111 protein-coding genes (2 of these 111 only partly in view) are annotated in these 115,343 nt (G+C 46.9%); 58 read left to right on the plus strand and 53 right to left on the minus strand.

Features of this window, described 5'->3' with window-relative positions; all coding sequences use genetic code 11:
* Together MSED_RS02000 and MSED_RS02005 are read left to right on the plus strand one after the other, a co-directional pair.
* Positions 1 to 695, plus strand: partial view of a phenylacetate--CoA ligase family protein gene (locus MSED_RS02000; protein ID WP_012020353.1) — the 3' portion only. It extends 589 nt beyond the left edge of the window; the window shows 695 of its 1,284 coding nt (coding positions 590–1,284); its start codon lies beyond the left edge, outside the window; it ends in the stop codon at positions 693 to 695.
* On the plus strand, positions 692 to 1,696 hold the full coding sequence (locus tag MSED_RS02005) for a 3-hydroxyacyl-CoA dehydrogenase (protein ID WP_012020354.1): 1,005 nt from the start codon (positions 692 to 694) through the stop codon (positions 1,694 to 1,696). The genes MSED_RS02000 and MSED_RS02005 overlap by 4 nt, the downstream gene beginning before the upstream one ends.
* A 331-nt stretch (positions 1,697 to 2,027) precedes the next feature.
* Here the strand turns inward: MSED_RS02005 and MSED_RS02010 are convergent, their stop codons facing one another.
* Positions 2,028 to 2,591 (minus strand): carbonic anhydrase, encoded by a 564-nt coding sequence (locus tag MSED_RS02010; protein WP_012020355.1) that lies wholly within the window; start codon positions 2,589 to 2,591, stop codon positions 2,028 to 2,030.
* Between the two features lie 197 nt (positions 2,592 to 2,788).
* Here MSED_RS02010 and MSED_RS02015 point away from each other — a divergent pair, with 197 nt between their 5' ends.
* From MSED_RS02015 to MSED_RS02045, 7 genes are all read left to right on the plus strand, one after another.
* Positions 2,789 to 4,378 (plus strand): APC family permease, encoded by a 1,590-nt coding sequence (locus MSED_RS02015; RefSeq protein ID WP_012020356.1) that lies wholly within the window; start codon positions 2,789 to 2,791, stop codon positions 4,376 to 4,378.
* Between the two features lie 5 nt (positions 4,379 to 4,383).
* A complete protein-coding gene (locus MSED_RS02020; RefSeq protein ID WP_012020357.1) occupies positions 4,384 to 4,701 on the plus strand; it encodes a Rieske (2Fe-2S) protein in 318 nt (105 codons plus the stop codon).
* 1 nt (position 4,702) lies between these two features.
* On the plus strand, positions 4,703 to 5,500 hold the full coding sequence (locus MSED_RS02025) for a CAP domain-containing protein (RefSeq protein ID WP_012020358.1): 798 nt from the start codon (positions 4,703 to 4,705) through the stop codon (positions 5,498 to 5,500).
* 49 nt (positions 5,501 to 5,549) lie between these two features.
* Complete coding sequence (locus MSED_RS02030; protein WP_012020359.1) at positions 5,550 to 7,199, plus strand: acyl--CoA ligase family protein; 1,650 nt, start codon at positions 5,550 to 5,552, stop codon at positions 7,197 to 7,199.
* Between the two features lie 81 nt (positions 7,200 to 7,280).
* On the plus strand, positions 7,281 to 9,032 hold the full coding sequence (locus MSED_RS02035) for a S9 family peptidase (protein ID WP_012020360.1): 1,752 nt from the start codon (positions 7,281 to 7,283) through the stop codon (positions 9,030 to 9,032).
* A 198-nt stretch (positions 9,033 to 9,230) separates the two neighbouring features.
* Positions 9,231 to 10,421 carry a thiolase domain-containing protein gene (locus MSED_RS02040; RefSeq protein WP_012020361.1) on the plus strand — a complete coding sequence of 397 codons (1,191 nt, stop codon included), beginning with the start codon at positions 9,231 to 9,233 and terminating at the stop codon, positions 10,419 to 10,421.
* Positions 10,418 to 10,951 (plus strand): Zn-ribbon domain-containing OB-fold protein, encoded by a 534-nt coding sequence (locus MSED_RS02045; protein ID WP_012020362.1) that lies wholly within the window; start codon positions 10,418 to 10,420, stop codon positions 10,949 to 10,951. The genes MSED_RS02040 and MSED_RS02045 overlap by 4 nt, the downstream gene beginning before the upstream one ends.
* Before the next feature lie 164 nt (positions 10,952 to 11,115).
* On the opposite strand, the gene MSED_RS02050 is transcribed toward MSED_RS02045, so the two are convergent.
* From MSED_RS02050 to MSED_RS02060, 3 genes are read right to left on the minus strand one after another with little or no spacing between them, the layout of a single operon-like run.
* Positions 11,116 to 12,063, minus strand: a complete 948-nt coding sequence (locus MSED_RS02050; RefSeq protein WP_012020363.1) for a zinc-binding dehydrogenase — start codon at positions 12,061 to 12,063, stop codon at positions 11,116 to 11,118.
* The gene (locus MSED_RS02055; protein ID WP_012020364.1) at positions 12,063 to 14,018 is read right to left on the minus strand and encodes a 3-hydroxyacyl-CoA dehydrogenase/enoyl-CoA hydratase family protein; all 1,956 of its coding nucleotides are present in this window, start codon (positions 14,016 to 14,018) and stop codon (positions 12,063 to 12,065) included. Before MSED_RS02055 ends, MSED_RS02050 begins: the two co-directional genes overlap by 1 nt.
* Before the next feature lie 10 nt (positions 14,019 to 14,028).
* Positions 14,029 to 15,237 carry an acyl-CoA dehydrogenase family protein gene (locus MSED_RS02060; protein WP_012020365.1) on the minus strand — a complete coding sequence of 403 codons (1,209 nt, stop codon included), beginning with the start codon at positions 15,235 to 15,237 and terminating at the stop codon, positions 14,029 to 14,031.
* Between the two features lie 168 nt (positions 15,238 to 15,405).
* Between MSED_RS02060 and MSED_RS02065 the strand changes: the two genes are divergently transcribed.
* The gene (locus tag MSED_RS02065; protein WP_012020366.1) at positions 15,406 to 17,013 is read left to right on the plus strand and encodes a long-chain-fatty-acid--CoA ligase; all 1,608 of its coding nucleotides are present in this window, start codon (positions 15,406 to 15,408) and stop codon (positions 17,011 to 17,013) included.
* Here the strand turns inward: MSED_RS02065 and MSED_RS02070 are convergent.
* Together MSED_RS02070 and MSED_RS02075 are read right to left on the minus strand one after the other, a co-directional pair.
* Positions 16,999 to 18,216, minus strand: coding sequence for a TldD/PmbA family protein (locus MSED_RS02070; RefSeq protein ID WP_012020367.1), 1,218 nt, complete (start codon positions 18,214 to 18,216; stop codon positions 16,999 to 17,001). The genes MSED_RS02065 and MSED_RS02070 overlap by 15 nt on opposite strands.
* Positions 18,217 to 19,596 (minus strand): TldD/PmbA family protein, encoded by a 1,380-nt coding sequence (locus tag MSED_RS02075; protein WP_012020368.1) that lies wholly within the window; start codon positions 19,594 to 19,596, stop codon positions 18,217 to 18,219. It lies immediately after the preceding gene.
* Between the two features lie 197 nt (positions 19,597 to 19,793).
* Between MSED_RS02075 and MSED_RS02080 the strand changes: the two genes are divergently transcribed.
* Entirely contained in the window at positions 19,794 to 20,528 is a 735-nt protein-coding gene (locus MSED_RS02080) for a nucleotide-binding protein (protein WP_012020369.1), read from the plus strand.
* 1 nt (position 20,529) lies between these two features.
* Here MSED_RS02080 and MSED_RS02085 read toward each other — a convergent pair whose 3' ends face one another.
* The 5 genes from MSED_RS02085 to MSED_RS02105 all read right to left on the minus strand — a co-directional run bounded on the left by MSED_RS02085 (position 20,530) and on the right by MSED_RS02105 (position 27,151).
* Complete coding sequence (locus MSED_RS02085; protein ID WP_012020370.1) at positions 20,530 to 20,964, minus strand: alanyl-tRNA editing protein; 435 nt, start codon at positions 20,962 to 20,964, stop codon at positions 20,530 to 20,532.
* Between the two features lies 1 nt (position 20,965).
* Positions 20,966 to 22,660, minus strand: coding sequence for an acyl--CoA ligase (locus MSED_RS02090; protein WP_012020371.1), 1,695 nt, complete (start codon positions 22,658 to 22,660; stop codon positions 20,966 to 20,968).
* Between the two features lie 209 nt (positions 22,661 to 22,869).
* The gene (locus MSED_RS02095; protein WP_012020372.1) at positions 22,870 to 24,153 is read right to left on the minus strand and encodes an MFS transporter; all 1,284 of its coding nucleotides are present in this window, start codon (positions 24,151 to 24,153) and stop codon (positions 22,870 to 22,872) included.
* 51 nt (positions 24,154 to 24,204) lie between these two features.
* The gene (locus tag MSED_RS02100; RefSeq protein ID WP_012020373.1) at positions 24,205 to 25,437 is read right to left on the minus strand and encodes an APC family permease; all 1,233 of its coding nucleotides are present in this window, start codon (positions 25,435 to 25,437) and stop codon (positions 24,205 to 24,207) included.
* Positions 25,438 to 25,570: 133 nt separating this feature from the next.
* Positions 25,571 to 27,151 carry an APC family permease gene (locus tag MSED_RS02105; RefSeq protein ID WP_012020374.1) on the minus strand — a complete coding sequence of 527 codons (1,581 nt, stop codon included), beginning with the start codon at positions 27,149 to 27,151 and terminating at the stop codon, positions 25,571 to 25,573.
* Positions 27,152 to 27,215: 64 nt separating this feature from the next.
* Here MSED_RS02105 and MSED_RS02110 point away from each other — a divergent pair, with 64 nt between their 5' ends.
* On the plus strand, positions 27,216 to 27,605 hold the full coding sequence (locus tag MSED_RS02110) for a hypothetical protein (RefSeq protein ID WP_012020375.1): 390 nt from the start codon (positions 27,216 to 27,218) through the stop codon (positions 27,603 to 27,605).
* Between the two features lie 121 nt (positions 27,606 to 27,726).
* Here MSED_RS02110 and MSED_RS02115 read toward each other — a convergent pair whose 3' ends face one another.
* Positions 27,727 to 28,143 carry a type II toxin-antitoxin system VapC family toxin gene (locus MSED_RS02115; RefSeq protein ID WP_048060238.1) on the minus strand — a complete coding sequence of 139 codons (417 nt, stop codon included), beginning with the start codon at positions 28,141 to 28,143 and terminating at the stop codon, positions 27,727 to 27,729.
* The gene (locus MSED_RS02120) at positions 28,134 to 28,385 is read right to left on the minus strand and encodes a hypothetical protein (RefSeq protein ID WP_048059966.1); all 252 of its coding nucleotides are present in this window, start codon (positions 28,383 to 28,385) and stop codon (positions 28,134 to 28,136) included. Before MSED_RS02120 ends, MSED_RS02115 begins: the two co-directional genes overlap by 10 nt.
* A 116-nt stretch (positions 28,386 to 28,501) precedes the next feature.
* On the opposite strand from MSED_RS02120, the gene MSED_RS02125 reads away from it, so the two are divergent.
* Positions 28,502 to 28,792, plus strand: a complete 291-nt coding sequence (locus MSED_RS02125) for a hypothetical protein (RefSeq protein ID WP_048059967.1) — start codon at positions 28,502 to 28,504, stop codon at positions 28,790 to 28,792.
* Here the strand turns inward: MSED_RS02125 and MSED_RS02130 are convergent.
* Positions 28,789 to 29,112, minus strand: coding sequence for a hypothetical protein (locus MSED_RS02130; RefSeq protein WP_012020379.1), 324 nt, complete (start codon positions 29,110 to 29,112; stop codon positions 28,789 to 28,791). The genes MSED_RS02125 and MSED_RS02130 overlap by 4 nt on opposite strands.
* A 117-nt stretch (positions 29,113 to 29,229) precedes the next feature.
* Between MSED_RS02130 and MSED_RS02135 the strand changes: the two genes are divergently transcribed.
* From MSED_RS02135 to MSED_RS02145, 3 genes are read left to right on the plus strand one after another with little or no spacing between them, the layout of a single operon-like run.
* A complete protein-coding gene (locus tag MSED_RS02135; protein WP_048059968.1) occupies positions 29,230 to 30,861 on the plus strand; it encodes an oxidoreductase in 1,632 nt (543 codons plus the stop codon).
* A gap of 48 nt (positions 30,862 to 30,909) precedes the next feature.
* On the plus strand, positions 30,910 to 32,043 hold the full coding sequence (locus MSED_RS02140) for an MFS transporter (protein WP_012020381.1): 1,134 nt from the start codon (positions 30,910 to 30,912) through the stop codon (positions 32,041 to 32,043).
* A 36-nt stretch (positions 32,044 to 32,079) separates the two neighbouring features.
* Positions 32,080 to 33,174 carry an MFS transporter gene (locus tag MSED_RS02145; RefSeq protein WP_012020382.1) on the plus strand — a complete coding sequence of 365 codons (1,095 nt, stop codon included), beginning with the start codon at positions 32,080 to 32,082 and terminating at the stop codon, positions 33,172 to 33,174.
* On the opposite strand, the gene MSED_RS02150 is transcribed toward MSED_RS02145, so the two are convergent.
* Positions 33,149 to 33,802, minus strand: coding sequence for a DUF72 domain-containing protein (locus tag MSED_RS02150; protein WP_012020383.1), 654 nt, complete (start codon positions 33,800 to 33,802; stop codon positions 33,149 to 33,151). The genes MSED_RS02145 and MSED_RS02150 overlap by 26 nt on opposite strands.
* Positions 33,803 to 33,954: 152 nt before the next feature.
* On the minus strand, positions 33,955 to 35,133 hold the full coding sequence (locus MSED_RS02155) for an MFS transporter (protein ID WP_048059969.1): 1,179 nt from the start codon (positions 35,131 to 35,133) through the stop codon (positions 33,955 to 33,957).
* Positions 35,134 to 35,463: 330 nt separating this feature from the next.
* Here MSED_RS02155 and MSED_RS02160 point away from each other — a divergent pair, with 330 nt between their 5' ends.
* Both MSED_RS02160 and MSED_RS02165 read left to right on the plus strand, forming a co-directional pair.
* Complete coding sequence (locus MSED_RS02160) at positions 35,464 to 36,702, plus strand: MFS transporter (protein ID WP_012020385.1); 1,239 nt, start codon at positions 35,464 to 35,466, stop codon at positions 36,700 to 36,702.
* A gap of 45 nt (positions 36,703 to 36,747) precedes the next feature.
* Positions 36,748 to 37,224 carry a hypothetical protein gene (locus MSED_RS02165; protein ID WP_012020386.1) on the plus strand — a complete coding sequence of 159 codons (477 nt, stop codon included), beginning with the start codon at positions 36,748 to 36,750 and terminating at the stop codon, positions 37,222 to 37,224.
* 8 nt (positions 37,225 to 37,232) lie between these two features.
* Here the strand turns inward: MSED_RS02165 and MSED_RS12565 are convergent, their stop codons facing one another.
* Positions 37,233 to 37,877: a sulfurtransferase TusA family protein gene (locus tag MSED_RS12565; protein WP_225938894.1), complete on the minus strand. Its 645-nt coding sequence runs from the start codon at positions 37,875 to 37,877 to the stop codon at positions 37,233 to 37,235.
* Positions 37,878 to 38,133: 256 nt separating this feature from the next.
* Positions 38,134 to 39,885, minus strand: a complete 1,752-nt coding sequence (locus tag MSED_RS02175; RefSeq protein WP_012020388.1) for a molybdopterin-dependent oxidoreductase — start codon at positions 39,883 to 39,885, stop codon at positions 38,134 to 38,136.
* A 50-nt stretch (positions 39,886 to 39,935) separates the two neighbouring features.
* Between MSED_RS02175 and MSED_RS02180 the strand changes: the two genes are divergently transcribed.
* Genes MSED_RS02180 through MSED_RS02195 form a run of 4 tightly spaced genes read left to right on the plus strand, consistent with a single transcriptional unit; the run spans position 39,936 to position 42,930 of the window.
* A complete protein-coding gene (locus MSED_RS02180; protein ID WP_012020389.1) occupies positions 39,936 to 40,529 on the plus strand; it encodes a 2-keto-4-pentenoate hydratase in 594 nt (197 codons plus the stop codon).
* Between the two features lie 55 nt (positions 40,530 to 40,584).
* Positions 40,585 to 41,196 (plus strand): undecaprenyl-diphosphatase SepP, encoded by a 612-nt coding sequence (sepP, locus tag MSED_RS02185; RefSeq protein WP_012020390.1) that lies wholly within the window; start codon positions 40,585 to 40,587, stop codon positions 41,194 to 41,196.
* Positions 41,197 to 41,251: 55 nt separating this feature from the next.
* Positions 41,252 to 42,610 carry an MFS transporter gene (locus MSED_RS02190; RefSeq protein WP_012020391.1) on the plus strand — a complete coding sequence of 453 codons (1,359 nt, stop codon included), beginning with the start codon at positions 41,252 to 41,254 and terminating at the stop codon, positions 42,608 to 42,610.
* A gap of 26 nt (positions 42,611 to 42,636) precedes the next feature.
* A complete protein-coding gene (locus MSED_RS02195; RefSeq protein WP_048059971.1) occupies positions 42,637 to 42,930 on the plus strand; it encodes a hypothetical protein in 294 nt (97 codons plus the stop codon).
* On the opposite strand, the gene wrbA is transcribed toward MSED_RS02195, so the two are convergent.
* Positions 42,920 to 43,513 (minus strand): NAD(P)H:quinone oxidoreductase, encoded by a 594-nt coding sequence (wrbA, locus tag MSED_RS02200; protein WP_012020393.1) that lies wholly within the window; start codon positions 43,511 to 43,513, stop codon positions 42,920 to 42,922. The genes MSED_RS02195 and wrbA overlap by 11 nt on opposite strands.
* A 170-nt stretch (positions 43,514 to 43,683) precedes the next feature.
* Here wrbA and MSED_RS02205 point away from each other — a divergent pair, with 170 nt between their 5' ends.
* From MSED_RS02205 to MSED_RS02215, 3 genes are all read left to right on the plus strand, one after another.
* Positions 43,684 to 44,328: a DUF3834 domain-containing protein gene (locus MSED_RS02205; RefSeq protein WP_012020394.1), complete on the plus strand. Its 645-nt coding sequence runs from the start codon at positions 43,684 to 43,686 to the stop codon at positions 44,326 to 44,328.
* 86 nt (positions 44,329 to 44,414) lie between these two features.
* Positions 44,415 to 44,969, plus strand: a complete 555-nt coding sequence (locus MSED_RS02210) for an isochorismatase family cysteine hydrolase (protein ID WP_012020395.1) — start codon at positions 44,415 to 44,417, stop codon at positions 44,967 to 44,969.
* A 190-nt stretch (positions 44,970 to 45,159) separates the two neighbouring features.
* Positions 45,160 to 46,056: a PEP/pyruvate-binding domain-containing protein gene (locus MSED_RS02215; protein WP_144418724.1), complete on the plus strand. Its 897-nt coding sequence runs from the start codon at positions 45,160 to 45,162 to the stop codon at positions 46,054 to 46,056.
* 42 nt (positions 46,057 to 46,098) lie between these two features.
* Here the strand turns inward: MSED_RS02215 and MSED_RS02220 are convergent, their stop codons facing one another.
* On the minus strand, positions 46,099 to 47,715 hold the full coding sequence (locus MSED_RS02220) for a thiamine pyrophosphate-requiring protein (RefSeq protein WP_012020397.1): 1,617 nt from the start codon (positions 47,713 to 47,715) through the stop codon (positions 46,099 to 46,101).
* Between the two features lie 214 nt (positions 47,716 to 47,929).
* Between MSED_RS02220 and MSED_RS02225 the strand changes: the two genes are divergently transcribed.
* Positions 47,930 to 48,613, plus strand: coding sequence for a hypothetical protein (locus tag MSED_RS02225; RefSeq protein WP_012020398.1), 684 nt, complete (start codon positions 47,930 to 47,932; stop codon positions 48,611 to 48,613).
* Between the two features lie 15 nt (positions 48,614 to 48,628).
* On the opposite strand, the gene MSED_RS02230 is transcribed toward MSED_RS02225, so the two are convergent.
* Entirely contained in the window at positions 48,629 to 49,570 is a 942-nt protein-coding gene (locus MSED_RS02230; RefSeq protein WP_012020399.1) for an NAD-dependent epimerase/dehydratase family protein, read from the minus strand.
* Between the two features lie 153 nt (positions 49,571 to 49,723).
* On the opposite strand from MSED_RS02230, the gene MSED_RS02235 reads away from it, so the two are divergent.
* From MSED_RS02235 to MSED_RS02250, 4 genes are all read left to right on the plus strand, one after another.
* Complete coding sequence (locus MSED_RS02235) at positions 49,724 to 50,590, plus strand: zinc ribbon domain-containing protein (RefSeq protein ID WP_012020400.1); 867 nt, start codon at positions 49,724 to 49,726, stop codon at positions 50,588 to 50,590.
* Positions 50,591 to 50,629: 39 nt separating this feature from the next.
* Positions 50,630 to 51,973, plus strand: coding sequence for an FAD-binding oxidoreductase (locus MSED_RS02240; RefSeq protein WP_012020401.1), 1,344 nt, complete (start codon positions 50,630 to 50,632; stop codon positions 51,971 to 51,973).
* Positions 51,966 to 53,099, plus strand: coding sequence for an MFS transporter (locus MSED_RS02245; protein WP_012020402.1), 1,134 nt, complete (start codon positions 51,966 to 51,968; stop codon positions 53,097 to 53,099). Before MSED_RS02240 ends, MSED_RS02245 begins: the two co-directional genes overlap by 8 nt.
* A gap of 335 nt (positions 53,100 to 53,434) precedes the next feature.
* Positions 53,435 to 54,418 carry an alcohol dehydrogenase catalytic domain-containing protein gene (locus MSED_RS02250; RefSeq protein ID WP_012020403.1) on the plus strand — a complete coding sequence of 328 codons (984 nt, stop codon included), beginning with the start codon at positions 53,435 to 53,437 and terminating at the stop codon, positions 54,416 to 54,418.
* 70 nt (positions 54,419 to 54,488) lie between these two features.
* On the opposite strand, the gene MSED_RS02255 is transcribed toward MSED_RS02250, so the two are convergent.
* Entirely contained in the window at positions 54,489 to 55,796 is a 1,308-nt protein-coding gene (locus tag MSED_RS02255; protein ID WP_012020404.1) for a cryptochrome/photolyase family protein, read from the minus strand.
* 248 nt (positions 55,797 to 56,044) lie between these two features.
* On the opposite strand from MSED_RS02255, the gene MSED_RS02260 reads away from it, so the two are divergent.
* Positions 56,045 to 57,655 (plus strand): S9 family peptidase, encoded by a 1,611-nt coding sequence (locus MSED_RS02260; RefSeq protein ID WP_012020405.1) that lies wholly within the window; start codon positions 56,045 to 56,047, stop codon positions 57,653 to 57,655.
* 25 nt (positions 57,656 to 57,680) lie between these two features.
* Here the strand turns inward: MSED_RS02260 and MSED_RS02265 are convergent, their stop codons facing one another.
* Both MSED_RS02265 and MSED_RS02270 read right to left on the minus strand, forming a co-directional pair.
* Positions 57,681 to 59,969 (minus strand): ABC transporter substrate-binding protein, encoded by a 2,289-nt coding sequence (locus MSED_RS02265; RefSeq protein ID WP_404802722.1) that lies wholly within the window; start codon positions 59,967 to 59,969, stop codon positions 57,681 to 57,683.
* A 206-nt stretch (positions 59,970 to 60,175) separates the two neighbouring features.
* Positions 60,176 to 61,336 carry a hypothetical protein gene (locus tag MSED_RS02270; RefSeq protein ID WP_012020407.1) on the minus strand — a complete coding sequence of 387 codons (1,161 nt, stop codon included), beginning with the start codon at positions 61,334 to 61,336 and terminating at the stop codon, positions 60,176 to 60,178.
* Positions 61,337 to 61,671: 335 nt separating this feature from the next.
* Between MSED_RS02270 and MSED_RS02275 the strand changes: the two genes are divergently transcribed.
* The 6 genes from MSED_RS02275 (at position 61,672) to MSED_RS02300 (ending at position 67,422) form a co-directional block, all read left to right on the plus strand.
* The gene (locus tag MSED_RS02275) at positions 61,672 to 62,676 is read left to right on the plus strand and encodes an ABC transporter permease (protein ID WP_048059973.1); all 1,005 of its coding nucleotides are present in this window, start codon (positions 61,672 to 61,674) and stop codon (positions 62,674 to 62,676) included.
* On the plus strand, positions 62,673 to 64,085 hold the full coding sequence (locus MSED_RS02280) for an ABC transporter permease (RefSeq protein WP_012020409.1): 1,413 nt from the start codon (positions 62,673 to 62,675) through the stop codon (positions 64,083 to 64,085). Before MSED_RS02275 ends, MSED_RS02280 begins: the two co-directional genes overlap by 4 nt.
* 1 nt (position 64,086) lies before the next feature.
* Complete coding sequence (locus tag MSED_RS02285) at positions 64,087 to 65,073, plus strand: ABC transporter ATP-binding protein (RefSeq protein WP_012020410.1); 987 nt, start codon at positions 64,087 to 64,089, stop codon at positions 65,071 to 65,073.
* Positions 65,070 to 66,011: an ABC transporter ATP-binding protein gene (locus MSED_RS02290; RefSeq protein ID WP_012020411.1), complete on the plus strand. Its 942-nt coding sequence runs from the start codon at positions 65,070 to 65,072 to the stop codon at positions 66,009 to 66,011. The genes MSED_RS02285 and MSED_RS02290 overlap by 4 nt, the downstream gene beginning before the upstream one ends.
* On the plus strand, positions 65,980 to 66,489 hold the full coding sequence (locus tag MSED_RS02295; protein ID WP_012020412.1) for a hypothetical protein: 510 nt from the start codon (positions 65,980 to 65,982) through the stop codon (positions 66,487 to 66,489). The genes MSED_RS02290 and MSED_RS02295 overlap by 32 nt, the downstream gene beginning before the upstream one ends.
* Positions 66,490 to 66,642: 153 nt before the next feature.
* The gene (locus tag MSED_RS02300) at positions 66,643 to 67,422 is read left to right on the plus strand and encodes a zinc ribbon domain-containing protein (protein ID WP_012020413.1); all 780 of its coding nucleotides are present in this window, start codon (positions 66,643 to 66,645) and stop codon (positions 67,420 to 67,422) included.
* A 1-nt stretch (position 67,423) separates the two neighbouring features.
* Here MSED_RS02300 and MSED_RS02305 read toward each other — a convergent pair whose 3' ends face one another.
* Complete coding sequence (locus MSED_RS02305) at positions 67,424 to 68,182, minus strand: dioxygenase family protein (protein ID WP_012020414.1); 759 nt, start codon at positions 68,180 to 68,182, stop codon at positions 67,424 to 67,426.
* 102 nt (positions 68,183 to 68,284) lie between these two features.
* Between MSED_RS02305 and MSED_RS02310 the strand changes: the two genes are divergently transcribed.
* The gene (locus MSED_RS02310) at positions 68,285 to 68,614 is read left to right on the plus strand and encodes a DsrE family protein (RefSeq protein WP_012020415.1); all 330 of its coding nucleotides are present in this window, start codon (positions 68,285 to 68,287) and stop codon (positions 68,612 to 68,614) included.
* On the opposite strand, the gene MSED_RS02315 is transcribed toward MSED_RS02310, so the two are convergent.
* The 3 genes from MSED_RS02315 to MSED_RS02325 form a co-directional block, all read right to left on the minus strand.
* Positions 68,611 to 69,810: an NRAMP family divalent metal transporter gene (locus tag MSED_RS02315; RefSeq protein WP_012020416.1), complete on the minus strand. Its 1,200-nt coding sequence runs from the start codon at positions 69,808 to 69,810 to the stop codon at positions 68,611 to 68,613. The two genes, MSED_RS02310 and MSED_RS02315, sit on opposite strands and share 4 nt — an antisense overlap.
* A gap of 62 nt (positions 69,811 to 69,872) precedes the next feature.
* Positions 69,873 to 70,670 (minus strand): aldo/keto reductase, encoded by a 798-nt coding sequence (locus MSED_RS02320; RefSeq protein ID WP_012020417.1) that lies wholly within the window; start codon positions 70,668 to 70,670, stop codon positions 69,873 to 69,875.
* Positions 70,671 to 70,717: 47 nt separating this feature from the next.
* Positions 70,718 to 71,467 carry an AAA family ATPase gene (locus MSED_RS02325; protein ID WP_012020418.1) on the minus strand — a complete coding sequence of 250 codons (750 nt, stop codon included), beginning with the start codon at positions 71,465 to 71,467 and terminating at the stop codon, positions 70,718 to 70,720.
* 393 nt (positions 71,468 to 71,860) lie between these two features.
* On the opposite strand from MSED_RS02325, the gene MSED_RS02330 reads away from it, so the two are divergent.
* The 3 genes from MSED_RS02330 (at position 71,861) to MSED_RS02340 (ending at position 73,916) form a co-directional block, all read left to right on the plus strand.
* Entirely contained in the window at positions 71,861 to 72,337 is a 477-nt protein-coding gene (locus MSED_RS02330; RefSeq protein WP_012020419.1) for a DUF4382 domain-containing protein, read from the plus strand.
* Between the two features lie 151 nt (positions 72,338 to 72,488).
* Positions 72,489 to 73,409, plus strand: a complete 921-nt coding sequence (locus MSED_RS02335; protein ID WP_012020420.1) for a lactate/malate dehydrogenase family protein — start codon at positions 72,489 to 72,491, stop codon at positions 73,407 to 73,409.
* 144 nt (positions 73,410 to 73,553) lie between these two features.
* On the plus strand, positions 73,554 to 73,916 hold the full coding sequence (locus MSED_RS02340) for a single stranded DNA-binding domain-containing protein (RefSeq protein ID WP_225938911.1): 363 nt from the start codon (positions 73,554 to 73,556) through the stop codon (positions 73,914 to 73,916).
* A 37-nt stretch (positions 73,917 to 73,953) separates the two neighbouring features.
* On the opposite strand, the gene MSED_RS02345 is transcribed toward MSED_RS02340, so the two are convergent.
* The 4 genes from MSED_RS02345 to MSED_RS12255 form a co-directional block, all read right to left on the minus strand.
* Positions 73,954 to 75,138 (minus strand): MFS transporter, encoded by a 1,185-nt coding sequence (locus MSED_RS02345; protein WP_012020422.1) that lies wholly within the window; start codon positions 75,136 to 75,138, stop codon positions 73,954 to 73,956.
* Positions 75,139 to 75,208: 70 nt separating this feature from the next.
* Positions 75,209 to 76,672: a CARDB domain-containing protein gene (locus MSED_RS02350; RefSeq protein ID WP_158497965.1), complete on the minus strand. Its 1,464-nt coding sequence runs from the start codon at positions 76,670 to 76,672 to the stop codon at positions 75,209 to 75,211.
* Positions 76,673 to 76,887: 215 nt separating this feature from the next.
* On the minus strand, positions 76,888 to 77,133 hold the full coding sequence (locus MSED_RS11780; protein ID WP_012020424.1) for a hypothetical protein: 246 nt from the start codon (positions 77,131 to 77,133) through the stop codon (positions 76,888 to 76,890).
* A 232-nt stretch (positions 77,134 to 77,365) separates the two neighbouring features.
* A complete protein-coding gene (locus MSED_RS12255) occupies positions 77,366 to 77,674 on the minus strand; it encodes a hypothetical protein (protein WP_048059974.1) in 309 nt (102 codons plus the stop codon).
* A 177-nt stretch (positions 77,675 to 77,851) separates the two neighbouring features.
* On the opposite strand from MSED_RS12255, the gene MSED_RS02365 reads away from it, so the two are divergent.
* Positions 77,852 to 78,511: an MFS transporter gene (locus MSED_RS02365; protein ID WP_012020425.1), complete on the plus strand. Its 660-nt coding sequence runs from the start codon at positions 77,852 to 77,854 to the stop codon at positions 78,509 to 78,511.
* A gap of 140 nt (positions 78,512 to 78,651) precedes the next feature.
* Positions 78,652 to 80,187, plus strand: coding sequence for an APC family permease (locus MSED_RS02370; RefSeq protein ID WP_012020426.1), 1,536 nt, complete (start codon positions 78,652 to 78,654; stop codon positions 80,185 to 80,187).
* Positions 80,188 to 80,190: 3 nt separating this feature from the next.
* Here MSED_RS02370 and MSED_RS02375 read toward each other — a convergent pair whose 3' ends face one another.
* Positions 80,191 to 81,528, minus strand: coding sequence for an MFS transporter (locus MSED_RS02375; protein ID WP_048059975.1), 1,338 nt, complete (start codon positions 81,526 to 81,528; stop codon positions 80,191 to 80,193).
* A 184-nt stretch (positions 81,529 to 81,712) separates the two neighbouring features.
* On the opposite strand from MSED_RS02375, the gene MSED_RS02380 reads away from it, so the two are divergent.
* The 3 genes from MSED_RS02380 to MSED_RS02390 all read left to right on the plus strand — a co-directional run bounded on the left by MSED_RS02380 (position 81,713) and on the right by MSED_RS02390 (position 85,095).
* Positions 81,713 to 83,059 carry an MFS transporter gene (locus MSED_RS02380; RefSeq protein ID WP_012020428.1) on the plus strand — a complete coding sequence of 449 codons (1,347 nt, stop codon included), beginning with the start codon at positions 81,713 to 81,715 and terminating at the stop codon, positions 83,057 to 83,059.
* Between the two features lie 127 nt (positions 83,060 to 83,186).
* Positions 83,187 to 84,086: an alcohol dehydrogenase catalytic domain-containing protein gene (locus MSED_RS02385; RefSeq protein ID WP_048059976.1), complete on the plus strand. Its 900-nt coding sequence runs from the start codon at positions 83,187 to 83,189 to the stop codon at positions 84,084 to 84,086.
* Positions 84,087 to 84,126: 40 nt separating this feature from the next.
* On the plus strand, positions 84,127 to 85,095 hold the full coding sequence (locus tag MSED_RS02390) for an acetamidase/formamidase family protein (RefSeq protein WP_012020430.1): 969 nt from the start codon (positions 84,127 to 84,129) through the stop codon (positions 85,093 to 85,095).
* 22 nt (positions 85,096 to 85,117) lie between these two features.
* On the opposite strand, the gene MSED_RS02395 is transcribed toward MSED_RS02390, so the two are convergent.
* On the minus strand, positions 85,118 to 85,444 hold the full coding sequence (locus MSED_RS02395) for a ribbon-helix-helix domain-containing protein (RefSeq protein ID WP_012020431.1): 327 nt from the start codon (positions 85,442 to 85,444) through the stop codon (positions 85,118 to 85,120).
* Between the two features lie 244 nt (positions 85,445 to 85,688).
* Here MSED_RS02395 and MSED_RS02400 point away from each other — a divergent pair, with 244 nt between their 5' ends.
* The gene (locus MSED_RS02400) at positions 85,689 to 86,768 is read left to right on the plus strand and encodes an MFS transporter (protein WP_012020432.1); all 1,080 of its coding nucleotides are present in this window, start codon (positions 85,689 to 85,691) and stop codon (positions 86,766 to 86,768) included.
* Between the two features lie 15 nt (positions 86,769 to 86,783).
* On the opposite strand, the gene MSED_RS02405 is transcribed toward MSED_RS02400, so the two are convergent.
* Entirely contained in the window at positions 86,784 to 87,764 is a 981-nt protein-coding gene (locus tag MSED_RS02405) for a CBS domain-containing protein (protein WP_012020433.1), read from the minus strand.
* Positions 87,765 to 87,773: 9 nt separating this feature from the next.
* A complete protein-coding gene (locus MSED_RS02410) occupies positions 87,774 to 89,633 on the minus strand; it encodes a 4Fe-4S binding protein (protein WP_012020434.1) in 1,860 nt (619 codons plus the stop codon).
* 473 nt (positions 89,634 to 90,106) lie between these two features.
* On the opposite strand from MSED_RS02410, the gene MSED_RS02415 reads away from it, so the two are divergent.
* Genes MSED_RS02415 through MSED_RS02425 form a run of 3 tightly spaced genes read left to right on the plus strand, consistent with a single transcriptional unit; the run spans position 90,107 to position 92,686 of the window.
* Positions 90,107 to 92,209, plus strand: coding sequence for an AAA family ATPase (locus MSED_RS02415; protein ID WP_048060240.1), 2,103 nt, complete (start codon positions 90,107 to 90,109; stop codon positions 92,207 to 92,209).
* A gap of 13 nt (positions 92,210 to 92,222) precedes the next feature.
* Positions 92,223 to 92,486, plus strand: a complete 264-nt coding sequence (locus MSED_RS02420; RefSeq protein WP_012020436.1) for a hypothetical protein — start codon at positions 92,223 to 92,225, stop codon at positions 92,484 to 92,486.
* A 5-nt stretch (positions 92,487 to 92,491) separates the two neighbouring features.
* The gene (locus MSED_RS02425; RefSeq protein WP_012020437.1) at positions 92,492 to 92,686 is read left to right on the plus strand and encodes a hypothetical protein; all 195 of its coding nucleotides are present in this window, start codon (positions 92,492 to 92,494) and stop codon (positions 92,684 to 92,686) included.
* Between the two features lie 103 nt (positions 92,687 to 92,789).
* Here the strand turns inward: MSED_RS02425 and MSED_RS02430 are convergent, their stop codons facing one another.
* The 10 genes from MSED_RS02430 to MSED_RS02470 all read right to left on the minus strand — a co-directional run bounded on the left by MSED_RS02430 (position 92,790) and on the right by MSED_RS02470 (position 101,416).
* Positions 92,790 to 93,566 (minus strand): hypothetical protein, encoded by a 777-nt coding sequence (locus MSED_RS02430; protein WP_012020438.1) that lies wholly within the window; start codon positions 93,564 to 93,566, stop codon positions 92,790 to 92,792.
* A gap of 37 nt (positions 93,567 to 93,603) precedes the next feature.
* Positions 93,604 to 95,475, minus strand: a complete 1,872-nt coding sequence (locus tag MSED_RS02435; RefSeq protein ID WP_012020439.1) for a hypothetical protein — start codon at positions 95,473 to 95,475, stop codon at positions 93,604 to 93,606.
* Between the two features lie 9 nt (positions 95,476 to 95,484).
* Positions 95,485 to 95,637: a hypothetical protein gene (locus MSED_RS12260; RefSeq protein WP_155464920.1), complete on the minus strand. Its 153-nt coding sequence runs from the start codon at positions 95,635 to 95,637 to the stop codon at positions 95,485 to 95,487.
* 99 nt (positions 95,638 to 95,736) lie between these two features.
* Complete coding sequence (locus MSED_RS02440; protein WP_012020440.1) at positions 95,737 to 96,345, minus strand: DUF1404 domain-containing protein; 609 nt, start codon at positions 96,343 to 96,345, stop codon at positions 95,737 to 95,739.
* Between the two features lie 9 nt (positions 96,346 to 96,354).
* Positions 96,355 to 96,552: a hypothetical protein gene (locus MSED_RS02445; protein WP_048060242.1), complete on the minus strand. Its 198-nt coding sequence runs from the start codon at positions 96,550 to 96,552 to the stop codon at positions 96,355 to 96,357.
* Between the two features lie 405 nt (positions 96,553 to 96,957).
* The gene (locus MSED_RS02450; RefSeq protein WP_144418726.1) at positions 96,958 to 97,866 is read right to left on the minus strand and encodes a hypothetical protein; all 909 of its coding nucleotides are present in this window, start codon (positions 97,864 to 97,866) and stop codon (positions 96,958 to 96,960) included.
* A 37-nt stretch (positions 97,867 to 97,903) separates the two neighbouring features.
* The gene (locus MSED_RS02455) at positions 97,904 to 99,550 is read right to left on the minus strand and encodes a DOMON domain-containing protein (protein ID WP_012020443.1); all 1,647 of its coding nucleotides are present in this window, start codon (positions 99,548 to 99,550) and stop codon (positions 97,904 to 97,906) included.
* A gap of 37 nt (positions 99,551 to 99,587) precedes the next feature.
* Complete coding sequence (locus tag MSED_RS02460) at positions 99,588 to 99,830, minus strand: hypothetical protein (RefSeq protein WP_012020444.1); 243 nt, start codon at positions 99,828 to 99,830, stop codon at positions 99,588 to 99,590.
* Between the two features lie 4 nt (positions 99,831 to 99,834).
* The gene (locus MSED_RS02465; RefSeq protein ID WP_012020445.1) at positions 99,835 to 100,446 is read right to left on the minus strand and encodes a cupredoxin domain-containing protein; all 612 of its coding nucleotides are present in this window, start codon (positions 100,444 to 100,446) and stop codon (positions 99,835 to 99,837) included.
* A gap of 451 nt (positions 100,447 to 100,897) precedes the next feature.
* Positions 100,898 to 101,416 carry a hypothetical protein gene (locus MSED_RS02470; protein WP_012020446.1) on the minus strand — a complete coding sequence of 173 codons (519 nt, stop codon included), beginning with the start codon at positions 101,414 to 101,416 and terminating at the stop codon, positions 100,898 to 100,900.
* Positions 101,417 to 101,798: 382 nt separating this feature from the next.
* Here MSED_RS02470 and MSED_RS02475 point away from each other — a divergent pair, with 382 nt between their 5' ends.
* From MSED_RS02475 to MSED_RS02490, 4 genes are all read left to right on the plus strand, one after another.
* Positions 101,799 to 101,960 carry a hypothetical protein gene (locus tag MSED_RS02475; RefSeq protein ID WP_225938888.1) on the plus strand — a complete coding sequence of 54 codons (162 nt, stop codon included), beginning with the start codon at positions 101,799 to 101,801 and terminating at the stop codon, positions 101,958 to 101,960.
* A 30-nt stretch (positions 101,961 to 101,990) separates the two neighbouring features.
* The gene (locus MSED_RS02480) at positions 101,991 to 102,431 is read left to right on the plus strand and encodes a hypothetical protein (protein WP_012020448.1); all 441 of its coding nucleotides are present in this window, start codon (positions 101,991 to 101,993) and stop codon (positions 102,429 to 102,431) included.
* A 284-nt stretch (positions 102,432 to 102,715) separates the two neighbouring features.
* Positions 102,716 to 104,428 (plus strand): cbb3-type cytochrome c oxidase subunit I, encoded by a 1,713-nt coding sequence (locus tag MSED_RS02485; protein ID WP_012020449.1) that lies wholly within the window; start codon positions 102,716 to 102,718, stop codon positions 104,426 to 104,428.
* A gap of 309 nt (positions 104,429 to 104,737) precedes the next feature.
* Positions 104,738 to 106,495: a cbb3-type cytochrome c oxidase subunit I gene (locus tag MSED_RS02490; protein WP_012020450.1), complete on the plus strand. Its 1,758-nt coding sequence runs from the start codon at positions 104,738 to 104,740 to the stop codon at positions 106,493 to 106,495.
* 49 nt (positions 106,496 to 106,544) lie between these two features.
* Here MSED_RS02490 and MSED_RS02495 read toward each other — a convergent pair whose 3' ends face one another.
* Positions 106,545 to 107,294: a CBS domain-containing protein gene (locus MSED_RS02495; protein ID WP_225938886.1), complete on the minus strand. Its 750-nt coding sequence runs from the start codon at positions 107,292 to 107,294 to the stop codon at positions 106,545 to 106,547.
* Positions 107,295 to 107,659: 365 nt separating this feature from the next.
* On the opposite strand from MSED_RS02495, the gene MSED_RS02500 reads away from it, so the two are divergent.
* Genes MSED_RS02500 through MSED_RS02510 form a run of 3 tightly spaced genes read left to right on the plus strand, consistent with a single transcriptional unit; the run spans position 107,660 to position 109,585 of the window.
* Complete coding sequence (locus tag MSED_RS02500) at positions 107,660 to 108,850, plus strand: NAD(P)/FAD-dependent oxidoreductase (RefSeq protein WP_012020452.1); 1,191 nt, start codon at positions 107,660 to 107,662, stop codon at positions 108,848 to 108,850.
* Between the two features lie 37 nt (positions 108,851 to 108,887).
* Positions 108,888 to 109,265, plus strand: coding sequence for a HEPN domain-containing protein (locus MSED_RS02505; protein ID WP_012020453.1), 378 nt, complete (start codon positions 108,888 to 108,890; stop codon positions 109,263 to 109,265).
* Positions 109,250 to 109,585, plus strand: a complete 336-nt coding sequence (locus MSED_RS02510; RefSeq protein ID WP_012020454.1) for a nucleotidyltransferase domain-containing protein — start codon at positions 109,250 to 109,252, stop codon at positions 109,583 to 109,585. Before MSED_RS02505 ends, MSED_RS02510 begins: the two co-directional genes overlap by 16 nt.
* On the opposite strand, the gene MSED_RS02515 is transcribed toward MSED_RS02510, so the two are convergent.
* Both MSED_RS02515 and MSED_RS11930 read right to left on the minus strand, forming a co-directional pair.
* Positions 109,586 to 111,820 (minus strand): heavy metal translocating P-type ATPase, encoded by a 2,235-nt coding sequence (locus MSED_RS02515; protein ID WP_012020455.1) that lies wholly within the window; start codon positions 111,818 to 111,820, stop codon positions 109,586 to 109,588. It lies immediately after the preceding gene.
* Positions 111,810 to 111,977, minus strand: a complete 168-nt coding sequence (locus MSED_RS11930) for a YHS domain-containing protein (RefSeq protein WP_012020456.1) — start codon at positions 111,975 to 111,977, stop codon at positions 111,810 to 111,812. Before MSED_RS11930 ends, MSED_RS02515 begins: the two co-directional genes overlap by 11 nt.
* A gap of 116 nt (positions 111,978 to 112,093) precedes the next feature.
* Here MSED_RS11930 and MSED_RS02520 point away from each other — a divergent pair, with 116 nt between their 5' ends.
* The gene (locus MSED_RS02520; protein ID WP_012020457.1) at positions 112,094 to 112,618 is read left to right on the plus strand and encodes a TRASH domain-containing protein; all 525 of its coding nucleotides are present in this window, start codon (positions 112,094 to 112,096) and stop codon (positions 112,616 to 112,618) included.
* Between the two features lie 197 nt (positions 112,619 to 112,815).
* Here the strand turns inward: MSED_RS02520 and cpsA are convergent, their stop codons facing one another.
* The 4 genes from cpsA to MSED_RS02535 form a co-directional block, all read right to left on the minus strand.
* Entirely contained in the window at positions 112,816 to 113,991 is a 1,176-nt protein-coding gene (gene cpsA / locus MSED_RS02525) for a carboxypeptidase CpsA (protein WP_012020458.1), read from the minus strand.
* 201 nt (positions 113,992 to 114,192) lie between these two features.
* Complete coding sequence (locus MSED_RS02530) at positions 114,193 to 114,516, minus strand: nucleotidyltransferase domain-containing protein (RefSeq protein WP_012020459.1); 324 nt, start codon at positions 114,514 to 114,516, stop codon at positions 114,193 to 114,195.
* Positions 114,501 to 114,680 (minus strand): hypothetical protein, encoded by a 180-nt coding sequence (locus MSED_RS12130; RefSeq protein WP_144418727.1) that lies wholly within the window; start codon positions 114,678 to 114,680, stop codon positions 114,501 to 114,503. Before MSED_RS12130 ends, MSED_RS02530 begins: the two co-directional genes overlap by 16 nt.
* Positions 114,681 to 114,793: 113 nt before the next feature.
* Positions 114,794 to 115,343 carry the 3' portion of an ATP-binding protein gene (locus MSED_RS02535; RefSeq protein WP_144418728.1) on the minus strand. It continues 635 nt past the right edge of the window, so only the last 550 of its 1,185 coding nucleotides appear in the window; the start codon falls outside the window, past its right edge; it ends in the stop codon at positions 114,794 to 114,796.

The raw sequence follows: 115,343 nt of genomic DNA on the forward strand, positions 1-115,343 counted from the left end.
AGGCAGGGCTTGACCCGGAGAGGGACCTGACGTTAAGGCTCGCAATACCTGGTGCAGAGTCAATGACCCCGGAGATGTTGAGGAGGATAGAGAAGGAACTGGGTCTCCTGAGCAGGGGAGGAGGTGCCAGGGAGATATACGGGCTCACCGAGGCTATAGGTCCTGGGGTAGCTCAGGAATGCCCCCACGACAATCACGAGTTCATGCATATCTGGACTGATCACTTCCTAGTGGAGATAATAGATCCAGACACGGGAGAGAACGTGGGTGAGGGCGAGGAGGGAGAGATGGTTTTCACTCACCTCACCAGGGAGGGAATGCCACTAATTAGGTATAGAACGAGGGACATTACCAGGTTGGTGGAGAGCGACGACGACATCCCCTTCCCAAAGGTCGCAATAATGAAGGGAAGGTCAGACGACGTCATTTTCTACAAGGGGGTGAAGCTTTATCCCACGGCCATTAATGAGGTACTCATGAAGATGCCCGAGGTCATGGAGTATCAGATGGTGATAACTAAGGACCCGCAGAAGTTTCTTCTCCTGGTGGAGACTACTTCTCCCTCCGAGGATCTTAGAAGGCGGATAGTTACGGACATCAAGAACGTTACCTTCGTCAATCCCGAGGTTGACTTCGTGTCCCCTGGAACCCTTCCCAGGTTCGAGGGCAAGTCCAAGAGGGTGGTTCTGAAGTGAAGGTTTTCGTGATAGGATCAGGGGTCATGGGTAGCGGTATAGGTCAGGTCTTTGCCATGGCCGGACACGAGGTGACTCTTTATGACGTTAAGGAGGAGGCACTCAAGAAGGCAATGGAGGGTATAAGATGGTCCCTTCAGAAGCTCCAGGAGAAGGGAAGCGTGAAGGACGTGGAGTCGGTCCTGTCGAGAATATTTACCTCAAGGGATTTGAGCGAAGCAAGAGATCACCTAGTGATAGAGGCGGTGTTCGAGGACATAAAGGTGAAGAGCGATGTTTTAGGCAGGGTCTCTCCCCTTACCGACGAGATCATTGCCAGCAACACTAGCTCCCTCCCCATCACTGAGCTATCTAGGGCTGTGAGGAACCCAGAGCGTTTCCTTGGGATGCACTTCTTCAATCCCCCAGTTCTTATGAAACTAGTGGAGGTGATACGGGGAGATAACACGTCTGAGGAGAGGTTCAGAGAGGCCCTAGATATCGTAAAGTCTCTCGGAAAGTATCCGCTCCCCGTTAGGAAGGACGTGTTTGGGTTCGTGGTAAATAGGATACTGTTCAGGCTCTTCACCTCCGCTTGCGCTCTCCTAACGCAGTATACCCCACACGAGATCGATTATGTGGCCATTAAGGAACTTGGTATGCCCATGGGGTTAATCATGCTCCTGGACTACACGGGTTTAGACGTGAACTACGACATTTCGAAGGAGGCTGAGAGGAGAGGTTTCCCGTTCAAATGCGATGTTCTAGAGGGGATGGTGAAGTCGGGTAAACTTGGAAGGAAATCAGGTCAAGGGTTTTACGACTGGAGCAAGGGTAAACCTGAGGTTAAGGCTACCAGTGGACCCGACCCTCGAGAGCTCTTGAGGGGGGCGGTGGAGGAGGCCAAGTGGCTAATATCACAGGGTGTGGTGACTAGGGAGGAACTGGAGACTGGTCTGAAGCTGGGACTTGGAATGTCTCGAGGAATCCTTGAACTTGGGGAAATTCTAGGCGTGCATTGAGGTTATCTCAAAGTTTCTCGTGTCCGGTCACGTTATATAAAGTCAGTCTGTGGATGGGATTGAAACAATTGTTTCCTACACTGTCCCTAATTCTTGGGGAATTCACTCCTTACTGCTTGGGTCTAACCTTCACTGGCCGAAGAAATAGAAGCCAGTATCATCATTAATTTACGTTCAGAGCTCAGACTATCATTTTTCTCGTCGGATGATTTCTCTTAAAGAAAAGTTTGTCTTCACCGTTGTTTATGTAGTTGTTAAAAATTTTCACGCATAAGTTCTTTTTGTCAATATGAGGGAGCCAACGATGATTAAAAACCATAATTGCGGGCTTCTAGCTAATCCTCTTTACATCCCTAACCTTGAGGAACTCCTTTGCGATTAACACATCTATGTCGCCATCATTGTCAGTCTGTATTACGTATGTCCTGTACATCATGTCTGGCGAAATCACCTCTGAGTACTTCCTGGTTGAGGGAGGCATAACCAGAGCGACGTTATCGCTCGATGCAGGCGCATTCAGTTCCTCGGTCCTTATGAGCTCTGACCTGACCTTCGCCTTCACTGCTCCCTTGAGGGCACTCTCCTGGACTTCAACGTTTACCTTCTCCAGTTGAGCCTTGGTGTAGCCCAAGTACTTTCTGAAGGGAGATATCAAGGGCTCTAACTCCGCAGGGAGTTTCTCCCCCTTCAACGCCTTCTCAACCACGCCCATGGCACCGCAATCCGTATGGGGCAATAGCAATATCTCGTCAGCTTTTTTCAGCAATGCCAAGGTATTTCTTAGGGAGTTAACGTTAGCCCCCGCATTTCGCACGAAGATCGTGTTTCCATCGTTAAAATTTTTCTCCAGAAACTGGTTTAATCTCCTGTCCATACACGATATGACGATTCTCATAAATTAATCGACTTGTCTCAGCCTATATTTTTATTGTTTATACTTACTTTTACTTTCCTATATGGATTGTTACTTTTCTACATCTACAGGAATTTGCTTCTCTTATATTTTAAGGTTTAGTTGCAAATGTAATTTTAACGAATCAATGTTTAGTTGTAGTAAAGCTTAAAATTCAGGGTCATTGACCACTTGCAGAGATGGAAGATAAAAAGACCCTTTTCCTGAGGGAGTCCTCCGGTCTCGTGAGGGAGGTCAGTCCTTGGTCTTCTATGTTTGCCACTTTCGGACTGGTGACCGGGGGAGTTCCAATTTTAATCCTAACCTGGCTTTTTACAGCGCCTGGGGCCAACTGGCCCATGGCGTTTCTCCTGACTCTGCCCCCCACCCTTGGTATGGCCTACCTCTTTTACCTAGCGGGGGTAGCCATGCCCAGAGCAGGTGGGGACTACGTATTCAACAGCAGGGCGGTTCATCCGCTCGTGGGCTTCGTGAATTACTTCGGGCTATTCATTGGGTTCGGTCTCTCACTGGGCTACTACAGTTATCTGGGGGCTCAGTGGTTTGGTTACCTGTTTTCCGGGTTAGGGCTCGCCTACAATAACCAGGAATTCCTAAACCTAGGAAACTGGTTCTCTGGAACCCAGGGTAGCATCGTGGTGGGATTGATCATTGTGATAATCTCGGCTATCCTAGCCTCAGTCCCTAGGGCCCAGTGGAGATTCGTCACGGGAGCAGGGATTATCACGTTCCTCTCTACGATAATCATGTTCGTAGCTCTGGCTCAGATAAATCCATCTTCCTTTGCGCATGCTCTCTCAGCAACGACAGGTATCCCCAACGCGTACAACCAGGTGATAAGCGACGCCACCAGCAATGGGCTCAAGTTCGAGTCACCCCTCTACGCAACCTTCCTAGCAGCTCCCGTTATATGGTACTACTACACGTGGTATAACCTGCCCCTATCCTGGGCTGGGGAGATGAAGCAGGTAAGAAAGAACGTACTTTACGCTACCGTGGTGGCCATACTCATCATTGCCGTTTACTACACCACGTTCACTTTCCTCAACCTTCACGCCTTCGGTTCCAACTTCCTAACATCTTGGAGTTACATCAGTAACCAAGGAGTTAACGATACGGTGTACTCGAACCTCCAGAGCATAGGTGACTTCACCCCGTTCTTCGCCTTCATTGTAACCCATAGCCTACCGCTCTTCCTTATCATGTTCTTGGCCCTATGGTTGCCCAACTTCTACAGTAATCCTCCCCTTGTCACAGGCCTTGTGAGGTATCTCTTCTCCTGGTCCTTCGACAGGATAATGCCAGAGTGGATGGCTGACGTTAACGAGACGTTGAGGGCACCAGTGAAGGCGACGCTCCTGGTGGGGGCAATGGGCGTCATAGGTCTGTTCCTTTACGCTTATAATACTCCAGTATCTCTCGTGGATGTCACCGTGGTGTTTGAAATAGGCTACGGTGTGTTCGCCCTTTCCACGGCATTAATGCCATATGTTAGGAAGAACGTGTACGAGGGAACCTTCCCCAATAAGACCAAGGTGGCTGGAATACCCCTTGTGACCATCGTGGGTAGCCTGGTTTTCGCCTTCACCCTGTTCCTCCTGGCCTACACATGGAATAACCCGGTCCTATTACCCATCAACTTAGAGACAATACTCTCGCTTGTTATAATATATGGTCTAGGGATAGCCATCTACATGATATCCTCCCTCAGGGCGAAGAAGAAGGGTCTGGACATAAACATATTATTCCAGGAAATACCGCCGGAGTGAACGGGATGTCAAGGGAGGTTGAGTTTTTTGAGGTAAAGGGTTACCCCCTGATGATCTTCAGGGATGAGGGGAAGGAGAGAATCTGGCTTGCTGGCTGTCCTCACAAAAGAAGACCTCTCTCCAATTCCCAGGTGAGCGGAAAAGTGATAAGGTGCCCCTTTCACGGGGCAGAGTTCGATCTATCCTCGGGGAGACTTGTGAAACCGCCAGACTCGAAAACCCCCTGTCCCAACGACTGCTCCCTGGTGGAGGTGAAGTTGGTGAACGGCGAGCCCTTGTTCTCCAGGGAGCCCTTTGTACCCTCCCTTCCGAGGAAGGAGTGATTTGTTACCTAGTGAGATCCTTAGCCTAGTTAACGAACTCAGGAGAAGACACGGAGTTCCAGAGGTCAGGTATGCCAACACTGGTGTCGCACAGTATAGGGCCAATTACATGCTCAGGGAGAAGCTTTTCAATCACTATGATAGGCAGGGCCTCCCGCCCTTCTATTACTTCGCGATACATGGAAATTACTTCTACTCTGAGGAAGCCATAGGTTACGTTCAATTTAGGAATTATCCAGAGCACATGGTTGAGGAAGCCGTTAGGGGTATAATCATGGACATGGTTTACAGAGACGCTGATAGCGGGTGGGGACATAGGGACACCCTCCTTGATCCTTGTTTCAATTACGGCGATGTGGGTCTAGCTAGAGATCGAAATTACGTCTACGTGGATGTCACAATGGTCTCTGCGTGGATACAATGGGCGAGTCCTCCACGAGTCAAGGACAACATGTTTCATGCAAAGGGTAAGGTTTTTCACATGGTTCCTGAAAGGGTTACACTCTTCAGGGCGGAGGTAAGTGAGAGAAACCTTGAGAAGAGATCCTACGATCTAGGGGAGCCTATCGCAATGGTCCTTCCAGAGCCGTACTACGTTCGTGGGATCGAGACCATTAGGCCTAAGACCTGGAGGATGGGGCAGGAGCTCGAGTTAGAATTTCGACTGCCTAAGTTTCAGGGTCTGGTGTCGGTGGTGATCTCTGGAAAAGACTTAAGGAACGTGAGGTGGAACCCCATGACTCCGAAGCAAGTGGGGGAGTGCAACCTCCTATGTTATCCGGTACTGATGCAAGGTTAAAGTCCAAGCCCTCTCAACGTTTTTAAGCCATAACCATTCTCTTTAATTGATGGGCGGATTCAAAATACCCAACTACGAGGGGGTAGATCCAACAGGTTCTTGGTACTCGGTTCTAACTCCTCTCCTCTTCCTTGAGAGAGCTGGCAAATACTTCAAGGACAAGACGGCAGTTGTTTACAGGGACAGTAGATACACCTATTCCACCTTCTACGACAACGTCATGGTTCAGGCCAGTGCCCTGATGAGGAGAGGGTTCTCGAGGGAAGACAAACTTTCCTTCATTTCACGGAACAGGCCTGAGTTCCTTGAGTCGTTCTTTGGGGTTCCATACGCGGGTGGAGTTCTAGTCCCCATCAATTTCAGGCTCTCACCTAAGGAGATGGCCTACATTATCAACCATTCCGACTCCAAGTTCGTTGTGGTGGACGAGCCGTACTTGAACTCACTGCTGGAGGTAAAGGACCAGATTAAGGCTGAGATCATCCTCCTGGAGGACCCAGACAATCCCAGTGCCAGCGAGACAGCCCGGAAAGAGGTGAGGATGACCTATCGCGAGCTAGTGAAGGGAGGGTCGAGGGATCCTCTCCCTATCCCAGCGAAGGAGGAATACTCCATGATAACGCTTTACTACACCTCAGGGACTACGGGTCTGCCCAAGGGGGTGATGCATCATCACAGGGGTGCCTTCCTTAACGCCATGGCCGAGGTACTGGAACACCAGATGGACCTCAACTCGGTTTACCTCTGGACCCTCCCAATGTTCCATGCTGCGTCCTGGGGTTTCTCTTGGGCCACAGTTGCTGTGGGAGCAACCAACGTGTGCCTGGACAAGGTAGATTACCCCTTGATATACAGGCTCGTGGAGAAGGAGAGGGTCACTCACATGTGCGCTGCCCCAACGGTTTATGTGAACCTAGCAGATTACATGAAACGTAACAACCTTAAGTTCAGTAACAGGGTCCACATGTTAGTGGCAGGCGCAGCTCCCGCCCCGGCTACCTTGAAGGCAATGCAGGAGATTGGCGGTTACATGTGTCACGTGTATGGGCTTACCGAGACCTACGGGCCCCACTCCATCTGTGAGTGGAGAAGGGAATGGGACTCGCTTCCCCTGGAGGAACAGGCCAAGCTCAAGGCAAGACAGGGCATACCATATGTAAGCTTTGAGATGGACGTGTTTGATGCTAACGGCAAACCTGTTCCATGGGATGGGAAGACCATTGGCGAGGTAGTAATGAGGGGTCATAACGTAGCTCTTGGGTATTATAAGAACCCCGAGAAGACCGCGGAGTCTTTCAGGGATGGGTGGTTCCACTCAGGAGACGCTGCCGTGGTTCACCCAGACGGTTATATCGAGATAGTGGATAGGTTCAAGGACCTGATCAACACAGGAGGCGAGAAGGTTTCCAGCATTCTCGTGGAGAAAACTCTCATGGAGATCCCTGGCGTGAAGGCAGTAGCCGTGTATGGTACTCCAGACGAGAAATGGGGAGAAGTGGTAACTGCGAGGATAGAATTACAGGAAGGAGTCAAGCTCACGGAGGAGGAGGTGATAAAGTTCTGCAAGGAGAGATTAGCTCACTTCGAGTGTCCCAAGATTGTGGAGTTCGGTCCCATACCCATGACCGCCACGGGTAAGATGCAGAAGTACGTGCTCAGGAACGAGGCTAAGGCCAAGGCAAACAAGGAGAAGTCTTAGTGGGCCTTGTCTTCACGTTATATCTAGTTCTAGTTCTTGTTATTCCCCAACAGCTTAATACCTTGAGCCCCTACTCTCCTTATGGATCCCAAGGAAGCGTATTCCTTGAAAGTCATATCTGAAGTCAAACTTGAGTCCCAGGGACTCATACACGGTGAGACTTGGATAAAGGACAATGCCTACTTCACGACCATCTTCCTGAACAATAGACCAATCCTAGAGGGCAAGGTCTCCCTCCCTAGGTTCCTGGGAGAAGATCTATATTACGTTAGGAATGATGGTTCAGCAACACTGCTGGTTCAGTCACCCTATGGGGAACCCAGAAAGCTCGCGGAGCTGGGTAAGATACTCAAGTTCGAAAAGCACGAGAAAGGCCTACTCATCCTGGGAGAAGATCTTCTGGATAAGCAAGCTCCCTCAGCACCCTTTATCACGGAAAAGAGGAAGTACAGGTTTGACGGAAGGGGGCTCCTCAGGACGAGGACCTCCCTCTACCTAGTGAAGGGCAACGACGTGGTCAAGGTCCTGGGAGGAGATTTTGACGTCACTGACTTCTCCACTAACGGTAAGAGGGTAGTTGTATCTACTACCCAACCAAATGACGACCTAGGCTTGAATGCCCTTTACGAGCTTGATCTTGAGACCGGAGAGACCAGGAGGATAACCAAGGAGGACGGTATGATAGTCGCAGTTGCCATGAACTCTGACGGGGACGTTGCGTACCTAGGACATGATAAGGGGAAGTCTCCGTGGGCAGTGAGGGAGGTGATCTTCCCTGAAAGAGGGGAGAGATACCTGTGCGGAAACACGTGCGGTTCCACGGTCCTCACAGACGTCTTTGATGGGGCTAAGGAAAGGCTAGTTTTCCTGAAGAACCAGGTCATCACCTTGGGCCAGATGGGAGGAGAGGTAAACCTGTACCGGATAAGCGACAGGAAGGTTGACAAGTTGACTGAAGGGAAACAGGTGGTGAGGTTATTCGACTACGACGGGAACTCCCTGGTTTACTCCTTCATGACACCTGAAAAGCCCTCCCTTCTGTTCCGTGGAGAGGTATACGATCCGGACCCAAATGTGAAAGGGCTCATGCCCGTGAGGGTTAGCTCCAAGATTGAGGGGTGGGGCATCATCACGGGAGATAAGCCCACAATCCTCTTCATTCACGGTGGGCCACATATGGCCTACGGTTACGGTTACTTCATCGAGTTTCAATTCTTCGCCTCAAACGGTTTCAACGTGATTTACGCTAACCCAACAGGAAGCCAGGGTTATGGAGAGGAGTTCGCCAAGGGATGCGTTGGGGACTGGGGAGGAAGGGACATGGCAGAACTACTGGAGTTTGTGGAGGACGCTAGGAGGCAGTTTAACCTGACTAAGAGGATGGGAGTCACGGGAGGGTCCTATGGAGGTTTCATGACAAACTGGATCATTACTCACTCTGAGATCTTTTCAGCTGCAGTGAGTGAGAGGGGTATCTCGAACCTAGTTAGCATGTGCGGTACGAGCGACATAGGCTTCTGGTTCAATGCCGTGGAGTCAGGGGTCGATGATCCTTGGAATCCAGAAAACATGGAGAAGTTAATGAGAATGTCCCCAATATACTACGTTGGGAAAGTAAGTACTTCCACCATGTTCATTCATGGGGAAGAGGATTACAGGTGCCCCATAGAACAGGCGGAGCAGTTTCACGTGGCCCTTAGATCTAGGGGAGTCGAGAGCAAGCTGGTGAGATATCAGGGAGACGGGCATGAACACGCAAGGAGAGGGAGACCAGACAACATGATGCACAGGTTAACAATAAAGTTACAGTGGTTCAAGGACCACCTCACGTAATCTTTGGGATGCTAATCTTAATGAGTGATTCTGATAAATTCAGTTTTTATGATCCTTGACCGCCATAAATAGCGTGAACTCATCCTGAACTACCAGGTCTTCAAGTATCAATGTGAACTATTCCGCCCTTAAGGATGGGGATTTCTGTCCCCTTAAACCCCCATTTAAGTTAAAATCTACAATTACCATTATCCTACTATGACCAATGTAGCTATTATTGGAACAGGCCACTCCAAATTTGGTTCTAGGACTGACGTGAATCTTCAGGAGCTGGCCTGGGAGGCAGTTAAACAAGCCCTCGAAGAGGCTAACGTGGAACAGAAGGACATCCAATACTTCTCTGTGGGAAATGTGGGAACTTGGAGTGCTGAACCTCTCCCCGCTGTGGTTATTGGCGAATACTGTAACCTAGCGCCTAGCGGTACCATGAGGGTTGAGGCTGCATGCGCCTCTGGGAGCGCCGCCCTTAGGGACGCGTACTTGGCAGTGAAGTCAGGCGAGGCAGATATAGCTATGGCCATCGGGGTCGAGCAGATGCATCAATCCCCAAATCCCACCGTAGTCGAGATGATAGGAAGAGCTGGCAACTACTTCTGGGAGTTTGAGAACTTCGGTCTAACCTTCCCTGGATACTACGCCCTGTACGCCACAGCATACATGAACAAATACGGCCTCAAGGAGGAGGATCTAGGTAAGATTGCTATCAAGGCTCATCATTATGGAGCCCTGAATCCCTATGCCCACTTCCAGAAGGAAATAACCATGGAGGAATACCTCAAGTCTCGCCCTGTGGCATGGCCCTTAAAGTTACTCGACTCCTCCCCCATCACCGACGGGGCAGCAGCGGTCATACTAGCCTCTGAGGAGGTAGCCAACAAGTACACTGACTCGCCTGTCTGGATTGAAGCTCAGGGGGTCGGATCGGGGACAGCTAACCTATCCAGGAGGACGGACTTCACTACTATAGATGCGGCCAGGATGGCAGCGGAACAGGCCTATAGGAGGGCAAAGATAAATCTCGACTCTCCCTGGAAGGAGATCGACGTTGCAGATGTACATGATTGCTTCACGATAGCCGAGATAGTGGCCTATGAGGACTTAAGGTTCGCGAAGAGGGGCGAAGGCCTCACCCTAGCTAGGGAGGACCAGACTTACATAGGAGGGAGAATTCCAGTTAACGTTGATGGAGGCCTCAAGGCCAAGGGACATCCAATCGGCGCCACAGGGGTGAGCATGGCAGTTTCCTTAACTAGACAATTACTGTATAGAGCCCCCAACAAGGGAATGCAGGCCGAGATAAGGAACGGGAGAGCCTTGGCTCACAACGTGGGTGGTACAGGTCATTACGCCTACGTTACTCTCTTCTCCACAAGGAGGCCGGGACTATGATATCAGATGTAAGGGATGCAAAGCAGAAGGAAATAGCTGAGGTCCTAAAGCAACTGGACATGCTAACCAAGATGACGGGACTACCCATTTATCCTGAGCCGAAAACAGGAAATCCCCTATGGTCAGATGTAAGGGAACTTGACCTAAGGTATCAGATTCCGGTAAAGAAAATATCGAAATTCTTTGATGAGCTTAAGAAGGGGAAGGTCCTAGCCACAAGGTGTTCAAAATGCGGTACAGTATATTTCCCGCCTCAGGATGACTGCCCCAAGTGTAAAACTTCAAACCTAGAGTGGAAGGAGATCCAGGGAGAAGGTGAAATCTTAACGTTCACTGTGATTTCAGTGAAGCCTCCTTCATTTGCCCACTACCCTGATTACGTTGTTGGGATAGCCAGGTTTGGGGACGTAAATGTGACCGCATGGGTGGACGGTCCTAGGGAGAAGATAAAGGTTGGCTCGAGGGTTAAGCTTGACGTCTCTAAAAGGGAGCCTGAGGGATATATTACATATAGACTAATCTTAGTTTAATAACTTTTTTAAGTATTCTCCTCAAAAAGTAGAGGAAAGTTACTCACCGTCTCATCCCTTTCTCGAGATTAGATGTTGAGAAAAGATAAGTTAGACTTTTTCTTAGAAGATGATAGAAATTCTCATGAGTTTGACGTTAAATGAGGATTATGCGAATTATCTCCTCATCCTGTAACTAGTACCGCCCTTCCCAACACCTTCCCTTCCATTAAGTCCTTCATCGCTGTATTAACTTCTCTCAGGTGATATTTTCTATACACAGGCTTCACTTCTCCCTCATGTATAAGTTTGACCGCCTCTTCTACCTCAGCCCTCGTGTATGACGCCGACCCAACTATTCTATGCTCCCTCATGATGGTGAGGGCAGGTCTAGCCAGAGAAATTTCCTTTCCTGTCACGTTACCCACTAGGACTAGGGTTCCCTCCCTTCTTAGGGCTCTTAAGCTCTCATTTATGGTTTCTGAACCCACTAGCTCAATGACCACGTCAACATCCTTAACCTGTTTGGAGAAGTCCTTCTGTGTTATAACCTGGTCCGAAAATCTGGACACGATCTCGCTCTTAGAAGGAGACGTAACAGATACTACCCTAGCTCCCAATGACTTAAGGTACTGGATGGTATGTATTCCCACTCCTCCGCCTGCCCCAGTCACGAGTACAGTGTCTCCCTTTTTGACCCCCGCAACCTTGCTGGAGTGTATGGCAGTTGCCAGTGGACATACCCCTGCAGCGTATTTCTCGTATTCCCTATCGGGCAATGGGAATATTCCACCCTCTTTCACCGTAACCACTTCCGCGTATCCTCCAGGTCTAGCTTCTCCCAGGAATCTAGCGTTCTCACATAGGTTCTCCTTCCCGGCTCTACAGTACCTGCATTCCCCACAAGTCTCAACACCGTATACGCCCACCGGGTTTCCCTCATACTCACCGTAAATCTCATGGCCGAGAATTAGGGGAGGCGTCAGGTTCCTGAATCCTCCCCTCCATATGACCAGGTCTCTCCCACACATTCCTGAAGCCTTAACCTTGACAGGGAGGCCCTCGCCCACATCCGCCTCTCTCAAGACTAGGGGTTCTGAGAACCTCTCGAGGACTGCAGCGAAAGCTCTCATTATTCTCCCCTAAAGTTGGGTTTCCTCTTCTCCAGGAAAGCCCTTACCCCTTCCTCGAAGTCCTTCGTACTGAAGAGGAGACCGAAGAGGCTAGCCTCCAGGGAGGTTCCTGTCCAGATATGAGTCTCCTCCCCCAGCTTATAGGCCAGTTTCGCTGAGGCCACTGCCAAGGGAGATTTCTCGGCTATGGCATTGGCCAACTTTCTTACCTCAGACTCCAACTCCTCGGGCTCTGCCAGGAACTCTACAATCCCCAGCCGATACGCCTCCTCAGCCTTCACTCTTCTACCCGTTAACACGAGCTCTAGGCCTTTCCTTCCACTCAACCTGGACAGACGCTGAGTTCCTCCTCCACCGGGTATCAGCCCTAGGTTTATCTCCGGCTGTCCCATCTCCGCAGTCTTAGATGCCACCCTGAAATCTGCCGAAAGGGCTAGCTCCATCCCTCCTCCAAGGGCGAGACCATTGATCACTGCTATTACTGGCTTGGTTAGAAACTGAATCTTCATGAAAACTTCGTGGAACTTCCTAGATGCAATCATGGCCTTGACTGGGGTTAAGGAACCGAACTCAGTTACATCAGCCCCAGCACTAAACACTCTCCCTTGCCCAGTAATCGCAATAACCCTAACGTCCTCTCTCTCCTCTAGGGAGTCTAGGGCCTGGTTTATCTCCCTTATCATGTCCCCGTTGATTGCGTTATACCTAGTGGGCCTGTTCAGGACTATCCACGCTAGTGGTGGTTCTACCCTCACGACGATCGTGGAGTACTTTGCCTCTTCGTGGGCGTAGGTGTGAAATCCCTGCCCGCTCTTCCTTCCTAACTTGCCCTCCTTAACCATGGAGAGCAGAAGGGGATCTGGGGAATAGTGATCCATGCCACTCGTCTGCCTCATCTCCTCAAGGGTGTTCACCACAACGTCGATCCCAATCTCGTCTGCATAGGAGAGGATTCCCTTGGGTAGCCCTAGACCTAGAACGCATCCCTTTTCAGCGTCATCCTTACCAACTATGCCTTCCCTAAGAAGGTAGCTCACTTCGTTAACTGCGGGTGATATGAGATATCTTCCCAGCTTCTTCGAGGTTGAGGGAAGTGTTGGCCTGACGAACTTTCCAGGGGATGGATACTGGTAATATCCGCTTCCTGACTTGACTCCAAGCTTACCTTGGGACACCAACTTCTCCGTGGAAGAACACGGGAAAGCCTTGAAGCCTCTCGCCGTAACGGCTTTCCAAACGCTATAACCTATGTCTAGTCCCGTGTAATCCGCAAGAAGGAAAACGCCCATTGGGAAACCTAGTTCCTCTATGGCTGACGAATCTACCTCCTGAATCGAGGCGATCCCTTTCTCAACCAGATAACATCCAGCCTCCATTATCCTCAGAAGTACCCTGTTCACAAAGAATCCAGGGACATCCTTTACGACTATGGTCTCCTTGTTCATTGATTTCGCCATCTCCGCCGTGGTCTTCACCACTTCGTCAGACGTGTCCTTTCCCCTCACAATCTCCACAAGGGGCATCAGGACTGGAGGATTGAAGAAATGCATTCCAACTACCCTCTGCGGTGACTTAAGCACAGAGGCTATCTCTGAAATTGGCAAGGAACTGGTGTTAGTAGCTAACACCGCAGACGGAGATGCGTGAGCCTCAGCGTTTCGGAAAATGGTCCTCTTTAATTCAAGGTCCTCCTTTACCGCCTCTATTACAAAATCAGATCCTTTGAGGGCCTGTGCCTGATCCGTCTCAGGGTGAATCCTCGCCAGTACCTGCTCAACTCCCTCCTTGAGGGATCCAGATTCCCTTAGTTTTGAGAGGCTCCACTTTATCCTCTCCATTGCCTGTTGTAGTATTTCCGTGGAGATGTCGTTCATCCAAACCTCATTACCAGCAATGGCAGCAAGTTCAGCAATGCCGTGCCCCATTACTCCTGATCCGATTACGGTTACCTTCAAGATCAAGACCTCAGGAAAGTTGTATGTCTATCCCCACAAGTTTTCTCACTAGATCCCTGGCTACCATTAACCTCTGTATGTCATTGGCTCCCTCGTATATGGTGGTGATCATTGCGTCCCTTAGGTAACGTTCTACTCCAGTCTGAACTTCTACTCCTGCTCCACCGTGTATCTTTATGGCCAGGGAAGAAACCTGTTCCGCTACCTCAGTAGCGATCATTTTTGCAAGCGAGGCCGCAGTTACTGCTAGGTTGTGGTTTTTCTCAGCTAGGGTTGCAGCCCAGTAGGTGAGTAACCTCGCTGACTCAAGGTGAGCCAACATGTCAGACAGCTTAAAGGCTATTCCCTCAAAGGAGATCAGGGGCCTCTCGAAGGCCTGCCTCTGCAGTGAGTAATTGAAGGCCCTCTCGAATGCTCCCTGGGCAATTCCCACGGCTTGGGCCGCTACGCCAACTCTGCCCCTATCATACGTCGTGACCGCAACCTTAAAGCCCTCATCCACCTTTCCCAGGACGTTCTCCTCTGGTACTTCCACGTTGTCCAGTATTACTTCGTTGGGTTGCTCCCCCCTAAGCCCCATAACGTTTATCTTAGATCCTATCTTAACGCCGGGCCAGTCCCTCTCCACAATGAAGAAAGTCAACCCTTTCCACCTCTCCTTCTTGCTGGGAGGTGGGCTTGTCCTGGCTGAGACCACAAGGAAGGACGCCTTATCAGACCCTGTGATGAAGTACTTCCTCCCGTTTAGTATCCACTTATTTCCTTCCTTCCTTGCAGTTGTCTTTATTCCGGCGACGTCACTACCTGCCCCGGGCTCGGTATTGGCGTGGGCGGCGAAAACTTCACCCCTAGCTACTGGTGGGATGTACTTCTTTTTCTGTTCCTCGGTTCCAAAGATTAGGACAGGGGTAGTAAAAAGATGATTAGCTCCTATCCTTACCATGAATGCTGGAGACACCCTTGAGAGTTCCTCGTTGGCTATGGTGGTCATCATCATGTCTCCTCCCTGGCCACCGTAGGCCTCAGGAATTCCAACTCCCATTAGGCCCATCTCCCTGGCCTTCTGGTAGATTTCATCTGGGATAGAGTTCTCCCTCTCTATTCTTTGAACGTTGGGAAGAAGCTCCTTCTCTGCAAATTCCCTCACTGTTCTCCTGAACAGCTCATGATCTTCGGATATCTTTATTTCAAAATCCTGCAAGTTTTCAAAAGGAAACAAGTTAGATCGTGTATAGATATATCGAGCAAAATATAAAATTTAGCTCGTGAATTTTGATACAAGAGCTGGAGGTAAGATATCACCTTTCCAAGCAAGAGAATCAAGGTTTTACTACATATAGAAAAAATGTATAACTAAACTTAAATGCTAAGAAAAGGTATGATATGCATGGGATATTATAACTACAATTTAACGGTGGATAAGCTCCTCGACTACGGGTCCACCGTGTACTCAAGCAAGGAGATCGTGTATAGGGATAGGAGGCGTTACACATTTTCCAAGTTTAGGGAGAGAGTAGAAGCCTTCGCTCAATCGCTTCTTAAGATTGGCGTGAAGCCAGGTGACAAGGTGGCTGTAGTTGACTGGGACACAGACGTTTACATGACAGCATATTACGCCGTGCCCATGATAGGGGCTGTCCTGCACACAGTTAACGTTAGATATCCCCCTGAGGTCATGCTTAAGACGGTGCTTCACGCTGAGGATAAATGGGCCATTGTCAGGGATGAGTTTACCCCGCTCCTCGAGAAGGGAAAGGCCTTTCTTGGCGGGCTGAAGGGAGTGATCACATATTCAGATGAGAGAGAGAAGGTTAAGACTAGTTTCCCTACCCACGATTTCTGGGAGCTCCAGGAGAGCGGTGAAAGGTTGCCTCCCCAGGAGATCAAGGAGGACATGCAGGCGACCGTTTTCTATACCTCTGGTACCACAGGTGAGCCGAAGGGTATATGGTTCACGCACAGGGACCTGGTTCTTCATTCCATGAGCGTGGCGCTCACCACATCTAAGCCTCCACTTAGGTCGTCACAGGACGACAACTTCATGATTCTCGTTCCCATGTTCCACGTTCACCAGTGGGGGTTCCCCTACGTCACGATGCTCGTGGGGGCAAATTATGTTCTGCCTGGTAGGTATGACCCAGCGATGGAGATAGAACTCATGAGAAAGGAACACGTTACATTCTCCGCCATGGTTCCCACAATCCTTTACATGATTCTATCTCACCCCAACGCGTCCAAATATCCAGAGGTGTTTAAGGGTTGGAAGGTTATGATAGGTGGGTCGGCTTTGCCCACTGAACTGGCATATGCAGCTAGGAAGATGGGGATAAACATTGCCGTAGGATATGGGATGTCCGAGACAGCACCTGTGCTAACTGTGGCCTACTACACACCCGAGGTGGAGAAGTTGCCAGAGGAGGATAGGTTCCTCCAACAGATAAAGACAGGAGTACCCATACCCCTGTCTCAGGTAAGGGTAGTTGATGAGAAGGGAAACGACGTTCCTAGGGACGAGAAGACTGTGGGCGAGATAGTTGCCAGGGCGCCTTGGCTAACGAGGTCGTATTATAAGGATCCCGAGAGGACCGAAAAGCTCTGGAAGGACTCATGGCTTCATACTGGAGACCTGGCGGTTGTGGACAAGTATGGATACATCAGGATCGTGGACAGGGATAAGGACGCCATAAAGAGCGGAGGCGAGTTCATCCCCTCGCTTATACTTGAGGACATCATCTCCACCCATCCTAAGGTAGGAGAGGTAGCCATTGTGGGGATGAAGGACGAGAAGTGGGGAGAGAGACCTGTGGCATTCATTGTTCCCAAGGGAGATCTAAAGGAAGAGGAGATAAGACAGTTCCTATTGACTAAGGTCGAGGAAGGGAAGTTGCAGAAGTGGTGGATTCCAGACAGGTTCGTCTTCGTAAAGGAATTCCCGAAGACTTCCACTAATAAGATAGATAAAAAGGCTCTACGTAATCAACTAAGCTCTGGTTAAGTTCACTCCCTCGACCAGGGCGAATGGGTAAACCCCAGGTAGGGGTGCGTCCCACCAAGCTACAGGATATCTTTCCTTGGAAAGCTCCCTTATTCCGGAGATTATTTTTCCCAGTTTGTCAGCTATCCTCACCCTTCCTGCCACTCCTGCAGGTTTACCTCCCCTTATTACCACAACTGCATCCCTCCCAACGGTCGAAAACTGTCCCTCAGCTCTGTTCTGGAACCTGGTGTACCAGTTATTGTTGAAGAGGATCACATTACCCTCCAGCAGGGAGCTCTCTGACACCTCTCCAGGAAGGACCTCCAGAGTCCACGGCCTTGGGTAGACCCAACCTGCGTTTCCTGTGGTGTCTTGATTAAGCATCTTCCCAACCTCTATGTTGAGGAGGGGACTCGTGTAGACCCCCTTGTTCACTATGGTTGTCTTCCTAGTAGGCACCGCCTCGTCGTCGAATTCCCAGGAATTTAACTCGTCTCCCTTGGGGTTATCGATCAACGTGAATTTCTGGCTGGCCACAACATCACCTGGCTTGTGGGTTGAGAGAAAGCTGTTTCCTGTCATTATACTGTAACCTGAGGCAGAGTAGGCCACAGTAGCCATGAGATTACCCATGACCAGAGGGGAGAGTACAACGTCATACTTTCCGTCTGAGATTTCGTATTTTCCCGTGATGGAGGCATACTCCTCAGCCCTGGAGATCGTGTCCTTCACCTTTCTCTCGTCGTAGAAGGAGGAGGCAAACGCCCATTGTCCGCTATAATCCCCATTCTTGGCCCTGAAATATCCCTGGAACCAGGTTCTACTCTCCTCCCCCTCAAATCCGTGAATTGTGGTGAGCCTCTTGGTAATTACGGTTGCCGTGACAGTGCCGTATAGGGGGTACCTGGAGTTGAGGAGAGGTAGGAGGCGTGAGGAATCCTCAAAGAGGTTCACTACCCCCTTATCAACCTTGGAGAAGGAGTATTTACCTGACCTCTCCAACACCGTGGGAACTATTCTGGACTCGGGAAGCTTATCCAGGGCCTTATCCAGGCTCACCTTGTCTAAGGAACTGACCTTGGTCACGGTGAACCTGTTCCCCTTTCTCAGGAGGACGTTGTAGTACTTGTCCCTCAACCTTTGAATGGTCTCAATCTTGCTCTCCACAACCTTGATGACTAGAGTCTGACTAGATATCTCCTGTACAGCGTACGCGTTCATTTAAATCACCTTAACCATGACGTTCCTGAGCCTGAGGTTTGGGCCACCCATGGAGACTGGTATTCCTTGGTCTGGGTCCCCCTTCCCACAAGTGCCAGGGTAAAACTCCAACGAGTCGTCTGCCCCGTCAATAGCTGAGAGGAACTCCGTGGTCTTTCCCTCAAGGACAGGGAAAAGGACCGGTTCCCCAACCTCCCCATGTTTTATCTCGTAGGCCTCAAGCCCAATGTATCTCTGACCCATCCTCATGTCGTCTATGTTCCACTCCATATAGGTCTTGAAGAATATCCCCTCTTTCACATCCTCGACTAGTTCCCTGAAGTTCATGTCCCCTGGAACGAAAAATGTGTTAGACATCCTAATCAGCGGTTCCCTATCAAAACTAGACGCCCTAGCGGATCCGTTGTTGGGAACGTTCCCCCTTTTAGCTGTGAATCTATTCTGCAATAGCTCGTTTACCTCACCTTCCCTTATTAGGAGCTTCCTCCTGGCCTTGACTCCCTCGTCATCTACAAGGAAATAGCCCATGCTATTCTGTATTGTTGGATCGTCTGCCACATTCACCGCAGGGTTACCAATTTTCCTTGAGTTCATAATAGCTAGGTAACTGGTTCCAGCCTGCGCAAACTCCCTTCCTAGAACACGGTCAGCCTCAAAGGGATGTCCCACTGACTCATGAGCCATAATCCCGCTTAGGATGGGGCTAAGAACCACGTCCCTCCTCCCTGTGGTTATTCCTTTCCCTCTCTGGAGAATAAGATCGAGAGACTTGACCCTCTCCACTAGATGACTTCCCACCTTGAGTTCCTTCAATCTCTCCAGCCCTCCACTCTCTCCCAACTCATGCCACGCCGTAATGGTTCTACCGTTCCCAGACATAACTAGGTTGTATGAGACGAGGATTCTAGGGACACGGCCTACAATCCTGGAACCATTAATTAGGATCTCCTTCTCCTCTACGCTCTCGGAATAGGTCAGAACGAAGTTGTGAAGCTTTGACTCTATCCTCTGGGATAACACCTCCTTGGAGATGTCCTTCAGGAGGGCAATCTTCTCCTCCAGGGAAATTGAGGAGAGGGGAGTTTTCTCATCTACCTGATAGGTTCCATTCTCGGGTTCACTATCCAAAAAGTCACTTGACCATCCCATGACCCTTTCAGGACTTGGCTCAAATTCGTTCGGGTTCTGTGATGAAACGAAAAAGAGGGCATCATTGAAGTATCTAACGGAGTATCCTCCCTCAATCTCATCGTAAACCCCGAGCAACTCACCGTTCATTAGGGAAATTACTCTTGACGAAATTTGATGATGCCTAACCTCGACGTATCTGAAGGGAAATCTGCGTGCAATAGATTCGAGCTCATCCTCTATCTGAGTCATACAATGATTGCACAACACGCATTAATGAACTCATCCCTAGTTACAGTATATATGCAGAGTAATATGGGGTAGACTTTCGGTAACTAAACGAACACTCCCCAGATGAGAAATCTTATATGGACTTGTTTCAGACCTGAAAGACACTAACTTCACCAATCTTACAAAATTCTTTTGTACCATCAATCTAATTTTCACATATGAGGATTGTAGTATTGGGGGCCAAAGGAGGAGTTGGGAAGTCGATGACCACTCTCCTTCTAGTGAGGTTCCTTCTCTCCCTGGGAAAGAAAATCATAGTTGTGGACAGGGACATGACAGGTTACATCTCATGGTTAGCAGGAATTAAGGGAAAAGGTCTCATGGCTAGTATCATAGATAATGAGGAACATGATTACTTGAAAACGTTGAACGTGGACAAGGGAGTTCTCCACATTCTCAAGTTTTATGGCGATGGGCCGAGACTTGTGGAGGACGTGAGGTTATTCTCGAGGGAGGACATAGCTACAAAGGTGAGGGAGAAGTATAGGGAAGTTATTTCCCTTCCCCACGATTATGTAGTATACGATAACAGGGGTATGATAGAGCCTAGCGAGATCGAGTTTAGCCTTGAGATAGGGATGTACCTGAGTAAGTATCCGCACACCCACTCCTACTGGGTTTACGTGTCTGATTCACTGGAGGTAAACCTGAAAATGACCCTTGATTACGATGATTACCTTTGGAGTAAATGGTCAAAGAACCTTAACGTGAAGGGAAGATCTTTGGTTATTAACATGGTACCTCCAAACTACAAGCTTCCCAAGCTTGATCTTACCAGATTTAACACAGTGGTTCAAGTACCATTCATGGAGGAACTATTCGAGTATTCAGGTAAGATTGAGGATTTACCAGTGATAAATTCAATGAGTTCCATTGTTTCATCCTTTAGTTGATTTAGGTAACGTCGAAGGCTACCTCAAGAAGTCTTTTAGCTTGTCTAAATCTCCAGTAATCCAGGCGTATTACGCCTATCTCCTTAGTTGTTTGGGTGTGATCCTTGGCGCAGGCGTTTATGTTCCATCCGGGAATCTTCACGATAACCAGTTCCTTAACCTCCGGGGGGACAGGGAAGTAGTCGTAAATGTCGTTACCGTAGATTTTCTCAGCCTCGTTCCTGGGAACTACCTCCCTTAGGATAGGTAACCCTTCATTCACAATCCTATTGGCCTCACGAATGATGTTCTCCATTTCTAGGTCTGTTGGTTTCCTATCCATGATCACAGATATTCTTCCGTGACTTTCCTTAACGTAAGTTGAATAGGTAATCTTAGTGTTAAGCACGCTTTGAAGGGCACCCTTTACCACGTGAAGGGCTGTATGCGTCCTCACCTCAGAAGACGTACTCGTTCTGTCCCACCTCTCCCTTCTTCCTCTTTTCCTCCTCCCTCTTCCTGAGTTCAACCCTCCTGATCTTACCGCTAATGGTCTTCGGAAGTTCATCCACAAACTCGATAATCCTAGGTACCTTGTAAGGCGAGAGAAGGGTCTTCATCTTCTCCCTTATTTCCTCGGCCAGCTCCTTGCTAGGCATGTACCCCTTCTTCAGGACTATGTAGGCCTTCACCAATTGCCACCTCACAGTATCAGGGACTCCAACGACTGCGGCCTCGGCAACTGCGGGATGTTCCAAGAGAGCACTCTCCACCTCAAATGGTCCCACCCTGTAGTCTGAGGTCTTTATTACGTCATCTCCCCTTCCCACGAAGTAAAAGTATCCCTCCTCGTCGAAATACGCCTTGTCACCCGTGTAGTAATATCCTTCCCTAAAGGACTCCATGTTCTTTTTCTCGTCACTATAACCCAGGAAAAGACCAATGGGCCTAGGGTTCAACTTCACGGTTATATGACCCACCTCATAGGGTTTCGTAATCTCCTTGCCTTCATCGTCAAGAAGCCTTATGTCGTAGAGGGGATGTGGCTTGCCCATGGACCCAGGTTTCACCTTGAGGAAGGGGAAGTTCCCCACCATTGCGGTGGTCTCAGTCTGGCCGTAAAAGTCCCTTATGGTAAGGTTGAACTTGTCCTTCCAGATCTTTATGACCTCGGGGTTGAGGGGTTCCCCTGCACTGACTACGGACCTTAATCTCTCAAACCTGAATTGATCAAGGTCGAGGGTAATGAATTGCCTCCAGGCGGTGGGAGGGGCACAAAAGCTGGTCACTCCCAGGTTCTCGACCTCGCCTAGATACCTTCTAGTGTCCAGCTTTCCCTCATAATTTATTCCCACCACGGTTGCCCCTACTAGAAGGGGAGAGAAGAATGAGCTCCACGCGAACTTGGCCCATCCTGTGGCACTTAGGTTTAAGTGGAGATCGCTCTCCCTGACGCCGACTATGGAGGCTGTGGTGATCGATCCCACGGGGTAGGACACTGCTGTGTGGATAACCCTCTTGGGCATCCCAGTGGTCCCTGAGGTGAAGTAGTTTATTATCACGTCTTCACCCCTGGTATCCTCCGGTTCCGCGTTACTGGATTCATCCTCCAGGGAATTCCAGGTCTCCCTCTTCCCATCGATGAGGAATTTCTCGACCTTGAGGGAACCTAGTGCCTCCTCCATCACTGAGGCCCTCAATGAGTCAGAGATGATGGCGCTGGGCTTCAGGTCCGAGAACCTGTACTTCATCTCTGCTACAGTTAGGTTGGTTGCACTTGGAACCATCACGAAACCTCCCTTAATTACGGCCAAGAACACTGCCCAGTGCATGGGGTGAACCTTGGTCATTAGATAGACCACATCTCCCTTCTTCAGGCCGTGTTTCCTCAACGTGCTCAGCACTCTGTTGGACATCAAGGACAGCTCATGATAGCTCAGTTTTGCCTCCTCGCCTGTGTTTATGTCCCTCCAGATCAGGGCCGTCTTACTCCCCCTCTCCTTAACGTGAATGTCCTCAAAGACGTCTCTTACCCAGTTAAACCTCCTTAGGTCTAGTTGACCAACGAGTTTAACTATCTCCTGAAGGGACTTCTCATTGGGAGAGTTCTGAAATTCTATGAACTTCCGGAAAAAGTCTTGAACGGTAACCATGTATAAATCTATACAAAAACATGATTATTAATCTTAAGAGGGAAGAGCAACTGAAAGATTATAGATCTACAGGATTTATCCCGTTTCCCACGAGGAGCGCGAAACGACTCTGAGGAAAAACTTGTGTCCCATGAAAGAAACAGGATTCTTACAACTACAAAAATTTATGTGTTTGTCTTCTAAAAATGGTATCTAACTTTTCTCGGATCTCATCTGCTCTTTCTGACTAGTAATACCACAAGCCCTGCTAGGATGTCGAAGAGGGCGAGGGAGTAAACACCTGCCGTGAAAACCCCCGTTAAGCTCTCTAGGAAGCCTACTATGATGGGACCAGCGATCCCACCCAAGTTGCCCAGTGCGTTTATTAGTCCTATGGACGCTGCAGCTGACTCCTCGCTTAGGAATTCAGTGGGTATAGTCCAGAATACTGGAATGAAACTGTAAATTCCAATAGCAGAGATTACGAAGAATAGGAACGAAATCACTGGCGTCTTGAGTGTAAATGCACTTAAGGATAGCCCAATCCCTGCAACGAGAAATATTGCCAAGGCCAGAGATTTCCTAACTCCGGCCCTGTCTGAATACCTGGAGATGAAGATGAGCGAGATTGAGGCAACGAGATATGGTATAACAGTGAGGTAACTTGCAGTTGAGGCGGAGACGCCGAAGCTCTTAATGATTGACGGCAACCAGATGGTGTAACCGTACAGTGACGTTACGCCAAGGAAATATATCAGCACCAGGAGAAGTACATCCCTATCACCTAGCGCCCTCCTCCACGAGGCGTGGGAAACTAGCTTCTGCTTCTCCTCCTTTTCAACCTTTATCTTGCTTAGAAGTTCCTCTTTCTCCCCCTCACTTAACCACTTTGCATCCTTGGGAAAGTCGGTGAGTAAAAGCCAGATAACAGCCACCGACACGAGAGCCAGTACACCCTCAGCCACGAATAGGTATCTCCATCCGGGATCATCTCCAAACACAGAGAAGAATGAACCAGCTATGAGTCCTCCTATTATCCCTGAGACAGGGATGGCTGCATTGAACAGGCTATTTGCGAATCCCCTTTCGTCCCTCAGGAACCACACGCTGAGGTAAAAGATTACGCCCGCGTAGAAAGGAGCTTCAGCGAGTCCAAGGAGGAACCTAAGCAGGTAGACTTCAGGAACGTTCTGAACAAACCCTGTGAGAATTGTGATTATCCCCCATGCGGTGAAGGCTAACGCAAATACCTTCCTAACTCCAATTCTGCTTATGCCTAGGTTGGAGAATACCTGAGGGATAGCGTAAGCTACGAAGAATAGACTAGAGGCAATGGAGGCTATAAGATCCGCGCTACTCTTGGGAACTCCCAAATCCTTGAACATCCCCGCTGAAATTGCATAGGATATGTTAACTCTATCTAGAAAATTTACTAGATAGAGGTAAAAAAGAATGGGCAACAACCTAACTATCCTCTTGGACGAGGATATGCTCCTCAAGGGTTGATTGCTCATCAAGATAATATTTGAGAAACAATATTATAAATACTCGTGAGAACCGGGAAACTATTTTCTTAGCCTGGTCTCCCTTAGGGCCTCGTAGACTAGTATTCCAAGGAAAAGGGTCACCACTCCTATCTCAAGGGACTGAATTCCCAGTGAGATAAGGAACACCGCAGATAGGGCTGTGGATATCAACTGAAGTATGGGATAGCCCGGCGATCTGAAAACCCCGCGAAGACCTCTGTGCCTGGAAATCATTACCTCAAGTCCTGTTAACATGTAGGAGAATACTATTCCGAAATTACTGGCTAGAGCTATGCTCTCCACGTTTCCTAGGAATAGTGAGACAACCATAATTGCCCCCACTAGAATGAGAGGATGTCTCACTGGAAGTTGAAAGTCCTTGGACAATTGATCGAGAGTCCTTTGCCCCGCCACAATTATTGAGAGTGTAACGCTTACGGTTGCAATTAAGGCCGAGGCCCCAATTACGTAATATATCACGGACGGCGCATGTATGGAACTAAGGGTGAGGGAGAGCGGCGCCGAGGATAGCCCGTAGTATGTGTAAGGTACTGCATCCACCATGGCAAAGATGACCGAAATGTAAATGAGGGATGTTATGACCAGAGACCACACGATAGCTCTAGGAATCACCTTCTCGCCGTTCTCGGTTGAGGGAGTGAGGGTCGCTATGGTGTTAAATCCAGAGTAAGCGAAAAATGCTAAGTTTGAGGCCAGAAATAACCCCGTCACGCCGTGAGGAAGAAAGGGCGTGAAGTTGTGAACTCTGACTCCTGCTATGACGAGAGTAGATACCGTAAACATGATAAGACTAAAGAGGTTCACGAGAACGAGAATCGTTTCGACGTTGGCCACGAGTCTCAATCCCAAATAATTGAGAAAAAGTAATACCACGATAAGGATCACAGCCATAGGGTAATACAAAATTGACGGAATACCAAGTTGGGTCATGTATCCCGAGAAACCCAGTGCCGTCGCAGCTCCGCTAATAGAATATGCGATTACCCTAAACCATCCCACGAGAAAACCACTCATCCCACCTAAGGTCTTTAGGGTAAAGCTGTAAACTCCACCTTCCACATCAGTGTAAATCGAGGATAGTTCGGCGCTATTGAGGCCCACGGTCATGGCATAAATTGCCGTGATGACGAAGGCTAGAATTGCCCCAGGGCCCGCAGCGGATATGGTGGCGCCCGCCATGACGAATATTCCTGCCCCAATTATGTTACCTAAGCCTATGAAGAGGGCCTGCCAGAAGGTAAGTTTCTTCATTCACGGAAATGTATGGACAACGGTTAATTTACCTATCGAGTAGTTAAGTGAAGGAGAAAATGCATGGCTCTAGAAGCATGTATATCTCTGAAAAATTTTTATAGTATCCGACATTTTACTTCATTTCAGCACATTAATTTGGATCTTTTTCAGCTTTGCTCATCTTCTCCAACTTCTCTTCCTCCACAATATTCACCGTGATCCCTGCGTTCTTGTAGGCCTTCGGGTTATTTCTCTTTATCCTGAGAGTGTAAAATATTGAAAATACCAAGAAGGCTACGCCCACGATTACCGCTTGCGTTACTGGAAATACTGGAGGCCATATGGACTCGTAGAGAACGAAGGCAAATATGGCTGTTGCTACTGCTGGTAAAAGGTAGTGCATCACGGGATGAAGGATCCTGTTAACCCCTGTGTGTTTCTCCTTGAGCCTGTAGAACATTACCATTACTGCAGTGTTGTTCGCAAAATGTGCCACAATAAATCCCACAAGTGCAATGGTAGTGAGGAAATCAAAAACGTTACTTAACGCCAAAGAGACCTGTTGAGAAGTAGCACTTAACGTAAACATTTGCAAAGGTGAAACTCCTGATAACCACCCGATCACGAAACCCGATAGCACTGCTGTAATACTCGAGGCAATCCCCACAAAGAGAAGTGCCTTACTAGGAGTTATCCATTTCTCGTGAACATAGGCAAAGAACTTGGGGAGTATTCCGTCTCTTCCCATGGCAAAGTAGACCCTTCCTGCATTGGATTGCATCGCAACGCTATCCGAGAAAGCTGAATTGAATGCGAATAGGGCAAGCATGAGTCCACCCACAATTCCCATGAAATGGGCGTACACAATTATCCCAGGTATACTACTGTTGGCAAAACTCGTCATGTTATTCACTCCCCATCCCACCGTTAAAGCGTAACTTACCTCGGTGAGCACTATTCCCACAATGCTTACCCCAAGCATCAGTGCCTTTGTAATCGCCTTACTATTCTTGACCTCATCACCTAAGGGTGCTGAGCCTCCGTATCCAATGAAGCTTGTCAACCCGAATATCATTCCAAGACCTAATCCAGCAATTGGACCCCCAAGGGGTGCGAATTGAGCTCCGTAAACCGAGTTCCAGGCAAACGGGTTGAATACGTTAAGGGTATTGTCAGGGGACATTACGATTATGTATAACGAGGTTATAGCCAGAAACGCTATTTCCGTCATAGCAGCATATCTGATGTACTTCATTTGAGGCCTTATCCCCACAATGGCGAGCCCAATTGGAACCAGAATGAAGCCTAAGATGAAGGGGATCCAGATCCATCCGGGCAAACTGATCCCAAAGAAGTAATTCAATACCCCTGGGAGTACCACGCCTGCAACGTAAACAGGAATAGCTGCAGTACTAGCTATTTGATATACCGGATACATGAGACCAGTTACTATTGCTGTAAAGGGACCTAAGGCAGTGGCCACGTAACCATAGTATCCACCTGCACTTGCGTGTCTCTTTGACAGATGATATAACGTGTTTACTTCTATGAACATGGTAAGCATCGCTAGTAAAAACGCGAAGGGAGTTAGCACGAACGCAAAGGCCGCAGCTGAGGTAATGAAGGCGACAGTATCACACGCGGGCGCCATTGCAGCTATTTCCTGAGCTACAGCCTCAAGCGTGCCAACTACTCCTCTTCTTAATCTTGGAACTGCCTTTTGATTGGACATTTTAGGGTCAACCTAAAATTAGGGTTAACCTAAAGTATATAAACTTTCCTTAGTAATCAACACTATGGAAGAGAATCTAGTGGTAAGGAGGAACATGGAGGACCTAGAGAGCGAAAGGATTCAACTGGTGAAGATCGCTGATGGGGTATTTACGAGCAGAAATCCATTTCAGGATGTCCTTCTTGAGGACGGGATTCTAGTACATTGCATGAAACATTGTATTAAGGGAGGTTGCGTCATTTACGAGGTCAAGATCAAGGAGCCTGTGTCTAATTGCGAGGTAGTGAACCTTGCTCAAAAGGTTGAAATAGTGCGTTCTATCGGGATTGCAAAGTCTTCCATATCCCTCTATGCAATGAGAGAGATATCTAGGAAAGCGAGCATCGTCGGGCTGGAGGAGGCTGTGTCTAAAATTTTGAACAAGATGAGAGAAGGAATGCCTGAATGTGTTTAGAATAGTAACTCTATGTCTATATAGCTAATCCTTAAATGTATAATGCTTCAATTTAATTTTCTTGTTCTGCCTGAGACCTTGGCTGGAAGGAGTTCTCCCAAGACATCGGTATACAACGAGATCATATTACCTTATAATCCCTTATGTGTACCACAAAGCCGAGTTCCTTCACTTTCCTAAGCAACTTCTCGTCAGCCGTGTAGACCGTTTGCCCAAGGATCTTACCAAGTGCTACATAGGATGCGTCGTAAACGGTTATCCCGTAAACGGAGGAGAGGTGCACTACATCCTTGATGAAGCTCTCGAAACCGTATAGGGTAAATTGAAAATCTTCAAGTATCTTGTTAACCTCCTCAAGCTCCCTCTCCCCTAGTCCATATGTATACCTTAAGCCGTTGAGAACTTCGAAGGGTAGAATGCAAGGTGCAGACAAATCCTCCAATCCTCTTGCATATGCCTCCTTTAGCAGGACGGACTCATCACTATATTCTTCGTTTGCAAACCACTTAACAACAACGGAGGCGTCAACTACTGCCAATTCCTGTCCCGCCACTCCCTTATACTCTCCTCGGATCTCTTACCTCCATAAACAAGGGAAAACTCGTGGGACTTCACAGACGCCTCCTGGATTCTTCGATTATCCTTCTTCCTCCTTGTCCTGCTCTCCTCCTCCACTACCTCTTCTATCTTTCTCCTAATGATTTCGCTCCAGTTTATGTAACCAAGCTCGTCCATTTTCCTCTTGAGTTGCTCATCAACCCTTATGGTGATGGTGGGCACATGTAAATATTTGTTCACGTATATTATAAGGATTACGCGTATTCGTGATATGTAATTACACAGCTATACATCCACTCAGGGATGAATATTTTATTTCCCAACGTAATGATTTCCTCATGCAGATCATGGATAAGGTTAAGCGGATGAGGGACATAGGTGACGAGTACGAGTCCCTCCTTAACGACGTACTCAATGCTCTCTTCAAGGTCATTCCCAACTGCATGGCCTTGAACATGGACGACTCCCTCATGCCAGTTTACGCCATCTCTGCCCTCAAAACTCAGGGTCTGCTCGCGTTTCCCTACAACTGTGGAGGCAAGCCTGGCTACGTGGTGATAAAACAGGACGGGAGCGTGGTATTTGAAGATATGGATGGAGAAATCCAGGAAATGGGCAAGTTAGCCTAGGCCTGGAACGCCTTGAGGAACTCGTTGTACTTCTCGTATACTGAAGGGTGCTTCTCCCTTATTCCCTCCAGTATCTCCCTAAGGCCCTTCACTATGTTGGCTGGGTTCTCTATGACGTTCTGACCAAAGGGGGAATCAAGGTAGACTTTCCCATCCCTGAGCACAATCTGCACGTTTGACACAACTGGTCCCGTCGCTACCTCATACGTGATTTCCTCGGCTATCCTCATCTCGTTCTCCTTAAGGTAAACCATGACGGATATCTCGTTATAACAAAACTCGATCCCGCTTTTCTCCACATTCACCGACTTGACTCTCATACTACTTTTTCTGTTTTGAAACTTATAACTTTTTTTACTATTATCATCTATATAGCTATTTTAACGTAGTTAGTTGGAATGATAATCTTAAATTTTGTTGAGCCACATTCTCTGGTTATGAAGCTTTTGGAACCGTTCAATATAGGAGATGTGGAAGTCAGGAATAGGGTTGTAATGTCTCCCATGATCTCGAACCTGGGAACGCCTCAGGGTTACCCCAGTGAGGAGCACATTGCCTATCTTTCTAGGAGAGCGATATCAGCTGGACTCATCATCACGGAGTACACTTACGTTAACAGAAGGGACGCAAGGGGATCCCCGAACCAATTGGGACTTTACGACGACGAGGTAGTCCCGAAGTTCTCCAGGTTGGTTGACGCCGTTCACGGAAGGGGGTCAAAGGTCTTCGTACAACTGGTTCACGTGGGAAGGAAAACCAGAAGAAGTTTCATCTGGGGGAACGAGCCCATAGCTCCCTCACCGATTCCCATCATGGATCCTGTTAGGGAAATGACTGAGGACGACATCAAGAGGGTTATAGACGACTTCGCCAAGGCCTCAGAGAGGGCGGAAAGGGCAGGATTTGACGGAATTGAGTTACATGGAGCCCACGGTTACCTAATTGCCCAGTTCCTATCCCCTGCCACTAACAAGAGGACCGATAGATACTCAGACGGAGTGATCTTCCTAGAGGAACTCATAAAGGAGGTGAGGAGTCGCGTATCCATCCCTGTGGGGCTAAGGATCAGCGTAACGGAGTTTGACGACGAGGGACTTACTCCAGAGTTGGTCTCGAAGATAGTCTCCAGGGTGGAGACCCATCTGGACTACGTTCACCTATCAGCAGGGAGGGATGGCCCCCTGGGATCGTCCATGCCCATTTACTGGAAGAGACCTGCCTTCCTCGAGTACGCCAAGGAAATGCGAAGACCTAGGATCCCTCTTCTCCTCGTGGGATCCGTCATAACCCTAAAGGACGCCGAGGAGGTGCTGGAGGTTGCAGATGCAGTGGTCCTGGGGAGGCAACTCCTTGCAGACCCTGATTGGTTACCCAAGAGTCTTAAGGGTGAACCCGTGAGGTACTGCATACGATGCAATCAGCTGTGCAGGGGATTTGCCAGCAGGGAGGTGAGATGTGACGTCAACCCAGAACTGGGGTGGGAGCTCCTTCCCATAAAACCAGGTTCAGGTAGAGTCACAGTGGTGGGAGGAGGACTAACGGGGCTAGAGGCGTCTAGAGTCCTGGCAAAGAGGGGATTCAAGGTGACCCTTTTAGAGCAGGGGGATAGATTGGGCGGTCAGCTGAACTGGATCATGGATCCCTGGAAGAGGGAGTTCCTCTCCATCGTGGAGTACTACGAGAAGGAGTTGGCCAGACTTAACGTGGAGATACATCTCAATACCAAGGGTAGCCGGGACGAGGGATTATGGGCAGTTCCTGACAGGACACAACCGCAATTCAAGGAAATAAATAACACGGAGATTCTCATAGACTCAAACCTCTACGCCTACCAGGATTACGCTTTCAAATGGGCTGAGAACAACAGGGTCGCGATCACTGAGAAGAGCCTTCACCACCTAGACGGGACTAGGAGATACCTTCTAGAGAAGGCGTATGCAGAGAGGGGAATCTCAGTGGTCAAGGAGGGAAAGGGAAAGGTCGAGTTCAGGGAGTTCGTTAGGCAACAGCCCACCATAGGGCAAGCCATCTCGAGGGGGTTCTTCATGGCCCTAGATTACGAACCGTGATTAAAAAGATCTAGGAAAGCTTAAATAGTTTAAACCCTACCTACCCTTATGAATTGGAAACTGGTAATACTATCACTGGGAATGTCGTTAACCTTTTGGGACATTTTTAACGTCCCATACATCATAAATTACGCTGGGACCCAGTTTCACGCGTCACCTCTCCTCGCGAGTCTACCCCTTTCCGCCGAGATGATCGGTTACGCTTTGGGTGGGGCGTTGAACGGGCTCCTCTCTAGCCTGAGGGGGAGGAAGCCTGGGCTACTTCTATCCATGGGATTGGTTGCGGTTGGCTCACTTGTGGGGTTCGTGGCACAATCCTTTTCCTGGCTAATTCCCGCTGAACTGCTGATAGGTCTAGGGATAGAGGGTGAGCTTAGCGTTGTTCCCGCTTACGTATCGGAGACAGTCACTCCTGAGAGGAGAGGGAGATCCGTGGGTCTAGTTACGGCATCGGGTTTCCTCACAACCTTGGTGGTGGGTCCAATCGCTGTCCTGTTGAATGGAGAGTGGAGGTTCCTCTTCCTGGCAGGCTTATTAGTTTCCCTGATTGCCTTGATAACCAGGGTCAAATTACCCGAGTCCAAGATGTGGACTGAAAGGAGAGGTAAGCTCTCATTTGACCTAGGGATAGCCATAATGACCCTGGTGTGGTTTCTAAGCTACTTCACGGGTTACGCCCTCTTCGCCGATCCGGTGTTTCAGTTCATAGGTTCCCATGGCTTCACCAACACTTCGCTCTACTTCACGTACATACTTTACGGAGATCCCCTTGGCGTGGTGTTGGCCACAGTCCTAAACGACAAGTTCGAGAGGAAGTTTAGCGTGGCCTTGGTTAACATACTCGCAGGCGTTGTCATCGTAGGATGGTTCTTCTCCAGCGGTTTAACTTTCCTGCTTCTGGGCTTCGCAGAGATGTTCCTGCAGGGTTTCAAGTTCCCGGTAATGTACACCTACACTTCGGAGATATTCGGAACTAAAATAAGGACCCTTGGCTACGGAATTGCGGATGGTTTGGGTCACCTTGGAGGTGCCGTGGGACCAATACTCTTTGCCTCTACCTACATGTCAAACCAGTTGAGCTCATTCCTCATGCTATCAGTGGTTACTGCCCTAGCTGGGGTTATAGTCTTGGCCTGGGGAGTCAAGACGACTGGAAAACCACTGGAACAGATCAGGGGATAACTCGACTTTATTTTTCCTTGAGCTCAATCATGTAAAATGAATCACGTAACGAAGCTGGCCTTTTCCGGTGGGATAAGATCCTTTACGTCGTCTCTAATCTGGCCGTATATAGGGTTTGGCCTCTATAAGTACCTTGGTTTGTCCCTGGTTCAGGTCAGCCAGTTCTATCTAACCCAGCTCTTGATCTCGTCGATAGCCTATGTCATTGGGGGATACTTGACAGATTACCTAGGGAGGAGACTCGTGATGACGCTAGCTACTTCGCTTTCCTCGCTAGTGCTCACTCTAGCCTTTTTCCTTAACACTGCGGGAGTCATAGGAATGGTTCTGCTCCAGTCAGGATTCAGTAGCATTTATGCTGTAGCTAACATGGCCAGCGTAGGGGACATGGGAGGTAACTTTAAGCAACTTGTGAGGTCGTTTAGTGTAATACGCGTTGGGATCAATGCTGGATGGGCCATAGGTCCTGCAATTGGAGGTTTACTTCTGGGGGATATAGGATTCAAACCACTGCTACTCCTGGGCGGGGTCCTGTCAGTGGTTGCCATTCCCTTTGTGTACTCCCTTCCAGATCACAAGGGGAGGGTTAGGTTCTTCCTTCCCAACAGGAAGTTCGCCATGTTTCTGATACCCACCCTTCTCACCTTTACTGTAATGGGACAGCTGGGATTTCCTCTAGTTACCTACTACAGTGGACTTGGCATTGCGGTCTGGCAGGTGGGTCTCCTCTACGCCGTCAACGGAGGACTCATTATACTCCTGCAGAGATGGATTGGGGAAAGGGTATCTGGAAATTATAGGACCTGGATATCCGTAGGAATGCTCATGTACTCTTTGAGTTACGGGCTTGTATCTCTGGTCTCTAACGTATGGGAAGCCCTTCTAGACGTCGTGGGAATTACCTTGGCTGAGATGATTGTGTCTCCCCTATCCCAATCCATTTCCACATCCCTAGCTGAAAGTGAGACGAGGGGAACCTACTCCGGGATATATGGACTAGTAAGTTCCATGGGGAGAACCCTTGGTTCCTCCATGTCCGCCTTCCTACTCACTAGGGGAGGGGAGGTGACGTGGTCGTCAGTGGGAGGTGTTGGGGCAGTCTCAGCTATTCTTTACCTAGCATTGATTTGAGGATGTCCAAAAAGCGTTTCCCGTTCTCCAACATCCAGAGATCGTTGTTGAAGAAGACATAGGTCTCCTCAGGGTTAATCTCGACTATTTTCTTGGCCACGTCAATGAGTTCCTGATCTGTGTAATTGTGAAAGTACCATCTCTCTCTTCCATGCATTCTGAGATACACCACCTTCCCCTGGAATATGTATGTTCCCATAGGCGAATCAACTGATACCAGGGGAACTTTAGGAGGGGATTCAAACCAGGACTTATCCCTGAACTCAAATATCGCGTTGGACACCTCTTTCAACATGTCTAGGACCCTTCTCTCATTCTCCTCATTCCTCTTGAAGCTCGGAGGTAACTGAAAAAGGTAGAACCTAGGATTGAGGTCTCGAAATAGCTCCATGAAGCTCCTCATATCCACATCCTTGAGCCTCTTTACGTGGGTTATCTCCCTGTGAACCTTTATTGACCATTTCAGGTTAAAGCCCAACCATGCCTTCACAGTCGATGGTTTAGGTAGCCTGTAAAAGCTCGAGTTTAACTCCACAGCCTGAAAGGGGGTGTTTTCGACATACCACTCCAGAGACCTTCTCTTATTCCACGGGTAGGACCAGCCTGACGTCCCTACGTAAATTTTCATGGGATAAGTTAGAGAGAATTGATAAAAATCTTTGGAATAATCTTCACTTTCCCGCCAGGATTTAGACAGAAATACACGTCATTGAAAGAATCACGAGTATTCTATGCTCGACCTTCCAGTATGTGTGAGACCCGCTCAAGATACTACGCGTGTTAAATCTTCTTGGGGATCAGGGGAGTCAGAACCGTCGATATTACCGCTATCACGAAGAGAACCGTGAACGAGAAGATGAGGTCGTAGTGTAGATCCAGTAACCATGTTACCAGAGCAGTCCCGGCAGCTCCTCCCACTGTGTTTCCAATCCCCCACACGTATGAGTTGGCTACGGTGAAGAAGTTCTTAGGAAATACCTGGCCTATGTAACCTAACAGGATTGGAAACCCTGTGAAGGCTGCGAAAGTGAACAGCGTATAAGAGCTCAAGGAAATGAAAAGGTTCCTTGGAAACACCAGGAAAAGCCCAAAGAACACAAGACTCAAAATGCTACTCAAAAGAAAGGTTGTCCTCCCCCCAAGTCTCTCGGTCAACCAGCCAAACACGGGCTGTCCGAAAACTGATCCCAAGAATCCAATGGTCAAGAATATCCCAGTGAAGGCCTTTGAAAAGTAAACTTGATAGACGAATTCCCCAAGGAAAGTGGTTGTCCCGCTTATGAACATACTTCTCATGAAAACCAGGGCCCCAAGAATTATCAGAAACCTGTAAAACCTTCTATCTAACTTCTCCGTTGCCTTCCTTACTAGACTCATGCTCCCTCTTCTAACGTTCATGAGTCCGAAGTAAATGACCAGAGTTACCAAGACCATGTAGACCGTAAATATTCCCAACCCCAGGACTTCCCCTAAACCTAGGATAAGGAATGTAATTATTGACGGCATTACTGCTCTTCCTAGACTACCCATGGCACCGTTGATTCCCAAGGCTCTTCCTGAGCTCTTTCCAAAGATCCTGGCAAGTATGGCACCTCCTAGGGGATGGTAAAATGCTTGTCCCGACCCTAGGAGAACCACTCCCAGGGTTATTAGAGGAATAGCTAGTCCCCTATCCAGAAACGAAAGTGCAAAGAGGCCCGTGGCAAGAGCCTCTAGGAATATCCCCAACGCAATAAGTTCCGCGTCGGAATCCCTCTTGTCTGCCACATCACCTATGAGAGGTGAAAGGAGGCCCGACAAAAGCGTGTAAACTATGGCCAGCGCCCCAAGGAAAACGACGCTTATCCTTTCGTCAGTAGTATAGTACACTATGAGGAGTGGAAAGATTAGAAAAACACCATCATTTGAGAAATGCGCCAATGATGTGAATATTAGTGCCCTTAAGCTCTTTGACTCCATGATGAGTATCAATGATACCTAATCGGCTTAAAATCTTTTGCATAAAGATACAAAATTCATGATTTCCTCAATAACTTGAGATTAGAAATCTAAAAATAGAAGTGATCATCCTTGAAACCTGGTGTAGGAAGTTTCTCGCATGTAATGAGCTTGTTGAGGTGATCCAATACGAAAGTCCCTGACAGGATCAACGATGTCCCAATCCCTGAATCTTAAATTAACTTTATAATCATAATTTAAATCAAGATCGAGTGGAAGACGAGGAAGATCATTCAGGAGTTCAGTTTACGCATTCTTACAGTTCTTTAAAAGAGGGGTTATGCGAAATTGATGAATAGATCATTAAGGTGGATGTGGTCTGCACTGGTTTTCGGGGTCTCGAGTGGACCTCTTTCAACGCTCGTTACTCTCAATATAATCGACATGGGCGGAGGTCCACTTATGGTGGCTTACGCCATCACGCTGTCTAACGTGGTTCTGATTCCAGCGTCTATGTTTTGGGGCTTCCTTGCAGATAGGTTTGACAGGAGAAAGCTCATTCTAGCTGGCTTCGGGTTCTCCACCCTCTTTTTAGTGCTAGCATCTCAGAGTAATAGCATACCTGAAATCGACCTGAATTACGCGGGATTTACGTTCTTTTCCACTGCCTATAGCACACCCATGAATTTGCTCATCATGGAGTCGGCCGATAAGAGGAAGTGGGCCACTAGTTTCTCAATGCTCTCGATGCTCTCCTCCATAGGAAATCTGATAGGCCTTCTCTTGTCCACATTTCTAGTTTTAGTTATCAGGATCACGGTAATGTATGCTGTTCTGGCCTTGTTCTCGGCTTCAGCCTTTGTGTTGGCACTTCTCTTCACTCCAAAATCCATGATGCTGGAAAGGACCTCAATGCTCCACAGTATAGAGTCGTTCGCGGTTAGACTCAAGATGCTACCCCTAATTTTCCTTCACAGGCCCAGGCTAACCCTTTTCAAGATGTTCAGCCTAAGCAGGCTTACGAAGAAGCCCATTAACTACGTTCCGCTTCTCTACATTGCAATAACAATCTTCTACATCTCAAGCGGGTTGTTCAATACCCTTTATCCTGCAAGCCTTTACAACGAGGGAATAAACAAGAGCCTTGTCTTGGGCATAATCACCGTGGGAATGCTGTTCCAGATACTGACCTTTCATTTTGTTGGCCATTACCTTGAGGACAGGGATGAAAGGGAGGCGTCCTTTAGGTCCCTGCTCTTGAGGGGGACAGGATATATCGTGATGGGTGTATCTCTCGTGACCCCTGTTACTGCAGTGGTATTGGGTTTCCTATTTTACCCGCTATCTGCCGGCGTTGCGTTCTCCTTGTTTTATGCAGCTTCCAACACACTTATCTTTAAGGTGGTTGGTGGACGAAGACAGGGAACCACGCTCGGGGTTTACAGTACATTAGTTGGCATAGCCCTCTTCTCAGGTTCCTTGATCTCAGGCTTTCTCTCAAAGGCTATTGGATACACTGGAGATTTTATTGTGGCTGGGATCCTGCTCTACCTGTCCGGGAGCATCTTCAAGTACTTGGAGGAAGGATAAGGATATAGGGACAAAACATTTAACACATGAGGATAGGAGAAGGTAATGCAGATCTTGCTTATTGTTGGCTTAATCTTGCTGGTCTTAGGAGCTGTATTAGTGTTTGGCCTTTATCCTTACCTGGATTCGCAAGCGTCTCAACAGATACTTGAGGGGCTAAACTCAAATATGACGTCTAGGACGCTGACTCCTAACCAAAGCATATCTCTCCCCTATAACGCTAACGGAAGGGCAATCTACATATTCTTTTATAACTCCACTCCATCTCCCCTAGAGGTTAAGGGAGTTCCAGAAAACGACTCCTCCGTGACCAGCTCAGGCATTTACTACGTTATACCCAACGGCAGTGGTAACCTTATCCTCGTGAATAATTGGAGCCAAAATGCCTCCTTGAAATTCTCCTCTACCTACTATCTTGTTAAGGGAGGTGCCTTGCTGGGAATATTAATACTTTCCGGGATTCCCATGCTCATCATTGGTGCATTCGTAACAATATTTGCGCTAGTAAGAAGAAAAAGATAGAGACCCCCTTAGGATGTGAGCACCCTAGGAAGAGTTTCCTTAGCCTTTTCTAAATGTTTCCTTATGGATTTCTTAGCTTGACCACTAAGAGGACCCTTATACCATTCTGTTATATCTAAGGTGACCTCATTTCCAACTCTATTGGAGACGAATCTCCAACCAAAACTAATCCTGGTCATGGGTAGTTTCTGATACGCGGTATAGTAAACTATGTCCCCCTTAGGTAAGGGGTTCAAGGTAACGTACAAGGGGGTCTCCCAGCTAATAAACCATTTCATGTGAAGAATGTAACTTCCAGGGGCCACATTATCTACTGCCTTAATCTGAGGGACGAAGGACATTAAAATGGTTGGATCTGACAACTTGTCCCTCAACCTCACATCCCCTAGAGTTATTCGTTCAGTATCACTTACGCCTTCAATCTCATCTATTTTCGCCGAACCCCTCTCCTTGTAAATAATGAACTTCACATATTCGCCTTCCTTCACTGTTTCGTATCTAAGACCAAGCGACTTACATAGTGATGGTAAGGTAACATCAATTGCAGGTTCATGATCCGTTAAAACAACTAGTTTACCTGAGGGGATCTTTTGGAGCTCCTTAGCAGCCCTCATCTCAGGGATCGGACACTCCTCCCCTCTCACATCCAACACGAACTCCTGCGAACTGGTTGACGCTATGTAAAATCACCTCTTAGTCTTCTATATTATAGTAAAAGATCTTCTAGTTATTAAACTTATGTATTCTAAAAAGTCTTATATCGTTAAAAGGTATTACATAGAATTATTATAATTTACTTTTAATAAGGAAACTAGATTTTTGAACGTCAAAAGACGTAAAAGGGTTTTATCAAGAAAATTGGCTGTAGCTTAGAACAAGTTACAAGGTCCCAAGTTTTCAATCCTCCCTCTAGCGTCGAGGATTTTCAGAGTCCTCCAGAATTACTCTCACTTCTCCGTTGAGCCTAGGCCCACCGAACTTATTCCTCACAGGTCTTAGGATAGAATTCACTGTCCTCTCCCCACTAAGTAACGAGGACTTATACACGAAGAGGACGTTTTCCGGCAAGTCAGCCCTTACCAACTTAACCCTTATCCTCCCACCTTCACCCTCTAGAAAGCCTTCTCCCTCATACTTTCCTGAGTATATCACTGCCTCCCTTTTCCCGTAAATTTCTGTGAATTGGGAATTGGTGTAATTGGGATGGGCAGAGAACACCAGAACTTCTCCCCTTGGCAGTCCTAACTCCTCAGGAGATGGAAACGGATCTACGCTTGCTTTCTCGGGCGTAATGAAGGGTTTGATCTTAACCATTCCCTTCCTTCTCAACTCCTCAACTGTGGTTCCGGTTTTCCTGATCGCCACGTTTACAGCATCCCATGGATCCTCATTGAGTAGGGGATGATCTAGTCCCAGTTCCCGAGACAGCGCCTTCATGAGCTCCACTTCCGTCACCCCCCTCTTAGGCCTCACTGGCGTATTGTAAATGAGGTAGGGGTGCCAATAGCTATACACCACGTCCTCCTTTTCCAGGAAAGTGGAACCTGGTATGACCACATTGGCGATTTTCGCGGTCTCTGACCAGAAGGGGTCATGGACCACAAGGAGAAGTTTTCCGCTCTCCACAGCCTCCCTTATCCTGTCCCCACCGGGTAGGGTAACCACGGGGTTAGAGTTCCAGACAAATAGGACCTTGAATTTGTCCAGGTTATAACTAACCTCCCCCATACCCATAGTTTTAGGTTGAAAGACGTGAGTACCGCGAAGATACTGGAAATCAATACCCCATCCTCCCGAGTTCGAGTAGTAGAAGCCCCTCTTCACGCCGAGAACTGCCGGTATCAGTGAAATTAGTCCCGCAGAGTGACCCCCGTTCCACGATCTCCCAATGGCGAAACCTATCACTGTGAGCGGGCGGTAATACGCGTAAAGGTCCGCCAGCTCCCTCACTTCATCCTCGCTCAAGTTCACGGCGGAGAGGAGTTCATCCATATCAAATTTTTCCACCCTCTTTCTTAGAAGCTCCAGGTCCACGAGATCAGGTTTAGCGTAACCCTGTTCGAGGAATATCTTCATGAGAGCAATTGCCAAGTAAGCGTCACTACCAGGTCTTATTACGTAGGCCTTTTCGCTCCTCTTTGCAGTCTCACTCATTCTGACGTCAATCGTGATCTTGTATTTGTCCTTGAAAATCCTCCAGCCATGAATGAAGCTGAAGACCGCCTCTGAACCCCAAAAGGCAGCTGCGGAAAATTTCTCCATGTCCTCTGGAAGAGCCCCCATACTGGTTCCGTAATGAGCCTTGATCCCCTCATGACCTTCCAGGCTACAGATGGAGTAATCCGTGCTGACAGCTCCTATCACGTTCCATAACCTCGCTGGGTAATACCAGGTCAGAAGACCCTGATTACCGTCGTATTCCACGTGCAGGATCTCGTCGGGTCTAACCCCCCTTAGAGCTCTTGAGATTAGGGAGACTGCTTGCTCTAGACCAACCTGCTTTCCATCCACGTAGGCCGAGTCCACCCTATTTATCTCGTTTCTTTTGAGGTCCATCCTTCCCCTGGAGCAGGTGAAACCAAAGGTGGGTTCACCCTTCACTGGTTGATAATTCTCGTCAAAGACACACGTATCGTAACAGTCCCTGGTACACGCTATCATGAGTACGAATCCACATTATAGCTTTTAAACGTCATTTATGATCTTTACCCATGGATAAGGCAGAAATTCTCATGGAAGCGTACACGTCGCGGAAGGAGATAGAACCCTTCGACTTGTCCGAGGATGAGGCCAAGATTGTGGGAGAGAGATTTGCTCAGATGCTTGTGGAGATGGAGGGCCTCGGGGGCTACAAGATAACCAAGTCAGGTTTGTGGGGGGTCCTCACAAAGAGAATGATCTCGAAGAGCGAGCTAGAGCTATGGTTCAAGACCCACAAACTCGAGGTGGAAATTATTGCCCTTGTGGAGAACGGGAGAGTCCTAAGAACCTACCTGGGACTTGAGGTCCCTGCAACTAGGTTTACCACGTGGGATCTTCCCAAGCACTACATGATTGCAGATGATGCCTTCGCGGGGAGGCTTTTCGTGGGGAAAGAGATAGAGCCCCCCTATGGACACTTCAAACTTTTCATTAACGGGGAACTTGTGGGTGAGGGAGCCCCCACTTACAACCCGCAGAACGTGGTCAAGCCAGACCAGACAGGGTATGTCTCCTGTGGAGCCTTTATTGGACCAGTGAAGATCTCGAAGGGAGACCTCATCAGAGTAGAAGGTAAGAAGACTATCCAGGTCAGGGCAACCTAATTCGCGAATCTAAGTCGCGAAAAACTTTATAGATTTCTAACCATCCTGGGAGAGGATGAAGTACTACTGGCTCCTGCTGTTGGCCTTTCTAGTCATAGGCATAGCTGTGAAGGTAGTGTCTGAGCCTAACATGCCTCTGAACGTGTATCTTTTCAAGTTAATCAATTATCACCAGGTGGGTGCTCTTAACCCGGTCATGGTGTTCCTGTCAAAGTACGGGAGAGAATATGTGTGGATTCCGTTAACTGCAATCCTTCTGGTCTTCAAAAAGACAAGGAGAATTGCAATTACCCTCGCTGCGTCATTCATCTTAGCTATAATTGTGGGAGAGATTAGCAAGTACGCCTTTGCCCAGGGAAGGCCATTCCTCTACGTCCATCCGGATTACCTCCTAGTTCCGCCGCCTACTGACTACAGTTTCCCATCGGGGCATGCCTTAATCGTGAGCGATGGAGCACTTGTCCTGGCCAGGATGGCTCCCAGATGGCTTTGGATCATCATGATGATAGAGGCACTTTTGGTGTCCTACTCAAGGGTCTACGTTGGCGTTCACTGGCCATATGACGTCGTAGCAGGTTGGCTCTTGGGAGGATGGACCTCCCTTCTAACGGTGGACCTAGAAAGAAGAGGAACTCTGGCCTTTGTTGAGAAGTTCCTTAAGGCATGATTATTTCAAGGAGTAGATACTAAAGCTTTTTTAACTTTGGTATTTACCAATTGTTATGGCATCGCTGACGTGGAGAAACGTAATAGTCTCAGGGATGGGAGTTCTCACTGACGGGTATAATCTTTACTCGATCTCCCTCACTTCGTTCTTCATTCCCTCTTCTTTCACATTCTCCAGTGCAGAGCTTGGATTACTCGTAGCAGGGTCATATTACGGTGCTGCGATCGCTGCTCTTCTGTTTGGTCTCTTAGCTGACAGGATAGGAAGAAAGAGGATTTACGGCTTCGATGTCCTGATCATGGCCATAGGGGCAGGACTGCAGGCTTTCTCACAGTCCTATCTGGAGCTCTTTTTAGCTAGGTTAATTCTTGGAGTGGGCATAGGGGCAGATTACGTCCTTTCACCTGTCATAGTAGCTGAGAATGCGGAGGGAAGGAACAGGGGAAAGGCAATGGTAGTGACCTTTGCCGTTATGTGGGGTCTCGGTGCAGTTATTGCTGCGTTCGTGGAACAGATGGGCTTACTCGCCCACCTTCCTGCAACCTTACTCTGGAGAGTAGTTCTGGGAATGGGTGCTATTCCAGCGATTTCAGTCTTCTTTCTGAGGAGGAAGATATACGAGACAATGTTGTTCGTGTCCAGGGTCAACCCAGAGCACCAGGATGTGTCTAAGATAGAGCAGGAATTGGGGAAACCCCTGCCCAAGGCTAAGGACACAACCCCATTCTTGAGGAGGCTTTCCTCTTCTGCACTGTTAATCGTGGCAGCCTCTGTCCTCTGGCTACTTTACGACATGTACTCCTCGACATTTGCCATTTTCGGCCCCATCACTATAGCCTCAAATCTGGGACTCTCTCCCATAGAGTTCACGTATGTCGCGCAGTTCTTTGCGGGAATTCCGGGACAGTTAATATGCATCTATCTTGTGGACAAAATAGGGAGAAAGCCCTTAATCGTGATAGGCTACGCTGGAGTGGCCCTATGGCTTTTCGCCTATTCCCTTCTACTGGAGGATCCCAGAATCTTTGGACTTCCGGAGGCTCAACTCTCCGTATCCAAGTTAGTGGGAGAGGCCGCAATTCTCGGTTTCTCGTTTTACATGCTAAACTACCTCTTCTCGGCCATAGGTCCGGCATCAATCATAGGCTCGGCGATGGTGACGCCTGAGCTAGTTCCCACTAAGGTTAGGGCAACTAGCCAGGCCATAAGCGTCAGCGTCGACAGATTGGCTACTGCCCTTAACATAACTGCCTTCCCGTTACTTCTCTCGCATTATGGACTAGGAGCTATGGTTGGATTTTATGCAGGAATAGCACTAATTTCCACCATAATAACACTCTTCGTCATTCCCGAAACAAAGGGACAGGAATTAGAGAAAGTTGTTAAGGAGAGAAACGTGGGAGAGGGATTATAAGGAAAATGCGTGGGAAATCCATTTTTATGGAACCGTTCTACTTTAAGAGTTATGATAGAGTAATAGGTGTAGCGAGGGACCTACCAGAGCTCGAGAAGGAACTGGCTAGGCTCTCAAGAGAGGATCCGGCCTGTGTGGAATACCATCTAAAGGAGGGGCACATTGTTGCTTGGCTAAATTATATTGGGGAAAGGGGATTGGCTGAAATCCTAAGGGGAGTCTCTAGCCCCAGGGAGGCCCTCTCCAGGATCTCAGAGTTCAGGGCTATACCAAGAAGGGAGAGAAATAGAAGGCAAAAAACTAGAAAGGCTAGCATCTAAGCTTTCTTGCAACTTCGGTAATCCTTTTACCCATGAACCTAGCTATGGCCTTTTCGTTATCATCCAAGTTTTTCATGCTTCCGAGATGGCTGGGACCATAGGGAGAGCCTCCAGTGGTTGTTGTGGATATCTCCTTTATTGCATAGCCCAATGGGACTATAACCATTCCCTGATGATAGGCATAGGCACTCATGGTTAGGATAGTGCTCTCGTGACCTCCATGAATGGTAGCGGCCTCTGTGAAGAACCCCACGGGCTTTCCATAAAGGGCACCTTTTAACCAGAGGTCCCTGGTCTGGTCTAAGAAAAACTTCAGCTGACCAGTGATGTTGCCGTACCTGGTGGGGGATCCCATAACTATTCCATCAGCCCATTCCAGATCCTGCATTGTGGCTTCGGGGATCTTCTCTACCCTAGATAGATCCACATTGAACTTGGCAACAACTTCCTTTGGGAAAAGCTCTGGTACCCTCACTACCTTAACCTCAGCTCCCTCTGCCTTAGCTCCCTCAGCTATTTCCATGGCTAGGTCAACTATACTACCGTAGCCATAGAATAGTACAAGTATTTTGGGACAAGCCATAGGAAGGTCCTCATTCATGCAATCTTAAAAGATTTACTAAAAGTTAAACTTTAAAATATTAAACTCCATATTTTTCCTTTCAATTTCATTATGATGCCTCAATAAGTATCATTAAGGAAAAAGTTTGGCAAAAATATTTATTCATGGGTAACATTGATACCTAGATAACCATGTTAAAGGTAATAGCTGCACCTGGACCAGTTTCCTATCCCATGATAGCCTCTACAATGAAAAACAAGGATATCATTATTGATTTCGGAAAGGATGGTAGCGCTGACGTGATACTGGACTCCACAGTCTCCCTCGTGAGGAGAGGATTGAGGACAGACTACGTAACGATAAAGGGACTCATGGTAGTGTCGCCGGACGTGGGGAAGAGAATTGGAGTCTGGAGGAAGGGAAGTGCTGCAGATGTATTAACGAGGGCCCTCCTAGACAAGAAGGGAATAAGGGGAGAAGTAGTATACGCCGATGAGATGCCCAGGCTAGTAGAGATGCTGAACAAGAAGGAAGTAGACTCCATAGTGATTGCCTCGCCCTTCGCTAAGGGAAAGACCTTCGAGGAGTTACTTGGAATACCTGGAAGCTGTGGAGCTAGCGTCAACGCCAACCACGAGGAGTTCATCTCAGCCTACTCTGAGGGTATCGAGCTCATGAAGCAGGACCCACAGGGGGTAGCGGAGTACGTGGCCAAGAAGTTACCCATACAGGCAAATCTACAGATGATAGTTAACCTACCCAAGACCACCGTCCTGACCGTGGAGAGGCTAAAGGACAATTCGCAGTTCGAGAACTTAGTCAAGAAGTATCTGTAAAGAAGTTCATCTCTTTTTTGGAATATCCACTAGATATTTTCTATAAAAAGAATTAGTTTTTTAAATGTAAACCAGTTAAGTTGTTCATGGACCTAAAACAGATTCTAACTCCAAGTAATTCGATCCTGGTTGTATGGGACGTACAGAACGGATTGGTGAAGGGGATTTTCAACAGAGATCAGTTTGTAAGTGGTCTGGAAAGGACAATAGGAGCTGCTAGGAAAGCAAGGATACCTATCGTGTATACCAAGATAACGCCCTATCCAAGTGGATTCGAACCCTACGCATCAAGGGTCTCATCAAGACAGTTCAGATTCACAAGTGAGGACCTGGAACTTTACGTCAAGCCTGCTGAAGGTGAGATAGTCCTTCCGAAGAACACATGGAGTATCTTTGTGGGAACTAATTTCGAGCTCCTGCTTAGGAACTCTGGAAGAAATGCCATAATCTTCACAGGGATTGCCACGGAAATAGGAGTAGAGACCAGCGCTAGACATGCCTTTGCCTTGGGTTTCATGCCCGTTATTGTGAGTGATGCGGTTTCCTCATTCAATAGGGAAGGGCATGAAAGGTCCCTAACAAACATGAAGGACTTCTTCCCAATGATTACATCGCAGGAGTTAGAAAAAATACTACAGTAAAACAGGAGTGAACTTCCTTTCAAGCTAGTAATTTTAGTAAGAAATTCAGAATTTTTGTTTACCCATACAGTCTAAGGAGTGCGGTTCTCCTCGCTTTCCTGTTTTCATAAAAGTCTAGAACATGTTTAAATCTTTGTACTTCCTATCCACGTATATGTATGTATTTACGATCGACCAATCATCATCCAACATGGTCCGTTCCGTTGGCAGGAAAGCTGCTTACCTAGGCGAACTTACGAGGATGGGGATTAGGGTACCATGGGGATTCGTGATCACTAGGTCCGCTTTCCGTAGGTTCATGGAGATAAACAGGGACAAGATCAGCGACGCGCTTAAGGGCGTTAACCTTGAGGATCCAAGAGACTTGGAGAGAAGATATGAGACGATCAAAGAGATCATGACTCAAACCGAGATACCCTTGGACATTTCCCTTGAGATAGAACACTTCTCCAGGGAGATCTCCACAGATTTGGTGGCCGTAAGGCCTACAATAACTTCGAGCATGTCAGGGCCAAGCTTTGCTGGGGAAACGGAAACTTTCCTTTACGTGAATAAGGTGGACCTTCCCTTTTACGTGAAGCAAGCGTGGGCAAGTTACTTTAATCCCAGGTCGTTGGCGTACAGGATTGCCCAGGGAATGCCGTTGGAGATTGCTGTCCTCGTACAGGAGATGGTAAACCCAGAGTCGGCCGGAACAGCTTTCACAATTCATCCAGTAACTGGAAATCCAAACTGGGTAGTGATCGAATCCTCTTGGGGATTGGGACAGGCAGTGACCAGGGGATTGGTCACGCCAGATCGTTTCGTGTTACCTAAAAGGGATAGAATAATAGTCGAGAAAAGCATAGGGCATAAACACGTAATGCTGAAATTTGACCCCAGGTTTGGGGGGATAAGGGAGATTCCCCTGGGAGGAAAGGCCATGGAACCTAGCCTGAGCGATGAGAAGGCCATAGAGCTGGCCAATCTATCCCTGAGGATAGAGGAGTTCTTCGGGAGACATGTTAACCTGGAGTGGGCACTTCAGGATAACAAGCTGTATATCCTTGAGGTGAGGGGAGTCAAGACCATGTGGGAGGAGATCTAGGGGCTTGAGTAACTTAACGGTCTCTCACCACTTCCCCCTAGGCTATCTTGTTCTCTCTACCACAACCTGCACCACAGAGAGTCCTCCTTTCTTCATGTAGTTCCACCCCTCAGTCAAAGCGATTTTTGCCTCCTCTGGAGTTTCGGCTAGTTTGAAGTAACCACCGAAGGCCCTCACAGTTTCGCCTATGTTATATCTCTTGAAATCTGCACCTGGGAACATCCTCTTTGCCTTTGCAAGTCCCTCAGGAAAAACCTCCTCCACAGCTTCAGCAGAGGCTAACCACCCAGAGTTATCGTAAATGACTACCATTGCAGGTAGGCCGTACGTTGAAGCTACGTAGTAGAAAGCTTCGGGAACTCCAAAAATGAAGGAGCCATCTCCTGTGGTAATAATGACGTCCCTGTCTGTGGCCATTTTAATACCTAGACCAGCTCCGAGCGCCCATCCTAGGTAGCCCTCCGAAAGGTCGCCATAATAATCCCCGAACTCGAAATTACCATATCTGGGGTTGAATGGGTATTCGTTGACCACGACAGCCCTGAAGCTTGAGACGTAGCTAGAGAGTAGCCTTGGGTGAACTCTCGACGAATTCTCAAGGCTCGAGATTTCCCTCCTCTTGGCCTCCCTCTGCCTCTTTACTCTCTCCCTAATTTCCTCACCCCACTTGTCTTTTCCGCGTATATGGATCTCCTTCAGGGCGTGAGGAGTTGATTGGATGCATACGTCACACGGAAAGCCATAATAGGGTATGTAGGTATAGGCTGGTTCTACGTCAATCTTTATCACTGGAGCTTTTACCTTGACTCTCTTGGGTATCCAGGGAACTTCAGACTCCACGATTATGATAAGGTCTGGCTCATCCAAGTTCAGCTTGTCCAGGGCCATGTCCCCAGCTGAGGGATAATTCACCACCTCTCCCACATAGTTTAGGACAGGTGCCCCTAGCCTATCCGCGAACTCCCTCAAGGAATCATACCATTCCCTCCTTCTGCCTCCCCTCCATGTAATGATGGCCGGCCTCTCGGACTCCTCTATTAATTTATCTGCTTTGGCTATTGCCTCCCTAGACGGACCTGGCTCGTAGGGTGACATGTTCACCTTCACCGGTTTAGCCTGGCTTACGCTAACCTCTCTTGGCAAGGTTAGATAAACTGGCCCCTTAGGCTCACTTTGAGCTATTTGAAGTGCCCTCCTAACCGCCACTGAGGTCTGGCCTGGATCCCTTATCTCAAAGTCCCACTTCAGGTATTGCCTCCCAAACTCGCCCTGATCCCGTGCCTCCTGTGTCCAATGTATTCTAAGGTTTCTGCTGGCTGTACTTCCTTCCTCAGTATAAGGAGATCTCCCCGCTAAGACCAGAAGTGGGATCCTACTGGTGAAGGCGTTACTCACTATTCCTAGAGCGTTCAGGGTTCCAGGCACTGTGTGAACAGCTACTACTCCCATCTTACCTCCCAAGGAGTAACCTAGAGCCATTGCAGAGGCTGTAATCTCGTGTGGAACCACGATAAAGTCGGGTAAGTTAGGATCCCTAACCTTTTCCTCTATGAATGACGCATAATCTGTACCCGACACCATGAAGATCTTGTCAATGCCCTCCTCCTTGAGAAGAGCTAGGATAAGTCCTGCGCTGGACTTAGCTGTTGTCTGTTCCATGGCTTATTTATAATGATCAAATAGTTAAGTTCTACCGTGAACGTTCAGCGATACTGGATTAAGCAGACGTGAAATTGCTAGTTACGTCTAGAAAGCGAATCCCAAGACTTTTCTGACGAAATTTGTCTGGTAATACCCTAACCCTTTAAGGACCAACTAACAGTGAATCAGACATACTGATTAACTTTATTTAAAAACTAATAGAGAATGTGCTATGAGAGAATTCCTGAAATCGGGATTACGTGGCTGGTTCAGGGGTTATGGTGGATGGCCAACCTATAATTACAGACCCCTTTACCTACAAGCGTTCGACTTTTTTGTAAAAAATCTTGGTATGATAATACCTGCAATTATCGCCCTAATAATTTCTCTAATAGTAGGGTTCGTAGTGGGTGCCATAGGAGCTGCCCTAGCTTTGACTGGTCTTTCCATAGGGATAGTAGACGCAATAGGCTTTGTAATAGGATTTATCTCGGGCATAATCATCTCCTTCCTCATATTGATTGAGGCCTATGAGGCTGGAAGCGTCGTCAATGGAAACTTACCAGACATAGGACTAGCCTGGCAGAGTACACAGAACACACGGGAGAAGTTCCTGCCTACTGCGTTATTAACTGGGTTGATCTTTGGGGTTCTGTCTGCGTTGAGAATTCCTGGTTCATTCCTCATAGAAGGTCTATTCCTAGTGCTAGTTTACGTGGTGAGCTCGGGAATAGTATCAGGCGTAAGGCCTGGCCTTGAGCAATCCCTCAATTGGTATTCCTCGACTTTCTCGAAAGACGGAGTCTCCTCTCTTATTCTACTCCTTGGAGCGATCCTCTCACTAGTCCCTATTCTCAATCTATTTGTAATACCCTACACAGAGCTGTTGGCAACGTTAATGGTAAGGAAATACTGACTAGGCCTTGCATAATCAAGTGGGGATTAGTTTATCCTTTTCTTCAAGATACTTTAAGAACCTTGCGTTGGATCTAACCTCTTCCTCGTCAAATTTCATGTCCCCTACAACCTCTTTGAATGCTGAGCAGTCGTATGTGGTACCAGAGTATCTTAGCAGGTTTCTAATATCCTTGGGTAAAACAGCCTTGGCCAGCCATGTGGGAATGGGTAGCCTTATACCTTTACCCACCTCTTCACTCATGAGTTCAAAGAACCTAGAGACTGCTACGCTTCCGCACTCACTGGCGTAAAGGTAAACCCTCTTGGGAGAAACTTTTCCAAGCGTGTGAACTGCTCTACCAAGAGTCCATGCATTTACAGTGGCCATCCTTAAACCCAGCTCAGGAACAACTCTAGCCTTGACCAGCTTATACATGGTAACGAATTGAACGTGAGCTGCATATCTTCCGTACACCAGGGTGGGCCTTAATATGGCAAGATTGCCGTCTTTCTCTAGTGCTAACCTCATGATCTCTTTCTCACCTTCACACTTGGACTTCTCAAAGGGCGTTGACGCCTTAGAATCCTTGCAGTGCTCTGCCTCCTCCTTCACGTTTACCCCAGTCTCTCCTGTGGAGGTCGCCCCGCTCAAGTGGATGAATGTTTTATTCTGATCAAAGGCATCCCTCGCTAACCTGCTGGGAATCTCTACGTTGGCCAATCTCAGTTTATCCTCACCACCCGAAATTTCTCCTATGAAGTTGGCGACGATGTCATGTCGAGAAATCAACTTTGTCACCTCCTCTGAGAGTGGATCAACATTTACCACCTTGACCTTCCCCTTGAGCAGAGAGATGTACTCTTCCTTTACGGGATTCAAGGACTTGTACGTCACCGTAACGTCCTCGCCCACTTCACTCAGATACAACGCTACGTGGGTCGAGATGAAACCTAAGCCCGTTAAAAGATACTTCATGAGGAATCAAGGGATCTAAAATTTAAAATGATTTAGTAGGTGTTAGATAATCTTTGGACTAGGCAGTTACCCAAATTTTAACAATATACTCTAAGGTTATCTCAGTTCATAAAAGGATATACTTTTATACAGTTGTCTTAACTGAAAAACAAGATGGGATATCCATATTATGGTCAACCTTACGGTCCAGCTCCAGGTTACCCTGGGGGCCCCTATGGCCCCTACGGTCCAAATCAGGGATCCAACTTCACTGCGATCATGGCGTGCGAGCAGTCTACCGGTCTTGGCGGAAAACAGCAGATAATTCCGACCCAGTACCCGATTAATCTTCAGTACGTGGTACAGGAGGTAGTAATGTTTCTCATGGGGCAGGGCTTTCAAACTTTTCCGATGATAGGTTATAACTTAGCTATAATCCAGGCACAACATAAGTCCCTGCTTGGATACCTGACCGATAGCAACAAGGCCTACACGATCAGGTTGTGTCAAGGACAGGGAATGGTAATAGTCGAGACTGGGATGGCTAACTTAATGCAGGACCTAATAACTGCAGGTGCAACAGCTTTCATAGCCGACGACGTGTTACATAGCGGTCTTCTAACCGTGGCCGGCGGTGGACTAGATGTGTATGAAATGTATAAACAGTACTCTCAGGAGGAACAGCTATTTAACATGATAACAATGTTGGTCATGCAGGCTCCGCCGGCCTATCAAGGTCAACCAGGCTATCCATCGCCTTACTCTCCCCAGGGACAGCCTCCAATGAGTAGACCGCCACAACCTCCCACACAACCCACTTCGAGTACAGGTCAAATAGCTCAGCCTCCCTCTAGTATCAACCAAACATCTCAACCCCAAACGTCACAGAAGTGCTGGAGTTGTGGAGAACCTGTCCCTTCCTCGGCTAAGTATTGTCCCAACTGTGGAGCCTCTCTTCAACAGGTTAAATGTCCCCAGTGCGGATCTCCAAACCCTCCCAGTGCCAAGTTCTGTTCCTCATGCGGAACCAAGCTCAAGTAAGGTAAGAGAAGATTATTAACGTCATGTCCAATTCTTGTTATGCAAAGCCTAAAGGACATGGGTCTTGAAACGTCGACGGAAACCAGGGAGGATTTCGTCAATTTCAAGATTAACCCAAGCGTTGTGGTATATCCAAGAAATGAGAAGGAGGTCGTGAAGGTTGTTCGTTACGCCTACGAGAATCGAATACCAATTGTTCCATGGGGAGCAGGGACTAGTCTAACTGGCGCAGTGTCTTGTGAAGGATGTATTCTTCTGGACATGAAGCACATGTCCAATATCCTGGAGATAAATGACGTAGACTGGTACGTGAGGACTCAGCCAGGAGTAAACCTCGAATTTCTCAACAAGAAGTTAATGGAGAAGGGATTCTTTCTCCCGCCCGATCCTGCCTCATTCTTCCTATGTTCCGTGGGAGGAGCGGTTGCCAATTCCTCAGGAGGGATGAGGGGAGTAAAGTATGGTACTTTCAGGGACTGGGTCCTGTCACTGAGGGTAGTTCTACCCACTGGAGAGGTAGTACAGGTAGGTGAACCCTTCAGGAAGAATAGGGCAGGTTACGATCTTGTTCACCTCTTCACAGGGAGTGAGGGGACCCTTGGTGTGATAACAGAGATCTGGTTCAGGATCATTCCCCTTCCCAAGGAAAAGATGATCCCCATCGTGTCTTTCATGCCCGACCTCGATTCAACTGCGGGTGTGATTCAGGAAATGAGAAAGTCTGGGATCCTCCCAGAGATAGCTGAATACATTGACAGTGAGGTTATCATGGCACTAAACACCCAGCTAAATGCTGAGTTGAGGGAGTCCAAGGGAGGCCTATTGATGCTTAGGGTGGAGGAGCACGACCTTGAGAAGATAAAGGAGATTCTAGGAAAGTGGCACGGGGACGTGTCAATCCTTAACGACGAGGAATGGGAGAGACTGTACTCCTTGAGGGCACAATCCGCCATCGCACTCAAGGCTATGGCAAAGGAGATGTACGTGGAAGATATAGTGGTTCCAGTCTCTAGGCTGATGGAGGCTGTTAAGAGACTCAAGGAGCTGGAGAGAAAGTATCAGGTAAAGATGCCAGTGATAGCCCACATAGGCGACGGTAATTTGCATCCCAATATACTCCTAAAGGACAAGGAAATTGCAGATGAACTCTTTCACGAGGTTGGAATGATAGCCGTGGAGCTAGGTGGATCAGTTTCGGGCGAGCATGGGATTGGGGTCCAGAAGGCAAAGTTGATGGGTATTCAGGTTAAGAGGCACGGGGGAATGAAGGTACTTGAGATAATGAAAGGGATCAAGGATCTTGTGGATCCTCGGGGAATAATGAATCCAGGGAAATACGTGGAACTCGCCTATAACATAATGAAGCAGGAGCGAAATGAATAGGGACGAACTATTCCTAATCCTATCCACTTCCTCCCTTGGGGTTCTGTGGGGTGCTAACTCCCTAGCCACCTCACTTTACCTGAGGAGTCTAGGTTACGATCCGCTGTTCATAGGTACTATCCTAGGTGTCGGGATAATCACAGGGTCTGGAGTGTCTGTCCTGGTATCAATATTGGCTGACGCGTATGGGAGAAAGAGGTTTATCTTGATGAACAGGATTCTCTCTATTCTAGGAATTTTTGCATTTGGGATTCTGAGGATCCCCTTTGGTTACCTCATCGTAAATCAGTTCGGAGGAAGCCTAACCACTTCCTTTCTTGCCGACAAGAGTAAGAACTTGGATAGGTCCCTCAGTCTTCAGACTTCAATATCTCAGATATTCGTGGTTTTGGGAAATATCTTGGGAGGATTACTCCAGTTCAGGGTCCTATACGCTCTCGAGATAGTTACGTTGTTGATATCCTTGGTTCTAGTATTATCAGTAAGGGAAAACTACGAGAAAAGGGAAGTGTCGTTCGGACTAAAATCTGCAGGGGTGGTTGGTAAATTTGCCGTGGACTCTCTCATTGGTTTAGGTGCAGGTGCCCTCCTGCCCCTGATATCACTCTGGTTCTCCCTTGCTTTCAAGGTGTCGAGGCTTCTATTAACGCCCGTGTTTATAGCCTCTCAGGTGTCGCTGTCACTTGGAACCTTGGTCGCCCCTAAGCTTGGAGAGAAATTTGGAAAGATAAAGGCTATAGTTTATACTCACGTAATCGCCATTATTCTCCTCTTTCTTATTCCCTTTTCACCTACCTTCCTCATAGCCTCAGCACTCTACGTCATGAGGAACGTGTCCATGAACATGACCTCGCCCCTATTTTCAAGTCTAGTTCTACAACTGGTTCCTAGGGAGGAGAGGGGAAGAGCACAGACCTTGATTCAGCTTATGGACTCTATACCTCGCTCGTTAGGACCAACCCTAGGAGGATATTTTCTTTCCTTAGGGGTTTTGTGGGTACCCTTCGTGTTCACAGGTACTCTCTACAGCGTTTCCACAGGCCTGTTCTACTACATGTTTAGGGAATCTAACCTACCACCCAGAGTTAATCCCTCTAATTCTCCTGACAAGGTAAACAATGGCTGAGATGAGCAACAAGAAGAGTGCAACAGGTATAAGGGCCAAATTTGTCAAAACGAAGGAGCCGGACTCTACCTCAAACAAAAAGGGAATAACCAAAAACATAAGCTGATGGAGAGATAGAAGCCTCATGGAAAGGAGAAGAAGAGACACGAGTACCTTAGAGGTCGCTCTGTTCATTTTGAGTAGTAATGACACAAGCTAGTTGCTAAAAGGATGTAATTAAACCTTGTCATAATTCTCGTCATAATTCTCTCGCCTTACATTGGGTAGTTCTCGTTGATGGAAAATCTCCAGATGATGAGGTATGACTTTTTTAAGTTAGGCCTTGTACTAAACCCGTGAGGGCCCTAGTCTTCGAGAAGAGAGGAATAGACTTCCTAGAGGTAAGAGATTTCCCTTCCTCACCTGTCAGAGATGACGAGGTAAGGCTGAGGGTGAAACTAGCATCGATAAATCCCGTTGATCTCATGGCCATAGAGTCTCTCCCCGTCTCCCCTCTACCCCACATACCAGGCTCCGAGTTCTACGGAGTTGTTGAGGAGGTTGGGGAAAAGGTGACTCACGTCTCCGTGGGAGACAGGGTCGCAGTTTACACGAGGCTATTTGACGGTACCTGTTCCTCCTGTATGAGGGGAGACCAGACTTACTGTGTTAACGGTAAAAGAGTTGGTGTGGAAAGTCAAGGAGGTTACGCTGAGGAGATAGTGATACCAGGAAGGAACGTTATGAAGTCGGATCTGTCCGAGGAGGTGCTCTCGAGCCTTCCAATAGCCGTTCTCACACCCTATCATGCCCTTAGAACTGTGGGAGTTGGGGTGGATGACACTGTCGTGGTTTTGGGCGCTTCAGGAAATACGGGGATTTTTGCGGTTCAGCTGGCAAAGAGGATGGGAGCGAGGGTTATTGCGGTGACGTCAAGGGAGTGGGTTAAAGAGTACGCGGACGAAGTAGTGGATTATCCAACCGCCGAGGAGGAGGTGAAGAGGCTCACTGACGGTGGAATGGCCTCAGTGGTGGTGAACTCCCTGGGAGAGAAGTACTGGGACTTGGGGCTAAAACTTGTGGGAAATCATGGAAAGATAGTCACATATGGAGGACTCACCGGCGGGAAGGTGTCCCTTGACGTAAACAAACTTTACGCCAAGCATGCGTCAATAGTGGGCACGAACAGGGGAAACATGGCAGAGCTCCTGGAATTACTGAAACTGGCAAAGGACCTCAAGGTGAAGGTACATAGGTATTACACTCTTGATGAAGCGAGGGAAGCCTTCAGAGAGTTTAAGCACGGAAACAGGGACGGGAGGATCTTCATAAGGATTTAGCTGGTGAGGAGTCCTGAGTCTGGATAGATCTTCCATGACTCCTACTTCGCCTTAGTCTCCTATGATCTCCCTAAAAGAGACCCCTCTTACTGCATAACGCCACCGAGTCTTCGTACATCTTCCTAGCTTTCTTGACTTCCTCACTATAATCCACTATGGGGGAGGGATAGCCTGAAACCTTGAACCTATAAATCTCGTGAATCTTCTCGGCTGGAAGATCCTTCAGTTCTGGTACCCACGTCTTTATGTACACCGCATCTGGGTCAAACTTCCTCTGTTGCAACCAAGGGTTGAATACCCTAAACATGTAATCCGCACCAGTTGAGGCCACCCATTGCCAATTTCCGTTATTTACTGATGGGTCGTAGTCAACTAGTTTTGTAGCGAAGTATCTCTCCCCTATCCTCCAATCCACATGCAATACCTTCACGAGAAATGAGGCCGTTATCATCCTGGTTCTGTTATGCATGAATCCAGTCTCGTTAAGTTCCCTCATCCCCGCGTCAACTATGGGATAACCCGTCTTACCCTGCTTCCATGCCTCAAGATGAGCCTCATTCCACTTCCAGGGTATACAGTCGTACTCCCTCTTGTACGAATGACCGAACACGTGGGGATTATAGTAGGCCAGAAGCGTGTAGAAGTCCCTCCAGTACAGTTGCCTCCTTATCTCCTCGTTGACCGCCCAGTACACCTCCCTCGGTGAGACAACCCCAAACTTGATATATGGCGAGAGCTTCGTAGTACCTTCAACTCCTGGGAAGTTACGCATGGAGTAGTTCAGGTTTCTGGCCCTTTCCAGCCTCTTGAGCCCCTCCTGTCTCCCGCCTGGGATACCCCTCTCGACCTCCAGCTTCAGGACCTCCGTCCCAGGGAGATCGAGAGTGAGGTAATTCCTCATGTCGTTCTTCATGGGTTTCCTCACCTCGAGCTTCCTCGCATCGTTATAAAAGTGCGTGAAAACTGTGTAGGGTTTTCCCTTTCTTACGAAGAAGTCCTTTGGTGTCAGGAGAAGGTCTTCGCATGACTTAACCCTTCCACGCATTGTCTCCCTTATTGCGTTATCCCTGTTCAGGCTGAAAGGAGTGTAATCTTCGTTGAAGTATATTGCCTCAACCTTGAGCTCTGGCAACACCTTCTCAGGATATCCCTGCAGAATGTGGAGCCTTGAACTACGATGCTTCAACTGCATGTCAAGATCCAGGAGGGAATCAACCATGAAGCCCAAGGCGAAGGCGGACTTGTATGGATTATCGCCCAGTTGCCTGGGATCCAACACGAATACTGGAACCACTTCATCGCATTCCTGAAGCGCTCTCAGAAGGCAAGTGTTGTCATCTAGCCTAAGGTCTCTCCTGAACACAAAGGCACAGGGCATACGACTAGATCTAGAGTTTGTTTAAAAGCTAGCGTTAGCGTATCTAACTCATTGTGGTCGATCAATGGGTAAAAGTTGCGCAACGTTAAGGTTCGCCCAGAGGAAAAGTTCCTGCAGAGAGCTTTTAGACAGTTCAGTTGTCGCCTAGATATGGGGAGCCCGGAAGTCTTTATTTCTGGACATGTTAAGCGTGCTCCGCTAGACACGGCCGAAACAGGAAATATTTACTGGCAATCCCACTTTTTAACATGAATCTATCTTACCTTAACTACACGCCCGTTCAAGACTTCGATGTTAAGGATGGGCGAGTCGCATACGTGATCCTGAAGGACTCTCCTAAGGTTGAAATTCTCGGAGTGGGAGAGGTGCAGATAGAGGAGCCAGAGACCGTTCACTGGGTGGGATCTAGGCTGGCTGTGGTCGCCGATCAGGGTGGGGCAGAGGTTAGGTCCATTTACCTGGTGGATGAAGCTCCACATCCCTTACTTTCCGACGGATTTGACAACATGGAACCTGTCTTCCTCAAGGAGGACAAATTCTACTTCCTTTCCAATAGGGATAGGGAAACGATTCGCCTCTACCTATATGACGGAGGACAGATCACGAAGGTAAGCAAGGGTAACCTTCCAGTATCTGACGTTTGTGTCTCCCCTGGGGGAAGATGGGTAGCCTACTCCTCAGGAATCTACGATAATGACCTTTACCTTCTTGATAGCAAGACAGGGGAAGAGGTAGTCGTGTCATATCCTAACTCAGAGCAGTATCCAAGTTCGTCTCAATGCTTCACAGGGGATTCGCTTCTCTTTCTTAGCAATCACAACGGCTTCCTTGATGTCGGGAAACTCTCGTTAAGGGATCACACAGTTTCTTGGTTAGTCACGAGCAAGGAGGACAAGTTCGAGGCTCTGATGTGGAGGGACAGGTTGGTGTACACTGTGGACGTGCGAGGTCATATTCTGCTCATGGTGGACGGAAAGCCCCTAACTGACCAGGGGGTAGTGACTGACGTGAAGGTCGATAGAGACCTCTTCTTCCTTCACTCGTCATACGACAGAGCATACGATCTTTACAGGCATTCCACCGTGACTGAAAGGTTAACGGACTCAATGAGGGAGGTTAAGGGAGAATTCGTGAAACCCACTCTCGTAAAGTACGTCTCCCTAGGAGAGGAGATTGATGGGCTCCTTTACCAAAGGGGAGGGGAGAAACGTGGAGTAGTCTACATCCACGGAGGTCCAGATTACGAGTGCCTAAGTAACTACTCAGCTGAGATTCAGATGTTGGTGGACCAAGGATTCAAGGTCATATGCCCGAATTATAGGGGCTCGACCGGTAGGGGAAGGAGGTTCAATCACCTCAATGACAGGGACCTTGGTGGAGGCGACCTAGTGGATGTGGTGGAGTCAGCTAGCCTCTTGAAGGTTCCCAAGGTTGCGGTGACAGGGGCGAGTTATGGAGGATACCTAACCATGATGGCAGTAACCAAGTACCCTGAGAAATGGTGTGCTGCAGCTGCTGTGGTTCCATTCGTTAACTGGTTCACGGAAAAGAAGATGGAAAGAGAGGTACTCAGGCAGTACGACGAGGTAAAGATAGGTAATGACGAGGAACTACTCAGGGATAGGTCCCCCGTGTATTTCCTGGACAGGGTTAGGGCACCACTCCTCCTTCTAGCTGGGGAAAACGATCCCAGATGTCCTGCTGAGGAGACGCTACAGGTAGTGGAGAAGATGAAGGAGATGGGAAGAACCGTGGAGTACAAGATCTACGAGAACGAGGGTCATGGATTCGTTAAGAGGGAAAACCTGGTGGATTCCATAATAAGGGTAGTGGAATTTCTAGATAAAAATTGTAAATAGAAAAAAAGAAGTTCACTTTAAGGGTTTACCTTCTCCTGACCACTGCCACAACAACAGCTACTATAACAATGACCACTATCACTCCGGCAACAATTGCTATAGTTGACGTAGAGGATGTCGTGGTAGTAGTGGTAGGCGGAGTCGTTGTCGTCGTCGTTACATGTGATGCACTAACGTTGAGTGAACCGTATCTGAATAGCTCCCTTGCTCCGTTATCCCATGTTACCTTGCTCACGATCTCGTAAATTCCCGGTTTAAGACCGGTCGTGTTAATCGTCCCCACATAGTTTCCAGGTGAGACCATCTTCATCTGAACAGGGGCAGTCGCGTTACTATAGCCCTCACCGGACACATTGAGGTACATTAGCCACATGTAGGCAGTTCCATTGACGGGGTTAGCTACAAGGGAAGAGGTGGCGTTGTCCCAGGTGTAGTACTGGAAGTTCGCTGTGAAGTTCACGGGGGTTCCAGCGGTCACATTCTGCAGGAAGATGAGCGGATTAATCCTGAAGTAGTATGGGTTATAGGTCACTGTCACTGTCTTTGCCTCGCTGTTGAAGGACGAGAACATGTAGGGCCCTGAGGATATCTCTGGGGCTAGCGTCGAGTGGTATAGTGTTACTACGTTGACTGGACCTATGGTGTGAGCTGGCATTATGGGGTACTCAGTGAGGACTAGATACTCGTTAACGTATGAGGAAGAGTTGAGATAGAAGACTATCTGGTAGGGGTTAGTGACATTGGTCCACACTAGTGACGGAATTGTGCCAAAGAGGTCAGTGTTAATGAAGCCCTCGCTTGCCAGGTAGGTGTAGTTCAGCGTCACCCCGTCAAAGGTGTTAGTTCCCATCATTCCGGGAAGGTCGTAATACCATACTGTGAAGTTAACGTCGTAGGCCGTGAGTGGAACTCCGTCTATCCACGTGTCGTTATGGACTAGGTTGACCGTAATTACCTGACCGTTTACTATCTTTTCACCATTAGGAAGAGTTAAGTTAACTGGTTTCTGGACCGTCCAGGACGAGGCGACCCACGGGAGGACCTGAGTTGGGTTATTAAGTGGGGATATGCCCAGAGAGTCATACATGTCATCTAGGGTATTGAAGGCGTAAAGTGATGTACTGGCGTATATGTTTATATGTCTAGGCAGGTCACTAGATATGGAGGAGAAGATAAAGGTTCCATTGAGGGCCTGATTCGTGGGGTGAACATCCATTATGTTTATTGCATAATTGGGAGTTCCGCTTGACAAGTAGATGTAGTTGGCCCATCCTGGCAAGTACACTGCCTGGATGCCGTTACTCCAGGTGTAGACCACGTAGGGAAGCTGCTGCTGAAGGAGGTATTCAGCTTGCATGGTGTAGTTTATCTCCTGCGACAGGGTAGGGGCATTTAGCGCGTTTTGTAGGACCTGATCCACGGTAGAGTTCGAGAATCCTCCAACATTACCCGGTGACGTGTAAATCCCGTTCATCCAGGAGTTGGGGAACGGACCTAGGTTGATCCATCCGAAGGTGGTCAAATTGAAGTCGTTGTAGGGTGGAGTAGTGGCCTGTGTAATCAGTGTACCGAAGGTCTCTGACACGGGAGTTATTGATAGGTTAATTGCGGCCGCGGAATCGGCTAGTAGTTCAGCGAACCTCTTAAGAGTGTTCGGTGGGTAGGTGTAGTAGAACGTTAACTTAAGGGGTTGATTGTTATAATACCATTGCCCGTTTTTGTGGGTTATCCCTGGTACCATCTCTAGATACATCACGGCCCTGGTGAGGTTGTAGGACTCATACTGCTGGTAATAAGACTCTACCTGTGGGTTAAACCATTGTTTATACACAGCTAAACTCGGGTTAACGAAGTAGGGCTCATCAACGCCTAGTATACCGTTATCCAAGACGTACGACGTTACGTTCTCTGGGTTTATCAGGGAGCTTATGGCATACCTGAAGTAAATGTTTGATGTCAGGTTATTTCCGAAGGCGAACACGATCTGTCCAAAGCTTTCCTGAGGAGCAATGGCCAAAAACGCAGTCTGATTATAGGGCGCTGTCTTCAACTCATTGATCTCTGAGACGTGGGTAAGCGTGATGAAGTCGACCTTACCGTCTAGGAGAGCATTAAACTCGTCGGTGTGGGTTGTATAGGCATAAGTATATTCTATTGTTCCGACCCACGGTTCATTATAGATGGCCTGTGAGGGTGTAAGTATAGGCGTATCGAAGTTAGCGATGGCGAAGCTTGAAACCTCCATTGGTATGGCCATAATCATTGAAAATACTAGGATTAGGCTTGCAAGAATAAACAATCGGCTCATACTCATATCACTCATTTAAAGTGAATATGCTCAATCAATTTAAACTTTTTCATAGTGGTCGAATAGCTTAGTGAAGTTCTTTTAATAGAATTAAAAGATTCTGTTGCTGTTCTAAGGATATCTACGTAGATTATTATTTTAAATGAATTATCAATTCGAGTTAAACTTGGCCTTAATATTCAGGATATGTTCTCTTCATTTTATTTGAATTGTCATGCTTTAACCAAAATAATTATCCCTTCCCTTCCCTGAGATGACGAAATATAACCTCCACCCAAAAGATAACCAGGAATTCCTATTACTGAATTAATGCTAGTGTTTAGCTTGGAGAAGACTGGTGATAGTGTGTATAGAGACGAACCTGATAGTATTATCCCCTCCTCTGAGGCTGTACCGGTGAAATTGTTTATTACAGGAATTCTTAGGGAAACTATGTATCTCCCATCCCCGTAACCCACAGAGTTAACGAGACCCACCTCATACTTTAATGGTATGAAATTAGCCCGTGACCCATTTAGGAGACCGAGCATGGTGAGAGTTACGTGAGTGTTATTAAGGGAGTAATTGAAACCTCCAAATAACCATCCTGAGGGGGTTGACGCGGACGTTATCACGGCACCTAATCCCTGCTTACTATCCGTGAAATTGCTTCCATTGAACAGCGTGACGGTGTAATTAAACAAATGAGATCCGCCTATGAAGGAGAAGGATCCATTTGAGGATATTGTAAAAATTCCACTACCCACGCTAAGTGGTTTGTAGAGTGAGGAAGGATATAGAGCAGTTAGATCTGAAACGTTGTTTGAGAACTTGAGAAGGAAAGGTACCTGAAAGGTACTACTTCCCTCGATTACTAGAGCTGAGCCGCCGATCAACCAGAAGTTTTTCTGCCAACTGATTGAATATATCTGGCCAGGGATATAGAAACTAGGTATTTCACCTGTCAAGTTATAGACTTTATCCCCATTAATGAGTATCAAGGTTGGCTCCAGTATTGATGTGTTCTCCTGTGGAACGTAACGAGCTCCACCAATTAGGAGCGCAGATCCATTGTAGCCTATTGCATAGATAGAGCCATTATCAAAATAATGGCTAATGTTGAACAGTTCATAAGAGTGATTTTGAACGTAAAATAGGCCGGCAACTCCTTCTACATAATTGTGCGCAGAGGAAGAACCCACAAAGGCAATAACGTTGGGAGAGATCTCCACGATCTGATTAACCTCACTTACACCACTTATGATCTCAACTGAGAATGAGGTGGCTCTTATCTGTAAAAGTATAATGCCCGCTACTATGACAAGTATGGCTAATACAACTAATATAACATTTACAGATTTTTTCTTCTCCTTTTTCATCTTTTCATGCTTCATTTAGCTTACTTCACTAAAAGGACGCCGAGTTATTTAGATTTTATCCACATTTCCAAGTCCGTGTAATTCTGATAGAAATCTGCACAAAATCCAGTATTAAATTGATCCCTTTCTTGTATTATTCCATTAAAAATCTCGAATTATAAGAAATTTGAAATCTGAATTTATATCGTTTATTGCATGAGAGCATTTTTGCATGTATTAAAGATAATGTGCCTCCTAATTTGAATTGTTTAAAAAAGATCGTCTGGGGGATTAACATTTCAGACAATAATTTGAACGGAATAACATAAAGTTTTTTAATAAAGAAGGGACATATTTTTACTTGGTTAATGATGTCTCTTCTTAGATATCTAGCGAAGAGAATAGCTGAAAGGATAGCGTTGCTGTTTGGAATAATAGTCTTTAATTTTCTAATTTTTCAGGTATTACCCACCCTCTATGGCATAAATCCGGCTGAGCTTTACGTCCCCTTAACCTATAAGGGCCTACCAAGGAGCGAACTTGTTAAGGCACTGGATAACCAGTTTGGTCTGAATCTTCCTTTAGATGAGAGATTCTTTGTTTATATGAAATCACTACTAACCTTCCACCTAGGCATCTCCATGAGCTATCAACAACCCGTGATTTCGTTGATCGAGGCCAGATTCCCTGTAACGGCTCTCTTGGTTATCCCTAGCCTGATTCTAAGCACGATCTTGGCATTGGTTCTGGGACTTTACTCCATATCAAGGCAGGGAAAAGTAGGAGACGTGGCTGTAAGCTTTACGTCAATAATGACCTACTTCATACCTGCCTTTTGGCTAGGGGAAATAGTTCTCTACTTCTTTGGGTTCTATTTCAGGATATTCCCGACGAATCTGGCTGAGGCCATTACAACCTCAAATGGTCATTCCCTGGTGGGAATCGCGTACTGGGCCAATCTTTTAAAGTTCCTAACCTTGCCTATTCTTTTCATTACAGTGATTAGTTACGGAGTTAGGAATATATTATTTAGGAATAATGGCGTTGAACTCATGGGTAGCAACTTCGTTAATTACTTGAGGGCAAGAGGAATAGACGAGAGGAAAATCCTATACAAGCACGTAACAAGGAATGCAGTAATTCCCGTAGTTACAAGGGTTGGAATAGACATAGCCTTCCTGTTTGCTGGAGTTGTGTTCATAGAGGACATCTTTAACATACCGGGTCTGGGAAGACTTTTGGTGAGAGGTGCAGAGAACCTTGACGTACCTTTGCTCGGGGGAGACTTCTACATAATTAGCTTATTTGCAGTCATAATATTGCTCGCTCTCGATCTAATATATCCGCTCATTGACCCCAGGGTGAAGTATGAATGAACAAGGTATTGAGAGACCTGCTAAGCAGGAAAACTTTCATTTTCTCGGTAGTCGTAATCCTTTTCTTTGCTGCTATTGCCCTTTTAGCTCCAGTTCTAACGTCATACAACAATCCTTATCTAGTTTCACAACAGTTCGTTGCGGCCCCCTACGCTGTTCCTTCGTGGGCCACAATCTTCCCTCAATATCATGGTCTTCCCCCTGACGTTAGAATGACGTTGTCTCCCTCTGAGACCTCAGGACTTACCCCCATTAACTCGTCCATGGTTAAGGTGGAGGTTCCTGCAGGGGGTCAGGTTAATCTGACTTACGCCATTAGATGGAATTGGAGTTCTCCATACAACGTACTTCTGTCCTTTACCCTAGTTACGCCATCTACAAGCGACTTTAACGTAAATCTTTACATGAACAATATCAACTTCATGGAACTGTCACCTTTACCGATACCTCCTGCAGTTAGCGTTACTCCCGGGAAGGCCAATTACGTTACCTTCTCTTCAGAAACTATAAACCCAAGCAATTCTCCGTACGTAAGCTCCCTTCCCTTCCAAGATCAGCCCTTAGCATCACTTGAGTTCCCCAAGGCTGTACTGCCTAAACCTGGGATATATTACCTGATTATATCATTCCAGAATACAGGAAATTCACCTGAGACTTTCCTTGTTTCCAACCCACATTACTCCTCTCTTGGTTACGCTTATGGTAGGTTGGGAACAGATGATAATGGCGCGAGCGTGTTCTCGGAGTTCGTGTATGGAGCGAGGTTCGATCTCTATTTAGCCCTTGTAGCCTCAGCCCTTATTATAGGAATAGGACTCATAATTGGGCTGATAGCGGGCTACGTGGGCGGTTTCACGGATCTGGCCCTGAATGCTCTTACAGACTTCTTTCTGTTAATACCGGGTTTACCTCTCTTGATTGTTTTGATCTCTATCTTCGATCTCACTGGGGTCATAGTTAACGTGAACAAGGCCGTCCTTATACTACTCATCATCTCGTTGTTATCATGGCCTGGGACTGCTAAGATAATTAGGGGACAGACACTAAGCCTCAGGAACAGAACCTTCGTGGAAGCTTCTAGGGCTCTGGGCGAGGGAAGGTTTAGGATCCTGTTCAGACATATAGTTCCCAACCTGATGGGAATTCTATTTGCTCAACTGGCATATGACGTTCCAGGCGTTATCCTGGCTGAGTCGGGTCTCGACTTCCTGGGCCTGGGAATTACAGAGTTCCCGACCTGGGGAAACATGCTTGGATTTGCCACCAATGATTTGTCCTTTGCCAATGGGTTTGCATGGTGGTGGGTGCTTCCACCTGGAATTGGGATAATATTGTTAAGTACAGCGTTCTACTATTTCGGGACAGCAATGCTTGACGTCCTTAGTCCCTACAAGCTTAGGGGTGAATGAAATGATCTTCGAGGAATCAACTGATACTCTCCTTGAAGTTAACTCTCTGAAGACATACTACGCCACAAAGACCGGTTACGTTAAGGCCGTTGATGATGTGTCACTTTTTCTCGATAGATCCAAGGTCCTTGGCGTCGCAGGAGAATCCGGATGCGGAAAATCAACCCTGGTCACCACCATATTCAGGGTAATGCCTAGAAACGCTAGGGTGGTGTCTGGCGAGATCAAGTTCAAAGGACAGGACCTGTTAAAGATGGACTTGAAGACCTTCAGGAAGGAGATAGTCTGGAAGGATATGGCCTACATACCACAGGCCTCTATGGACGTATTGGACCCAGTGTATAAGGTTAAGGACCAGATGCTTGAGACCATCCTGGCACACGAGGACGTGTCAAGAGCAGAGGCGATGGAGAGGATATACAGGACACTTGAAAGCGTTGGTGTTCCACAGGAGAAGGCTGACATGTTTCCACATGAGCTCTCCGGGGGACAGAGGCAGAGGGTGGTTATAGCCATGGCCCTCCTCCTTAATCCCTCCATGATAGTGTCAGACGAGGCCACCACGGCCTTGGACGTGATCACTCAGGCTAAGATCCTGGAGCTCATGAAGTCTCTCCAGGAATCCAGGAAGTTCAGCATGATGTTTGTAACCCACGATCTGTCCCTTTTAGCTAACGTGAGCGACAGTATCGCGATAATGTATGCGGGGAAGCTCGTGGAGTTTGGGGATGTGGAGAAGGTGTTTAGCAATCCACTCCACCCCTACACGCAACTTCTCATAAAGGCTATCCCAGATCTCAGGGTTAGAAAGCAGAAGAAACTGGTGGCCATACCAGGTTTCCCACCAGACCTGGAGAATCCGCCGAAGGGTTGCAGGTTTGCCCCTAGGTGTCCCCTAGCCATGCCAGTGTGTAGTGAGAGGGAGCCTGAGTTCGCTAGGGTTGAGGGATTCCATTACGTGGCCTGCCACGCGGTGAATAGGAAATGATAGAGGGAAAAAGCTTAAGGGTGTACTTCAAGTCCAGGGATGTCCTAGTTAAGGCCCTTGATGGGGTAAACGTTAGCGTGAAGGATAAGGAGATTGTGGGCATAGTTGGTGAGTCTGGAAGCGGTAAAACTACCCTGGGAAGGACGATCCTTAACCTACAGAGACCGGACTCAGGAGAAGTACTCTGGAATGGAAAGAACGTGTTCAAGTTAAAGGGTAAAGAGGAGAAGGAGTTCAGAAGACAAAATCAAATCATCTACCAAAACCCGTATGAGGCGGTGGACATTAGACTGAAGGTTTACGACATAGTCGCGGAGGGTCTTAGGGTTCACAACATTCCCAAGAATAGAGAGGAGGAGAGGAAGATAGTCTTGGATACCTTGAGAGACGTTGGCCTTACGCCTGAGGAGGAATATGCGAAATCGCTTCCCAATCAGCTCTCTGGTGGACAGTTACAAAGGGTAGCTATAGCCAGGGCTCTGGTCCTTAACCCTTCCTTCATGGTCGCAGACGAACCGGTGTCCATGCTAGATATGTCCATAAGGGCCGGAGTTCTGGACATTTTTAAGCGTCTCAGAGATGAGAGGGGGATAAGTATAATGATGATTACCCACGACATCTCAACCCTGGGATACGTAGCGGACAGGATATACGTAATGTATCAGGGGAAGGTTATAGAACATGGTTCCACGGATGCCGTTCTAGATAAACCCCTTCATCCCTACACTCAGGGCTTAATCTCAGCCGTTCCAATTCCCGACCCATCAGGTAGGGCAAGTCTGTTCTCCGTGAAGGTGAAGGAGGAAACTGAGCCCTATAACGGGAAAGGATGCAAATACTATCCGAAATGTCCCTTTGCCATGGCCTCCTGCAGGGAAAAAGAACCAGAATTATCGGGTGTATCCAGTGACCACTACGTCGCATGCTTCCTATACTGAGGAGAGATCCCTGGTTACGAGAAAGGAACTCATTTTCTCCACGATCTTCGTGATAGCAGGGGGATTCGTTGGGATCCTTACGAGTCCCGAGCTTTTCCTAGTGATACTGCCCCTGTCCGTCTCAGTTCTCCTCTTCAAGGAATGGAAGCTCTTTAGGGGAATGCGAGAACTTCAGAGGACTGGGGTTCTGAGGTTTGAGCCCAGATTTAAAACCAACAGGAAAGAGGCCAATAGAAGCTTAGTTGTGGTTCTCCTGCTTATAGCTACGCCTATGGTCCTCTCGTTCTTCCTTCCTCCACTTCCTTGGCTAGCTATAACCATGGCTATCGTAATGTCTTGGCCTGCCTCCAACCTTTTAGAGGGTATGACCCAGTTAACTATAGAGAAAAGGACAGGGAAGAAGCTAAGAAAATTCTACACCTGGACATCGTTCAGGGACGACGTAGTGATGAAGGATTATGGCTGGTCACTGAAATGAACCTAAACTACTAGAGAATTGCTCCACTTATTGTGCATTCTAGACGTATAAATCTGTATGCAGCAACAAACTTGAGCGTTTTTTCCACATTAATGAATGTTCCCCTTTACTATGTTGATGAGTGTTTAAAATGAGCTCTGAGTAGATTGAGGTATGAAAAGGTGCCCCAGATGCGGTTACGAGAATAGCGACTCAGCCACTATGTGTGAGCGATGCAGATATCCACTAACGCTCTCGTCAGAGAGCTTCTCCACGAAGTGCCCCAGATGCGGTTACGAGAATCCTCCCGGAGCGTCCATATGTGAGCGATGCAGATATCCCCTTAAGATTGTTCCCTTTCAAGTGGAGGAAACTAGAAGGGAGGAGAGATCCAGGGAAGAATCCATGACTAGACTAAGAGATGGCGCACTCTACCTAATGATTGGAATCCTTTTCCTCCTACTCTCTTTACCACCCATAAACACCTTGGTTCAAAGTATTTTCGGATTAGTCTCGGTGGTTTTTCTAGGTATGGGAACCGGAAGCTACTCGGTAGCTTTCAGGCTATTCGACGAAAGGTTAAGGAATTCATCACTACTCTCTTTCCTCCTCTTACCAGGCTTCCTTCTCCTTGTATCTGGAATAGGTGTGGTGGAGCTCAACATTACGAAACTTAATCTAACTGATTTATCAAAAAATCCTCTAGCGGTAATCCTAATTGACCTAGGGTTTATCCTCTTCCTAATTGGCGGATTGGGAATTACCATCGGAGTTTACAAAATAGCTAACGCCATGACAAGGCCAGGACTCAAGGTAGGAGCGCTACTCTCCCTCATAGGTTTGATATCATTTCTTCTTCTTCCAGAGCTTGGGTTTCTCCTCATGGGAGGCCAATTTCTAATTTATCTGGAGTCAAGGAGTTTAATTCACGGGAATAGGAGAAGCTCTGGATAACTCACTCGAATCTTACCGCAAGCATGCTAACTCCTCCCCAAGGGACGTCGTATCCAAGTATCTCAGCCTTTCTCGGCTTCACGAAACCTAGCACGGTGTATAGGGGATTGAGTAGTCCCTCGGGCTGTGCCTCCACCCACATTTTCGTCTTTGGCAACTCCATTATCTCGTCGAACTTTCCTTCCTTTAGCAGGCCCATTAAAACCTGGTCGAATCTTGATTGTTTAGGTTTAATCCCCAGATATAAGCCATCAAGCCGGTGTGTAGGTGATCCGGTTCCCAAGATTAGGACTCTCCTCCCTGAGGATGCTTGAGCTATTACCTCTCCCAACTTATAGTGTTCCTGAGGTGTTCCGTCTGTGATTGAGATACTCACAACCCTCAGGCCGGGAAACATGTAGCTCAGGGGTATCCACGCTCCGTGATCCAGTCCCCAGGACGAATCTTCCTCAACCTCAAGTCCAGCTTTCTTTCCCGCACTGACTATTTGCCTTGCTAACTCCACGTCATTATCTGCTGAGTAACAGAACTTGTAAAGTTCGTCTGGAAATCCGTAATAATCCTGGATACATTCAAGCTTCTCCTGAACCTCAACCAGATGTTTTCCACTCCACGATATAAAGTGAGGGCTAATCACGACCACCGTCTCGGGGTTCACCTCACTCCTAATCTTCTCCCCCACTTCCCTCATCAACTTCTTCCAAGGTATGTCCTCCACTAGAATGGTTGGAGATCCATGGGATACGAAAAGGCCTATCATGGGATCACTTTATTAGGTAAACTAGATTTCTTTACTTATAATTCTTTCTGCCAATTCTTGGTAAGAAGATGTTAAATAGCGATAAAACTAATTAATTTTACCATGAAAGTAGTTTTCCTCGTAATGTCAGGAGACGAAAAATTAGGGCTAGCTCTAAGGATGGCGTACAATTCAATCAAGAACAAGAGGTATGACGATCTGAAGTTACTCTTTTTCGGACCAAGTCAGAAGGCACTCACAACCTTGCAGGGAGACCTAAGAAACATGTTTGAGGAGATGCTAAAGAACGGAAGTGTTGATTCCGCCTGTGTGGGCGTAGCGGAGAACATGGGAATAAAGGACACTCTTATGCAGATGGGAGTGAGGCTAACGCCCATGGGTGAGACTCTTTCCAAGTACGTGAATCAAGGCTACGAAGTCATCACATTCTAAAATATCGCAAGGAACCCAAACACGAGAACAAACGCGAGGCTGGCCCAATAGAGGAGAGATTGCAGTCTCGTGTTTTTTAGATCTCCCATAACCTTCTCATCCGAGGATATTAGGCCCTGAATTACCCCAGGACCCACTAGGGCAAGAACAAGAAATACGAGAAGGTTCAACACCGCATTTGCGAGCTCCTGGGTTGGAACTAGGGATATGGCCAGTGCAGCTGGAACGCTTTCCAGTATATAGACAATGAAGGTCTTCTCTCTTCCTACGCCTAGAGCTTCCACAACCCCCCAAGCACTTCCTAAGGATATTACCACTAAGGCCAGGAAGGCTGCTGCAACTAGTCCTACCCCAAAGAAGATGGGCGAGAGCGGACCAGCAAAGGAGCTCAGGGCTTTGGAGATGGACTGGGGAGAGAGAAAGTTCGTGCTGGGGTCTGCCCCAGCCATGCTCATTTCCACCAGAACCATGAGGAGCTCTGTGGCCAATGCCCCCACCGCAGTTTCCATTCTTATCCTGTTAATAGCAACTCGCTTGGGCACAAATCTTCTAGTGGAGTACTTGATGGCCGTGGCCGAGGCTTGGAAAAATAGCATGAAGGGCATTACCACGGCCCCCACGTTAGCTGCCAAGAGGAACACGAAGCTTGGTGAAAGGGAGAAATAGAACAGGGGGTAAGGTTTTATTCCGCTCTCCACCAGGACGAGGGCAAAACCCACAAAGAGAATAGGAGATATGAAGAGGAGTACCCTCTCTGCCTGCTCGTACTTTCTCCCCAGCATCAGGAGCAAGTGAGCAGTGAAAATTATGGGAACCGATACGATGACGGGTATCCCAAAGACTGCAAGACCAACCGCAGCTCCTGCATATTCCACGGCATACGTGAGAACGTCAGTGAGTGCCATGGGTAATGCCATTGCCAGGGAAACCTTCCTGGAGTATCTCTCCCTGATTATCTCCCCCAGCCCCTTTCCTGTGGCTATCCCGATCCTCCCAGAAACCTCCTGAATGAAGTAGAGCGGGATGGTGAGTAGGAGTAGAAACCAGACCAGAGAGTACTTCAGCACTGCACCAGTCTCTGCGGCCCCAATAGTGCTAGACGCATCCATGTCCGCCATCATAACGAGCCAGGCGGGTCCGAACAACACTAGCAGATTTGTCAATTTACGAGTCGGCGTATTCCATTTACGATTCATCGTAAAGAATAGTAACTTTGTTGAATAAAAACTTTAGCCCTAAAGACTTAGGTAGAAGGGAATCACGACCTGGATAGGTAGAGGTAGTCCTCCTCTCTCAGGTCCCATTCTAGAACCTTAGCGAGCTCATCCACATGGGCCTTAGTGGATGCCTTTGGAATGGGTATAGCTCTTCTGGCAACGTAGTTCAGACCCACTTGAATGGGGGTAACCCCGTACCTTTTCGCAACCTCCTCTAGCTTAGGCTCCCTAGAGATCTCTCCCCTACCCAAGGGGGAATAGGCTATAACCTTAATGTTGTTTTTCTCCAGGAAAGGAATAAGTTGGTTCTCTGGATCCCTATGTATGTAGCTGTACTCTATTTCGTTCGCCTCAATCTGATACTTGGCTGTTACCTCCATAGCTTCCTGTACAAGGGCAACGTCAAAGTTGCTGACTCCGATACACCTCACAACCCCCTCATCAACCAGCTTCTCCATGGCCCTTATGGTCTCCCTGAGCGGGACGCTCGGAGATGGCCAATGAATCAGGTAAACATCGATGGATTTTAGGCCAAGCCTTCTAAGACTTGCCTTTGCAGATTTTATCACATCATCGTGGGAGAGGTGATTATTCCAGACCTTGGTCACAATGGTGAAATCCTCCTGATCGTAATTCCTCAGCGCCTGACCTACAAGTTCCTCGGTATGTCCTCCACCATACATTTCGGCCGTATCAAATAGGTTGATTCCCTTTTCGTACACGTAACGAATTAACTCGATCCATTGAGGGTCACGGGTCCTGTCGGCGGACCAGTAACCTCCTCCAATTTTCCACGTGCCAAATCCTATCTTTGATACTTTCTTATCACACAGATTCATGACATGTTTCTCTCACGCCTAATTAATAAGAATGAGCCGTGGATGGCCTACATTATCAACATGAAATCAGGAATTGGTTTGAATACGTGATTTGCCAACTCCTGAATTTGGGGAGGAACTAGAGATAGGGTCACGCTCGAGGCATTAAATAGGGATTCTATAAAGGGAACAATAGTAACAATTCCCTTGAACAGGTAAGCATAAGTTTCAGCTAACTCAAAGAAGGATGGAATAGGCGGGACCATGTTAATGAGTGTTCCTAGGATCTCACCCCTTTCATTCTTCATCGCGTTAAGGGTGCTATCAACATCAAATTTATTCATATCAGTTACGAAGATTTTCCGAATGTGAATCGGTTCCTTAACAATTTCTCTAATTTTATCAAAAAGAATATTGCTTCCCTCAGTTATCTGAGTTGATGAATCTGCAATTACTATTCCGAATCTCTCCTGAATTGCAGAGACCATGACATGTTCAAACATCTCTCTCTTCTTTGCATCACTGTAAATGGCGTACAAGCCATCGTTTAACTTACTACCGTTGCCCAGCATCTTGATAACCCTAATTGTTTGACCTTCCAATTCGATATCCGTCCATAGGTCTCCCGTGTTACTTGATAGGATAGATGGAAGTAATCCCTCCCCCCTAACCTCCATGAGATACGAACTCCATCCAAGTGGATCAAGATCTAAGAGGATAACGTCAGTTCCCTTCTTTGCCATAGATAGTGCGAGAAGGGCAGAAATCGTAGACCTACCAGCACCACCCTTGACACCTGTAACTTCAATTATAAGCATTATTATCTTCTAGGAGGAACCTAATTTAAATGTTTGTAAGAAATTTTCCATGAATCTTCTATGAAGACTATAGATATCATATAGAAAATAAACCGTATTAAACAACATTCTTCCAATTACAATTTTCTCATGGCATTTTTAAATATGCTCTAATCAATAATAGATTTAAACCTGTAACTAAAGAAAGCTAGTATCTGGTCTTGATGGGAGGAATTCCTCTAATTATGTTTCCAATACTGTCATCATTAGTTTAATAGCGTGATATTGGAATTTGATTAATATTGCGAGATGGTACTTTGTTTTGAATCGTGATCATACCCCTAAATTGCTAGTCCCTTAGTTAGTAAACTGCCTATTGACAAACTTTTAATCGTGATATCTAAAAGAAGTAATATGAAGCTGTGGTTAGTAGGTGTTGCGGTAGTAGTCTTAATCGTAGTGGGATACTTCGGTTATCAATTTTTAACCACAGGTCCCGTAACGGTGTACGCAGAGGATGCACCTAGCGTTTCAGTGACCTTGACAATCACATCGATTATGTTGCATGAAGTTAATGGTTCTTGGATTACAGTTTCCAATAAGACCATAGTCTATCAACTAGGGTCTAACCTAACTCAACTCGTATCAGGCAGAATACCCGCAGGGAAATATAACGAAATATTCCTCTATATAAAGAACGCATCCACATCAGTTCTAGGGGTAAGTGTAACCATACCTAGCAACGTTTTGAAGATCCATTTCATTGCAGATAAGGACCTAATAGTATCTCCTACCCAAAACGCCGAAGTTATAATAAGCTTCCCCCATATGTCCATATCCAGCGGATCACTTATAATTTCCCCATCAATTACTGCTGAAGCTATAAACTAGACTCACCCGTTCTCCTCGATGGGCCGTCTCTCACGCCAACTAGATTTTTGGATTTAAGCTCCTTTGATCATTTACTCCTGTTACATGGTTTACCGAAAATCCACTTTCCTAAGCTTTAATAAAAACCGTTTCAAATCTATAATGAGTAAAAATGGCTAAGGTAGGTTTCATAGGAGCGGGAAAAATTGGACAAACCATAGCTTACTCGGCCCTGGTGAGCGGGGCTGTGGACGAGGCTGTAATTTATGATATCATTCCTGAACTCCCAGACAAATTTGAGCATGAGCTTAGGCACGCCTTCGCGACCAAGGGAATAAAGGCGAATGTTCTAGGGACCAATTCCCTAGATGACGTATCTGGAATGGACATCGTTGTTATCTCGGCTGGTAAACCTAGGAAACCAGGTATGAGCAGGAGAGATCTATTCGTGGATAATGCTAAGATAATGATAGACCTAGCTCAGAAACTTCCCTCTAAGAATCCTGGAGCGATATACCTAATGGTAGCAAACCCAGTTGACATGATGGCATCGGTGTTCATGAAATACTCCAAGCAGTTCACCATAAGCGCCGGAGATCAAGTAGAGACCATGAGAATGAGATCCTTCATTGCAAAGAAGCTTAAGATACCCGTGACCTCCGTGGATGGATTCGTGGGAGGTGAACATGGGGAGGATGCCGTGGTCCTGTGGAGCACCGTGAAGATTAAGGGAAAACCCGTGGATGAGTTCAACATTAACAAGGACGAGGTAAGCGATTACGTCAAGAAGATTCCTGGCGAGATAATCAGGGTAATAGGTGGTACCACCTGGGGTCCTGGGACCATCATAGCTGACATCATCAAGTCCATTGCGTTCAGCGAGAATAGGGTTATGAGTATTGCAACTCCGAAGGAGTACGAGAAGGAGATAATACATGTGAGCGCTCCCACTGTTGTAGGGTCTAGTATAGGTCCGTCCCTAGAGTCCCTTCTAGATGAGAAGGATAGATGGCATCTAAACTCCGCAATGAAGGATTTCTACGAGGCATACAAGGAAAATCTAAAGCAGCTGGAACAGGCAACCAAGGCTTAAGGCTCATTTATTTTCCAATTTTTCAATGACTTAGTATTTTCACAATCTTCCCTAAAAACCCTTGGTGTTTAACTCGGATGAGCTTTGATTTACACTACTTTAATATCTACGGACTCTACTATATGCTAGGTTCAAAAATTGAAAGTGAAAGACCTAGAGCCCAGAAGAAGGGCAGACGTAACTGTAAAGGTAGTTAGTCTTGGAGAAAAAAGAAATGTAATTGGAAAGGACGGTTCTTCTCATCAGGTGATGGACGTTCTTGTTGGGGATGAGACAGGTTCCATCCTCATGAGTGTATGGGATTCAAATATTCAGAAGGTATCCCAGGGAAAGGTATTTGCAATCGAGGACGGTTTCGTCTCAGTACATAGGGGATCCATGAGACTATCCCTTGGTAGGACTGGGAAGATGGTGGAGACTCAGGGTACCTTTGAGGTAAACACCCAAAACAACGTATCCAACAGAGTTGTTGAAGAGGAACCAAGAAGAAGGTACGGAAGGTACTAAAAATTATTTTTATTTTTACTCATTATTTTGCTTTATTCTAGTTAAGATTTGAGACCTTCAAGGTTTCTGGACCTACTGCTAGACCAATCCCAGCTATTATCGCCCCTAGACCAAGAACAATCACTGCCGAATGTGATACTGAGGTCACCGTGGAAAGCTGAGAAATAAACAGTTGAGTAAAACCAGCAACTATGAAGGCTCCGTTGTAAGAGAAGCCCACTCCCGTGGCCCTACTAAACGTCTTAAACCTCTCAGCCAGGTAGCTGGGAGATATGGCTGAAGCAAGGTTCATTCCAAAGCCGAAAAGCACCATGGACAATAATGTGGGAGACCCTGCAAGGTAGAACCATGAAGCCGTGAGTAACCCCACAACTACCCCCACAATGCCCATGACTTTCCTTCCCACGAAGTCAGAGAGGAGGCCAGAGAGTACCATTGCAGGTATGCCAACAACGTTCATGATCAACGCCAGGAAACCGTACACCTGCGGAGATAGGTGAAGAACCTGTCCCAGATACACGGGTATGAACTGTGGTCCGGCGTATATCATTACCCAGAAACCTATCATAACCAGGATAGTTTGCCACAACGGAGATAGACCCTTAATTGGATATTCCTTTTGTGCTTCCACGTATATCTTGGGTTCGGTAACCTTGGCGCGTATCAGGAGGGCCAAAACTGCAGGGATTACACCTATGAAGAAGATATACCTCCAACCTGTGACGAAGAAACCAGGCGTCTTTGCTAGGGATGTGAAAAGTAAGTCTACGATCACGAAACCTAGTAGAGTACCTGACTGCATGACGCCAGAAAGAAGCCCCCTCCACCTTGATACGCTCTCCATGGCTAGGGTGAATGAGCTCGACACGTCACCGCCAATGAAAATCCCCTGAATTACCCTCAGCAGGGAAACTGTGACAGGGGCCAGTATGCCAATCTGAGCGTAGGGTGGTACCAATCCCGTGAGACCTATGGAGAGGGAATAACCTAGGACCGTGATAATGAGGGCCTTCTTTCTCCCCTGAAGGTCAGCGAAAAACCCGAAAAGGAAACCGCCTAGGGGTCTCGTGACCACTGTAAAAATAATGGGTAAAACTGCACCAAGCAAACCCAGTGTGGGGTAAAATACCTTCTCTAGGATGGTTGCCGTTATCACCACTGCCCCGAGATCGTAAGAGTCCATCACCCACGAGAGATATGCGCCTATGAAATTAGATCTCATGAACCCCGAAATAGAAATTATAATTTAAAAACTTGATTGCGAAAAAGCTAGATAAAAAGGAAAATAAAAATTATTTCCGTTTTAGGAAAATCACTGCCACCGCTATAATAACGACAACAACTACAACTATTCCGACAATTAGTAAGGTATTAGACGAGCCTGAGGATGGTTTAGGTGAAGGAGTCGTTGTGTTAGTGGTGGTTGACGTAGATGTGTTAGTGGTTGTTGTCTTCGTCGTATTTGTCGTTGACGTAGATGTGTTAGTGGTTGTTGTCTTCGTCGTGGTAGGCTGTTGAACAACTGTGAACTGTGAGGATGAGTTGTAGACTGGAACTTCTCCCTTGGGGGTCAAAGAGTATGTGCTTACCTTGATGGAAAGGGGTTGCGTCGAGTTGAGGTTAAAGAGCAGGGTAAAATTCTCAGCCTGCCCTGGCTTTAAGGTATAGTTCAAGGCCTTGTTAAGGACGGTCGTCGAACCCTGAGATGCTATGACGAGAACATAACCCTGACCTGAAGTGTTCCCTTCATTCTTTACAGTGACTATCAAGTCATACGTAATGTTGGTTTGTAACTGGGTAACTTCCTGACCGTTATAGGAAACTAATAGCGTTGCCACTGGCTTAAACACCAAGGGGAGGAAAGTGATTTGTACCGTTACCGAGCTGTTTTTCACCGTAACTTCACCTGTAACATCCTTGCTTAGATAACCTGTGACGTTCTGCACCGAATAGGTGTAGGTTCCGGCTGGAACCTGGAAGGTTATCATGTTAGAGGTTGATGATTTAGTTGTGCCGTTGAGGGTAACGGACCATTGTGTCCCTGCGGGTAGGCCTGTCTGCACAAAGCTCACGTTGTATACGTTCACTGGCGATACTCCCACGTAAAGTGGATACGTCTCACTTACTGAGATGTTGGGATTGGCCTTGACGTTAACAAGGAACGTATATATACCTGCAGTGGATGGGGTCCAGATAAAGCTTAGTGTTTCCGAGGCCCCAGGAGCTATGCTAGCTATGGGAACGTCAGACGTAACGACTTTTCCGTTGTAGAGGACTGTCTCATTCACCTCTGTGAGCGCATTAACGTTACCCTGATTCTGAACCTCCACACCAACAACATATGATGTGCCAGGCTGTAGCTCCGTGACTGAGGCTCCGGTACTTTGCTGTAAAACCACTAACTTAACAATCACTAGCTTAACGAATGGCAGAGCGAACGTCACGTTTATACTAAGCGAGGAATTCACGAACACTTGTCCATTAGAAGGTGTTGGAATATAGTTGCCCACGTTTGGAATTGAGAAGGATGAGTAACTTGCTCCCTGAACTTGAAACACTATCTCATTGCTCGTGGAGTTCTTTGTCTGTCCGTTAAAGGTAACGGACCACATGGTTCCGCTGGGCAACCCATGCTCCATAAAGGTGACGTTGTAAGTTTGAGTGGTAGAGGCTCCAGTGCCAATAGAGCCGGCAATTAATCCTATGAAAGATCCGAGTAGTAAAATTAACAATGTTGAGCCTAAGATTTGTCTCATGATCCCAAACATTTTTTGAGCACCAATATTAAAACTTTATCAGAACAGACCAATTGTTACTATACCAAAGAAGACTAAGTGAGAAACCTGAACAAGACAATGATGTCCAATCACCCGATGTCACGACATGGCGAATGGGTCATACGAGATAGAGAACGTACAAGGCTAACATAGGACTTTGTACTGTAACTAGACCCCTGAATTTTAACACTACGTCAAGAAAATCCCTTTTCCTTTAATAACTCATTTACGACCCTAAGAAGAATAATTATATCATATTTTGCTGACCCCTCGGTTAAACAAGGACATAGAATATCCTGTGAGTCGGGGTCATTGTGTTGATAGGAGTGAAGGAGAAGGGCTAAGTTAGTATAGACATCAATTTTATCGCCAATTACTTGACCCACCTGGTTCAGGAGAGTTGCAGGCATTATGGCAATGATCCAGTCAACTCCTTTCAACCTTCTTACTGCCTTTTGTTTTTACCTTTCCTGGAAATAGATTGGCTAATTTATCTTTATTCTCGACTAAAAAGGCTGAGACTAGCGCTTTCTAAGCTTGAAATGGTTTACCGGCAGACATCTCTTACTGTTCATCTATGCCTGGCTCCGTTATAGAGATTTTACTTTTCTAAGCCTTGAGAAATAAAATCAAAAATATAGAATAAAATTAAAAATTTTTAACTTAGCTATGTTAACCCCAGCTATATCCTCCTGAGGAACCAGAGGAACTCGAACTACCTGACGAAGATGAACCGCTTGAGGAACTACCTGATGAACTACTGTTAGAGGAACTACCTGATGAAGATGAACCGCTAGATGATCCCGTTGACGAAGTTCCAGATGAACCGCTCGAAGATGTCATTGTAGTGCTGCTTGATGATTGAGTCTTAGCGTGGGAGGACATGTGGGTCAGGGCCATTCCCATGAACGCTCCGCCCATAACTAGAACTATTACTGTTATTGCTATGACGGCTATTTGAGAAACGCCTAGAGCCTTCATTACTTTAACAGGGTTATTCAACATTATAATACTTTTACCCAAATCTTGTCAGGTTTAGAAACTCACGTTGTATACGATTTAGTTTTTACAATTTGGGAAAAGGCATATTTATACTCCACGTCAAACCCAGTTTAATGAGTAACACTTCAACAGTAAACGGTGTATTAAGATATTAAGGTGAGAAAAGTTGATCCATTCGCGGTTTTCAAGAATCCCGTGTACAGAGTTAGAGTAATAGCGGTGATGCTATCGATCTTCTTCTTCTACTTCGGGGAGTATCCCTATCTCACCGAGTATCCCCTATGGACATCCTCTTTCCTTCACTACTCCGGAGCCTTGGGTAACGAGATAACGTTCCTGTTTGGACTTGCTGGGATTGCGACTTTCCTAGGGTCAATAGGTCTTAGGTTTGTGGTGGAAAGGGTGAGAAGGGCCGTTCTGGTCACCTTCTCCTATTTCGTAGGCATGTTACTAGGGGTCCTAATTGCCGTGGTTGGGGCAATAGCTAGGGATATTCCCTTAACCTTCCTAGGACTTGTGCTCGCCAATTTCATAGGCGTTGGATGGTCAAACCAGCTCAACTACTTAAATGGGACAGAAAACGTCCCGACTTACGCCAGGGCAACGTCATTCGCCTTTTCCGACGGATTCGCCCATCTCGGTGCTGCAATATCAACGGCGATTATATTCGACTTCATACCAGTTCTAGGCAACGTTCAGACTTGGGTTCTGTTCCAGGTTCCGATGGTAATCATGGGGTTAATACTGATTAAGGTTCTGCCCAACACCATTGGACGGAGCCTAGAGAGCGTCAATGAGGCCGAGGCAGGAACCTAAATTTTCTTAAATATTATTTAGTTTTTTCCCTTGAAAACCTTCTAGTTTTTATCTCAATTGGTTGTTTTCACGAGAAATAGCTAAAAATAATTCCTTTTAATGAAAAAAGCTTATATTATGATTTTATTATTAGAGCACGTATGCCTCTTAAAAAAGAACTCAGCTATCTGGATCTAATTATCCTCGGAATAGCCGGGGCTGTAGGAACTGGTGCACTTTTCAGTACTGCAGGAATGACTGCAGACGCAGGTCCTTCAGCAGTTATTTCGTGGATACTAGGGGGAGTATTCTACCTTTTTATCGGACTTACTTATAGCGAAATTTCAATGAACCTGCCTGAGGCTGGTGGTCCATCCAGGTATAGTCTGTATTCACATGGGAAACTTACCAATCTGATTAATGCAATGGCGGATCTAGTGTGGTACCTTTTCATTCCACCCATAGAGGCCCTGGCCGTGGTTGAGGGACTTACTTTCTTTTTCCCTTCCTTGCTTACCCCTGCCGGGACTCCAACCCTCCTCGGAGGGCTTGTTGGAGTTATCCTCCTTATCCTCTTCATTCCGTTCAACTATTTCGGCGTCAAGGCTTTTGGAAGGTCAACCACATCCTTCGGAACGGTTAAACTAGTATTGTACGTAGCCCTCGCGCTAGGCGTTATGGGAGTGTTTTTCTCTGCCAAGAACTTCGTGAGTTACGGCGGTCTAGCGCCATTTGGACTAGCGGGAATGTTCACGGCAATACCTCTCGCCATGTTTGCCTTCGGAGGAATAAGAGTAATACCAGATTATGCAGAGGAGGCCAGGGATAGGAGAAGGCTCTCGTCTGCCATAATTCTAACCGTGATTGGACAAACCTTGATCTACGTATTATTTGCTATCGCATTCGTTGGGGGAATAAACTGGAGTAAAGTTGCCCTATCTCCAGGAAACTGGACAGGGGTAACCTCAGCCCTTCCAGGAAACCCATTCGTGGACCTATCGCAGAGCAATTCAGCTCTTCTGATACTGGCTCTCATCGTGGCACTGATTGGGCCATTCGTGACAGGTTACATCTACCTTGGGGCTGGGACAAGGGTTCTGTTTGCCATGGGGAGGACAGGAATAGTCACTAAACTTATGAAGCAGTTACACAGCACCTACTCAATCCCCGTTTGGGCTCTCCTCGTGTTCGGGATCGTGGGCGCAGTGATAACTTTCCTGACATCCCCAATACCCACAATATACAGCCTGATTAGCGATGCCGTTGTTGCTGGTTATCTAGGATTTGCAGTGAACCCAGTGGCTATGATGGCCATGAGGAAGAAATACGAGTATAAACTCAAGGGGGGACCAGTGATAGCAGCTCTAGCCTTCGTGTTCTCATCTCTCATTGCCTTCTGGAGTGGCTGGCCATCGGTGCCTTACTCGGTTATCATAATAGCCATAGCTGTTGGGATATTCGGTGCTGTATACAGGGCTTTTGAAAACGTCTTCAACTCTCTATGGTACATTGCCTATATAGCTTTCATTACCCTCATGACCTACATAGGAAGTGATGGAGCACTCTCCCTGATCAACTTCTACCTAGCATCTGCACTTGTCGCCGTAATCTCGGTTGCAGTGTTTTTCCCATGGGGTATAATATCAGCGAAGAGAGACATAAAAATCCCAACAGAACAAGAAATAGAAAATCAATAATTTTTATACCTTTTGGGGTTCTTCGGTTAGTCTCGTTCCCAGGGTTTCTGGACCCAGGTATTGTCCTATCCCCACAAATATTGCACCTAGGATTAGCAAAGCTGCTGTAGAGAACCAAACGTTCTCTGGAGTGTCAATTCCCTTGAATAGGTATTCGTGCATAAGTTCCACGTATATGCTAAACCAACCTCCCACAAATATTCCAGATGAATACCCAAAACCTACACCTGAAGCTCTCATTGAGGCCTTGAATCTCTCAGAGAGATAGATGGGTATTACTCCCCAGGGAGCCTGAGTTATTATTCCTATCAACACGGAAGCTAAGGATGCTCCGACCACATTACCTGACTTCGCGGAGGTAAAGAGAAGATAGTATACAGGGACAGAGAGAATTAAGGTAATGAAGACCCAAATCAGTGTCAATCTTCTCCTCCCTAGGTACTGGGAAAGGGCCCCAAACGTCACTGCACCTGCAAAGGCTGCATAAGTACCGTAGGAGTAGATGCTCTCAGCCTCTTGAAGGGAGAACACCGAGGGAGCGTGTTCAAGAATCGCTGGCACGAAGGCAAATAGGGAATAGGCGTAAAAGAACATACCAGTCATATACACCATAACCTGAAAGAAGTCCCTCCTGTAGGGCTTTCTAAACAGATCTGTGAGCGGACTTTTCCTGACCATGTTCCTGTTCTTCACGTCCTGAAACACCGGAGTCTCCTTCATTGATAGCCTCACAGCTAGGGCGATGACCGCGGGTGCTAGAGCAGTAAGGAAAACATATCTCCATGCGAAGTCCTCCACTCCCTTTAACCCGTATATTCCCACGAAGGCTCCCTCAACTACAGCTGCCAGGGCAGCTCCAAAGGAAAAACCTCCCTGTACAAATCCGCTTATCAAACCTCTCCACTTGAAAGGGGTCCACTCCATGGCAAAGGGATGGCCCGCGGAGTACTCGCCGCCAGCGAAAATCCCAACCAGTACCCTGAGGAGAACAAAAAGAACGAAGGAGAGTATTCCCACCTCCGAGTATGTGGGAAGGGCAGCAGTGAGTGCACTTACCAAGCCTAGGCCAAGGACTGTGATGATTAGGTCAGCTCTCCTCCCAATCTTATCGCCAAGGTTTCCAAATATGGCTGAGCCAAGAGGTCTAAAGATGATTGTTAAGGAGTAACTCAGAATTATGTTAAAGGTAGCAAGCAGGGGGGACTCGGGAGGTAGAAGAACCTTGGCTAAGATGGGAGCTATACTCAAAATCATTGTTAGATCGTAGGAGTCGAGAAGGAATCCCACAAACTGGGATGAGACCGCCTTTACAGAATCAACTCCAAATCTTTCAGGTTCCATGGCATCTGTCCATAATATCATAGGTTAATAGAATTTTCTTTCAATTCAAGTCGAATATAATGAAGTTTATTTTCATTTTATCAGGAAAAATGACACCTGATTAATGTTTTATTGTAATGCTGAATAAGTAGGAGTTAAAGGATGTATAAGCAAAAGATATTATCTAAACATTCAATTGTTACTCATGACTGTTGCAGGAAGAATAGAAAGGCTTCCCTGGACCTCATTCCACACCAGGTTGCTGGTGTTGTTAAGTCTAGGGGAGTTCTTTGAGCTATACGACCTATTCGTGGGGGGTTTCGTGGTTGCCCCTATCTCTGCATTTTATAAGGTATCCACGGCGGTGGCAATATACTACAACATTGCCGTGTTCTTCCTAGGCGCATTTCTGGGAGCTATAATCTTCACATATGTGGGAGATGCACTCGGCAGAAGAACATCGCTAATCCTGAACATGGTCATTGCAGGTATTGGTCTATTGCTAACCCCGTTTTCACCCAGCATACAGGTGCTGGGTACCTTAAGGTTCATTACAGGCCTAGGAGTAGGTCCGGAGGCCCTCATTGTCCTAGACGTTTTAATCACGGAGTTCTTTCCTTCGAGGATTCGGGGGAGAGCCCTTGCCATAGCGTATACCGCGTCCTGGACAGCTCCCATAGTGGTGGCGATTCTAGCATATCTCCTTATTCCCCATGTATACCTTATTCCTGGATGGAAATGGTTATTCATTATAGGAGGCCTGGGGATATTCACCATAATACCCTTCAGGTTCCTTATTCCAGAGTCCCCAAGATGGCTAGAGTCCAAGGGAAGAGTTGACGAGGCCGACAAGATAGTCAGTAACATGGAGAGTATAGCAATGAGGGAGAAGGGGTCATTGGAGGAGCCTTTACAGGTTCAGGTAATCACGTCCCAAAGGGTGAGAATAAGTGAACTTTTCAGCAACGAGTATAGGAAAAGGACGGTAATGTTATGGATCTTCGAGTTCCTTCAGGCCGGGGTCTACTACGGTTTCGCCTCACTGGCTCCATCTGTTCTCGCCAGCAAGGGTTTCACACTAGTTCATACGTTAGAGTACTCCATGTTGATATACACGTCCTATTTCCTTAGTTCTCTTGCCTCAGTCTTCATCATTGATAGTCAAAGATTTGACCGGAAATGGCAAGTGAGTATAGTGATGCTACTCATGGGGATAACAGGGTTGGCCTTTGGGTTCGCTATCACGCCAGTGGAAGTGGTGGCAACTGGGTTCCTGTTTGGGTTCCTTTCAAACATATTCTCCAATGCATTCCATCAATACGGAGCTGAACTTTACCCCACTAGAATGAGGGCCTTCGCTGACGGAGTACAATACTCCCTTAGTAGGCTGGGTAACTATGTGTGGCTCAGCGTGTTGCCTCTGGTTCTGGCCAAGTATGGCGCCGTCGGCATGTACACAGTGGTGTTTGTGATGGCTTTGATAGTTGCTCTAGATGTTGGAGTCCTAGGTCCAAGAGCATCCAGGATTGAATTGGAAGAATTGTCCCACTAATCTTTTTTATTTCATGAACTGATAAATCAGTTGTTAGTTGAAAGGTTTTATATTCACGTCTCAGCTTGATTACGCCCTCGATAAGACCTACCAACTTTTATGTTAACTGTGACATCTCATTTCAGACATGAGGGCCTTAGTTTTAAGGAAAGGGAAATTATCCATGGAGGAGATGGAAACAAAGGGAGAATTCAAGGTAAGATCTGTGGGAGTGTGCGGTACGGACGTTGCAATGGTTAAGGGAAGCTATCCTCCTAGGAAAGATCCACTAGTGCTGGGCCATGAATTTGCGGTGGAGAGGGATGGGGCTCTCTACACCTCGGAGATCAACTTAGTTGATTGGACTTGTAAATACTGCAGAAGGGGGATGTATACCCATTGCGAGAATAGGAAGGCCTTGGGAATTGATGTGGATGGGGCCATGAGGGAATACATGGATCTGCCTGGATATCTACTCCACGAGGACAGGGTGGGTCTTAGACCTGAGGAACTTTCCTTGACGGAACCTGCTGCTGCCGTTCTGAGAATGGTGGAACTTATTCATCCTTCACCTTCCGACAGGGTTCTTGTCCTGGGGGACGGTCCCGTGGGCATAATATCTGCAGCGGTCCTTGAGCACTACGGTTTCGACGTGGAATTGAACGGACATAACCCGGAGAGGATGAGAGTTGCTGAGAATCTCGGGATTCCTACGACTAGATCTTCAACCAAGTACGATGTGGTTGTTGAGGCCACGGGTAGCAAGGCCCTTGGGGAAGCAATGAGATATGTGAGACACATGGGAAAGATAGCCCTTAAGTCAACCCACGGTCTAGAAGTTTCCTTGGACGTAACCCACGCCGTAGTCAATGAGGTACAGTTAATAGGGAGCAGATGTGGTCCTTTCTATCTCTGGGATAAGGCAATGCACCTTATCAAGGAGCTCGATTTAAGGAGAATAGTTACCACATATCCATTCTCGGAATACGAAAGGGCCTTTCAAGACGTTCTAAACCGTAAAGTGGTTAAGGCGGTTCTCATGATCTAGGGCCTAAATCCTTAATTTCCTAACCTGTGTATGTAATAACATGTACACAATTCATTCAAGTAAAATTCACAATAAGTGGGACAACTCCTTGTCTCCTGTCCTAACCATCAAGTCTGGAGACGTGATAACGGTCGAGTCCAGAGAGGCATCAGATGGTCAGGTGACTCCTTCATCTTCCCCTTCCGACCTACTGAAGCTAGATTTCTCAAGGATTCACCCGCTTACAGGACCTGTTGAGATTGAGGGAGCAGAACCGGGGGACGCACTTGAGATAGAGTTCCTGGATTTTGCGACGAAGGGATGGGGATGGACAGGGGTTCTGCCAGGCTTCGGATTCCTGGCCAATGAACCCTACACCACCCCGATTGACCTAGCAGGTCCAGCCCTGAAAATATGGAAGGTGGAAAGGGAGGCAATTGCTAAGTTCGGTGACATAGAGGTAAGGGTTCCATCAAGACCCTTCCCCGGGGTTATAGGTACTGCCCTTCCTACACCTGGTAAATTCAGCACAATACCTCCAAGGGAGAACGGTGGAAACATGGACATTAAACACCTGACCAAGGGTACGAAGCTTTATCTCCCCGTGTTTGTGAGTGGGGGTCTCCTATCCCTTGGGGACACACACGTGGCACAAGGAGACGGAGAGGTATGCGGGACTGCAATAGAGGCTCCTATGGACGTGACAATTAAGGTCACCTTGCACAAGAACGCTGGGATTACTCAACCCCTCTTTGAGACCCCTGCAGTCAAGGAAGGCGACTTCAAGGAATACCTGGCATACCCTGGAATAGATCCCAACTTATGGGAAGCGGCTAAGAAGGCAATTAAGGGGATCATTGGCATTCTCTCCTCTCACATGACCCCTGTAGAGGCTTACATGCTCGCTAGCGCCGTTGTAGACCTTAAGGTAAGCCAAGTGGTCGACGTTCCGAACTGGATAGTGACGGCATACCTGCCTAAGGACATATTCCCTGAGGAGATAAGGCCTAAATTGAGGTTAATCAGATAGCCCTAGTATAGATCACATTGCCTCATGTGGTATTGAGGGGGGTAAGATCATTTTTGGCCCTCTTATTCTCTTCAACAAACATATAGACTGCAGTTCTCAGTAGGGCACTTCTCTTTACACGCTTCTCCTCAACGAATCTCGATATTTTTTGATACAGTTCATCTGGGACCTTAACTGTAATGATCACAAGCCTGTCTCCCTCAAGTTCAGCGGAAACTGGAAGGTTTTGATCAATTACTCTCTCCACATATTTTCTTATCTGGGAGGACAGCGTGGTCTTCTGCCCCCTAAGAATTTTCCGAGCCTCCTCGGCTTTGTTTCTTTCTAGTTTGAAGGATATTACTTTCATTTAGATAATATACCGTCCACGGGATAATAAATTTTAGTTAAATTTTGCGGGTGAATGTTTAACTTTTTAGAAAAGAGAGATTCCTCGAGATTTTGAGAAGCAGGACGGGGACAGGAGATTGCCTTGTCTGAGTCGTGAACGTGCTTAGAGATAATTGACATTATGGTGCCCTGAGTCCTTTTTAGATATGTGCAATTTTTGCATTTTTCGTTGATTATTTAAGTTATTGATCCTATCACGCCCGATGAAAAGGACACTCCTGGCACTGGCAATGGGTGGTTACACAGACGGATTTGATCTCCTGATTATTGCAGGAGTACTGGGAGAAGTACTTAAGGTCTTTAAACCTACACGGCTCGAGACTGGACTCTTAGTTTCAACTTCTTTTCTAGGATCAATTGTAGGGGCAATTATCCTTGGGTTAGTGTGTGACATCATGGGTAGGAGAAAGAGCTACCTCATCTCGTTAATCCTTTTCATTATAGGGGCTCTAATTAGTGCCACTGCACAGGATTACGGCTCACTTGTTCTTGGAAGGTTGTTGGTAGGTCTAGGAATTGGAGGTGAAATTCCGTCCTCAACCACCCTTCTAACGGAGATTTCGAAAAAATGGGTAGGTCTTATCTTCGCCTCTTGGGCCATAGGAGCACTCAGTGCGACAATAATACCCTTTTTCGTATATCCCTGGAGGATTGCGTTGTTGCTAGGAGCGGTTCCACCGCTTATTGCCGTGGCCCTCCACAGGTGGATTAGGGAAAGCGAAGTTTGGCTCAATTCGTCCAGGATTAATAACGCCTCGAAGTTTACAGTTAATAAAGCCTCAAGTATAGCAACCTTGGTCACCGGGTTAAGTCAACTAGTCCTCACCATGGTCTTAGCATCGTTTGCTGTTTATGTACCTGGATACTCCATGGGAACTCAGTTAATCAATTGGACACTTTTCGCGATAGGTTCAGTCCTGACTATCTCGGCACTCAGGAGAAAGCACATTCTTTTCCTTTCCTACTTACTAATAGGGGTGTTCCTTGTTACATATTCCGTCACCGGCTTGTTCAGTGCAATTGCCTTAGTCTGGTTCTTCTCGTGTTTAGCCTTCGGATTCTCGTTCTTGTACGTGGGAGAACTTAGAAGCGCCACCGATAGAGGAACCTTCAATGGATTCCTCTTTTTTATGGGAAGGTTAGGAGGAGCCATAGGTACGTTCTCTTATCCACTTCTGAGATACGAGTTGAAAGAGGTGCTCCTAATGATTTCCCTTTCCCTTATGGTCCTAAGTCTTATCATACCATTTTTAGAAGAAACTAGGATAGAAAAGGTAGAGTGAAAAAGTCTATGAAGGTCATGTCACTTTGATCCACACTGCGTGCTTGGCTATCTCCTTTACGCTGAGCATCTTCAGTTCTGCCCCCTGGAACACTGGCAGATGCCTTAGGTTATGCTCCATCATTATTGCTATTGCCTTAGAAATCTGCTCCTCTGAGGATACAGGATTTATCCATCTAGGATCTATCAAATCATCTAGACTTTTACCCTTAGCCATGGCCTTGGTTAGATCCCTTATTGAGATCAAACCTACCTTCTCACCCTCTCTCACTACGGTAGCCTTAAGTTTCCTCTCCTTAAGGATAGAGTATAGCTCCCTGTTAGTTACCTTCCCTACGACAGGAACCTGAATCGCGTATTTCTCAATTTTCTCCCTAGGATTTATGGGAAGAATACTCTCGTCAAGTATTGGAGAGGTCACGGAAGAAGCCCTCAACACATCCCTGAGGGATATCATGCCTGATAATTTCCCTCTCTCTATGACAGGCAAATGACTAATACACTTCTCAAGCATGATCCTGAGGGCTTCCTCAACCGTAGCCTTTCCCTCAATGGTTATTGCGTCCTTGGAGAAGTTGATTAGTGGCTCCTCCTCTCTGCCACCTATCCAAGCCTCCAGTACGTCGGTCTCAGTAACGATCTTGGTTCCGTTCATCAGCAGGAGAGATCCCACACCTTCCTTAGTCATCTCCTCGGCTCCCCTTCTCACGCTCCACCTTGGATCACCCAACACCAGTCTCTTCGTGGCATATCTCCTTACCCTGGAAAGGGTGATCTTTGCCCTCAAGGGGACCTGTGACTCGTCGCTTACCACAACTATGCAGTCGTATGGACATGCCCTTTCGCAGGCCATGCAACCGGTACAATCCTCGGGCCTAACAACCTCCGCAAATCTAGTCACCTCGTTGATCTCTATGCACTGAGCCAGGGCACAGGCCCTCTGGCACATGTAGCATCCTACGCATCTATCCACGTCTATCAGAACTATGGGATCCATGTTATCACCTCAGAACGGCGGAGTAGCCTGAAGTGGGTTGTAGAGTAGGTTTCCGAGATACTGGTTGTAGAAGGGCGCTGTGGGAGAGGCAGGGGAAGACATCCAGTAGGTCACTAGCATGAAGGTTAGCCCAAACCCCAGAACTACGGCATAGTATGTCCACTTGCCCACTCCGTCAGTCTCAGCCAGCATGTTTGAAGCCCTCAATCCTAGGTAGATGCCGAAGGCCATTACAGCTTCCATCACAAGGAGAACCCACCAGGCAGCCGTGGCGTTGAGCGGATCGTGACCCAGGGAGTGAAGCAGGCTTCCCCAGAAGGTTGAGTAGATCTCACTGTTGTGCATACCGGCCCCAGTGGGGTCAAGGATCTCGTTGAGGATCAACGGAGATCCGCCTAGAAACTTGGGTAGGTTTCTCACCAGTAACGATGCAGCGAAGATGGGTATCAGCGCATAAGATATAGACGTGAATCCCCACTTCAGGGGTACTCCCCTCCTTTCCTCAAACTTGGCTGCAGCCAGGACCACAAGGATAGGTATCATGTTGATGGCAAAGTAATCCAGGGGGTTTGGATAGCCATGAGTCGAATAGCCAAACTTGGACAGTCCAGGAACTAGTAGCTGAGCGAAATTAACCCATCCTGTCACTTTGCTCAGCCAGGTATCCACCATGGAGTAGAAGGGCAGTGCATTAAGGAACTGAAAGAGGACAACCCCAGTTAGGAGAGTCACTGAGAGGGCTATATCAAACCTCTTCTTGCCTCCGGCGAGATCGCTCAACCATGGGAACCTCTTAACCTGCCAGTCAATGTTGTCGTGGGGGCATGCCTTGTAGCAGTCCGAGGCTAGCCCGCACATGGGTGAGTTCTCCTTACTTCCTGGGGAGGCGAACCAAGGACAACCGTGGAACTTATCGTTCCCCTTCATGCAATCCTTAGTGGTACAGGACTTACATACCTCAGGATTCTTCGCCCTGAAGGTTCCAAGTGGAGAGATTGTCGTGGTTATGGCCAAAGGGGCACTTAGGGGACAAATTGTCCTGCAGAAGGTCCTGTCCTGGAAGAGCAGGCTAATGAAGAGCTCCAGGGCACCAATGTATATCAACACCACTGAGGTCAGTTCCGGAATTCCAGGACCTCCAATTCCGTAAAACTCCTCCATCCAGGTTAGGACCGAGAAGCCCACAGCAGAATAGAAGATGGTGCTGTACTTTATGGGCCACCTGAGGTTTAGCCCCAGCTTCTTGCTCATCTTTTTCCAGGGATGCAATCTGTGGACCCACTCTGCCTGACCGCTAAAGGGGCAGGTCTGGCACCACGCTCTGCCGTTAGCTAGCCAGGTCAACAACCAGAGTAAGGGAAACCAGAACAACCAGCTAATGTCTGAGGCAAAATTCACCAAGGATATCCCTGCAGGACCAAGCTTCTGATACCCCACTAAACCCACAACCATGACTACGTAGAATATTATGAAACTTGGAAGAATGATTGCGAAGTGTGCCCAGCTCTTCTTAAACAGCTTAGAAACCAACCTGGACACTGGGTTATTCCCCTCTAATAGGGAAGGGCGATGTTCACAGATCTCCTTTCCCACTCTGTCAGCTTTCTTCACTATCTCTCTAGGAGGAGAAGCAAAGACCCAGGTATTGGAATGGGACTTCACAGTTAGATCCAGCACAAGATTAACGGCCAGGATTGTGAGAGCCGTAGTGAAAAGTAATATACCGGTCTCTATCATCAAAACCTGCTTAAGTAATACCGCAATTCCAGTAAATGCTCCTGTTCCCACGGTTGAGAGTGCCACATAAAAATTGAATCTCCTTTCATAATTTCTAACCTTTCCAGTAACCTTGTACTCTAACTTCTCCATGGTCTCACCACATTTATACATAATTTAACATGACTAACCATTTTTGTGTACAACCTCTCTTTCTCTAGATAAGGCATCATTTATAAAGATTTCTAAGATTTGTTAACTTACATGAAGTTTGATAATAAATTATTTAAACTTTATAGTGTCTTTGCTATAATAATGTAATTATAATTATGAATAACTCATGAACAGAAGTTAGTTTTTTAAGTAATAGATAAGGAAATCAATGTACTCTTTTCATTAAATACCGTAGAATAGAGTTAGATGTTAACCTTAATGCCTGATTTTAGATTCATATTTTAATGGATTAACTCCGGATCCAGTCTCATCCTCTGCCTCTTTCAATCCAATTGTCTAACCAGACGGGCTTCCAATTCATCGTGAAGTCTTCTTCAAAATTGGAGCTTCAAATGCGTTGGATTTTCTTATGAAAGTTTTTATCCCAAGGGGTATTACATTATTTGATAGTGATGACTAACGAGTTCTTCGCCAAGGTCTTCAACGGGACTAGAAAGGTAAAGAATAGGAATACCTGTCTCCTAGATCCGGAGCTTATGAGGTCTAAGGGCGTCTCCTATGGCGAGACCGTAATTCTCGTAACCAATAGGATTTACCCTCTCCTTGTGCAAGAGGATAGGGAGAGTACAGGGGGTATATCAGTCCATGAGGAAGTAATGAGATATCTCGGGATCAGGAACGGAGAGAAAGTGGTTGTTAGGAAAATTGACCCAGTTGCCCTAAACTCCCTTGTTTTAGCCCCCTCATCACAAAAGACCTTTGACACCAAGAGGCTCAACCTAGAACTGAGAAGCATTCCCGTGTCGAGGGGCATGCCCCTAAGTACTAAGCAAGGAGAGTTTGCCGTGGTTTCCTTTGAACCTAGGGCCGAGGTTGGCATGATAGTCGGGGAGACAGAAATTGAAATAACTGGCGAAATAATCAAGCAAACCCAAAAGAACATACCGCTAGTATCATTGGAGGACGTAGGAGGTCTAACTGATCAAATTATGTCGCTCAAGGAAATCATAGATATAGCATTGGTAAAGCCCGAGGTTCCGAGACTCTTTGGCTTCCGCCCTCCCAAGGGGGTACTCCTATATGGTCCACCGGGTACAGGAAAGACCTTGATAGCTAAGGCCCTAGCTAACTCCGTTATGGCAAACTTCTTCTTCATCAGTGGACCTGAAATAGGCTCCAAGTACTACGGAGAAAGTGAGAAAAGACTGAGGGAGATATTCGAACAGGCAGAGAAATCCGCCCCATCAATGATATTCATAGACGAAATTGATGCCATTGCCCCCAATAGGGATGTAACTAACGGCGAGGCTGACAAGAGAATTGTGGCCCAATTGCTTACCCTCATGGACGGAGTGTCCTCAAGTGGGGGACTGCTGGTTTTGGGGGCAACAAACAGGCCAAACGCCATTGATCCTGCCCTCAGGAGACCTGGAAGGTTCGACAGGGAGATAGAGATACCTGTCCCCGATAAGAGGGCACGATTGGACATCATAAAGATACATACCAGAAGGATTCCGCTTGCTGAGGATGTGGACCTAGAGGCCATTGCTTCCATGACCAACGGGTTTGTTGGGGCAGACCTTGAGGCCCTAGTTAGGGAAGCTACAATGAGTGCCCTACGCAGGACCCAGAATCCAGAGGAGGTTAAGGTAACAATGGCAGACTTTCAAAACGCCATGAAGATTGTGGAGCCGTCAGCCTTGAGGGAGTTTAGGGTAGAAATTCCAAACGTAACGTGGGAGGACATCATAGGACTGGACCAGGTGAAACAGGAGTTGAAGGAGGTCGTGGAGTGGCCTCTCAAGTATTCCAAGTTGTACGAGGAAATGAGAGCAGAAGTGCCATCTGGCGTAATGCTTTACGGTCCCCCAGGAACAGGTAAGACCATGTTGGCAAAGGCAGTGGCACACGAGAGTGGGGCTAACTTCATAGCGGTGAGCGGACCTGAACTCATGAACATGTGGGTTGGTGAGACCGAGAGAGCCATAAGGGAGGTGTTTAAGAGGGCAAGACAGGCATCACCAACAGTCGTGTTCTTTGACGAGATTGATGCAATTGCCACTGTTAGGGGATCAGACCCCAACAAGGTGACGGACAGGGCACTGAGCCAAATGCTCACAGAGATGGACGGAGTTTCCTCTAGGAAGGAGAGAGTGATATTTATGGCAGCAACGAATAGGCCAGACATAGTGGATCCCGCACTAATCAGGCCTGGAAGACTTGAGAAGTTAGTTTACGTCCCTCCACCCGATTTCGAGACTAGGAAAATAATGTTCCAGAGGCTGGTCACTAAACATCCCTTTGACGAATCCATTGATTTCTCCTACTTGGCTAAGATGAGTGAGAGTTTTACCCCAGCCGATATCAAGGGAGTTGTTAACAGGGCAGTCCTTTTGGCCATCAGGAGGTCAGTGAAGGAAGGGAAAACCTCAAAGATAACCTTCGAGGACCTTGTGGAGTCCCTGAAATCGGTGAAGCCCACGGTGACTCAAGCCATGGTAAACTACTATAATTCATTCATGGAAAGGGTGAAGTTAACTGGCACATACGCTTGAAATATTTTCCATTGTGGGACTCTGGGTTTACTCCGTTGGAATGTCAGGGATATTTACGCTGATAGTCCTGGGTATTGGATGGCAGGATTTCGTGAGTTGGCTAGATCTCTTCTATTTATCAAGTATTGAGATAAAACTTATATTCATGATAATTCTATATCTCGGTATTCTTGGTTTCTTGGAGGGGACAGTGGTGTATCCTCCAGCTTACATCATAATGGTGGAAATGGTTCCATTCCTCGTGGTTTTATTCTCACGTAAGATATTCAGAAGGTGAAGAAGATGCCGACGGAGGGGATGAGATCACTAGTAAACTTGGTTCAGATAGGACTTCTCTTCGCAATAGTACTTTTCCTTGATATAATATTCGTTAAGAGCTCTGTTTTGTTCATGGGAATCTTGGCGTTGGACCTTGTGGTTTGCGCTGTTCTACTGTTCTTCGTAATAAAGGATATTCAGAAGTACTTTGACTACTAGTTCCTTGAACTTGTGAGCGGGACCGGTTAGGGCAAAGAAGCTGTGGCCTACCTTTGGCAAGTTAGATTTAGAAAGTCAAAATCTCGTCCATATAATTTTTCAATCAGCTAGACCTCGGAATTCTTTCAACCCTGAAGGAGGTGGCATAGTACTCAAGCATGCCTGCGAGTATACCTAAGTCAAACAACCAAGGAGTGATTATGCTAAGGAGAGACCCCAAGGCCAACACCACGTAAATATATCTCCAATATCCCTTGAACGTTATTCCTACCACCGAAAATCCTAGGGAGGCAATAAGGGAGAAGTATCTCCAGATCAGCAAGTTTTGAAAGATTACAGGCGGAAAAGTGGAGATACCTATTAGCGGGAAGAGGCTCAGGTTGTTTCTCCCCCTACTAAGCAAGATAAGATAAAGCGAGAGCATCTCGGCCATCATGGGGTAAAAGAACCAGTAGCTATTCAAGGAGTTGTCAACGGCCGAAACCAGGGAGGAGAAACTCTTCACCCCAAATTGCGCCAGACCAAAGGTGAGCCCCATGAGCGCCTCATTGACTACCACAAGCCCTGAAAGGGAGTAGTAATGATACCACTTGAACTCAATCCTCTCAGTAAGCCTCTCAGCGACTGCAAAGAAATATCCCAGGAGGAGTATCATGGACGCCATGTTTACCCCGACAGCTATTCCAAGATTCGTCTCTGTGGGATTGAAGAGATAAATGGATGCGCCTACCAACATGAATGCCATCATGAAAAAGGCGAAATAAAGGAAGAAGGTCCCTATCTTGGTTGTCACCTTGAAAACGTAGTAAAGAAGTGCCACTATTATCGCTACCATGAGGGAGGCAATCCCTATCAAAAGAACCAGACTAACATTTCCCATAAATAAAGATTACCTAAAGGGTAAAAAAGTATAGGACTTAAGACTGCCTTATCTTAGTGACATCTACCCTACAGGTGGTCGTGCTCTTAATAACGTAAACTAGTAGCCCCACCAATATTCCCACAGAGGCCAGGGTAAAACCCAGATCGCCATAGAAGGTCATGAGCGCACTTGAGGCCGTCACTACCGAGGTGACCGCATATCCCACAGCGGAGAGTCCACATGAGGGACATGCGGTGAGGACGCTGAAGGCTGTCAGCGAACCTAGGTTTCTCCTCCTAGTCTGAAACACCAGTGCCCATATCGCACCTGACAAAACAGAGGAAGCTATGAGGGCCAGGACTGAGGCCGGATAAAGGTAGAATCCTATGATCCCAGGTACGTAAATTGTGACCGCTGGGGCATACATGGGCTCCCCATACGTTAGAAGTAGTACGGGAGGGTAGGGATAACCTGTAGGCGCTATTATCATCATTTTGGTGACAAGCATCTCCACTATCGCGTAGGCTACGCTGGCTATCACAAAGTACTTCCTGTTGATCTTAGGTATGGTATACCTCGACTTGATCATCAGGTAACCTCCGTAACCCATGAGAACTAGGCCCGCGATCATTAATCCTGTTGCTGAAAGGGTCATGGTCTCCAGGAAGACTAGATCGTAGCCGTTGTAATCAAGGAAGTAGGCCGAGTGTGTCATGAAGAAGACGATCTGAGAGAAGACTGCAACCCCTCCTAGGGCTATCCAGGTTAATCCATCGGTTCTAGACCTCTGAGGTATTCTCAATTGGGAAGGAGTTAGGGAGTACTGACTCATTTTATCCCTGATGTACTGGAGATACTGTATCCCTGCCAACCAGGCTATGGGGGTTCCAAATATCCACGCAGTTATCCAAAGGAGAATGGCCTGTCCCCCCGTGATGTTGTAAAAGGGGATGGGGGATCCTAAAATGAGAGAGATAGGACCAGGCATGATAAGTGACCAACCAATAACGTGCAGTAGACCCAGTCTCACCCATGGCTTAAGGGATGTATATCCAAGTGATCCCAGCAAACCGGCCAGCAACGAAACCGCGGAAAAGGACCATATGGGCATAAGGGGAAAGAGAAGAAATTGTATACTAACCAGGACCACTGAAGCCAGGAACAATGTTTTCCGTACACCCTGGGACAAGTTAATCCTTTCAGTCAGCTTCCTTGAAAGGATGTACCCCCATATCCCACCCGCCAAGAGTCCATCGATAATTCTAACAAGGAAGAAAGTCTCTGAGCTCGGTATCAAGAACATAGCTCCAGTGAACACAAGGGCTGGCACAACTCCGTGATTCCACTTCATCCAGGCAAAGGGATTGGATCCGGTAATTTCAGAGGCAATCACCAACGAGGAAATCGTTAGTATCACGCCGGCAACTATGGTTAGAAGTTCACCTAAGGTGTCCATGAATGCAATCGAGACTAGAAAGGGAATATTGGAGACCGTAGCCCCGATCAACGCAGTGAAGAGCTCACAGGAGCAGGAAAGCGAGGTCGCAAGGAGACCTAGGGATACAGCAAGCTTATGCGTAGTCCTAGTCCTCATGAGCGAGAAGAGAGCCACGTAAAGCGTGACGTTCAGTGCAACAAGGAAGGAGAGAATGAAGGATATTCCCAAGGATAGAGGTGTCATGGCCCAATCAAAGTACCTTGTAGTAATTGCGAGGAACGGACCCCATAGGGGATAGGGCATCTGTGAGGGAGGAACAGGTGTTGAAGTGGTGACTATTACGTTAACTCCTTGGGGAAGAAGTACATTACTCACGAGAAGGATCCTATCCACGTACTGATAGAAGAGAAAATAAAGGACAAAAGTAGTGAAAAAAACAATTTTGTTCCTTCTTACGTTAAAAATATCGGTTAACTTTATTGACTCCAAAGGACCCCCTCATGACGACTCTTGCTTAGCTATCTGGTCTAGGTCAACCTGGGGATCCTTATCAGCCTTCCATAGTATTATGTAGTACCAAATTGGAAACACTACTGACATTAGGAAATAGTTAACCTGGTAGAGGTTTAGCTGAGTCTCTAAAAGCGCCATTATTTATCAAGATAGAATACTTAGAAATGATATAAAAGCCTTTCTAGGATGTTTGATATTAAAGCTTCTAAAATATTCTGGAACTAAACAAAAACTTGTTCAGAATATATCCAGGTCTTTGAGTATCTTCACCATGTAATATGTTGACGGTACAAAGGCCATGGCAAATAGGAAATAGGACGTTTCCACTAGTTGTGAGACTGAATACGGCTTATACACGTCTATGGCATAGTATGAACCCATCTCGAGGAAGATCTCCGCCATGGTAGCCATCATGCTAAAGACCGCGAAAATTGTAATACTCTTCCACACCCTGGTCATAGCATCCCAACCTATACCTGATATAAGTCCAGCGACCGTAAAGGAGATCAACTGAAGAGCTCTAGCACTAGGGTTTATCACGCTGGCCTCAAATGGACCTGGGATATACCAAAAAGTCAGAAGCGCGCCCCCGATTAACCAGGAGAGAATTAGTCCCCTTGTTTTGTAGTTAAAGTCAAGGAAGGAAGAGAAAGTCCTGCCTCCCTTGGCGTACATGAATCTCGCTAGCCATATCCCTATGAGCCCTGCACCCCAAACTAGCATCATATCAAAGGAGAACTTCGCAACTTCCTGAGACGCAGAAATCTGCAACGAGAAAGGATTTACGCTGGCCACCGCAAGGGCCAATCCTAGAAAAAGATATGAGTCGCTTGCCCTAGGCGTCACGTTCACCCCCTAGTTCCATAGTCCTAGAATCACGCCTCCAGCGACCAATACTGCACCAGAAAGCGGAACTATGGCTACAAATGCATCATTGGCATACTGGCTGTATGGTAAAGTTTGGACTAGGAACAAATCTGATATCCAGGCAGCTACACCTATAGCTGCTATAACAGAGCCTAATACCCTTCTAGCAAATTTAACTCCAGCCATACTTATCATGTTTTACTTTATTATTCTACTTTATAAATGTTTATGACTAGAGGATTCGACTTCGCGATTTTTCAGAGAATTGTTACAAGTTAGTTGAGGAACAACCAGAGAATAGTCCAGATTGGGGATAGTTTGCGTTGCATGGTATTAGTTAAGGAATTAATTGAATATCAAATCAAACTGACGTAATGTGATAAAGTGAAAACTAAATCATATATATGGACTTTGTTGCTCCAGCCCTTGTATTTCCCTTAACCTTCATGAATCTAGTATTTTCTAGTATTTTAGGAATGCGCTATACAAGTTCATATCTGTTTATTATCTCTCCGCAGGAATCGTTTGAATTACGATGTAACCGAAATTGTCTAAAAGGGGAAGGAATTTGGATTGAAACAAAGAGTCACATTACCCTTCGGTCCTTTGAGGAACCTTGCGTCCATGTAAAAGAGCCAGTATGGAGATCGCAGCTACAGGTATCAGAAGGTAAACAGTCGTATCCACCGTATCAAATACTAGAGCCCCAAAGAACAACGCTAGAGAGGCTAAGGAGACGGCAGGATCTTTCTTATAAAGGAGAAAGGCTGAACCTAGCCCCAGTATCGCTACAGCGAATATTATGGGAGGCATCCAATCCCTTACTCCTAGGATGCCTAGGACGTAGGGAAATACAACTCCTATCATAATTCCGAGCCCAGGAATCGCGTTCATATACACCAGTGCACCCACTACGATAGCCAAAACCGCTATAGGTGCCAAATATTTCTTCGAAATACCTCGCTTGATTGCATATGCTATGAATATGGAGCCAGAAACAATAACAGTATAGGCCATGATCTCACCCGCAAATGACGTAATTGCGCCGTAAGCAGAACTATTACTTAACTCAATGAGCCAGTTCCCCACTAATACAAGGTAAGCTACCAGATCTGGTATGAAAGCAAACAACAGGATCCACTCCTTAAGATATACTGTCACCACAATAACAGTAGAAATGAGCACGAAAACGTAGACCAGAGAGTACAAAACTGGCGGATTGAACGAAGTATTGTCATAACCTAAATAAAGATGAACTGCATCTAAAAGCAAGGAGAGATAGAGGCTTGCCCAAATTAGGGCCTTTCCCTTCGTATCAATTCTCGAGTAATAACCCGCCATACCAATAAGTATTGGCTGGATGATGAGGACCAAGCCAAAGGCTATCTCCCCTATTACGAACATGACTGAAAATACCCTTTCCACGATTGGCGTATTTACCGCCATACCAATGGGAATGACCCCAGCTAGAAACTCCCTATTAAACATTAGCTCGAACATAAGGGCTAAAACGTAAATAAAGGAAAAAAGAGTTAAATTAACTCCTGTTTCGCGGTTCATTTCCTATCTGCCTTAATAGTTTGATTATTGTATTTAGCCTTATCACTTGGGTTGGAAGAGTCCTGTAATTCATCAGGAAGAAGGCAATGGCCGGAGCTGCAAAGGCGTTACCCAACAATATAAGTGGTAGGAATCCTGTGGAACTGGAGTTAGCTGGCTGGATGTAGAGGTTCCACCAGAAGGATATGGACTTGAAGTCCACAGACTCTCCTGAACCACCCTGGAAGACAGCGAACGCCACGTGATAGGTCTGCCCTGGTTGTAGCTGAATCTGATAGTGGGACTCACCCTGTCCTCCAGATACTCCCACAGTGGAGAAGGTCCTGGCAAACTCCGCGATCATGTAGGGGCCTGTTGGGGTGTTAACGAACTGGAAACCTGTAGCTACTACTGAGGGATCCCATAACTGCGACCCATTGACCATACCATTCATGGCCTCGAAGGGATTGACGTGGGGGTTGTCAAGCGAGGGGAAAGAAACCTGATAGGCGCCACCTATGTAGTAGATCGATGAACCGTTCACGAAGGCATCAGCTATTAGTCCTTGATTTGGCAGATATCCTAGGTTAAGCGGGTCCTTGTACTGAGGATAGTGGGTGTAAGGTGGTGGGGAGGTTCTGCTGAATAAGGTGGGACCTGGATAACCAGCGTCCTGTGTATTGTTTGCCCTCGGGTTGCTGTTCAAAATCCAAAGCTCAGCTTGACCGGCAGATAGGGCTCCAGAGGTTCCTGGCATCATGTGAGGTGTGTAAGCTACCTGTGTCCAGGAATTGGGAACTCCACCTAGTAACCACAGAATGGCTAACCTCTCCGGATACATGTATGTACTGTTGTAGAATAGGGATACATACCCAGCAGTGTCCTCTGGATAAAACAGGTTATAGGTATCCTGTGCCCATGTGGTCCCGTTAAGTCCCATGGCAAGGAACTGGCTCAATGACGTCACTGGAGTCCCATTGTAGTTCAGGTTGATGGAGGTTACGTTTATTGGATTTCCGTTGTTGAGAGGATTGCCTTGAGGATCTATGGCACCTACTATCTGGCCATAAAGCTTTCCACTTTGGTTATACACATATATCGTTATTGGATTTGTGAGTGCTTGACCTGGTGGATAACCTAGTTGCTCCGATGTGGGAAGAGTATAGACCGAAGCCACACCCTGGTTACTCGAGCTGTAGGACACATTCACAACCCACCAGCCCTTTGGAATGGGATGCGCGAATGGTTCCCATATTTGACCTGTAGGTGTCGTTTCAGGGCAAGCTAACCAAGACTCCTGTCCAACCACTGGAGCCTTCATTAAGATGAAGATGTAGGGTACTCCCTGCACATATGTCCAGGCAGCCTTAACATACACGATCGTCGTATGCCCTGATATTCCATCAGGAACTGGAACTGTTGGCTCCAATGGAACCGAGCTGAAGGGTATTTGCTGCCAGAACGACTCTGATCCAGGGTTTCCTTCATTTATCTGGGCATTGGGTATATAGTACGCTGTTACAGTGTTGGCAGCGTTAGACGCAGCATTCAATAGAACATCTGCACCATAAGCTACACCAACTAAAACCAACATAAAAACGAAACCTAATATGAGAAGAGTTTTTACATTGTTTCCATTTGCCATTACACTCTCACCTCATAAACCATTAACTGTGAAAATATCATTTCCTTGATCTCCTCCTTAATTCCGCGTGAGATAGTAGGGAACCTATCCCAAATAGAAAGATGGCAAGACCGAAGAAGTTTATGAAGTAGTTGGCTGTAGTCCCACTCGTGAGGTTCATTCCATTAACGTCGAAGTATTCCACAGGGTAGGTGACAGTCGTAGTTCCTGCTACCAGCACTATGAGTCCAATTATTGCTAGGATGATTCCAAGGTATAGGAAGGAATTACTGTTGGCCATCTTCTCACCCCGTGGATGAGGAATTCACGTATGGGTCCCATGTTCCCTGTGGCATTACACCACCAGTTATCTGAGAGGCTAGCGTCGCGTTGGAGGTGGCCAGTATTGTCCCGACCAGCCACGAATGGCCTAGGCCAGTGGCAGCAGTACCGCAATACTCGGCACAGGCAACATGATATAGCCCTGGTTGCGGGAACACATACACCAGATATGAGTAGTAGCCGGGCACTGCCTCTGCACCTACGCTCAATGGGATAGTGAAGTTAGATGTTGCAGCCTGAATGAAGAATTCGTGAAACACATCTACACTATGTATTACAAACACCACTGGCTCACCCACGGGCACCACTGTGAAGTTGGTGTAAACCTTGTCGTGAGGGTAGAAGTCCCAGTGCCATTGCTGTCCTGTAACGTAAATAATGACATACGGACCCTTATAGGAGCCGATGGCATTAGTGAATTCTGCGTGTACGACGCCTTCACCGGAAGGAATGTGATCAGAGACAAAGTTAGGATTGAACCCTAGGTAATCATAAGTGCTGTACTGCGTTTCCAGAGATATGATAGCTACAATACATAATACGAAGAATAGAGCTATTACAGTACCACGTTTCACCTTTTCACCTTTATAACAACCCCAATAAACCTACTTAAAAACCTTTTGTTTCTTTAGTAAGATACCATTTTCGTGTATTTCTAAAATAATAATTACAGAACATTGCCGGGATTAACACACCGTCCAGCTATTAACACACCCCAGTTTCACTTTGATAGATATATTTACTAATTTTATAAAATACAAAAAACTTTTACATCATACTGTACATTAACAGGGTTTAAAGATTTTTTAGTATAGCTATTGAATGGGTAATCATAGTAAGTTTTTTTAATTTAGGGATAAACTAGCTTAGTTTGAAAGAGACTGTTTTCACTGATTGTTCATTATGTTTTCACTAATGTTGTAAAAGTGTTTATGGTTAAATGGTTTTAAGTACAACGTATCACTTCGTACTCATAATAAATCTAGATTGATTGAAGTAAATTCCTTAATGTTGGAGGAGCAGAAACTATCCTATAATGATCTCTGCGTCACGTTCTGCCTTCTTTATGTCCTCTATTATTCCTAGGATCGTGTTAATCCATCTAGAGTGTGGATCGGTAACGGACGAAGGAACCTTGACCTTGATTTCGTTCCTTAACAACTTGAGCCCGTATACACACTCGGCCATTAATGAACAAGAAAGGCAGTTAGCCCTCTCGTCCAGCTTCATGGTCACCTCTATCTTACCGTTAGACACAAACACTATCTTGTCTGGAATAAGCTTTATACAGTTAGCTTCATATCTATAAGATAAAATAACCTTAAATGCAAGCGCATTATCTTCCATGAGTTTTAACTTTCTTAAATCCTTTAACAGCGAGTAATAATAGCTCTTGCTGACTCCAGACTCCTTCCTATCATCGGAGATAAGCACGGAGAAATAGGGTTCGTTCATTATCATGTCAAAGATATGCTCCTTCAAGAGAAGAATCCTGCCTGACTTTTTTATGGGCCTATTGACCTTCAGGATCCTGTAATGACACATGGAAGATCCTTTTTAATGTAATCATTGATTTGATATTAATAAGCTTTATTTTCATCAAATAACGGAATTATCTCCGACATAATGATATGACCACCTTAAATTCAAGAGGTCCTGTGCCTTTGCTGATACGAATAGTTCTTTAAGGTAATAAGGACCTGGAATGGCGATTTCACGGGATCATGATTTCGTAAAATATGTTGAACAGATGTCTAAATTTATGTTATCTATATTAGAGTGCTGAATGTTATGAGATAATGTAGTCTAAATATCACTTATCGAGGAAAATAAGGAAAGGTTTTTATTTTTGTTAGATTCGAAAGTTATACGTGAGTATAAAATGAACATGAAAGTCTGGGGTCTAATAATTCCTGGGGGCTTTTTAGTGGCCATTTCAATAATCATGTTAACGCTATATAGCTACACCCTGTTAAAGCCCAATCCAGCTTCCTTCGCATTCTCTGTTACTGGCACTGACTTAGCAGGTCTAGCCATAGCAGTTGTTGGGCTAGCACTTATAATGGCCGGTGCATATATGCAAGATTGAGATGAGATGGTGAAGTTAAGGAGTTTTTTTGTGATTACCTCGGTCGTTATACTGATAGGCTTAACAGGCTATTTTATCTTTCAAAGTCTTATACCCAATTCTGAGTTTATTCCAAGCTACAACGTCTCATACGGAGTTTACACGATTCCTGTGTACTCTCACGGGAGCATTTCCTATGAGACTGTCAAGGGCTTAAAGTTAGTAATTGATAACGAGGATAACAACACTGTTGTGAGGATATCATCCATCTCGAACTCTTCATTCTCCACAACACCTTCAGTTTATTATTACCTCGAGTCCGTGCCCCTTTCAAACGGTTCCATTGTGAGCGCCTACGCTCCCGTCTATGAGATATACGTTGGCTATGACACTCTCATTATCCCGATTAACTTGTCCCCTGGTCAATATAACACAGTCCTAACTGATGGGAATCAATTTTCCTTCACTGTTTCATCTAACGTCTCGACGTGAGAAGGTTTTTTAGTAGTGTAGAGTATTCAAAAATCAACGTTCTTCTCCAGATCAAAACTATCCATAGAATAAAAGCCAGTAATCGGATAACATGTACTATATTTTTAATAGTTTTTGTGAAATTTTATGACCCCTTTGTAAACGATAAACTTGATCTTTCCTGATCTCCATGAGTCCTTCGAGTTTCAAAAAATTCGTTGTGATTTAAAGAATTCTCCTTCAAGTTGATCTTGATAGAAATGGCTACTCGAGAGGAAATAAGGAGACTCGAACAGGAGAAACTGATGGAATGGAGTAGAAAGTATCAGCAAGTCCAAGAAAGAGAGGCAAAAAGATCCCTGTTGGTCAAGGTCCTTTACACCGAGGACTACAAGACCTTGAGTATAAAGCTACTGTTAGCGGCAGTTGCGTGGCTGTTCATAGGCGGTGCGTTCGCGCTATTCCTCAGGGGACAAGCGGGGCTCAGTAGCGAAGGCGTACCGGTAGTCCTCGACCCATCATACTACTTCCAGGCCATGACTAACCACGTCATGGACATGGTGTTCGGTGCGGCCTTCACGGCAGTGTTCTCGCTGGCATTCTACATGATCCCTGCCCTGAACGGCTCTAGGTTGGTGAAATGGCCCAAGGTAGCGAACTTCGGGTTCTGGCTAAACAATTTCGCCCTCTTTATGATGAACTTGGGAGGAATACAGAACCAGTATCTGTTCACTTTCCTTAATCCACTGCAGGCATCAGTCACGTGGTACATAGGATATGGAACCATGGTTGTTGCAGAATGGTTGGAGATGGCCTCGGTAATTGGTACTAGCTTCGAGGGCAGAGTACAGGGTAAGCTAGTACCTACTCCCATTGGGTTCATTGTCATGGACATGATAATGATGGCCTTGGCAAATATTCCCGTGTTTATTGCTGACATGTGGAGCTTATTCTCACCCATAGGTGGCCTGAACATATACCTGTTCGGTATTCCCAACGCTGAGGTGTGGAAGGGATTGTTCTGGTTCGCTGACCATCCCCTAGTGTATTTCGTTCCCTATACTCTCTCGGGATGTATAGTTGCCATAACTCCGCTCTACGCGAGAAGACCAATGTATAGCGTGAGGTTTACGAGATGGCTCATCCCAGTCCTCTTCGTGTTGGGATCTAGCGTCTACGTTCACCACATAGTGGACGACCCGTGGCCCCTGATCCTGAGGGATATATTCGCCCAGACCAGCACTGCCTTGGTGGCGGTTCCCTTCGCTGCCCTCTGGCTACTCTTCTTCATCACCCTAGGCGATCCCAGGAAGTTGAAGTGGGATCCAGGGTTCGCCTTCATATTTGCCGCAGCCGTCTGGAACATAATCGGAGGAATACAGGCTGAGCCCACCAATCCAACACCTTCGCTGGACCCAACGATACATAACACAGGATGGATATTCGGTCACTTCCACATAATGCTCACTCTGTACTCTGTGGGTGGCGTGCTGGGTGTAGTATATATTGCAGGACCCTACTTACTTGGAAAGAACTGGTACAGCACCAAACTAGGATGGTTGCACTTCTGGGGATGGCAAGCGGGTATGGGATTGTTCTCAGCCGTTTCGAGTGAGGGTGGATTCTTCGGGCTAATCAGAAGGGAAGTAGCGTGGGCCGGCTTCTACGAGGTTTACTACCAGCTCATCATGATAGCCGGTTGGCTAGCAGGCTTCGCGACCATAATATTTGCCTACAACCTAGTACTAACTCTCCTCTATGGACAAAAAACACCAAAGACCGATATTGACTTGTGGGCTGTATATTCTATTGCCCTAGAGAGATATGGGATGAGAAGGGAAGGATATAGCGAGGAGGAATTACCTTTAGCACTTCCCTCAGACGGTATGATAAGGTTCGAGAAAGTATCTGAATCTGGTGGACTTAGCACAGGTCTGTCCTCAACGAAGGCTACCAACACGAAACCTGAGAAGCTCTCATTGGACAACTCACCCGATTCCATAGGAAACGCAAAGTAAGAACGCTTTTAAGCAATCTTTTTAGCTAAATTACTCTTTTTCTCAATATATCTTTCTTCTACTATTGGACAATTACAATCCTTTTACTTTACATTACTGTTATTAGACATTATGTAGTGATTGATCAGAGTTATTTATCACCTTGGCCTTTAAGCTTAGATCATTATAGTTCATATATGGTAAAATATTTGTAGCCTAAAATATTTTCTCTTTTGACTTTAATGGAGTGACGTGTACTTGCCGGTATACTAATGACATTAAACTTCGACATGAATCTTTTTATACTTCTTTTTCTTACAATGGAGATCAATGGCGTCCAAAGAAGAAGTTCGAAGGCAAGATAGAGAAAAACTTCTAGAATGGGCAAGGCAATATCAAGAAGTCCAAGAGAGAGAAGCCAGAAGAAACATCTTCATGAAAGTGTTGTATTCCGAAGACTATAAAACTATGGCTATAAAATTAATATTTGCTGGATTAGTATTTCTATTCATAGGCGGTGCGTTTGCCCTATTCATTAGGGGGCAAGCTGGACTCAGTAGCGAAGGCGTACCGGTAGTCCTCGACCCATCATACTACTTCCAGGCCATGACCAACCACGTCATGGACATGATCTTCGGTGCAGTATTCAATGTAGTGTTTGCGGTATCTTTCTACATGATACCTGCTATGAACGGATCCAGACTCATAAAGTGGCCAAAGCTAGCTAATGCAGGTTTCTGGATAAGCATTATCGCGCTGTTTATGATGAACTTCGGCGGGGTTGAGAACCAGTATCTCTTCACGTTCTTGAACCCATTAAAGGCATCTCCCACCTGGTACATAGGCTATGGTATGATGGTTGTGGGCGAATGGATGGAAATGGCTTCCGTGCTAGGTACTTCCTTTCAAGGAAGAGTCCCAGGTAGACTGGTCCCCACTGCCATTGGGTTCATTGTCATGGACATGATAATGATGGCCTTAGCTAACATATCTGTATTCATTGCTGACATGTGGAGCTTATTCTCACCCATAGGTGGCCTGAACATATACCTGTTCGGTATTCCCAACGCTGAGGTGTGGAAGGGATTGTTCTGGTTCGCTGACCATCCCCTAGTGTATTTCGCCCCATATGCATTAACCGGTGCCATAGTTGCCATAACTCCGCTCTACGCGAGAAGACCAATGTATAGCGTGAGGTTTACGAGATGGCTCATCCCAGTCCTCTTCGTGTTGGGATCTAGCGTCTACGTTCACCACATAGTGGACGACCCGTGGCCCCTGATCCTGAGGGATATATTCGCCCAGACCAGCACTGCACTTATTGCCGTTCCCTTCGCTGCCCTCTGGCTACTCTTCTTCATCACCCTAGGCGATCCCAGGAAGTTGAAGTGGGATCCAGGGTTCGCCTTCATATTTGCCGCAGCCGTCTGGAACATAATCGGAGGAATACAGGCTGAGCCCACCAATCCAACACCTTCGCTGGACCCAACGATACATAACACAGGATGGATATTCGGTCACTTCCACATAATGCTAGCAATATACTCCGTAGGCGGTTTGCTCGGTGCCTTATACGTAGTGGGACCTGATCTCTTCGGCAAGAACTGGTACAGCACCAAGCTAGGATGGTTGCACTTCTGGGGATGGCAGGCAGGTATGGGATTGTTCGCCATAGCTTCAAGTGAGGGTGGATTCTTCGGGCTAATCAGAAGGGAAGTAGCGTGGGCCGGCTTCTACGAGGTTTACTACCAGCTCCTACTAATCGGTGGTTGGCTAGCAGGCTTCGCGACCATAATATTTGCCTACAACTTGATATTGACTCTACTATATGGCGAGAAAGTGCCTAAGACAGACATACCCATGTGGGCAGTTCAGACGGTTGCCATGGAAAGGTATGCGATGAGAAGGGAAGGATATAAGGAGGAAGAAATGCCAGTGGCTCTTCCCGCTGACGGTATGATAAGGCTAGAGGAGAACTCGGGAATTTCCAATGGTACCCCTGTTGGAGCAAAGGCGCTAGATAACAACTCGCTAGATGTTAGTAAGGGAAGTCCTAGTAAGGGACTGACGGATCCAGGAAAAAGTTAAGATTTTGCAAAAAGAAAAATGTTTTTTGTTTTTCCCTCTCTCATCTTCCTCATAAACTATTAATTGCCGAGTATAATAGATCTCTCTCTGTAACTATCCCAACTAGTTTCTCCTCGACAACTGGGATCGTACCTATTCTCCTCTCCTCCATTATCCTAACCGCTTTCATGATTGTATCCAACCTTTTCACCGTGATGGGGTCTTTAGATCCAATTTCGAGTACGTTTTGTGGTTCCACACTTCTCAAGAGGGATTTCACAATATCTGCTGCGGTAACGATTCCCACGAGTTTATCCCCGTCCATGATGGGCAACCTTCTCACCTTATGCAAGCTCATAAGTTTAGAGGCCTCTAGTGAGTCCGTCTCCTTGTCCACTGTGAATACGTTAGGTGACATTATGGAGTCCACAAGCCCCGAATACGTTTTTTTAGCCATCAACCTAACTAAATCCCTTTCAGTGAATATACCTACTATTACATCTCCATCCATCACTGGAACGCCACCAATGTCATGAGCTATCAATACTCTCAAAACGTCCTGGACATTATCGTCCACGTTAACCTTGATTAACTTCTCACTCATTAGATCCTTGACCCTTAACTCCATTATCTTCCTTCCATACTGAGCATAGGCATTTACAACAGTCCTTGTAGTGACTATGCCTTCGGGTTTACCGTCCTTCAGTACTATAACTCTACCAGATTTATCCCTGCTCAACACCTCAATGAGCTCTCGCATATCTGACTCGGGAGTAACTGACACGATCACCGGAGTCATTACGTCGGAAACTTTTATCATGATTAATATTAATGATTTAAATGACATAAGCTTTTCTCTAGATTACGGTTACTGATTAAAATTGAGTTCGAGAATATGAGAAAAGAGCTAAAATGATTCCAGAGATAAAAATCACAATGTGATGAATTCCGATATGATATAGTTAATTATTACGTAAAGATGAGAATTTGATTTCGTAGTTCGAACCAGCAATCTAGATCGAAAGATTTAAAATCTCAAATATTTTGATATTATGATATTTTGGAATTTAAACATATATGATAGCACCATTACTGGTACCTAGGCCGCACTCAATGAAGTTAATGAAACCCTAACACCTTAAGTGTTTTCCATATCTTTATAATTGCGATAAATAATTTATTTGTATGAGAACCTCCACTCGTTACCTCATAATAGGGAGCGGGGTATCAGGCTATCACGCATTGGATGAACTGATCAACGCTGATCCAAAGGTTGACATGATTATGGTAACTAACGATAGTTCTCTTCCCTATGATAGACCCCCTCTCTCCAAGGAGTATATGAGAGGGGAAGTTGATAGGGAGTCGATCTTCTTCAAGTTACCCGAGACCCACAGGGACAGGATCCGCACGGGTATAACTGTGGAAAGGATCAAGGCTAACGTGGCCCAGCTAAGTAACGGGGATGAAATTGAGTTTGAAAAGGTGTTGATTGCAACAGGAGGAAGGCCTAGAAAACTCAATGTACCAGGGGGAGATAGGGTGAAATACCTTAGGACTCTTGATGACGCTGATAGAATCAGGGAGAAAGCTAAGACCTCGAGATCAGCCCTCATTGTTGGCGCTGGGTTCATAGGAATGGAGGTTGGAGCAAGCCTCACAAAACTTGGAATCCAGGTACAAATGGTGGAGGTTAAGCCCTACATCTGGAGTACCTTCGTAGACGAGAGGGTCTCTAGATTCTTCCAGGAATATTTCGAGAAGAGAGGAGTGAAGTTCCTCCTTAACGAGTCAGTTAACGCATTTGAGGAAAGGGGAAGGGTGAAGGCTACTCTCAGTAGCGGCGGTGAGATTGAGGCTGACCTAGTTCTAGTTGCAACGGGAATTCAGCCCAATGTGGAACTTGCTGAGAGGAGTGGTATTTCAGTGAACAACGGGATTTTGGTGGATAAGCACCTGAGAGCGAGTCTCGACAACGTCTACGCCTCAGGAGACGTTGCTAACATTGAGGATCCCGTCTCTGGTAAGAGGAGGAGGATAGAACATTGGAATAACGCTGAGTACACGGGAAGGCTCGCAGCTAGAAACATGATGGGGAAGGAGGAAGAGTACGACTTTCTCTCCACCGTGTGGTCAGATATCTTTGACTTACACATTGAATCTGCCGGGGAGACCACGGGTTATGACGAATACGTGGTAAGGGGGAAGATGGAGGACCTATCTTTCAATGTGATATATATCAAGGAAGGCCTAGTGAACGGGTACGTTGCCGTGAATAGACCTGGTGAGGAGCTGGAGGCTCTTAACTCCATTATCAAGGAGAGGAGGGAAGTAAGCCCGGAAAGACTGGGCAACGAGGATATTGAACTGACTTAACGGTCTAGTTTTTAATCCACGTTAACTTCTATCTCACATGAGCTTTCTGAGGGACAGGGCTGAGGAATTCCTGGACAACGCTAGGTACAGTTTAGGTAAGGGGTACTATAACTTAGCCCTCTTCAACGTGGAGCAATTCATTCAACTATACGCTAAATATCTCATTTACCTGAAGGCCGGTGATTTCCCGAAGACCCACAATATTCTTTCACTCCTAGAAAGAATCGAGGATCTATATGAGGATAAGTGCAACATCAGCGTGTTTAGAAGGGACAATAAGGACTTCCTCTACGTCATCTATTTCTCGTATACCCAGGGAAGGTACTTTGGAACTGTCTTTTCAAGAGACGATGCGGAAAGAGCAGTCTCCCTTGCTAACAAGTTTAGGGAGCTGGGACAATGTCTGACTACCTGAGGTTAGCAAAGAAGAGACAGGAAGCCCTATCTAGGCTTAACGACTTCCTGAAGCAGATAAAGGAATTCGTGATCTCTAGGGACCCTCAAGGTAGAGTTCTACTGTTTGGAAGCGTGGCAAGGGGAAACTCAAGGCCCGATAGCGACATAGACGTTCTGATAATCTCTGACGTCCTAGGGAAGGACCTGAGAACCAAGGCTAAGACCATGGGAGATATAATGGAAATGCTAAACAATGAATTCTTTGAGATACACGTCGTTACACGGGAGGAATACGAAAACTGGTATAAGAGGTTCATAGATGTATGGGTTGAGATTTAGTTACTGGACGAAACTCCAGAGGGCAACGCTCACGCTGTTCATGGCCATTCCTAGGGCTGCGTACTCGGGTGGTAGAACTATGGGATAAAGCATTCCTGCAGCTATGGGCACCAACACCGCGTTGTAGGTAAGGGACCACGCAATGTTCTCCTTGATCTTCCTAACTGTCCTGTGGGACTGCCTTATGAGAAAAGGCAAAGCGTTCAACCCAGGTATAACTACGTCTCCGGCGTATTTTGCTAGGTCCGTCCCGCTAGACACCGCAATTCCCACGTCTGCCTCCTTCAAGGCTTGGGCGTCATTGACTCCATCTCCTACAAATGCCACACCTCCCTCCCTCTTAAGTTGCCTCACTAGCTCTACCTTATCCTCAGGGGTTAGTCCCTTTCTCAGCTCTACTCTTAGCTCCGACGCAATCCTATCAGCGTACTCGCTAGAATCCCCTGTGGCAATGATTACCCCGAATCTCCCCTTTAGTTCCTCAACTACCTCCTTGACCCCCTCCCTCATTTCGTCATTTAGCCAGAAATCTCCCGCCACTTTCCAGTCTACGCATACGCTGACATCTCCGCGAGGCTCACCTTCACAGTTCCTCTTAACGAGATCGGGCTTACCAACCAGAACCTCATGTTGATCTACCTTCCCGTAAACTCCGCCATCCATCTCAGTGAATCCTTCCACGCCGTGAGATGAACTAGAGAGCGAAGCTATGGCTCTTCCCACGGGATGATTACTAAGTCTCTCCAGGGACGAAGCTAACTCAACTGCACCTGGCACGTACTCCTGAAATCTCTCCACCTTGATCTCTCCCCGTGTAATTGTCCCTGTTTTGTCCAATACAAACGTCTTAACGTCACCGAGTTTCTCCAGGCTCTCGCCCCTCTTCACCACTATCCCTCTCCTTAGGAGTTTCCTAATCCCGACCATGACAGCCATGGGAGTAGCTAAGCCAAAGCCACAAGGGCAGGCGGATGCCAGAACCGCAACCGCGATCAGGATAGAGAACGTTAGGGTTTGATGTAATGCGTAAAACCACACCGCAAAGGAGATTAAGGCTACCACAATCACTGTGGGAACAAAGACTGCGGATATCCTGTCCGCCAAACCTTGTATCGGTATCCTCACGGCCTCTGCCTCCCTCAATGCCTCGATAACCTGAGATATGTAGGTTCTCTCCCCAGTCCTGGTAACGTAAATCTTGAGGAAACCCGAGACGAGAGTGGATCCCCCTATCACTGAATCGCCCTTCTTCTTTTTTGCCGGCAGAGGTTCTCCCGTGTAAATGGACTCGTTTACGTATCCCTCTCCCTCATCCACAATGCCATCTGCTGGAACCACCTCCCCTCCCTTTACCACGACCACGTCACCAACCCTCAATTTCCTCGAGTCCACTGTCTCCCCGTTGGCCTTTGTGGCCTTCACTGACTGGAGACTAACAACATCGTTGCTGGTCCTTTCCTTGATGTATGCCTCGAGGGTCTTCCCAGCAAGGATGAAGGTTACCAGGAGGGAGGCCGAGTCGAAGAAGTATCCCGCGTGAAGGTACAGGAGGGACACTAGACTATAAACCCACGCCGTTAAGGACGACAGCGAAACGAGGACGTCCATGTTCGTCGTCCTATTCCTGAGTGCCCTGTAGGCACCAGTGTGGAACCTCATTCCCGCAAAGAAGACCACAGGAATTGAAAGAATGAATTGGAGAATAGGAATGCTGATCAACGTAAAGGGGGAGATGAGAGCCCCCACGATTAGGCGAGTCAAAAGGTCCTTGAAATCGCTTGATCTGGATAGTCTCTCCTCCTCGATTTCTATCCTGTAACCGCGTCTCTCCAGTTCCTCCCTGATCCTGTCGGACGACGCAGTCACGGGGTTGTACTCCACAATGATTAGCCCTGAGGAGGGATTTATCTTGGCAGAGACTACTCCGTCCATCCCCTCTAGAATCTCTGTTAACCTGTGGGACTCCTCCTCGCTTACCCTAACCTTCGCTGTGAATTTCTGAAGGACAACGTCATATCCAGCCTTCCTGACAGCGTCAACAACTTCCTTGAGCCTGCCCCCCTGCAGTATAACTTTAGCATTTCCAGAAGCCAGGTTAACCCTAGCCTCTTGAACTCCCTTAACTCCAGAAATCGCCTTGGTTACGGTTACCTCGCATGTTGCACAGTGCATTCCCAGGATTTTGAGTTCCTCTTCCTTCCTCAGTCTAAGTGAGGACTTCTCCTCAGTGCCCATGGGGCATTCCCCTTGGGCCACCCTTGAGATAGGACTCGGGGTCCTTCTCAAAGGCCGTCTTACAGTGTGGACTGCAGAAGTAGTACATCTTTCCCTTGTACATGGTCTTGTAGGCCGAGGTCTCCTTAACTTCCATTCCGCAGACAGGATCCATCATGTTTCATCTTGTTAGTATCTCGTTGAAAGTTTAAATATACATTGTATTCATTGTCTATTGTTTACGATGAAATGGAATCAAAATGACATTATAACTGTGATCTATGGGGGATTAACTTGACAGATGTAAATTCATTAAGCGAACTTGAGTACAGAATGCTAACCATTCTCAAATCAGACTCCAGGATAAGTTCCACTAAACTGGCTAAGGAACTGGGAGTCAGCAGGGCCACAGTGGCAAAGATCCTTCGTTCCCTAAGGGAGAAGGGAATAAGGTTCACGGTTGACTTCTACGAGGAAGGCAAACTCACTGTTTTTGCAGTGGCGGACAGTTGCACAGAGGGAGCGGAGTGCTACAGACTTATTGACGGTAAATTCATGGTGACCGTCACGGGCAACATGGATCAAATTGAAGATGTATTATCCAAGTTGAAGACTGAGAGATACTTCATTGCGGTTCAGAAAGTTGGTTCAAGGAGTATTAGGAGATCCAGTTTAAAGTGTGACTACTGTGGAGGAGAGATAGCGGGAGAACCTCTCATAGTGAAGAGGGGAAAGAAGGTGTACTATACATGCTGTGCGACCTGCCAAACCCAGCTCATCAAAAAATTAAGGGTTAAGGGGGAATTGGATCAGGGATAGGTACGTAAGGTTGGAGTATGATTCAGGAAGAATTTCTAACTAAGGAATTATATGGCACTATTGAGTGTTAAATGAGCTACGGTCAATTTCATTTTTCCTCAGAAATTGCGTGCGATCAGGAACGTTTAGGATACTCCACATCTTGGATAACCTCTCCCGTCATTTCGTTCTATCAAGTACAAGTGGCTGGTGAACCGTCATGACGAGAACTTACTTGCCAGAAGTGCTAACGCAGTTACCCCAACCTTTAGGGCATCCTCATCCACTGTGAACTTAGAGCTATGGTTAGGATAGACTATTCCCTTCTTCTCATTTCTGGTTCCGAGGAAGATGAAAGATCCCTTAGCCCTTTGCAGAAAACGCGAGAAGTCCTCTCCACCCATCACAGGTTGCGTTTCCTTCACCTCTGCCCCAGGAATATCCTTGAGTATTTCCATGGCTCTCTTTGTGGTATCGGGATCGTTCACGGTGACAGGGTATGCGTCCTCCTTGAACTGAACCAAGCACTCGGCTCCGTATGCCTCACACACCGATTTCACAATGTTTCTGAAGGACTTAAGTGCCGTCTCTCTCACCTTCTCGTTTAGGGTCCTGATTGTTCCCTCCATCACCGCCCTGTCAGGTATTATGTTGTCCTTAGTACCAGAATGGATACTGGTCACGGAAAGGACAAAGGGTTCAAGGGGATTGATCTGCCTCGACCTTATGCCCTGCAACGCGTTAACTATCATGGCGGAGATGAAGACTGGGTCAATTGTCTCATGAGGAGCAGATCCATGACCTCCTCTTCCCACTACCTCAACCCTGAAGGAATCGGGACAGGCCATTATAGCCCCTCCACGCGTTGCCAAGGTGCCTGAGGGATAGCCCGACATCACATGTAACCCGAAAACATAGTCAACGCCTTCCATTACTCCGGCCTCTATCATGGGAAGCGCACCACCCCTTCCTCCATCCTCCTCTGCCGGCTGGAAGATGAGTCTAACCTCTCCGATCTCGTCAAGGTGACGTGAGAGTATTGTGGCTGCACCGAGGAGCATGGCAGTGTGGGCATCGTGACCACATGCATGCATAACTCCTGGTTTCTTTGAGGCGAAGGGTAGACCTGTCTCCTCGGTCACGGGGAGGGCGTCCATGTCTGCCCTTAGGGCAACTGTTCCGCTTCTCCTTCCCTTGATGACGCCGAGGACCCCTGTCTCGGTCCCTACCCCTTCCCTGACGTCTATCCCAAGAGACCTCAGGTAGTTGGCGACTAACTTCGCAGTCTCATACTCCTGGTATGAGAGTTCTGGATTTTCGTGTATCTTCCTTCTTAACTCTATTACCTTATCCTCTATTTCCCTCGCTTCGTTGTAAATCCTTTGAGCGTCCATAACATATTATACACAACCCCCGTTAAAAGCTGAGTTACCTTCTCATGAAGATTCTGAATGGGGTTTGAGGCTTCCACGCTCCCTGTGGAGGAGGACACTCCATATATATTGCCCTTCCCTAGTTGGTGCACAGTTAGTTCCATCCAAGAAAGCGAGAACTCTATCGTGAGATGGGACACTTCGTCCACAGAGCGAAGTAGTTCATAGATCAACGTATTTGTCCACAAGTTTGAGGAAGAACTCCACTTCATCCTTTCTCATTACTTTTAGGTCAATCGCTACTTCCTCATCTAATTCGTTGAGTATCTCCAAAGTTCTCCTCAATTTCTCCTTATCACTTAGATTTTCGTCGTAAAATATTGCTATATCAAGGTCGCTTGAACCTGTAATCTTATCCTTTACTACTGACCCAAACACTACTATCCTGTGAACCTTACCGTATCTCTTGGCTACCTCCTTAACTCTCTCTGCTATATCGCTCCAGTTTTTCCTTAGATACTCAATATACCTCAGTCCCCACACCATTTGTCACCCCACACCTTTTTGATAAGGGGAATCAGGTCCTTCTCCAGCGTGTCTAGGCAATCTCGCGACATCTCTTCATCGACTTCTACTGGCGCATACTGTCCTTCAAAGCGACTAATCTCGACCTGATTTAGATCCTTCCTCTTGGCCTTTACCAATGACAAAAGCTGTCTTTGCCACCTTGAAGTAGAAGAGGGATCTTCTACACATGAGGAGCGCTGTATCCAATGATCCCATTTGAAATCATCTATAAACCAACTAAATAATCTTAGAGGCCTTACTGACCTAAGACCCTCCTATATATCTCGTCTGCAACCTTGATAAGTTCCTCTGGACCCAGACTCTCCTCGACCTCGAACTTGGGTTTGTCCCTGAGGCTCACCAGTCCCACACGCGGAATTCCAGAACTCCTTATCCTGGAGATTGCCCTTTCAGCTTCCCTTCTATCGATTTCCCCCACCTTCACCTCATACCCTATCACTGGCTTACCATCCTTGAGTATCACGACGTCTATATCCTCGTAAGGCGAGTATGCCATAACGCCTCCATGCTTTTCCGCCAGAAGTTCTCCAATTGCGAACTGAACCTCCCTACCCAGAGGTAACTCGCCCACTCTTTCCGTTACGGAGACGTTATACTTAGCCTCTGCATAAAACATGAGGGACAGAACTGGAGACGATAATCTGTAATACCACCTTGCCCTCCTCCTGGCACCGAAGATCTCCACCTTGTCCACCAATCCCAGGCCTGCTAATACGTCAAGGTAACCGCTAACCGAGGAGGCCGTAATATCAATCCCCTTCCCCGCAAGGCTCCCAGCTATTATT

Source organism: Metallosphaera sedula DSM 5348, from assembly GCF_000016605.1.
GTDB lineage: Archaea > Thermoproteota > Thermoprotei_A > Sulfolobales > Sulfolobaceae > Metallosphaera > Metallosphaera sedula.

Coding starts and splice junctions, on each gene's coding strand:
- MSED_RS02385 (WP_048059976.1), top strand. CDS start 83,187: ATGAGGGCCTTAGTTTTAAGGAAAGGGAAATTATCCATGGAGGAGATG.
- MSED_RS02255 (WP_012020404.1), bottom strand. CDS start 55,796: ATGCCCTGTGCCTTTGTGTTCAGGAGAGACCTTAGGCTAGATGACAAC.
- MSED_RS02110 (WP_012020375.1), top strand. CDS start 27,216: ATGGAAGAGAATCTAGTGGTAAGGAGGAACATGGAGGACCTAGAGAGC.
- MSED_RS02140 (WP_012020381.1), top strand. CDS start 30,910: ATGAATTGGAAACTGGTAATACTATCACTGGGAATGTCGTTAACCTTT.
- MSED_RS02225 (WP_012020398.1), top strand. CDS start 47,930: ATGAGAGAATTCCTGAAATCGGGATTACGTGGCTGGTTCAGGGGTTAT.
- MSED_RS02265 (WP_404802722.1), bottom strand. CDS start 59,969: ATGAGTATGAGCCGATTGTTTATTCTTGCAAGCCTAATCCTAGTATTT.
- MSED_RS02040 (WP_012020361.1), top strand. CDS start 9,231: ATGACCAATGTAGCTATTATTGGAACAGGCCACTCCAAATTTGGTTCT.
- MSED_RS02405 (WP_012020433.1), bottom strand. CDS start 87,764: ATGGATCCCATAGTTCTGATAGACGTGGATAGATGCGTAGGATGCTAC.
- MSED_RS02455 (WP_012020443.1), bottom strand. CDS start 99,550: ATGGCAAATGGAAACAATGTAAAAACTCTTCTCATATTAGGTTTCGTT.
- MSED_RS02470 (WP_012020446.1), bottom strand. CDS start 101,416: ATGTGTCATTACAGGATCCTGAAGGTCAATAGGCCCATAAAAAAGTCA.
- MSED_RS02485 (WP_012020449.1), top strand. CDS start 102,716: ATGGAATGGAGTAGAAAGTATCAGCAAGTCCAAGAAAGAGAGGCAAAA.
- MSED_RS02190 (WP_012020391.1), top strand. CDS start 41,252: ATGGCATCGCTGACGTGGAGAAACGTAATAGTCTCAGGGATGGGAGTT.
- MSED_RS02290 (WP_012020411.1), top strand. CDS start 65,070: ATGATAGAGGGAAAAAGCTTAAGGGTGTACTTCAAGTCCAGGGATGTC.
- MSED_RS02075 (WP_012020368.1), bottom strand. CDS start 19,596: ATGACTCAGATAGAGGATGAGCTCGAATCTATTGCACGCAGATTTCCC.
- MSED_RS02380 (WP_012020428.1), top strand. CDS start 81,713: ATGACTGTTGCAGGAAGAATAGAAAGGCTTCCCTGGACCTCATTCCAC.
- MSED_RS02160 (WP_012020385.1), top strand. CDS start 35,464: ATGAATAGATCATTAAGGTGGATGTGGTCTGCACTGGTTTTCGGGGTC.
- MSED_RS02350 (WP_158497965.1), bottom strand. CDS start 76,672: ATGAGACAAATCTTAGGCTCAACATTGTTAATTTTACTACTCGGATCT.
- MSED_RS02135 (WP_048059968.1), top strand. CDS start 29,230: ATGAAGCTTTTGGAACCGTTCAATATAGGAGATGTGGAAGTCAGGAAT.
- MSED_RS02285 (WP_012020410.1), top strand. CDS start 64,087: ATGATCTTCGAGGAATCAACTGATACTCTCCTTGAAGTTAACTCTCTG.
- MSED_RS02370 (WP_012020426.1), top strand. CDS start 78,652: ATGCCTCTTAAAAAAGAACTCAGCTATCTGGATCTAATTATCCTCGGA.
- MSED_RS02270 (WP_012020407.1), bottom strand. CDS start 61,336: ATGAAGCATGAAAAGATGAAAAAGGAGAAGAAAAAATCTGTAAATGTT.
- MSED_RS02125 (WP_048059967.1), top strand. CDS start 28,502: ATGCAGATCATGGATAAGGTTAAGCGGATGAGGGACATAGGTGACGAG.
- MSED_RS02490 (WP_012020450.1), top strand. CDS start 104,738: ATGGCGTCCAAAGAAGAAGTTCGAAGGCAAGATAGAGAAAAACTTCTA.
- MSED_RS02245 (WP_012020402.1), top strand. CDS start 51,966: ATGAATAGGGACGAACTATTCCTAATCCTATCCACTTCCTCCCTTGGG.
- MSED_RS02180 (WP_012020389.1), top strand. CDS start 39,936: ATGGATAAGGCAGAAATTCTCATGGAAGCGTACACGTCGCGGAAGGAG.
- MSED_RS02345 (WP_012020422.1), bottom strand. CDS start 75,138: ATGAGATCTAATTTCATAGGCGCATATCTCTCGTGGGTGATGGACTCT.
- MSED_RS12255 (WP_048059974.1), bottom strand. CDS start 77,674: ATGAAGGCTCTAGGCGTTTCTCAAATAGCCGTCATAGCAATAACAGTA.
- MSED_RS02155 (WP_048059969.1), bottom strand. CDS start 35,133: ATGGAGTCAAAGAGCTTAAGGGCACTAATATTCACATCATTGGCGCAT.
- MSED_RS02105 (WP_012020374.1), bottom strand. CDS start 27,151: ATGTCCAATCAAAAGGCAGTTCCAAGATTAAGAAGAGGAGTAGTTGGC.
- MSED_RS02010 (WP_012020355.1), bottom strand. CDS start 2,591: ATGAGAATCGTCATATCGTGTATGGACAGGAGATTAAACCAGTTTCTG.
- MSED_RS02065 (WP_012020366.1), top strand. CDS start 15,406: ATGGGATATTATAACTACAATTTAACGGTGGATAAGCTCCTCGACTAC.
- MSED_RS02515 (WP_012020455.1), bottom strand. CDS start 111,820: ATGGGCACTGAGGAGAAGTCCTCACTTAGACTGAGGAAGGAAGAGGAA.
- MSED_RS02080 (WP_012020369.1), top strand. CDS start 19,794: ATGAGGATTGTAGTATTGGGGGCCAAAGGAGGAGTTGGGAAGTCGATG.
- MSED_RS02230 (WP_012020399.1), bottom strand. CDS start 49,570: ATGAAGTATCTTTTAACGGGCTTAGGTTTCATCTCGACCCACGTAGCG.
- MSED_RS02220 (WP_012020397.1), bottom strand. CDS start 47,715: ATGGAACAGACAACAGCTAAGTCCAGCGCAGGACTTATCCTAGCTCTT.
- MSED_RS02100 (WP_012020373.1), bottom strand. CDS start 25,437: ATGAAGAAACTTACCTTCTGGCAGGCCCTCTTCATAGGCTTAGGTAAC.
- MSED_RS02415 (WP_048060240.1), top strand. CDS start 90,107: ATGACTAACGAGTTCTTCGCCAAGGTCTTCAACGGGACTAGAAAGGTA.
- MSED_RS02210 (WP_012020395.1), top strand. CDS start 44,415: ATGGACCTAAAACAGATTCTAACTCCAAGTAATTCGATCCTGGTTGTA.
- MSED_RS02150 (WP_012020383.1), bottom strand. CDS start 33,802: ATGAAAATTTACGTAGGGACGTCAGGCTGGTCCTACCCGTGGAATAAG.
- MSED_RS02260 (WP_012020405.1), top strand. CDS start 56,045: ATGAATCTATCTTACCTTAACTACACGCCCGTTCAAGACTTCGATGTT.
- MSED_RS02030 (WP_012020359.1), top strand. CDS start 5,550: ATGGGCGGATTCAAAATACCCAACTACGAGGGGGTAGATCCAACAGGT.
- sepP (WP_012020390.1), top strand. CDS start 40,585: ATGAAGTACTACTGGCTCCTGCTGTTGGCCTTTCTAGTCATAGGCATA.
- MSED_RS02400 (WP_012020432.1), top strand. CDS start 85,689: ATGAAAAGGACACTCCTGGCACTGGCAATGGGTGGTTACACAGACGGA.
- MSED_RS02090 (WP_012020371.1), bottom strand. CDS start 22,660: ATGGTTACCGTTCAAGACTTTTTCCGGAAGTTCATAGAATTTCAGAAC.
- MSED_RS02430 (WP_012020438.1), bottom strand. CDS start 93,566: ATGGGAAATGTTAGTCTGGTTCTTTTGATAGGGATTGCCTCCCTCATG.
- MSED_RS02395 (WP_012020431.1), bottom strand. CDS start 85,444: ATGAAAGTAATATCCTTCAAACTAGAAAGAAACAAAGCCGAGGAGGCT.
- MSED_RS02500 (WP_012020452.1), top strand. CDS start 107,660: ATGAGAACCTCCACTCGTTACCTCATAATAGGGAGCGGGGTATCAGGC.
- MSED_RS02070 (WP_012020367.1), bottom strand. CDS start 18,216: ATGAACGCGTACGCTGTACAGGAGATATCTAGTCAGACTCTAGTCATC.
- MSED_RS02410 (WP_012020434.1), bottom strand. CDS start 89,633: ATGGAGAAGTTAGAGTACAAGGTTACTGGAAAGGTTAGAAATTATGAA.
- MSED_RS12260 (WP_155464920.1), bottom strand. CDS start 95,637: ATGGCGCTTTTAGAGACTCAGCTAAACCTCTACCAGGTTAACTATTTC.
- MSED_RS02130 (WP_012020379.1), bottom strand. CDS start 29,112: ATGAGAGTCAAGTCGGTGAATGTGGAGAAAAGCGGGATCGAGTTTTGT.
- MSED_RS02460 (WP_012020444.1), bottom strand. CDS start 99,830: ATGGCCAACAGTAATTCCTTCCTATACCTTGGAATCATCCTAGCAATA.
- MSED_RS02330 (WP_012020419.1), top strand. CDS start 71,861: ATGAAGCTGTGGTTAGTAGGTGTTGCGGTAGTAGTCTTAATCGTAGTG.
- MSED_RS02510 (WP_012020454.1), top strand. CDS start 109,250: ATGTCTGACTACCTGAGGTTAGCAAAGAAGAGACAGGAAGCCCTATCT.
- MSED_RS02235 (WP_012020400.1), top strand. CDS start 49,724: ATGGGATATCCATATTATGGTCAACCTTACGGTCCAGCTCCAGGTTAC.
- MSED_RS02325 (WP_012020418.1), bottom strand. CDS start 71,467: ATGCTTATAATTGAAGTTACAGGTGTCAAGGGTGGTGCTGGTAGGTCT.
- MSED_RS11930 (WP_012020456.1), bottom strand. CDS start 111,977: ATGATGGATCCTGTCTGCGGAATGGAAGTTAAGGAGACCTCGGCCTAC.
- MSED_RS02505 (WP_012020453.1), top strand. CDS start 108,888: ATGAGCTTTCTGAGGGACAGGGCTGAGGAATTCCTGGACAACGCTAGG.
- MSED_RS02530 (WP_012020459.1), bottom strand. CDS start 114,516: ATGGTGTGGGGACTGAGGTATATTGAGTATCTAAGGAAAAACTGGAGC.
- MSED_RS02050 (WP_012020363.1), bottom strand. CDS start 12,063: ATGAGAGCTTTCGCTGCAGTCCTCGAGAGGTTCTCAGAACCCCTAGTC.
- MSED_RS02205 (WP_012020394.1), top strand. CDS start 43,684: ATGTTAAAGGTAATAGCTGCACCTGGACCAGTTTCCTATCCCATGATA.
- MSED_RS02445 (WP_048060242.1), bottom strand. CDS start 96,552: ATGGCTGGAGTTAAATTTGCTAGAAGGGTATTAGGCTCTGTTATAGCA.
- MSED_RS02175 (WP_012020388.1), bottom strand. CDS start 39,885: ATGATAGCGTGTACCAGGGACTGTTACGATACGTGTGTCTTTGACGAG.
- MSED_RS02375 (WP_048059975.1), bottom strand. CDS start 81,528: ATGGAACCTGAAAGATTTGGAGTTGATTCTGTAAAGGCGGTCTCATCC.
- MSED_RS02275 (WP_048059973.1), top strand. CDS start 61,672: ATGTCTCTTCTTAGATATCTAGCGAAGAGAATAGCTGAAAGGATAGCG.
- cpsA (WP_012020458.1), bottom strand. CDS start 113,991: ATGGACGCTCAAAGGATTTACAACGAAGCGAGGGAAATAGAGGATAAG.
- MSED_RS02165 (WP_012020386.1), top strand. CDS start 36,748: ATGCAGATCTTGCTTATTGTTGGCTTAATCTTGCTGGTCTTAGGAGCT.
- MSED_RS02320 (WP_012020417.1), bottom strand. CDS start 70,670: ATGAATCTGTGTGATAAGAAAGTATCAAAGATAGGATTTGGCACGTGG.
- MSED_RS02305 (WP_012020414.1), bottom strand. CDS start 68,182: ATGATAGGCCTTTTCGTATCCCATGGATCTCCAACCATTCTAGTGGAG.
- MSED_RS02390 (WP_012020430.1), top strand. CDS start 84,127: ATGTACACAATTCATTCAAGTAAAATTCACAATAAGTGGGACAACTCC.
- MSED_RS02450 (WP_144418726.1), bottom strand. CDS start 97,866: ATGTTCGAGCTAATGTTTAATAGGGAGTTTCTAGCTGGGGTCATTCCC.
- MSED_RS02015 (WP_012020356.1), top strand. CDS start 2,789: ATGGAAGATAAAAAGACCCTTTTCCTGAGGGAGTCCTCCGGTCTCGTG.
- MSED_RS02310 (WP_012020415.1), top strand. CDS start 68,285: ATGAAAGTAGTTTTCCTCGTAATGTCAGGAGACGAAAAATTAGGGCTA.
- wrbA (WP_012020393.1), bottom strand. CDS start 43,513: ATGGCTTGTCCCAAAATACTTGTACTATTCTATGGCTACGGTAGTATA.
- MSED_RS02045 (WP_012020362.1), top strand. CDS start 10,418: ATGATATCAGATGTAAGGGATGCAAAGCAGAAGGAAATAGCTGAGGTC.
- MSED_RS02300 (WP_012020413.1), top strand. CDS start 66,643: ATGAAAAGGTGCCCCAGATGCGGTTACGAGAATAGCGACTCAGCCACT.
- MSED_RS02315 (WP_012020416.1), bottom strand. CDS start 69,810: ATGAATCGTAAATGGAATACGCCGACTCGTAAATTGACAAATCTGCTA.
- MSED_RS02215 (WP_144418724.1), top strand. CDS start 45,160: ATGGTCCGTTCCGTTGGCAGGAAAGCTGCTTACCTAGGCGAACTTACG.
- MSED_RS02335 (WP_012020420.1), top strand. CDS start 72,489: ATGGCTAAGGTAGGTTTCATAGGAGCGGGAAAAATTGGACAAACCATA.
- MSED_RS02020 (WP_012020357.1), top strand. CDS start 4,384: ATGTCAAGGGAGGTTGAGTTTTTTGAGGTAAAGGGTTACCCCCTGATG.
- MSED_RS02035 (WP_012020360.1), top strand. CDS start 7,281: ATGGATCCCAAGGAAGCGTATTCCTTGAAAGTCATATCTGAAGTCAAA.
- MSED_RS02495 (WP_225938886.1), bottom strand. CDS start 107,294: ATGATAAAAGTTTCCGACGTAATGACTCCGGTGATCGTGTCAGTTACT.
- MSED_RS02095 (WP_012020372.1), bottom strand. CDS start 24,153: ATGAGCAATCAACCCTTGAGGAGCATATCCTCGTCCAAGAGGATAGTT.
- MSED_RS02240 (WP_012020401.1), top strand. CDS start 50,630: ATGCAAAGCCTAAAGGACATGGGTCTTGAAACGTCGACGGAAACCAGG.
- MSED_RS02425 (WP_012020437.1), top strand. CDS start 92,492: ATGCCGACGGAGGGGATGAGATCACTAGTAAACTTGGTTCAGATAGGA.
- MSED_RS02195 (WP_048059971.1), top strand. CDS start 42,637: ATGGAACCGTTCTACTTTAAGAGTTATGATAGAGTAATAGGTGTAGCG.
- MSED_RS02280 (WP_012020409.1), top strand. CDS start 62,673: ATGAACAAGGTATTGAGAGACCTGCTAAGCAGGAAAACTTTCATTTTC.
- MSED_RS02145 (WP_012020382.1), top strand. CDS start 32,080: ATGAATCACGTAACGAAGCTGGCCTTTTCCGGTGGGATAAGATCCTTT.